The organism is Acidovorax cavernicola (assembly GCF_003581445.1).
Window position 1 is genome coordinate 1 of the sequence record NZ_QXMN01000017.1, and the last position, 115,343, is coordinate 115,343.

Consider the following 115,343-nt stretch of genomic DNA (forward strand, 5'->3'; position numbering starts at 1 on the left):
GCGCAGGGGTGGGGGTCATGGTCTTGCTTCCTTTGGGTGTCGGTCGGTGAAGGGATCGTCGGAAAGACTAAGCAGCAGCAGCAGCAGCAGCAGCAGCAGCAGCAGCGGCACGCTTGCCCTTGGCAGGAGCGGCCGCCTTGCGCGGTGCGCGCGGCTTCCTGCTGGCGGGCGTCGCAGCAGAAGTGGCCGTGGCGGTGCGGGTCTTGGAGGCGGCGGGCGCCTTCGCGCGGCGCGGGGTCGCGGCCGCCTTGGCGGGCGCAGGCCTGGCTTCGACCTCGGCCTCCTTCACGACCACCGGCTTGGCAGCGCCCTCCACGCTCGGCAGCCGCTCAATCTGCCGCAGCGCCGCGCGCAAGTGGCCGATCAGTTCGTACGACTCTTCCTGCGACAGGATGCGGCGGCACGCGGTGAGGCCGAGGTCGAGCGATCCGGCGTAGCTCTGCACGGTGATGTTCAGCGCGTTGCCGTGGTACGGAATGGAGACCGGATAGAAGTGCGCCATGCGCGCGCCCGCCACGTAGAGCGTGGCGCCGGGGCCGGGCACGTTCGAGATCAGCACGTTCGCGGTGGGCGGCAACCGGCGCGCCAGGTTGGAGCGGCCGAACAGCGAGGCCAGGCTGGTCATGAGCCAGGGCGAACCGGTGATCGGCATGTCCACGCCGAGCACCGGCTTGAGCTCGCGCACCACCGCCTTGGCCGCCTCCGACGACGCATGGATCGCCTTGAAGCGTTCCGCCGCGTCGGCGATGTCGGTGGCCAGGTCGACACGCACCATCGACACCTGGTTGTTCATCGAATCGTCGCCCTCCGCGCGCAGGCTCACCGGCACGCCGGCGATCAGCGCTTCCTTCGGCAGCAGGTTGCGTTCCTTCAGGAAGCGGGCCAGTGCCTCGCTGCACATCGCCATCACGATGGTGTTGACGGTGCCGCCCACGCGCTTGCCCAGGGCCTTCAGCTCGTCGAAGGGGAGCGAGAGCGTGCTGTAGGAACGCTGGTTGGTGATGGCGTCGTTGAACATGCTCTTGGGCGCCATGCCCAGGCTCAAGCGGCGCTGGCCCTTGCCGGTCTGCTGGCTCGCGAGCACGCTGCCGGCCGCCGTGAGCGCGCGCGCGGCGGCCGGCAGCAGCTCGGCCAGCTTGCGGTACTGGCGCGCCGAGTTGGACACCGCCGCCTGCAGCAGCTCGGCCACGCCGAGCTGGTAGTGGCTGCCGTTGCCGCGCTTGCGGCGCGCGGGCGGCACCTCGCGCATCTGCGCCGTGGTGTCGTAGAGCACCTTGGCCAGCTCGGTGCCGGCCTTGCCGTCGACGCCGCTGTGGTGGGCCTTCGTGTAGAAGGCCACCTGGCCGTTCTCCAGTCCTTCGATGACGTACATCTCCCACAGCGGACGGCTGCGGTCGAGCAGGCTCGAATGCAGCCGCGCCACGAGGTGGTGCAGCTGTTCCATGGTGCCGGGCCGGCGCAGCGTGAGGCTGCGCACGTGGTAGTCGAGGTCGATGTCGTCGTCGTCGATCCACACCGGCTCGGCCAGCTCGAAGGGCATCTGCGCGAGCTTGCGTGTCAGCACCGACGCCAGGTGCAGTCGCTTGCCGAGCATGCCCTTCACGTCTTCGTAGTAGTCGCCCCGGTAGCCCTCGGGCAGGTCCAGGAGCATGAGGCTGCCGACGTGCATCGGCGTCTCGGGAGTTTCAAGGTGCAGGAACGACGCGTCCATGCTGCTCAGGTGGTCCATGGCGTGGCCTCTTTCGTCGGTGGATCGGTTGGGATTGAAAAGGCGGCTGCGCTCAGGCGGTGGCTGCGGCGACGGCCTGGTTGCGCAGCTCTTCGTCCATGAGGTCTTTCTTGGAGAGCTTGCCCACCGCTGTCTTGGGCAGCGCGGCGCGGATCTCCAGGGCCTGCACCATCTCGTGCTTGCCCACGCGTTCCTTGAGGAAGGCCTGCAGCTGCGCCAGCGTGAAGGGCTCGGCGCCGGCCTTGAGCATCACGAAGGCCTTGGGCGACTGGCCGCGGTATTCGTCGGCCACGCCGATCACCGCCACCTCGTTCACCGACGGGTGCTGGTAGATGGCTTCCTCGAGCACGCGCGGGTAGACGTTGTAGCCGCTGCACAGCAGCATGTCCTTGCAGCGGTCGACGATGAAGACGAAGCCGTCCTCGTCCATGTAGCCCACGTCGCCGGTGCGAAAGAAGCCGTCGAAGGTGGTGCTGTCGGCCGTGGCTTCCGGCTTGTTCCAGTAGCCCTTCATCACGTTGGGGCCCTGGATGCACATCTCGCCTTTCTCGCCCAGCGGCACGTAGCGCGTGGGATCTTCGAGGTCGAGCATCTTGATGACCACGCCCGGATGCGGAATGCCGCACGAGCCCGCCTTGCGCTGCCCGTGCGCGGGCGAGAAGGTGCCGGTCGGCGAGGTCTCGGTCATGCCCCAGCCTTCGGCTAGCCAGGTGCCGGTGATGGCACGGAAGCGTTCGCCGACCTCCATCGGCAGCGGCGCGCCGCCCGAGTTGCACAGCTTCAGCGAGTGCAGGTCGTACTGCGGCGTGTCGGGATCGCCGATGACGGCGGTGAACATGGTGGGCACGCCGCAGAAGGTGGTGAGCTTCTTCTCGGCGATGTCGCGCAGCGCGGCCTTGGGGTCGAAGCGCAGGTGCTGCACGATCTCGGCCGCCAGGCGCACGCCCAGCAGCAGGTTGACCGTGAGCGCGTAGATATGGAACGGCGGCAGCACCGCGAGCAGCCGCTCGGTGCCCATCTGCAGCACCGGCGGCGTGCCCGACTGCGTGATCACCACCTGCTCGCAGGCCGACGAGAGGTTCGCGTGCGTGAGCATCGCGCCCTTGGGCAGGCCGGTGGTTCCGCCCGTGTACTGCAGGATGGCCAGCGCCTCGCGCGGATCGCCGATGGGGTGCGGCGTGTAGCGGCCGTCGTTGTCGAGCAGTTCGGAAAAGCGCAGGTGGTGCTCGTCGCCCGAGATGTCGACGGTTTCGTTCTTCGCCTTCATCTGCGCGGCCACCTGCTGCGGCGCACCCGTCATCTCGGCCAGGTTGCCGACGATGAGCTTCTTCAGCCGCGTCTTGCCGAGCATCGCGGCCATCTGCGGATACAGCGCCGCCAGGTCGAGCGTGATGAGGAAGTCGGTCTGGCTGTCCTCGATCTTGTGCTCGAGCACCTTCGCCGCATCGAGCGGCGAGTAGTTGACCACCGTACCGCCCGCTTGCAGCACGCCGAACAGCGCCACCAGGTAGTGCGGCGTGTTGGGAAGGAACAGGCCCACGTGCACGCCGGGGCGCACGCCCAGGGCCTGCAGCCCCTTGGCGGCACGATCGACCAGCGCGCCCAGCTCGCGGTAGTTCAGGCGCTTGCCCATGAAGTCGATGGCCGGGCGGTCGGGATGGCCGGCCACCGCATCGGTCAGGATCTGCTGGACCGGCTTGGGCGTGATGGTCTCGTCCCACTTCACGCCCTCGGGGTAGGAGGCCAGCCAGGGCTTGTCGTTGCTGCGGTTCATGTGTTGTCTCCGGATGAGGTGATGCGATTGCGATGGATCAGGCCGCCTTGCGCACGTCGCGATGCGGATCGAGGTACAGCAGGCGGCGCAGGCCTTCGCGGCGGAACGGCTTCCATTCCCCCTCGGGCTGAGCCAGCCGGTCGGCAATGGCGTAGAGCACCACGGGGTTGTGGCCGAGCCCGCAGTGGCTGCCCTCGACCTCGATGTTTTCGGAGGTCGCGCTCTCGCGTTCGCGGCAGCCCTGCCAGGCGACGATGCCGTCGGTGCGGCTGTAGATGGCGCTGGCCGGCACGGGCGGCGGTGTGCGCATGCGTTCGCGCTCGGGCCAGTCCTCGACCTTGCGCTCGCTCACCATCTCGTACAGCCGCCACGCGTTGCTCGCGCGCGGCTCGCCCGCGAAGGGACTGCCCAGCGTGATGACGCTGCGCACCTGCGACGGCGCGCGGCGTGCCAGCTCGCGTGCGAACACGCCGCCCAGGCTCCAGCCGACGATGCTCACCTTGCGGCCGTAGCGTTCGTGCAGTTCGGCCAGCCGCTCCTGCATCTGGTCTTCCACGCCGGGACGCGGGCCGAAGTTGGGTCCGAGCTTCCATCCATGCGCGCGATAACCGCGGTCGCGCAGGAAGGCGCGCAGCGGCTGCGTCGACGCATCGCTGGCCGACAGGCCGGGCAGCACGAGCACGGGATGCCCGTCGCCCGACGGTGCCATCCGCAGCATCGGCGCCATGGTGAAGAAGGCGGACAGCTCGGCGACGGCGCGCCATTCGAGCATCAGCAGGCGGCGGGATGGAGGGGCAGCAGCAGAGGTTGCGGTCATGGTTTTTTCTCGGTTGGGGGAAAGGTCGAAGAGGTCCGTGCCGACGGTGCAGGCGCGGCATGCCCGTCGCCGAACGCGAAGACACGCGCGGCGAATTCGCAGGCGATGCGGGAATCAGGAATGGAAGCGCCGCTCCCGCCGCGAGGGCGGTCCGGGGCTGTGGTGGCCACGTGCATGCATGGTGTGAACCCGCCGCGTGCTGCCGATCGGCGCCGGATGTTCCGGCACCCGCGAGGTGCATCCATGTTGTCTCCTGTCGGCCTCGTCCGTGCCATCGAGGGGCTCGGATCGGGCGTTGTCTCTTGTTTGATCTGAGCGCGATCTTTCCGCGAGGCCTGTGACAAGGAAAGGTGCGTTCAGACCAGTTCGCGGTGATTTCGGGACGCGATTCGCGGAGCTACTCGCACGATCCGAACCGCATGCGCGCACGGGCACGCAGCCCTCGCGAAGCGCGAGGGTGCAAGGGCGCACAATGTTCAGCGGCTCAGGATTTCAGGGCCTTGGCGCGCGGTAATCCTGCGGGCTGCGCCCGGTCCAGCGAGAGAAGGCATGGCGGAAGTTCGACGCATCGCTGTAGCCCAGTCGCTCGGCGATTTCCTCGGTGGTCATGCGCGTGGTGCGCAGGTATTCGATGGCCAGCACGCGGCGCACGTCCGCGAGGATGCCGCGGTAGTTGGTGCCTTCGGCCTCCAGCCGACGGCGCAGCGTGCGCGGATGGATCGACAGCTCGGCCGCCATCGGCTCGATGGTGGGAAAGCGCCACGGCATGTGGTCGATGAGCGTGCGGCGTACCACCGATGAAACGCCGCTGGAGCGTGGCAGGTCGGCCAGCACCTGCTGGCACATCTCGCTCACCATCGCGTGCGTGACCGAATCGGGCAGGCGCGAGGGATGGTCGATCCACGGCGCGCCGATGCTCAACTCGTCGCGGTCCTGCGCGAAGATGGCCGGGCAACGGAACAGCGTGCGGTAGGCACTGAGGTCCTCGGGCTCGCGAAAGCGCACCTGCAATGACGCGAAGCCGAACGACGGGCCGTACAGGTCGCGCCCCAGCCGCAGGTGCGCGGCCATGGCGAACTCCAGCGCGAAGCGATACAGCGGATCGTCCGGGTCGGGCGACAGCAGCACCTCGTAGGGCAGGACACCGACCGCGCCTTCGCGCAGGTAGGCCACCGGCCCGGCCACGGGGCCCATGACGCGGTTGTACTTGATGACGAAGTCCATCAGGTCCGCATGCGTCGGACTGCTGAGCAGGCCATAGCCATACATGCCATAGGCCGTGAGGTGCATGCGGATGCCCGCGCGGAACGCGACCGTGGGACCGGGCGCCAGGCGCACGGCGTTGCGGAACACGGCGGCGGCCTGTTCGTAGGAGATCCGCATCGACGGCTGTCGCAGATCGTCCTCGGCAATGCCGCTTCCCGTGAGGGCTTGTCCCGGCGCAATGCCTTCCTCGACCAGGGTGGCGACGATGGCTGCGACACGTTGCGGTCCGTAGACGCGTGACTCGAAGTCGGGTGGCGAACGGTACGGCAAATCAATCCCTTCAGAACACTTCTCTCTTCGATTGCGAAGGCCGCGAAGGCCTCGCGTTTTTGAAGGTGGCCGCGAGGATATCGAAGCGGCAAGGGGCATCAGATGCGGAATTTCCCGATGGCGCGAAATTGTCCCGAAGTCACTCCCGGGTGGTCTGAACGAACCTTTCTCGGTGCCGGACGCCGGAGAAAGATGGTCGTCGAAACACCTGCGCGAACCCAGCGCGCGCCCTGCCCGAATGCACCGCGCCCCCCCCATGGATACCCTGCTTCGCGTACCTCTCGTGTGCAGCACACTGCATCGAAGCGGCATCTCGCGCCGCTGCGAAAGCACGCGCGCCGGGCCCGACGATTCCCTGCACTCCCTTTGCTTCCTTTCCCTTCCTTTGGAACGTTCAACACCATGCACACAGACTCGCCCCCTGCCCTGTTCGCCACTGCCAACGGCCTGCGGCTGGCCTATGACTGCTTCGGCGACACGGCCGCGCAGCCACTGTTGCTCATCATGGGCCTGGGCACCCAGATGATTGCGTGGGACGAAGCCTTCTGCGAAAGCCTTGCCGCGCGCGGCTATCGCGTCATCCGCTTCGACAACCGCGACATCGGGCTGTCCACCCGCCTGGACGCCGCGGGTATTCCCGACGTGGCGAAGCTGCTGGGGCAGGCGCTCGTGGGCCTGCCGGTGGATGCATCGCAGGTGCCGTACACACTCGCGGACATGGCCGACGATGCCATCGGCCTGCTCGATGCGCTGGGCATCGACAGCGCGCACATCGTGGGCGCCTCGATGGGCGGCGCCATCGCCCAGGAGATCGCGCTGCGCCACCCGAAGCGCATCCGCACGCTGGTGTCGATCATGGCGACCAGCGGCGCGCACGGCCTGCCGCCGCCGAAGCCCGAGGCGCTGCAGGTGCTGCTCACGCCCGCGCCGACGGACCGTGCGGGCTACATCGCGCGGCAGCAGCAGGTGATGAAGGTGCTGCGCGCGGGGGCCTATCCCGACGAGGAGGCGCTCGACGCCGCGCGCGCCACGCGCACCTACGAGCGCGGCCTCAACCCGGCCGGCTATGCGCGCCAGCTCGCGGCGATCATCGCCTCCGGCAGCCGCAGGGAGCGGCTGGCCTCGGTGCAGGCGCCCACGCTCGTCATCCACGGCGATGCCGATCCGCTGGTGCCGATCGAATGCGGCCAGGACGTCGCACGCCATGTTCCCGGCGCGCGGATGGTGACCATCAAGGACATGGGGCACGCGCTGCCCCGGGTCACCTGGACGCCGATCATCGACGCGATCGCCCGGCACGCGGCCTGACCACGACGCGTGCGCTGCAGATCCAACACAGCACGCGCCCGGTGACGGGCCAGAGGGTATTCACTGAGCCGATACCCGCGAATCTGTCGGCTGGTTGACGGAATCGATTGCCGCCGTTTCCTAGCATGGGAAGACGGCTCCCCCTCGATGCCAACGAGGACGCGCCGAGAGGCGGGGAGCCCGCTCGATCCATTCCAAGGAGACATTTCCGTGAACAGGACATTGCTGCAATCGGCACGGACGGCACTGCTGGTGCTGCCCCTTCTCGGCCTGGCTGGCGCGGCCACGGCACAGGACGCCGCCAGCTATCCCGGCAAGACAGTGACCATCGTCGTGCCCACGCCGCCGGCCGGCGGCACCGACCTCATCGCGCGGCTGTTCGCCGATGTGCTGGGCAAGGCGTTCAAGCAGAGCGTGATCGTCGACAACCGCGCCGGCGCCAACGGCATCCTGGGCGTCGACTACGTCGCCAAGGGACCGGCCGACGGCTCGCGCGTGCTGTTCACCTACGCCGCGACGATGGTGATCAATCCGTCGCTCTACAAGAAGCTGCCCTACGAACCGCTCAAGGACTTCGCGCCCATCGCCCAGATCGGGCGCGGCGGCAACCTGCTGCTGGTGCGCAAGGACCTGCCGCCGAACACGCTCAAGGACTTCGTCGCCTACGCCAAGGCCCACCCCGACAAGCTGAACTACTGCTCCTGGGGCAACGGCTCGGGCGGGCATCTCACGATGGAAGGCCTGAAGAAGCAGGCCGGCATCTCGCTGCTGCATGTGCCCTACAAGGGCAGCAGCCCCTGCGTGCAGGACCTGATGGGCGGCCAGGTGGACGCCGCTTTCGCCGACATCTCGTCCACCATCGAAGTGGTGAAGGCCGGCCGGGTCAAGGCACTGGCCTACAGCGGCTCCGATCGCCTGCCGATGCTGCCCGACGTGCCCACGATGACGCAGGCCGGGTATCCGTTCAAGAACTACACCTGGTACGGCTTCTTCGTGCCGGCCAGGACGCCGCCCGCCATCGTCCAGCGCCTGAACGACGAGATCTATCGCGCCCTGCAGGACCCGGCCGTGCTCAAGCGCCTGCGCGAACTCAACTTCACGGACCTGCCGCAGCCCACGCCGGCGCAGTTCAAGGAGGTACTGCGCCAGGACCTGCAGGACTGGAGCGTGCTGGTGAAGTCCATCGGCGTCACGCTGGACTGAAGCAAGCCCGGATTTCCCATCCACCACGACGCCGGGGCCTCGCGGACATCGAGGCCTCGTGCGTCCGCAAAAACCACCCGATGACACAAGACAAGACGAACTCCTCCGCCGGCCCCGGCGGCTTCAACACCACGCCCGGCCAGGGCAGCCACCTGCCCTTCGACGCGCCGCCCAGCGCCAGCATCGCGGGGCGCAAGCTGTCGGAGTCCACGCACGTGCGGCGCCAGGCCGCGCCGCCCTTGCGGGCCGATGCGCCGAACGTGCTGATCGTGATGCTCGACGACGCCGGCTTCGCGCACCCCGACACCTTCGGCGGAGAGATCCGCACGCCCACGCTCACGCGGCTCGCCGGAAGCGGCATCACCTACAACGCCTTTCACAACTGCGGCGTGTGCTCGCCCACCCGCGCGTCGCTGCTGACCGGACGCAACGCGCACCGCGTGGGCTACGGCCACATCTCCGAGTACGCCACCGACTGGGACGGCTATGTGGGCGTGATCCCCAAGAGCGCCGGCACGCTGGCCGAGGTGCTGGGCGCCTGGGGCTACAACACGGCGGCCTTCGGCAAGTGGCACAACACGCCGGCCAACCTGACGACGCAGATGGGCCCCTTCGACCGCTGGCCCACCGGCCACGGCTTCCATCATTTCTATGGCTTCCTGGGCGGCGAGAGCTCGCAGTACGAGCCGCGCCTGGTCGAGAACACCACGCTCATCGAGCCGCCGCGCGACGAGGGCTATCACCTGAGCGAAGACATGGCCGACAAGGCCTGCGGCTGGCTGCGCCGCCACCGCGCCATCACGCCCGACAAGCCCTTCCTGATGTACTGGGCGCCCGGCGCGGTGCACGGGCCGCACCACGTCTTCAAGGAGTGGACCGACAAGTACAAGGGCAAGTTCGACGACGGCTGGGACGCCTACCGCGAGCGCGCCTTTGTGCGCCAGAAGGCGATGGGCTGGATTCCCGAGACGGCCGAATTGACGCCGCGACCCGACACGCTCGCCAGCTGGGACAGCATCCCCGAAGCCGAGCGCCCCTTCCAGCGCCGGCTGATGGAGGTGTATGCGGGCTTCCTGGAGCACACCGACGCGCAGATCGGCAAGGTCGTCGACGAGCTGGAGCGTCTCGAGCTGCGCGACAACACACTGGTGTTCTTCGTGTTCAGCGACAACGGCGGCAGCGCCGAAGGACAGAACGGCACCGTGGTGGAGCTGCTGGCGCAGAACCGCATCTCCACCAAAATCTCGCAACACCTGGAACTGCTGGAGAGCCTGGGCGGCCTGGACGCGCTGGGCGGCCACAAGACCGACAACATGTACCACGCCGGCTGGGCCTGGGCGGGCTCGACGCCGTTCCAGAGTACCAAGCTGATCGCCGCGCACTTCGGCGGCACGCGCACGCCGCTGGTCGTGTCGTGGCCGCGCGGCATCCGGCCCGACGCCACGCCGCGTTCGCAGTTCCATCACGTCAACGACATCGCACCGACGCTCTACGAGATCCTGGGCATCACGCCGCCGGTCGAACTCAACGGCGTGAAGCAGGACTCGCTGGACGGCATCTCGATGGCCTACACCTTCGCTCATCCGCAGGCGCAGGGCCGCAAGGGAGTGCAGTACTTCGAGGTGGCGGGCAGCCGCATGGTGCACCACGACGGATGGACCGCGGGCGTGTTCGGCCCACGCATTCCGTGGGTGGCGGGCACAGCCCCCGGGCTGGCCACCTGGGACCCGGACAACGATGTCTGGGAGCTGTACCACGTCGCCAACGACTACGCGCAGGCGCACGACCTGGCGCAGGCGCAACCGGCCAAGCTCGCGCAGATGAAGGAGATCTTCGCCGTGCAGGCGGGCATCAACCAGGTCTATCCGCTGGGCGCCGTCTACCAGCTCACGCTGAAGCCGCAGGACCGGATCACGCCCGCGCAGACCTCCTGGCGTTTCACCGGCGACATCACGCGCATCCCGGAAAACTGCGCGCCCAACATCAAGACGCGCAACCACACGGCCACCGTCGACGCCACGCTGGGCGAGCGCGCCCACGGTGTGCTGTTCGCGCTGGGGGGCTTCAACGGCGGCATCTGCCTGTACATGGACGACGGGTACCTGGCCTACGAATACAACATGCTCGGCATGTACCGCTTCAAGGCGCGCTCCAGCGAACGCATCGCCATCGGCCGCCACGCGCTCGAAGTCCAGCTCACGATGAGCGAAGGCACCGCGCCCCAGCGCCCCGCGCGCGCCGTGCTGCGCGTCGATGGCGTGCAGGTGGCGGCGTGCGACATCGGCGTCACCGTCACGGCGATCTTCTCGGCCTGCGAGACCTTCGACATCGGCTGCGACCTGGGCTCGCCGGTGGCCGCGGAGTACTTCGACCGCGCGCCGTTCCGTTTCGACGGATGCATCCACGAAGTCTGGCTGCGCTACGCGGGAGCGCAGGCATGACGTCGTCCGGCCCCCGGGTATCCGCGCCCGTGACCACGGAAGAGGAAGCCCATGCCATCGGCATCGAGGCCTACACCTACGCCTACCCGATGGTGGTGATGGAGCTGACGCGCCGCGTGGCAACCAACGTCGCGCAGCCCGACGGCGCGCGCGTGCGCGGCCCGATGAACCGCTTCGTGCATGTGCCGGCCTACCCCGACGCGAGCTTCAAGGACGTGGTGCGCCCCAACGCCGACACGCTGTACTCCAACATCTGGTACGACGTCGGCGAATCGCCGCTGATGCTGACGCTGCCGGACACCGGCGACCGCTACCACGTCATCCCGTTCTACGACCTGTGGACCGATGTGTTCGCCACGCTGGGCACGCGCACCAACGGCAACGGCGGTGGCCGCTTCGCGCTCGTCGGCCCGCGCTGGAAAGGCACGCTGCCCGAAGGCGTGCGTGCCATCGTGAGCCCGACGGATGTGGGCTGGATCGTCGGTCGCATCCAGACCAACGGCGCGGCCGACTACGCCCATGTGCACACACTGCAGGCAGGCTTCGAGGCCGCGTCGCTGTCGGATGGGGGCAAGCCCCCTGCGCCCGGCCGCGTCGATCCGGCGATGGACATGCGCCCGCCGGTCGAGCAGGTGGCCGCGCTCGACGCGGGTGCCTTCTTCGCGCTCTTCGCCGAACTGCTCAAGCGCAACCCGCCGCATGCGGCCGACGGTGCGCTGCTGCTGCGCATGGAGCGCATCGGCCTGGTCGCAGGCCGCAGCTTCTCGCTCGCACAGGCTCCCGAGGTGGTGCAACGGGCCCTCGAGCGCGCGGCACCCGACGCCTACCGGCGCATGCTCGATCGCGCGCCGGCGCTGCGCATGGTGCGCAACGGCTGGAGCTTCGGCAGCAACGTGGGGGTCTACGGCAACGACTACCTGGCGCGCGCCTTCGTCGCGCACAGCGGACTCGGGGCCTTGCCGCGCGAGGAGGCGCTGTACCCGCGCTCGGTCTGCGACAGCGACGGCCAACCACTGTCAGGTGCCGCGCGCTATGTGCTGCATTTCGACAAGGAGCAACTGCCGCCGGCCGATGCATTCTGGTCGCTGAGCCTGTACGGGCCCGACCAGTTCTTCGTCGACAACGCGCTCGACCGCTACGCCATCGGCGACCGCGACGCGCTGTCCTTCAACGCCGACGGCTCGCTGGACCTGTACATCCAGCATGCCTCGCCGGGCGAGGACAAGACCTCGAACTGGCTGCCCGCGCCCGCGGGCCCCTTCAGCATGAACCTGCGCCTGTACGTGCCGCAGGCACCGGCGCTCGACGGGCGCTGGGCTCCACCGGTGCTGCAGCGCCTGCCCTGACCACACCGAGCGAACCGATCGCATCGCCTCTCATCCGAAAGACACCTGTCCCATGAACCGTTCCAGCTTCTGTCTCCATGCACTGCGCGCATCCGGCCTGTGCATCGCCTTGCTCCACCTGGCGGCCGGCACCGCCATGGCGCAGGCCGACTACCCGAGCAAGCCGATCCGCATCATCGTGCAGTACCAGGCCGGCGGCTCGGCCGATGCGCTGGCGCGGCTGGTCGGCGACGGGCTCTCCAAGCGCCTGAAACAGCCGGTGGTGGTGGAGAACCGCAGCGGCGCGGGCGGCATCATCGGCACCGACTACGTGGCCAAGAGCGCGCCCGACGGCTACACCGTGCTGCTGTCGGTGCCGGGACCGATCGCCGCCAACCTGGCGCTGTACAAGAAGCTGCCCTACGACCCGCGCACCGACCTGCGCCATGTGTCGGACATCGCGAGCACGCGCACCATCATGGTCGTGCATCCGTCCGTGCCGGCGCAGGACTTCAAGGGCCTCGTCGAGGCGGTGCGCAAGGCGCCCGGCAAGTACGCGATGGGCTCCTGGGGCCCCGGCGTGCAGCCGCACCAGATGCAGGTGTTCATGGACAAGACCTACGGTACGCAGACCCTGCACGCGGCCTACAAGGGCGAGAGCCCGATGGCGGTCGACCTGCTCAGCGGCGTGATCCAGATGACCGTGGGGTCCATCAGCACCTTCCAGCCTTACGTGACCGCCGGCAAGCTGCGCGCGATCGCCGTGCCGGGCGCGCAACGCGCCAAGGCCGCACCGTCGGTGCCGACCTTCGCCGAACAGGGCTACAAGGACGACATCTTCATGCTCATGGCGCCGACCTCGCTGCTGGTGCCGTCCAAGACGCCCGATGCCATCGTCGAGAAACTGAGTCGCGAAGTCGCCGCGGTGGTGAAGCAGCCCGACGTACAAAAGCGCATCGAGGACATGGGCGCCGAGCCCATCGGCAACGCGCCGGCCGAGGCCACGGCGGCCTACAAGGCCTTCCTGCCCGTGTCGCTGAAGCTCACGCGCGCCACGGGTGTGACGCTGGACTGATTGCACGCCCCCCCCGAGGCCCGTGCGCGCGGGCCTCAGTCTTCCGCGGCAATGCGGTGCAGCTTGGGCAGATCGACCACTGTGATGAGGCGATAGCCCTCGTTGCAGCCGAGCACGCCCTCTTCCTTCAGCTGCGCCAGTTCCTTTCCGACGGTCTGCCGCGACACGCCCAGCATGTTCGCCAGGTCGGTCTGCGAGATGCGCAGCTCGGTCTCGCACGCTCCGCCGCGCTCGTCTCCATAGCGATACACCATGTTGATCAGCGTGATCGCGGTACGCCGGCGCACCGAGCCCAGCACCTGGTCCTGCAGGATCTCGGCGCTGATGCGATAACGCCGCAGCATGATCTGCGCGATGCTGCGCCAGAGCACCGGCTCCGCATCGAGGATGCGCCGCAGCGCGACGCCGGAGATGTGAATGATCTGGGAGTCCGCGCGCGCATCGAACGCGAAGATCGGCTGCACATCGTCGATCAGATGCACCAGGCGCGTGATCTGGCCGGCCCCGAGCACCGACAGGATGTACTTGTCACCGGCCGCGTTGGTGGCCGCGACCTCGATCGATCCCGACACGATCACGAACACCTCTCGCGGGTGGCCTCCGCGACTCACGAGCGGTGTGCGGCGCCGGTAGTGCCTGGCGCGCGCGAAGCTCGCCAGCTCGCGCAACCGGTCTTTCGGCCAGTCGAGAAACACCGGGCATGCAGCCAGCCAATGCTCGATCTGTTCCCTTGTGCTCTGCGATGCTTGTTGAGGGTATTCCATGGGATGACTCGGCAAAAACTGTTGCCTGGTTGACGGATTCGAAGAGCAGCGATTCCTATCATAGGACTGGCCATTCAAAGAACAACGAGGAACTCCCTAAGTGAGACACACACGCTCCCTGCCTGCGCGCATGCCGCTGTTTCGCAGCCCCGTGAACCCTTCGTTGACATGGCTCTTCACGTCGCCCACGCGACATCGCACGCGAACCGCGATGCGAGTGCCGTGATGCGAAGGCCGGTGCCACCCGCACCTGCGCGCGCCTAGAAGCGCACCCCTTTTCCCGAAGTCACCGGAGGGCATCCGCCCTTCGGAACACCCGAGCCCTGGAACGCAGCGATGCGCACCAGCGGCTTCGTTCATCCCTGAAGAAGCAAGAGACGCAAGACCTGCCATGAAACATCACTCCCTGGCCGCACTGGCCCTCCTCGCCACCGCCGGCACGGCATCGGCGCAATCGTCCGTGACGGTGTTCGGCATCGTCGACGTGGGCATCAGCCGCTACACGTCGAAGAGCACATACCACAGCCCCAACCCTTTTGCGCTGCCTCCGGCGAACGCGGCGGGCGGCGCGAAGACCAGCCAGACCGCGATGTCCAACTCGGGCTATGCAGGCAGCCGCGTCGGCTTTCGCGGCACGGAAGACCTGGGCGGTGGCCTGGCCGCGAGCTTCTGGCTCGAGTCCGGCATCACGAACGACGACGGTGCCAAGGGCATCACCAACTTCAACCGCCGCTCGACCATGAGCCTGTCGGGCCCGTGGGGTGAGCTGCGGCTGGGCCGCGACTACGCCGCGACCTTCTGGAACGACACCATCTTCGACCCCTTCGGCACCAACGGCGTCGGCACCAACCTCATCGCCAACATCAACAGCCGCATCGCTGCCATTGCCGGCCCCGGCTCCGTGGTGGCCTCGACCGACAACTACATCCGCACCGGCAACTCGATCAGCTACTTCCTGCCGCCGAACCTGGGCGGTGTCTACGGCCAGGTGCAGTACACGCTGCACGAGAACACCAAGCGCAGCGACCAGATCGGCACGCCGTCGGCCAAGGGCCGCTACGTGGGCGGGCGCGTGGGCTACGCCAGCGGTCCGCTCGACATGGCCATCGCCTACGGCCAGAGCACCGCCGCCGACAGCACCACGCTCAACGCGCTGGGCATCGCGACCGCCACGCAGGAGCGCAAGATCAACTCGCTGAACCTGGGCGCGTCGTACAACTTCGGCCCCGCCAAGCTGTTCGCGGAGGTGTCGCGCGTGCAGGACAAGAACGAGACCGGTGCCCTGCAGAGCCTGCCGGGCCTGGCGGTGCCGTTCATGAACAGCACCACGCGCAAGGACAAGTACAACGGCTACCTGCTCGGCGTGACCGTTCCCGTGGGCCCCGGCCTCATCCGCGCGTCGTATGCCTCGGTGAAGTACAGGAACGGCGCGCCGGCCCCGACCGACCTGAACAGCCTGCTGTGGGGCCTGAACGGCAACCGCGACACCACGGCGAACCAGATCTCGCTGGGCTACGTGCACAACCTGTCCAAGCGCACCGCGCTGTATGCCTCGGTGTCCCGCATCCGCATCAAGGACGGCTGGAACAACCCCGGCGTGATGGGCGCCATCACCGGCGGCTCGGCCAGCTACCTCAGCGGCGGCACCGCGCAGGCCGCGGGCTGGGCACCGCGCTCGTCGATGGGCTACGACTTCGGCATCCGCCACGCGTTCTGATCGGACGCATCACGCATCGCACGCCCGGTGCGTCACCGCCCGGGCGTCTTTCTTCTCTTCGAAAGAGGCACCATGAATCTGAAATCCTTCTGGCCGCTGCTCATGGCGGCCCTGCTCGTCGGCGGATGCGCCACGTCGCCCGTGCCCACCACCTCGCCCGCCGACGTCGGCGAGACGCGTCCGGGCTCCGGCTACCTCAAGGGCTACCTGGCGCAGGCCGAACAGCCCGACAGCCTCGCGCTGCTGCCGCCGCCGCCCGAAGCGGGCTCGGCCGCCCTGGCCGCCGATGTCGCCGCGTTCCGCAGCCTCACGGCACTGCAAGGCACGCCGCGCGGCGCGCTCGCGGTGCGCGATGCCAACCTGCGCTTTCCGCAGGCCGCCTCCACGTTCTCGTGCGCCCTGGGCGTGCAGATCTCAGAGCAGCGGACGCCGCACCTGAACATGCTGCTGCGTCGCACGCTCGCCGATGCGGGCGGCGCCACCTACAAGGCCAAGGAGAAGTACCAGCGCACGCGGCCCTTCGTCATGTTGAAGACCGGGAGCTGCACGCCGAAGGAAGAAGCGCACCTCGCCAAGGACGGCTCCTATCCCTCCGGGCACTCGGCGCTGGGCTGGGCCTGGGCGCTGGTGCTGACCGAGATCGCACCGGAGCGCACGGACGCATTGCTGCAGCGGGGCCGCGCCTTCGCGCAGAGCCGCGGCATCTGCGGCGTGCACTGGCGCAGCGACATCGAGGCGGGTCGCCTGATCGGCGCGGCAACCGTGAGCCGCCTGCATGCCAACCCGGTCTTCACCGCGCAGATGGCGGCGGCCCGGCAAGAGGTCGCGCAGGCGCGCAGCCGTGCGGACAGCGCACCGCCCGCGGCCGAATGCACGGCCGAGGCAAGCGTGATCTCGGGTGCCGCCAGCCTGGCGCCCTGACGACATCGCCAAGGAGACAGGCGCGAGGGGCGCCTGAACCGCAAAATACGCGACGGCGCCGCTTCCTGATCTTCGTGGCACCACGACCCAGGAAAGATTGCCCGCATGAGCGCCCCTGCAACACAAGCCTACGGCCCGGAACACATCCAGCGCGTGGAGTTCGGCCCCGTCTCCGTTTTCTTCGGCACGAAGAGCGGCAAGTACCCCGATGGCAACCAGGTGCTCATCCGCGGGACAGACACGCTCGCGGTGCTCGATACACCGATCGTCTCGAACTACATCGGGCCCGCGTTCGACGCGGCCGAACTGGTGGTCATGGGGCATGTGCATGAAGACCACATGGCCGGGCTTCATCGCCTTCCCCACGCACCAGTGCACGTGCACGAGGCCGATGTGGAAGCGGCACGCAGCTGGGACGGCATGCTCGCGGCATTGGGCATGACCGATCCGTCGATCGGCGAGGAGATGCTGGCCAAGCTCCAGCAGGAGTTCTTCTACGCGCCACGGCCCGATGCGCAAGCCTATGCGGATGGCGCGTCCTGGGACCTGGGCCAGGCGCGGATCCGCGCGTTCCACATGCCCGGACACACCGCGGGGCACACCGTGCTGGTGGTCGAGCCCGTGGGCGTTGCGTTCATCGGCGACATCGACCTGACCGGCTTCGGCCCCTACTACGGCGATGCGACCTCGAGCCTGCGGGACTTCCGCCACAGCCTGAAGCAATTGGCGGACGTCCCGGCGAAGGTCTGGGTCACGTCCCATCACCGGGGCGTCTACACGGACCGCGACCGCTTCCTGCACGACCTCGCGGCCTTTGCCGCGAAGATCGACGAGCGCGAACAGCGGCTGCTTGCGTTGCTCAGCGAGTCGCCCCGAACGCTGGCACAGCTCGTCGAACAGCGGCTGCTCTACCCGCCGGGCCATGAAAGCCCGTGGGTGGTGGCCGCCGAGACGCGCACGATCTCGCAGCACCTGGCCGAGTTGCTGGCCGACGGACGCGCGAAGGTCGATGAGCGCGGTGTCTATCGCCGGGCCTGATCGGCTCTCGCACGGCGGTTGCAGCGCGGTTCGTGTCCAGCCGAGAGCTCGCGCCGGGAATCGATCGATCCTGTGGCCGACGACTTGGACGTGGCTCAAGACAGGACAGTCAACAGCGAGGCCCGCAAGAACCGCCGATCTAGGCGGGCAACCGCAGCACCGGCAAGTGCCAGCCGCCGTAGATGCCGCCCAGCCGAAGCGCCACGATCAGCAGCACGCCTGCATGGAATGCCCAACGACGCGGCGTGCCCGCAGCCTGCAGCAGAAGGTATGCGGCGATGCCTGCGATAGCGGCCGAGCCGTAGATGCCGCTGCTCAGCAGCAGCGGGATGCGAGCAGTCAGCACATCGCGCAACAGGCCGCCGGCTGCACCCGTCATGGTGCCGACGAGCATCACGATCACGGCCGGCAGGCGCCGCTCCTCGGCCACCTGGGCGCCGGTGATGGCGAACAAACCGAGCCCCAGCGCATCGGCCAGGGCCAGCGCGTGTTCGGGCAGCGGCATGACGTGCACCCAGGCGATGCCGAGTGCGGTGGCAGCCAGGATCGCGTAGACATAACGCACGTCGCGAATCCAGAACACGGGATGACGATCGAGCAGCAGGTCCCGCAAAGTGCCGCCGCCTACAGCCGTGACCGACGCGACCACGACCACGCCCAGCCAGTCGAGCCCGGCGTGGCCGGCCGCCAGCACGCCGCTGACTGCGAACACGGCAACGCCAGCGAGATCGAGCAGGTACAGCAGCATGGATTCCTCAGCGCGACCGTGGATTGGCGCAGTCAGAAGGACGGGTCGGCACCGTGTGCGGCAGGCTGCCGCCGGCAGCCATCGCGGCGGAAGAACCGCAATAGGCCGCTTCCAAGATGGGCGCGCGCTACCGACCAGAGCAATGGGTTGAAGACGAGCCGCTTGTCACGCCGCCGATGGTGACGGAGGTGCCGGACGAATGGCAGTTCTCGTGAGTCCAGCCTGAGTTCGTAGAGTTGACTTGCTCGGTCTGGTGTGGGTTGAGCCGTGCCCGCTCCATTTGCATTTCCATCCGCATCTGCTGGTCCCGCAACTGCGCGGCCTGCTGGTCTGCACGATGCTGGTCCGCCTGCATCATGCAATTTGCGAATGCATCTGAGCCCTCGGCGAAACCATAGCCAGCGCACGTTCGTTTGTCCGCTGCCTTGATTTCCTCAGGCGAGGCGCACGCGACCATCAGCAAGGGCGCAACGATCGATGCAGCGAGAACGCGGAAATGCCGTCTGTCAAAGGTCATCTCAATTTCTCCTCTCAGAGTTTGCCGTCGGCATTCTGCATGGAAGAGAGAGCTGATGCTGCAGCAGTTCAACAACAAGAAGACGCCTTGGCCACGACTGCGAACCCGGCCATCTCAGGAATGCATCTTTAAGTTCTCAAGGGCAGCGCCCCGATGCCGATCGGTGTCGCTCTTCGAGGTGTCCTGAAGCTTCTCGCCCGCGCCCGGCAGTTCCAGCGCGATCAACCGATCCCTAGCGCCGATGGCTATCACGCGGCTTTCGCCTGCGCCCCCTGACGGTTCTGCGCCGCCCCCTGATGTCGTCCACCAGGTAGTCGACGAACGCGCGCACCGCAGGTGACAGGCGGCGCCCGGCCAGCGACTGCACCTGCATGAGCCGCTGCTGCAGCGGGAGGCTGTCGATCGGGATCAGGACCTGCTGCGACTCGCGCAGGCGGTTGCGCACGGAAAGCGACCCGCACAGGGTCACGGCGTTGCCATGGCGCTGGTAGGCGTTGAGCGCGGCCAGCGAATTGGATGTCATGGCCGCATCGGTGCGCAGTCCCTCCAGGCCGCATGCGATGTCGAAGAGCTGCCGGATCGTGTTCGCACCGGTTGGCAGCACCAGCGGATAGTCCATCAACTCCTTCAGCGCCACGCTCTCGCGCCGAGCCAGCGCGTGCCGCTTCGAAACTAGGGCATACACCGGCGCGTCCTCGGAGTACTCGACGTGGATGCCCTCCTGCGCGGCCATCGCGAAGCTGAGCGCCACGTCCGCACCGCCGGCCCGGACCGCGCGCGTCGCCTCGGCCGGTGAGCACACCTCCAGCGTGAAGCGCACCCCCGGGTGAAGCCCGTGGAAGCCCGCCATCACATAGGGCAGGTAGTCGTGGGCAAAGCCTTCCGAACAACTGACGTGCACCGTGGTGTTGGACAGGCTCTGCAGGCCCTGCAGCTCGGCGCGCAGATCTTCCGCCTCGAGAAAGGCGCGCGTCGCGTACTCGCGCACGAACACGCCGGCCTCGGTCAGCCGCATCCCGCGCGGGTCGCGCTCGAACAGTTGCACGCCCAGGTCCTCCTCCAGCCGGGCCACCTGCCGGCTGACGGAGGAGATCGTGATGTGCAGCGCATCCGCGGCCGCCGTCAGCGAGCCCCGGTCGGCGACCTCGAGGAAATGGGCCAACGGTGCGGCATGGACGCTGGTGAGTTTCATGGCTTTCTCCGGGCGACAGGATGGCATTTGATGTTGCTTCTGCATCGCCTTCGTTCGCATTCTCTTTGCTTATTTTGCAAAGCTGCTTTCACTCGGGTTTGCACCGAGACGCACGCGCCTGCGGCTCCTTGCACCGCGATGCATGCCTCTGACGGTACGTTCCGCAGCGCAACGTCAATGCCCTCGACCGGCCCGGCATGCACCGCCGTGGCGCAGCCAAACGTGCACGCCCCGTCCAGCAACGCCCCCATGCGCGGGCGCCCTGTTCTTTACGCGAAGAGGGGCGACTCCTATCGTCAATGCGAGTCATCTCCTGCGTTGCCCTTTACCCTCACCATGCCCTCTCTCGCAAAGAAGTCCTCCCCTGCTGCTCCCGTCTCCGAGCTGTGCTTCCTCGACGCCGTGGCCCTGGCCACCGCCATCCGCAAGCGCCAGCTGAGCGTGCACGAGGTGATCTCGGCCCACATCGCGCAATGCGAGCGCACCAACCCGCGCGTCAACGCGATCGTCACGCCGACCTATGAAGCCGCCCTGCAGGATGCCGAGGCCTGCGACGTGCTGCTGGCGCATGGCCACGAGCCCGGACCGCTGTTCGGCCTGCCGGTTGCGCACAAGGACTCGTTCCTCACGCAGGGCGTTCGCACCACCTTCGGCTCGGCGGCCTACGCCGACAACGTGCCGGCACGTGACAGCGCCGTGGTGGCACGCCAGAAGCACGCGGGCGCGATCGGGCTGGGCAAGACCAACATGCCGGAGTTCGGTGCCGGCTCGCACACCTTCAACGCCGTCTTCGGCGCGACGCGCAACCCTTACCGCAGCGACGTCACGGCCGGCGGCAGCAGCGGCGGCGCGGCGGCCGCGTTGGCCTGCGGCATGGTGGCGCTGGCCGACGGATCGGACATGGGTGGCTCGTTGCGCAATCCGGCCAGCTTCTGCAACGTCGTCGGCCTGCGCCCGTCCATCGGCCGCGTGCCCATGGCGCCGAGCGCCTACCCGTTCAACACGCTGACGGTCGGCGGGCCGATGGGCCGCAGCGTCGCCGACGTTGCACTGCTGCTGGACGCGATCGCGGGCCACGACCCCGAGGACCCGCTCTCCGTCGCGCGCCCGGACCACGGCTTCGGTCTGCCTGCACTGCAGGAGACACGCGGCCTGCGCATTGCGCTGAGTCCGACCCTCGGCGGCCTGCCCTTCGAGGCGCCGGTGCGCCAGGCGCTGCGCGAAGGCGTGGCGCACCTGGAGGCCATGGGCTGCCATGTCGAGGAAGACGAACCCGACTTCAGCGACGCCGACTTCGCCTTCGAGACCCTGCGCGCGCTCGCCTTCGCGACCAACTACGGCCCGGTGCGCGAACTCAAGGGCGACCTGCTGAAGGCCTCGGTGCGCTGGAACATCGATCTCGGACTGGCGCTCGACGGCAAGGCCATCGCCGAGGCCGAGCGCGCCCGGGCCCGCATGTTCACGCGCATGCAGGCACTGCTGACACGCCACGACTTCCTCGTGGCGCCCGTATCGCAGGTGGTGCCGTTCGATCTGATGCAGGAGTACCCGCAAGCCATCGACGGCGAGCCGATGCCGCACTACATCGGCTGGATGCGCTCGTGCTGTCGCCTCACGGTGACAGGGCATCCGGCCATCTCCCTGCCCTGCAGCTTCACCCCGGACGGCCTGCCGATCGGCATCCAGATCGTCGGCCGGTTCCGCCAGGAGCGTGCGTTGCTGGCCTTCGCGCGCCAGTTCGAAGCGGCCAACCCCGCAGGACGCCGCCGGCCACGCCCCTGAAGCACCACGCGTCGCGGCACACGATTTCCCAACTCACCGACAAGACATGCACATGACCCAGAGAAGAAGACGCCTTTGCACCCTGGTCCTGACGGCGCTGGGCGCATTCGCCCACGGGCCCGCCAGCGCGCAGGACCCGTATCCGAGCCGCCCCATCCGGCTGGTCGTGCCCTTCCCGCCCGGTGGCTCGACCGACGTGATCGGCCGCATCCTGTCGAAGTCTCTGGGCGAGCGGCTCAGGCAACCCATCGTGCTCGACAACAAGCCCGGCGCGGGCACGGTGCTCGGCGCGGACACTGTCGCCAAGTCGCCCGCCGACGGCTACACGCTCCTGCTGAGCGCGGCCACCACGTACACCGTCAATCCGGTCGTGCTCAAGAAGATGCCCTACGACGCAGCCACCGCCTTCGAGCCGCTGGGCATCGTCGGCTCCACCCCGTTGATCCTGCTGGCCAACCCGACCCACATCAAGGCCGGCACGCTCAAGGACCTCGCCGTCGAATCCAGGTCGCTCACCGACCTGGCCTACGGCTCCTTCGGCAACGGCAGCAGCGCCCACTTCGCGGGCGAGATGCTCCTCGCGGCCACGGAGATCAAGGCCCTGCACGTGCCCTACAAGGGCAGCGCGCCGGCCATGACGGACCTGATCGGCGGACAGATCCCGCTGTCGGTGGACACCGTCGTCGCGGCCGCGCCGCAGATCAAGGCCGGCAAGGTCCGCGCCCTGGCGGTCACGAGCGCGCAGCGCTCGCAGCTGCTGCCGCAGGTGCCCACCGCCACGGAAAGCGGCTATCCCGCCGTGGTGTTCAGCACCTGGTTCGCCATCGTCGCGCCCAAGGGCGTGCCCGAGCCCGTGCGCGCGAAGCTCGAGGCGGCCCTCGCCGAAATCATGAAGGAGAAAGCCACGCGCGATCAGCTGGTGGCCAGCGGCTACGAGCCCGAGTACGGCACGCCGGCCAGCTACCGCAACCGTGTGGCGGCGGAGATCGAGCGGCTGCGCATCATCGCCGCGCGCTCGAAGATCTCGGTGGATTGACGTCTGCACGTGAGGCCGGAGCGCGCAGCCGGTTCACCCCACCGATGATCGCCTCGGCAACCACCCGTGGGTTGTGAAGAGTGAACTCGCTCTGCGCCGTGCCCTTCACGATGAGTTCCTCGAGACCGCGCCCACGGGCACGCTGGTACTCGTCAAAGATATCGCGCGCCTGCGGCGAGGCTTCGAGATCGGCCCAGAACCGGATGCTCAGGCGCGATGCCGCTCAAGCGGCCATCCTTGGCAATGCCAGAGCCTTTCGGGATGTGCTGATGCCAGCAAGTACGGGACGCCCCGTCATCGCGCCGCAATGGTCCAGCGCCTGACGCAAGACGGTGTCCACCTTGCGCAGCGACAGGCCGTAGTGGGAGGCAACCTCCTGGCGTGTCTTCTCCTCGATGCGCAATGCCTCCAGGACCGCCCGGTGACGCCGGGGCAGGCCCTGCATCGCGCGGTCGACCGAACCGACTTCGGCGCGCACCAAGGCCATTTCTTCAGGCCCCGGCGCGTCGTCGATTGCCAGTTCGACTGCGGTGTGCGGATCGTCTACATGGCGCCAAGCCCCTTCGCTACGCAAACGATCCATCGCCAGATTGCAGGCCACTCGATAGACGTAGGCATTGGGGTTCTCTACAGGCGCCCCCACCCGCAGGTGACCCAGCCGTAGCCAGGCATCGTGCAGGCATTCGCTGGCCATCTCGACGCACCCGAGATGGCGGGTCAGCTTGCGCCGCAACCCCTCATAGTTGGAGCAGAGAAAGACCTGCAGCGCAAGGCGACGCTGCGCTTCGTCTTGCGATTCGTTGGCCGCTTCGTCGCGAGGCGGTGCTTCCTGTTCGCAAAGGACACTGGGTGCCATGACATGCCGCTCCTGCCCGCCTAGCGGTCCTGCTGCAGGCGACGACGCTCGTCGCTGCTCAGGGCGGCCCAGTGCCTGGGGTCGATCTTGCGGCCCATGCCAACGACCTGGACGGGGTTCATCGGGTCATAGGCCGCCTGCGCCCCGGATGCCGGCCCCGAGCGGGTCTGCGGCGCACCGCCCCCGCCGCCTTGCGCGGGCTCGTTGCCGAAGCCCAGCACGCGCACCGTAAAGACCGAAGGCAACGCTTGCCGTGCAGCCGTGCGTTCGCGCTGCACCACGTCCTGCGCGGCCGCCGTCGCCTGCGCCGCCGCTGCGCTGGCGTTGGTGAGCGCACCGATGTTCACCGACGCGATCACCGGCAGGCCCTTGGTCTCGCCCTTGACCTGGATGTTGTCCGCGTTGAGCACCTGCAGCGCCGCGATGTTCAGGTTCCCGGCCACGCGCAGGCCCGCATCACCGGCGTTCACCGTACCGCCCGGCGCGACCAGGTCGACGTCGCCGTCGCCCACCGTGCCGATGCCGCTGCCGCTCATGTCCGACTTCTCGCGGATCACCGTCACGCCGTCCAGGTCGGTGGACACCTCGGGCGCCGAGGGCACGCGCAAGGTCTTGGAGCCGCGCCCGGCGTCGATGTCGCCGACGGTGGCCCAGATGATCTGGTCGCTGCCCTGCTTGGTCACTTCGGGCACGAAGGACAGGATGCGCGACTGGTTCACCGTGACGTCGTCCCTGGCGGCAATGCCGATATGTCCCGAGGCCAGCGTCACCAGGCCGTAGCCGGCCGGCACGGCGGCGCCCAGCGCCGCCACCTGCAGGCCCCCGCCGGGCGTGAGCACGTCGATGTCGCCGCCGGCCATGGTGCGCAGCATCAGCTTGTTGGCGGCCACGTCGCCCTTCCACGTGTCGCCCGGAAACAGCGTCTCGATGGCCGCGTAGCCGCGGTTGTAGCCGCCGTTGCGCGGCAGGCCGCCGGTGCCCGGTTCGTTCTGGTCACGCCCCGCTTCGCGCAGTTCGAGCAGGTAGACCTGCCGCAGGAACTGCTGCTGCGCGAGCGAAGGCAATTTCTGGAAGCGCGCCCAGGCATCGAGCGGCTCCAGCTTCTCGCCGGTCATGTCCGACATGTACGACACGAGGCCGCGGCGCACGGTCTTTTCCTGTCCGCCCGCGCGCGTTTCGACCTGGTCCACCAGGTAGATGGGCAGCACGCTGCCGTCCGCGCCCCGGGTCTTCAGGTGGTCGGGCATGGACGCGACCTTCGACGGATCGAGGTAGGCGGCCGTGAACGCCTCGTAGCCCACCGCGTGGTTCAACCCGGCCATTGCGGTGATGGTGGCACCGTGCTCCGGCAGGCCCTTGACCTGCGTCTCGGGCAGCGCGCGGTTGTTCCTGTCGTAGCGCTGGTTGCCCAGCGTCTGCACCTGCAGGTTGTCGGCGTACAGGTCGCGACCCGCGGCCAGCACCAGCGTGCCGGGGCCCTGAAGCTCGATGATGCCGGTCAGGCCCGCACTGAACTCGCTGTTCGGGTCCAGGCGCGCCACGCTCTTCATTGCCAGGATGTCGTTGCCCGCCTCCAGCAGCGTGACGTCCGACGCACGCAGGTTGCGGCCCGCCAGGCGAAGGCCGCGGATGTCGGTGCCCGCGCGCACCCAGGTCTGCTCGTTGGCCTTCACGTCGAGTCCGACGATGGAGCCCTGCGATGCATAGATGCGGCTGGGCTCGAGGTCGTTGGCCAGCGGGAGCACGTCGGGGTTGTGCACGCTGCGCAGGTAGGCGTCGTTGACCGGCGAGGCCAGGGCCGGGTTGATCAGGTTGTCGAGCAGGTCCTCCATGTTCATCTGGCTGAACGGCGAGCCCGCGCCGCCCGGCATGAAGCCCGAGGACATCATCGCGGGCGTGGCGTACGCCATGACGAGCGGTGCGTCGAAGCGGATGTCGTTCTTCGCCACCACCTTCACGTCGTTGGTGGTGCCCGGCAGCACGTACAGCGGCCCGTCAATGGCGATGCCGCCGTTCAGGGCGGCCGCCGAGAAGCGCGCCGGATAGCGGTTGCCGCCGAAGCCCACCAGCGTTTCCTGCTCGGCCCAGCGCAGCTGCAGGTCGCGGAAGATGTACTCGGCCCGGTTCACGAAGGTGATGTTGCCGCCGGTGGACACCAGCCGCAGCGCGCTGCGGTCGGTGTAGCCGCTCATGTAGGCGCCGTAGTTCAGTACCTGGCCGTCGTTGCGCAGGCCCTCGCCGTAGGTCACCAGCAGCGGGTCGACCACCGTCTGCAGGCGCAGGTCGCCGGCCGTGCGCAGGCTCAGCGTGGCATCGCCCAGCGCGAGCAGCGGCGCCACGGTGTAGCTCGTCTTCGTGAAGCCGCCGGCAGTGTCCTCGCGGGTCAGCGTCACCGTGTGGCCGACCGCCGTCTCGCCGGCGCGGATGTCGCCCGCGCCGCGCGCCACGTAGTACTGGCCGCCGCGGATCGCGCCGCCGGCCTGCACCGTCATGGCGCCGCCGTTGCGCATCTCCATGGTCATGGCTTCGCTGGCGGAGCGGCCGCCGCGCATGCGCATGTGGGTGGGCAAGGCGACCAGCAGGTTGCGCAGGTCGCCGCCGGCGTCCACGCTGACGTTGCCGCCGCCCAGCGCGCCCACGCCCTGCTGGAAGCGCCCGTAGTCGATCCACCAGCTCGATTGCTCGGGTGCGTGAATGACGGGGCCGTAGACGCCGTCCGGGCTCATGCCGTATTCGCCGTTGGTGTACTCGCCGAAGAAGCGCTCGGCATTGAGGTTGCCTTGCCGGTTGAGCCATTCGGTGAAGCGCTGGCCCGCCGGCGTGGCCTCGATGCTGCCTTGCGCGCCGATGGCGAGATTGCCGCCTTCCACGCCGTAGCTCGCGTGGGGGTTGGCGGTGGAGAAGTCGCTCCACGCCGTCGTGTCCTTGCGCCCGGCGGTGTAGATCACCGACTCCTTGTGCGCCAGGCGAAGGTCGCGGCCCGCGCGCACGTCCAGGTCGCCGGTGCCCGTGCGCACGAGCTTGCCGGCGCCGTTGTCCGGTATCGGGTCGCTGTCGGTGGGAACGGCGGTGTTGGCCGCGCCCACGGTGATCGAGCCCTTGCCCGCGGCCTGCGCCGCGAGCGGCCTGAGCGCCATCGCATCGGCCGAGGCCAGTTCACCGCCGGCCACCAGCCGCAGATTCCACGACGGGCCCGTCTGCAGCCGACCGCTGCGGTCGGCCGCGTCGAAGCCGTCGCTCAGATGGCCGTTGATGGCGAGGTTGCCGCCGGCGCGCAAGGTCAGCGTGCCTTCGCGCGCGCCGGAGAAATCGCGCCAGAGGTTCCAGTCGCCGTTCAGCGCGAGGTCGCCCGCGCTGCGGACCTCGATGCCGGGCATCACGGCCAGCCCGGTGCCCAGCCGTGTCGCCACCGCGGCCGATGCGGCGCGAAAACGCGCGGCATCCGCGATGGCGTCGGCCTTGACCGAATCGACCGTGGCCCCGTCGTAGTCCTTCACGTCGTAGACGCTCACGCCTTCGAGCACCGCCGAGCGCGCACCGGTGACGGCGACGTTCAACGCGGCGACCGCGAGGTCGTCGTGCGCGGCGTTCTGCTGCGCGCGCAGGCGCACCTTGCCGCCTTCGTTGCCTGTCACGTCGATCAGGCCGCCCATCAGGTTGAGCTGGCCGCCCGCCGCTTCCAGCGTGACGCGGCCGGTGCCCAGTTCGCCGGTGGCGCCGGCCATCAGCTGCGCGCCCTGGCGCATCGCCACACCGTTGCCGGCGGTGATGCGGATCGCGCCGCCGTAGCCCGAGCGCGCGTCCACCGTACCCGCGATGTCGATGCTGCCGCGGTCGGCGGTGAGGCCGAAGTCTTCCACCGTCGTGAGGCCGCCCAGCACCACGTCGCCCTGGCGGATGCGGAACTGGCGCGAGCGGTTGAAGCCCGCATCGTTCAGCCGCTGGCTGAAGCCCGCGAAGTCGGGCAGCGCCTCGATGTCGAGTGCGAAGCTGCCGGCCCTGCCGCCATGGCTTCCCGCCTGCGCCGCGATGGTTCCGTCCAGCACCACGGTGCCGCCCTGCGATGCCGCCAGGCTCAGCGTGCCGGCGTCGCCGCCCTTCGGATGCGCCGCGAGGTTGAGCCGGCTGCCGGCGTTGAGCCGCACGTCGCCGCCCACTGCCGACAGGCCGATGCGGCCCGCGTCCGCGTACTCGGCCACGTCGAAGAACTGCCTGGCGGAGCCGCCCACGTCGAGGGTGGCGCCCTCACTCACCACCAGGCTGCCGCCGGTCGCCGTCATGTCGATGCTGCCCCCTCGCGCGACCGCGCGGCCGCCGAAGGCAATGCTGCGGCCCGTGAGGCTCATGCGCAGGCCCAGGCTGTCCTGCGGGTCGAACGACGAGGTCCCGCCTTCTGCCGAAGCCACGACCTGCAGGGCACCGCCCGTGGCCATGGATTGCACCGCGCCGCCGCGGCCGGTGAGCAGCGGCGTGTGCAAGGCGAGCGGCGAGGCGCCCGTGTCGATGCCGCCCGCGCCCTCGCCGACGATCGCGTCGCGGCCCGACAGCGTCACCGCGCCGAAGCCCGAGAAGCGCTTCTGGCCCGCGCCCAGCACCAGCGTGGCCGCGTCCAGCGTGAAGCCGCCCGCGCCGGTGCCGGCCGGCACGCTGGAACCGCCGCCGCTGTTGACGAGCGCGATGCGCTCGCCCTTGATCGTCACGTCGCCCGCGCCGCGGCCGACGAATGCGGCGCCGTCGAAGGTCAGCGACTTCAGGCCGGCCGCGCCCAGGTCGAGCGAGCTGTAGAAATCGAAGTCGGTGTAGCTGCGCAGCGTCAGGCGCGTCGAATGGCCCAGCTGTGCGAGCGCGCCGCTGTCCAGCACCATGCCTTCGGTGCCGCCGCCGAAGCCGATGCGGCCGGCCGCCACCGACAAGTCTGTGCCGGCGATCTGCGCCGAGGCGGCCAGCTCCGTCGTGCGCGTGGCGTCGATCAGCAAGGCGGCGTCGCCGTTGACGACGGCGCCCGCACCGACAGCCACCAGCCCGCCGCGCGAGGTGTCCACGCCCTGGCGGATCACCTTGACGGCGTCGCCGGTGCTCACGCGCATCAGCGCGCCCCAGTCCCTGGCGGCCGAGACGAGCACGTCGTCCACCGCGTCCTTGGCGTCGATCACGCCGTCGTTGTTGTCGTCCAGGTTGCCGTCCGGGTCGGCGTAGACCGCCGCCGCCCGCGGCTTCATGACCAGGCTGCCGGCGCCGCGACTGCTGCGGCCCTTCGCGCTGACGCGGCTGCCGGCCTCGATGGCCACGTGGTCGCTCGCGGCCAGGATGATTTCGGGGCCGAACAATTCCGAACCCTCGTTGTTGCGCACCACGATGTCGGTCGCGGTCACGTCCAGTTCCAGGCCCAGCGCGTTGCCCTTGCGCTTGCCGCCTACGAGCAGGCTGCCCGCGCCGAAGTTCGACAGGCTCGCCGAATCGATGACAAGGTAGCCGTCGGCCTGCAGGCTGGCGCTGTCCTGCCCGCCGCCGACGATGGCGATCTTCTTGCCGGCGATGTCGACCAGCCCGCCGCGCCCGCCCGCATCGGGCGCCGAGCGCAGTGTGCCGTCCAGCACCAGCCGGCGGCCCGCGTCGAACACCACCGCGCCGCCGTCGCGCGGCAGGCGCGGCGTGACGACGTCCTGGCCCGTGAGACGGTACTGCGTGAGCTTGAAGGCCTCGGACGAGAAGAAGTCGTTGGCCGTGGCCTCGTGGTATTCGGAATAGCGCCGCACCGTGGCGCCCGACATCACACGCCACGCCGAAGCCTGCACGTCCTGGTTGCCGCCGTAGGTGTTGCCGGCCTTGCCCTGCATGACCAGGCTGCCGTCCGGCGCGCGGGTGGCGGGCGCAAGCGCGCCGCCCCATGCCTTGCCCGTGGCCTGCACCGCGAAGGCGCCGGGCAGCAGCGCATAGCGCGCGGGCAGCAACGTGTACCAGCCGGCCGCGAGACCGGGACCGCCGGCGAGCCAGACGCGCTGGCCCGCCGCGGCGCCGCCAGCGGGCGCCACGCCGGCCTGCCCAGGCAGGATCGCGTACATGCCCGGCATGTTCAGCACATCGTGCGAGCCGCCCGGGCCCGGCACGAATTCGGAGGCATGCAGGTCGCCGCCACCCGCGATGTCCACCACCGCACCGCGCGCCAGCGCCACGTCGGGCGACTTCATGGTGATGCGCTTTTCGGGCGGCGCGACCAGCGAGCCGCTGGACGGATTGACGGGGTCGACCCCTTTGGACGGGTCGTGCCAGTGCTCGTTGTTGGACAACGTGCCGAAGGGCACGGTCAGTCCGGCACCCGACACCGAGGTGAGGCTGCCCGCGCCCAGCGACAGGCGCTCGCCGGCGTTCAGCTCGATCTGCCCGAAGGGCGCGCGCAGCACGCCGTTCTGCGCTATCACCGGTGCTTCCAGGCGCAGGCTGCCGCCGGCCGACAGGGGTGCGCTGCCGGCATCGCCCAGGCGCTCGACGGTGATCGAATCGCCGGCGCGGATCACGCCGGTCATCGCCGTGGTCGGGTACACCTGACCGGCGTTCAGCACCAGCTGTCCGTCCACGTCCAGGTTGACCTGCAACCGGGTTTCTTCGTTGATCGGCGAAGGCAGCGCGCCGCCCATGCGGATCTCGCCGGCTTCGAGCACCGTGCGCCCAAAGCCGCCGATGCGCACGGCGCCGGCCTGGAACTGGGTCGGATCTTCCGAGGCCGAGATGTCGATCAGCGAGCCGGCCACGGTGAGTTGCCCCGCCCCTGCCGGGGATGCCGACGATGCCAATGGCGCGGGCGATGCGCCAGGCACGGCCGTCAGCACGATGCGCGGCGCGCGCAGCGACGACGACGAGCCCGCATGCCCGACGATCGCCCCCTGCAGCGAGATCGAGCGGCCCAGCGCCAGGTTCGCGTCGTCCAGGCGAATCGCGCCCTGGGTCGCGTTCACCAGTGAGAGGTCGGCAAAGCCGCCGTCCCTGAACGCCTGCGGACGCACCGTCAATGCAGAGGGCTGGCCGGGCTTTTGCAGCACGTCGCGCAGCAGGTCGCCCGAAAGGAGCGCATCGCGGAACATGTCCAGCGCCTGCGGCGTCAGGCCGAACTGCGCCGGATCGAGCGCGCCGGCCGCGCCGGGCAGGCCCAGCCGGTCGGACACCACCAGTTCCTTCACGTCCGCCAGATGCGCGAGCAGGGAAGACGGCAGGATCATCGGCCCGTCGATCTCGTAGCCGTAGCTGCGCAGGCCCGGCGCCCAGTCGAAGTCCAGGCCCTGCTTCCAGTCGCTGCACGCACCGTCCACCATGAAGCCGTAGCAGTCCGGGTCCGGCAGCACGCGCTGGAGCTGCTCCAGCGGCGAGCCGTTCGGGCCCGACGTCGCGGTCATGTTCAGGAGGATGCGCCCGCCGATGCCGTTGGGCCCGCCCGCCTTGCCCAGCATCGTGCTTTCGATCAGGCCCTTGCCCTTGATCTCGATCAGGCCGCCGTTGCTGTCCAGCGTGATCGCCTGCGCGGGCCTGGGCATGCGAGTGCCCGAGGGGCCGGCATCGGCGACGCCGTCGATCGTGCCGGTGGCGCCGGACACATCGATGAGCGCGTCCTTCTCGAGCCGCAGCTCGCCCGCCTGGATCGACACCGTGCCGCCGTCGCGCACCTCGCCCACGCGGCGCCCGCTGCTGTCGACGTGGATCCGCGGCACGCCGCGCGCCAGCAACTCGCCACCGGCTTCGAGCGCGGCTGTGGTGCCGCTCAACGCGATGCGGCCCGCCGGTGCGTCCAGACGCCCGGCGACCGTCAGCGCACCCTGTTCGCCGCCGGCGTTCAGCGACAGGCTGCCACCGGTGTCGGTGCGCACGCTGGCACCCCGCGCGACGCGGATCGGGCCGTTCTCGGTGCCGAGCGACAGCGTTGCGGGGGCTCGCGTCGCGCGCTCGTCGGGCCGCAGCACGCCCAAGGGGGCCGCATCGGCCAGGTTGCGGCCGCTCGGCAGGTCGCGCCAGGCGAAATTGTTCAGCACGAGGCTCGCGGCCTGCGGCGACACCGCCACGCCTTCGGGCACCACGATGCCGTGGCCTTCACCGCGCACCGAGACCGTGACCTTGCCGAAGCCGCGCTCCCCGAAGAGCGTGGCGGGCAGCACGACAGCCGTGGCGGCGGCATCGTCCGCCTGCGGGCTGGCCGCCATGCCGCCGACCTGCACCGTCGAAGCGGCCTGGATCGACAGGCTGCCCGCCGAGCCCGCGGCATGGGCGCGCAGGTTCAGCGCACCCAGATCCAGGTCGGGTGTCACACCGGTCAACGAGATGGCCCCCGCATCGCCCACGCGCAGCGTCGGCAGGCCCTGCTTGCCGGAGTCCACGCGACCGCCGCCCGACACATCGAACACGGCTTCCTTGTGGGCCGAGATCTTTCCGACATTGACGGTGATGGCGCCACCATCGATCGCCCAGGCGCCGCGCAGGGCGCCGTCGCGCCAGGTGTTGATCCACTGGCCGCTGGCGTCCAGTCGCCCATGCTCGCCGACTTCCAGCTTTCCGTTGGCCGACGAAAGCCCGATCTGCCCGCCCGGCGCGCGGATCTGCCCGTGGATGCGGATGTCGTTCGTCGAGCCTTCGGTGCCGGCCACCGAAAGCGACGCGCCCGGCGACAGGTTGAGCACGGCGCCGCTCGCGAGTTCGAAGTCGCCGTTGATGTGGTTCAGCACGATGGTGCCCATGCCCGAATTGCTGAGCATGTCGTCCGACAGGAAGGTGAGCTTGCGCGACTTCAGCTCGCCCGGCTTCAGCTGCAGGTAGAAGTCGTCGCCCAGCTTCGTCTTGGCATCGAAGTCCTGCGCGAGCCGCTTCGGGTCGTGGCTGACGACGATGGTGCCCGGCGACCACGGCCGGCCGTCCGGCGAGTTCTCGCCCAGCTCCAGCCGGCCGCCCTTGTTGCCGCCCGGCTTCTGCGACTGGCGCTCGCCCACCACCACGCCGCCCAGCATGTCGCCCTCGAGCACCATGGCGTCGCCCGCGTGGATCTGCACGCCGCCGGCCTTGCGCCCTTCGGTGTAACCGGCCTCCTTGTAGTCGGCGCCGATGAGCGGCGTGCGCCAGGTGGTCTTCACGCCCCAGCGCGCATGCTGGCGGGTGAACTCGCCCGCGATGCCGGTGTAGTCGGTATCGGACAGGGCCCGGTCCATGGTGTGCACGCGGCCGTCGGCGCCCATGAGCTTGGTCGCGGTGTTCATGCCGTCGGCATAGCGCACCGAGCCGCCGGACACGTCCAGCATCGATCCCGTGCGCGTGATCACCGCGCCGCCCGCGCGCAGCGCGATGCTGCCCGCGTTGGCCGAGAGCTCGCGCAGGTCGGTCTTGCCCACGCCCACCCAGCCGCTCACGTCGCCCAAAGGCGTGCCCACCCAGGCGCCGGGAATGTAGGTGGCGCCGTCGGGGCCGAGCACCCATTGCACGCCCGCCATCGGCCCGTCCTTGAACACGCCGCTCACGCGCCGGTCGACGATCACCTTCTTGCCGCGCACCCACGAGTCGAGCAGCATCGGCGAGTCGCGCAGCTCGTTGATGCGCAGCTCGGCCTCGATGAAGTTGCGCGACATGTCCACCTGCATGCCCTGCAGGCCGGCCACGCTCAGGAAGGCCTCGCTGTCCAGGTAGATGCGGCTCGCGTCCCGCAGGCTGCCGGGCTTGAAGTACGGGAACTGCGTGAACATCGGATTGACCGCCGATTCGACATGGACCGTTCCCGCCGGCACCAGCACGCCGGCCTTCGAGCGGATGTCGATCAGCTGCCCGTAGAGGCTCACGCGGCCCGGCTGGTAGCGCGTGGCGAGCGCGGCGGCCTCGATCTCGCTGGTGTCCGAGGCGTCGGGCAGTACCTGCGAGATGCTGCCTTCGCCCAGCGTGAGCGTGCCAGCCGACCAGTTGATCAGGTCGTTCACGCCGTCCGCGTACATGTGGGAGCCCAGGCCCCAGGCGCGCAGCAGGATCGAGCCGTTGCGGTTGTTCAGCGCGGTGGTTGCGCTCAGCACGCCCGACTGGCGCACGTCCTGCGCCTGCAGGGTGATGTTGCCGCGGTCGGCCTGCACGGTGCCGGTGTTGACCACCTCGTAGCCGATCGCCTTGGCGCGCGCGGCCATCTCGGGCATGACGACATCGCGCAGGCCGTTGACGAAGCTGGCGTCGGCATAGACCGGCGAGAGCTTGAGCGCCCCCCACACCTGCCCGCCGGTGAAGGCCCAGCCGGGCACTGCCGAAGCTGCCACGTCGAGGCCGCGGGGGGCGTTCGGGTCCTGTGCGGACGGCGTCTTCAGGTAGATGTTTTCACCGGCCGCCAGGATCACCTGGCCGTCGGGCGCCGAGATGCGTCCCGCGTTGCGCACCTTGGGCGCGAACAGCATGACCTTGCCGCCGCTGGTCGCCGCCAGCTGCGCCCCCGCGTCGACCCGCACTTCGCCGGGCGCCGCGCCGGGATCGAATCGGTCCACGTTGCCCATGCGGTCGGGCGCACCGCCGACGCCGGGCTTGAAGCCGTTGTCGCCATAGATCTCGGGCCGGGCCGAGGTGAATTCGCCGAACTGCGGAATCGGGAAATCGTTGCCCTGGTTGGCGAGCACCTGCGGGTTGTTGATGCCCAGCTTGAACTGTTTGTCCGACAGCGAAAGACTCGATGCCACCAGCGAGCGCGTGTCCACCTGGCTGGAGCCGGTGAAGACGATGCCGTTGCGGTTGATCAGGTACACCGATCCGTCGGCCTTGATCTGGCCCGCGATCTGGCTGGGCCGGCCGCTCGGGTCGTTGATGCGGTTCAGTGCGATCCATGCGTTGGTGCCGTCGGGCTTGGCCCCGCCCTTCTGGTCGAACTGCACCGTGGTGTGCTTGCCCACGTTGAAGCTCTCCCAGTTCAGGATCGCCTTCTCTGCGGTCTGCTCGATGCCGACGACGGTGCGGCCACCCGCCGCCGTCTGCACCGGCGCCCTGGCGTTGAGCCAGCCTGCGGTGAGGCTGTTCGTATCGACCTTCAGCCCGCCGTCGGCCAGGCCGTCGGGGATGTCCGAGCCACCGTTCGACGCAGCCTCGCGTGCGGCGGCCTGCGCCGCCTGCTGCGCGGCGATGGACCGGGCCGCCGTGTTGAGATTGCTCAAGGAGCGCTGCAGCTGTTCGCCGGCCTTGCGTTGCTCCAGCGGGTTGGTCAGCATCGATGCCGGCATGCCGTTGGGCAGGCGGCCCGTCGCCGCGGCCGTGTTCTGCACGGCGTTCTTGCTGGCGAACCAGGCGCCGCTGAAGGCCTGCTGGGCCTGGGCATCGAGCACCAGTGCGCCGTTGGCAGCCAGCGTCATGGCAATGGCGCGCGCGATCGGCGCCATGCGAAAGCGCCGTGCCTGCCGCCGGTTGCGCGCCTTCGTTGCGTGGATCGGTGTGAGGGGCCCGCGTGTGCTCATGAGTCGTTTCCGCCGGAAAGTTGAGTCGATGCACTACGACGAACGGGCACCCCACGACCCCGCAACTTATTTTTCAGGCCGCGCACCACGGCCGTTCGATTCAGCTGAGAACGGTCAACCCACCTGGCAATGAACGGGCGTCGAGATCGAAGGCATGCTGCAGCTGCACCAGCGCCAGGTCGAGCGATGTGATGTAGAAGCTCCCGGTGACCAGGCGGCTGCGCGCGGCCGTGTTCATCAGCACCACACGACCGCGTCGGTAACGGTTGATCTCCTCGAGCACGTCGGACAACCGGGCCTGCGTGAACACAAGCTCGCCCTTGCGCCAGGCCGACAGGTTGGCGGCGCCGACCAGCGCCACGCTGCTCACCGACGTGCCGTCGTACACCGTCTGCTGGCGCGCGCGCAGCTCACGCGCACCCGTGGGATGCTCCACGCGCACCGCGCCTTCGATGCAGGTCACGCACACCTTGGCGTCCAGGTAGCGGACCTCGAAACGGCCCGACTCGGCCAGGCTGCGGCCGGCCCCGGCCACGACGCCGAATGGCCGTGCGCCGCTGCCGGACGACAGATCGAACGCGGCCTCTCCCTCGAGCAGGTCAACGCCGGTCGTCCGGCCGTCCACCGTGCGGCGCCGGATACGGGTCTGCGTGTTCAGGGTGACCTGCACCCGCTCGGTGAGGCCCACCTCCAGCTGCTCACCGGTGGCAGTGCGGTAGTCGGCACCCCACCCCGCCGGTGTGGGCCACAAGCCCGCAGACGGATGGAACACCGCCACGCCCGCGACACCGGCCATGGCCGCCGCGCCCGCTGCCGCACCGAGGAAGGCGCGGCGCGCGAGCACCGATCGGGGCCGGTGGCGCGCATGAAACGCCGCCGCATCGGCATTGGTGCGAAGCACGCCGGCAGAGGCCTGACCGAGCACGGCCCATTGCGCCCTGGCCTCCTTGAAGACCGCCGCGTGCGCCGGGCCGCGCGCCAGCCAGTGCTTGAAGCGCTGGGCGTCCTGCGGCTTGACGGCACCCGAATGAAACAGCCGCAGCCACTCCCAGGCCTCCTGCCGCGTCGTGTCGGCCGCGAGGGCGGGATCGTCGACCGGCGCCGTCAGGGGGTCGTGCATCACGGCCGCGGCCCTTCTTCTGGGCCTCGGCCCACTGCGAGCGCCAGGGTGATTCGATTCTTCACTCCGTATGACGAACGGGCCGCGCCGATCCCGCAACTATTTTTTGTCATGGGCCATCCGGGCACTCAGGTAGTCGTGCGCATGCTTGAGTTCGTATTCGACGGTGCGCAGGGAAATGTCCAGGCGGCGGGCCACTTCGGGCTGCGTCAGTCCCTCCAGGTGCACGAGCACGACGACCTCGCGCCGCCGCGCCGGCATGCGATCTAGCAACTTGATCACGGCGTCCAGCTGCGAACGCGCCTCGGCGATCCGCGCGGGTCCCGGCGCCGTGTCGGCCAGTTCCATCAGCGCATCGATTTCTTCGAAAGGCAGGTTGCGGCTCTGGCGACGCTGGATGTCCAGCGCAATGTTGAACGCCATCCGCACGAGATAGCCGCCGGGCCGCTGGATCGGCCCTGCTTCGCTTCCGCCCTGCTGGTCGTTCACGCGCAGCCAGGTGTCGTGCAGCGCGTCCTCGGCCAGGTCTGCATTGCGCAATGCGCGACCCAGCTGGCGCTTGAGGGCGTCGTAGTGCCTGGACAGGTAGTCCATGAGCACGGGTCGGACGTCTTCGGCCATGGACAGGTCAGGACGGCGAGCGGCCGGCCGCCTCGCGACAGCGCGTTCCGCCACGCGCATCGGTGGGCAGGATGAGCAGCGTCAAAGGCTGCGGCAGGTCCGGCGGCGGCGCATGCGCGAGCCGCACGCCCCGCAGAACCTCCAGCATCTCGGCGTCGCGGGCCGCGTCGCCGGTCAAGCCGAGCAGGCGCGGCCGGCGAAGCTGGCCCACCTCGTCCACCTCGAAGCGCAGCAAGGACCGGTACGTTCCCGGCCGCGTGCGCACATTGCCGCACAACGCTTCCCAGACCCGCGCCTGCAGCAGGCTGGGGTAGCCCGCCAGGCTTCCAAGGCTGGCCGCGCGCGGGGCCTCCGCCCGGGCCTGCGCCGGCCTCAGCGCAAACGTGACGGCCGAACCCGTGCGGATCTTTTCGGCCACCAGGCCCGTGCCCTCCAGCAAGAGATCAAGCGCAGTGTCGGGGGCGTAAAGCCCGCGCACCGCAGAGGACGTCAGCTCCGCCAGGATTTCGCTGCGAAAGAGTGCAGGCTGCCGCGTGACGGCGGCATAGCGCTTGAGAGCATCGGCCAAGGGAAGCGATGGAATGTCGAAATCCAGTGCTGCATCACCCGTGCGGGGCACAGCACCGGCCGGAGCCTCGCCCTCGCGCGGCGGCGATGCAGGTCCGTCGCTCGCCCAGGCCGTGCCGGCCGCCCAGGACAGCGCGAGCGCGCAAAGTGCGACACTGCGGCCCGTCGAGCCCGCGAACCCAAGGTGCACGTCGCTCACCCCCGAGGCACAACGATGCCGCGCGCGTCGTCACGTCCGCCGTGATGATGCGAAGGCCGTGACAGGAGGAAAATTGGAGTCGGCAAGGAGTGCGCGCCAATCTGGAAACTCGCATGCTGTCACCGGCGTATGACGGTCTCGTTGCAACGTCAGAATTTCGTACGCCTTGGTGCGTCGCCGCCGTCACGCGGCGTGTGGCTCGCGTCCCGTGTGCCACAAATCACCCCATCGACATGATTGGCAGGGCACTCAACGTGACAGCGTTCGTCCTTGAGGTCCGTTCCCCGGTTTTGAGTTGGCTACCGGTGGACTCCGTCGGATATCACTGGACTGTCAGCAGGCGATTTCCCAAAGAAAAAGGGCGTTCACTGGACTTCAGTGAACGCCCTTGGACGTTGTTTGGGCTGGGGTCTACTGAATGATGTCCTGAAACCCTCATGAATATTGGAAGGACTAGCTTCACTTTCTGATTTGTTCCCCGTTTTGTTCCCCGGTCTTCATCTGGCAATAGCCTACTGCCCATGTAGGGGCGCTTGCCCGCCCTTGGCACCCAAGCGCTCCGCGATCGCCTCTGCGAAGGCCTCGGTTAGCGAGCGCCGTCGATATTGTTGCAAAATGTTTGACTCACCTATATTCGACGTTTCGGAGGGAAATCAATGGCGAGACGGCGCAAGTCCAGCATGGCCGAGGACCTCATGGATATGGTGGCCTTGCTGCCCTGGTGGGCGGGCGTGGCATTGGCGCTCACCAGCTACTGGGTACTGCATGCCATTGCCACGCGCCCCCTGCCCGCAGCTCAGTCCGCCCAGCAGATCGGGCAGTTGGCCACGACTGCCATCTGGCAGGGTCTGGCCACTGGAGGTCAGTATCTGCTGCCAGTGATCTGTCTTTTCGGTGCCGCCATGTCGGCGGTGCGGCGGCAACAGCGGCGCGCCTTGTTCGACAGGACATCCGCAAGCAGCAGTGCCGATGCGTTGCAGGGCATGTCCTGGCAACAGTTCGAACTGCTAGTCGGTGAAGGATTTCGACGACGCGGATATGCGGTCAAGGAGGTTGGTGGTGGCGGAGCCGATGGGGGTGTGGACCTTGTGCTCACCAAGGCCGGCGAGAAGTCCTTCGTTCAATGCAAGCAATGGAAGGCCTTCAAGGTCAGCGTCTCGACGGTGCGGGAGCTCTATGGCGTGATGGCCGCGCACGGCGCAGCGGGCGGCTTCGTCGTGACATCCGGGCGCTTCACGCAGGAGGCCACCGCGTTCGCCAACGGCCGCAACATCCGGCTCATCGATGGGCCGGCACTCATGCAGCTCCTGCGCGAAGCGCGCGGCAAGACTGAGGCAAGCTCATCACATTCCGATGCGCCCTTGCCGCATGTGATGGCAGCCACCGCAAGGTCCAACGAATCGGCGGGCATCACTCAAACGACGGCGCCAGCTGTGTCAGCCCATCCCCATTGCCCGAAGTGTGACAAACCGATGGTGCGACGGGTGGCGAAACGCGGCGCCGCGGCCGGCAAGGCCTTCTGGGGATGCTCGGATTTTTCTGCTGGATGCCGAGGCACGCGCGAGATTCAGGGCATCTGATGCCGACGGACTCTTAAGCCGCCGGTCGAGTGCTCCAATCGACGATGACCTCGTGGTCTGCGAGTCATGCCGTTAAAGGCGGGGCGTCCATCCCATTGCATACGATGCAATGGCTCGGGTCACAAGTCTTTCTACGTCTTGCTGCCGTGGGGTACATGTTCGCCAGAAAGCGCCCGCGTCCAGGACAGGGCTTCCTCAAGGTTCAGGTACAGACTCGCATACGCCTTGCGCAGCAGTCCATCGGGCAAAGCCCAGTCCCATTTCTCGCGCTGCAGGTTGCGGACATCGGCCAGAAGCATGTCGAGCGGCGGAGGCTCATCCATTGCCGCATCGATGAGGGCATCGATGATCCCCTCGATACCCGACTCTCCTTTGATCACTTCGATGCCTGGGCCGGCCGCATTGGCCGAATAGCCTCTGCGGCGAAGCATGCAGGCCAGCGCTTCGTTGGCGGCATCCCCGAGCCAGGTCAGCAGCACCACTTCGCGGCCCTGGTCCACCATGAGGTCATTCGCCAGATTTCGTTCAGCGTAGTTCGCCCTACCTTCAGCCAAAAACCGCCTGGCCACTTCATCCAGATACGGCGGTACATCGGACGACTCGAACAATTGGTGCATTCGCTGGTGAACGCGTGTGTGGGTACGTCCTGCCCCACCTGAGAACAACGGCGGCGCTCCGCCACCGGAGCGGACGACGAATATGGTCTTCTGCTCCTCGTCGATGTCTTCTACCAGCCAGGTCTTGCCGGCGAACAGGATGCGCTGGCCTACGCTGAGCATCTGCGATACCGGCAAAGTGCCGAGCGTTTTACCGCCGCAGACAATGCGGAACTCCTCGTCCGCGGCAAACGCGGCATAGAAGGTGTAGTGGTTGACGAACTTCTCGCCGACGCGGCCATGCAGCAGAAGACCGCTGGACTCCTGCATCAGCAGTTCCTTCTGGCCGAGATGACGAACGAGTTCGACAAACTCGCCTTTGCCCAGCCCAATGAAAGGGGCTCCGGAAGCACAGAACATCGCATGGAGTTGTCCAATGGTCGCCCCGCCGTTCTGCGCCACGTAGGACAGCATCTGCTGAACCAGTGTCGACAGGTGAACGCCATGCGCCATGGGCGGCTCAAACCAGCCTTCCAGCAGCAATGAGATCATCGCCGTCACCTTCACCGTCTCCAGCCGGAGTTCATCGGCGAGCGAGGGCTTCCCGCCAAGCGCGTTCTCCACGCTATAGCCTCGCAAGATGGCCGGCTCTCCCTTTCGGCGACCAGACCGCCCCAGGCGCTGTCGCAAGCTGGCCACCGACGGTGGTGGACCGATCTGGGCCACGCTCTTGACGGCGCCAATGTCGATGCCCAACTCCAGCGTGTTGGTACAGATGGCGGTCGCGGGGAATTCCTTCTGTTTCAGGGCCGCCTCGGTCTCCGAGCGGATCTCCTTGGACAGACTGCCGTGGTGTGGCCAGAACTCATTGGGCACCTTCTCTTGCACGCAAAGTCTATTGAGAAGGTGCGTGTAGCGTTCGACCTCCCGGCGCGAGTTTGGGAAGACCAGGTTGTTCGTGCCGCGCAAGCCCTGGAACAGATGCAGGGCGATCTTCGCCGGTGTGACAGGTTCCGGCTCCTCGTCGCCATCCTCATTGCGCACAGCCAGCGGCTCCTCATAGCCTTTGACCAGGATTCTCAGCTCACTGTGGGAGGACTTCGACTCCACCAGGGCAACCGACGCCCCTTGCCCCGGACGCAGAAAATCGGCTGCCAGACGCATGTCGCCCAAGGTCGCGGAAAGGCCGACACGCGGCACTTGGCGGCCGATGACCCGCTCGATGCGATGCATCAGGGATTGAAGCTGTTTGCCGCGTTCTGATCCGATGAAGGCATGAAGCTCGTCGACGACGAAGAACGCCAGCCGATCGAACACCGCACCGATCGACGTACCTCGATGGCACAGCGTTGCCTCTAGAGACTCCGGCGTGATGAGCAAGACCCCTTGCCGCTTCGCCAGGAAGCGTGCCTTGGCCGAGGAAGAGATGTCGCCATGCCAGGGCCACACCGGAATTTCCAGTTGTTCGCACAGCCGGTCCAGGCGACCGAACTGGTCATTGATGAGCGCCTTGAGCGGACTGATGTAGACGATGAGCCCCAATGGCTCCGTCTGAAGCAGGCTCGTCAGCGCCGGCAGAAATGCCGCCTCCGTTTTGCCGGCGGCCGTGGCGGCTGCCACGATGACGTCCCGGTCCGCTTTGACGATCAGCGGAATGGCGGCTTCTTGGGCATCTCTCAGCGACTCCCAGCCTTCGGCCCATAGGAAGCGCTGGATGCGCTCGTCGAGCAGGAAGAAGGAAGCGCTATCGCCGGACATGCGTTCGGGCCAAGACCGTCACATCTTGAATGAGGCGAACTCATCGCCGTCGTCCGCCTCGACCTGCTGATCAGTCACGCCGCCGGTATCTGCAGCGACCTCTATGCCGCCCAGCAAGTCCTGCCATGCCGCACCAGGGTTCTGATCGAGCACAGCGAGCATGTTGATGAAGGCCGTGATGGTCGTGCGCGGCGTTCGGAAATAGGTGTCACCGATACGTTTGGAGCAGTGCTCCATGAAGCTGAAGATGCCTTGGTCGGGAACGAGGAACTTGTCGGCGTCGCCAAGTGCGTAGACAGAACGAATCTTCTGCAGCAGGACGTAGAAGTCCTCAGGCGTGAGGCTCGACAGCCGGACTACCGGTCCGCTGAAGTCGACCAGGCCATCTGAGGCGAAGGTGTTCTGCGCGAGGCGACTCTGTAGGGCGGGATAGCTGTAGAGCCCACGCCGGGTGTCCAGCAGAAACTCCGGCGTCCCCCCGAGAACAAACCCGAGGCCCACGGCTGTGCCCTGCAGTGAGTCGTTGAGGATGCGCAGGATCTGTTCGTAGTTCGCATTGCGGGCTTGCGTGTTGGCCAGCTTGTAGAGATTGACCAGTTCATCCAGACCGACCAGCAGGCCCGAGAAACCGGCAAGGCGCACGAAGCGCGCCATGAGCTTGAGTTGGTCATAGACCTCGGAATCGTCGACGATGCTTCGCACGCCCAGCGCCTGTCTCGCATCGGTCTTGGTTGCGAACTCCCCCCGCAGCCAGCGGATGGCATCGGACTTGAGCTTCTCGTTGCCCTCCTCATAGCCACGACAGTAAGCGGCTATGACGTCCGCAAAGTCGTAGCCGTTCACCAGTTCGGTCAATTGGTCGAGCTTCTGGCGCAAGACCGCCTCAGTCGATTGGCTGGACGCCTTGGCCTCCGTCTTGGCCGTCGCGATGAACTTCTCGACAATGCCCGCAAGCGCGCCCCCATCCGGCTTTGTTCGGGTCGACAGGTTGCGCATGAGTTCAGCGTAGAGCGAGCGGGCCTGACCGCCGCTGGCATGGAGGCGCCGATCCGGGTTCAGATCGGCTGTCGCCACCACGAGCTTCTTCTCCAGGGCCACGGCACGCACCAGGTTCAGGAAGAAGGTCTTGCCAGCGCCGTACTCACCGATGACCACACGGAATGCCGAGCCCCCGTCGGCGATGCGGGCTATGTCAGCCACCAGCGTCTCGATTTCCCGGGCGCGGCCGACCTGGATCAGGTGCTGGCCGCTGCGGGGAACGACACCCGCGCGCAACGATTGGATGACCGCATCGCGGTCTCTGGGGCGGATCGGTGCGTTCATGCTTCCAGCTTCTCCAAGAGTTCAGGGTTCACGGTCACGACATCCTCGCCCTCAGTGAACGGTATGTCGTGCACCTCGAAAGCCGCCTCGTTGAGGGCTTCGATGGCTCCATCGATCATCAGGTCCAGATCGGCCGCAGCATCGCCGAGTTCGTCCTTTGTCCACTCCGGCCGCGACAGCAGCAGGCGCGCGAGCGCGCTGTGCGCCTCGTCCAGGCCGAGCAATCCCGGCGATGTCGTTTCAGCATCGCCTTCAGGCTCTGGTTCGACGAACACCGGTTCGGGCGTACTCTCTTCCTTGAAGATTCCCGAGAGCAGCGCCGATACGGCTTCGGTATCCTTCTGGAGGGCGGCAATGCGCGCGGGATCGAGCTTGAACCCAGTTTCCTCGACCTTCGCGGCAACCGCCGCCGTTGGTCTCGCCCCCGCAGCCACTGCATGCACGTCGGAAAACACCTTCTTGGGCTCGACGCCGAGGGCCTTGTAGACCTTCTCCAACATCTTCATCTCCGTGGGCGAGACATCTCCATCGGACTGCGCGACTGTGGCCATGAAGGCGGCAATGGTCTCCTTGGCGCCAGCATCCAGCGGCTCCAGCTTCTTTCTGAGCGTGGTCAGCGATGCCGGCGTCGCCATAAGCAGACGCAGGTGCGCCAGAAGCCTGCGGACATGGTTCGGCGTGAGATGCGCCCAGGACTGCACCTGCGCTCGGAGATGTCCCATTTCCTGGACACTGAATTCGCCATCGGCTGCCGCAACAGCCGACGCCAGGTCCAGCGTCAGCACGGCGGCTTGGTAAGCCGGCGTGGAGCGGCTGGCGGCCTCTCCAGGTGGCACGGCGAACAGCACGACCTTATCGTCCGGCTTGGGCAGCCTGGCTCCACCCAGGACATCGGGCTCGATGCCGATGTTCAAGGATTCGAGCGCTCGCGCCAACGCCAGCGTGCGGTCCCTCGTCAGGGTCGTCTTCGCATCCAGGCTGCCAAGCAATTCCTGGAACGACATGGCGATCATCCCCTCGCCCATACGCGCCTTCAGGTCATGCAAGGCCTTCTGGGCACCTTCGGGCCACAACGTGGCGGGCAATTGCAGCAGCCCCTCCAACGCATGCCTGCCATCCGGATTCCGCCCCACATAGCGGCTGAACGGCTCCAGTTCCTTCGTGGCCGCCTCGACAACCTGGTGCAACTTCTGGATGGGCGCGGTCAGGACGGTGACGTCGGGCGTATTCCCAAAGGACAGGGTCAGATCCGAGTACCCGCGAAAGCCGGCAGAGGCGGGGCGATGAACCAGCTTGATCTTTGTTTTGTTCCTCGGAAGAGCCAAGCCCTGCCCAAACATCTCGTGGTACTTGGACACGAACAGCTTGTCGAACTCCTCAGGGCAACGCGTTGCCGGCGTTCGCAGATAGCTGGTCGGATCCAGCTTGGCCCAGGCCAGTGCCAGTTGCGTCGGCACCGGCACGCCATCGACCGCCGCCTGGCCGAGGGCGACACGGATGTAGAGCGGTAGTTCGTAGGTCTTGGGAAAACTCGGGATGGGCTTGAGATAGGCCTTCTCGGGGTGCTCTGCCAGAGAGACCCAGTCGAGCAGCGAACCGGCGTAGCTTCGGAATGAACCCGACTTGTCGCCATAGATGTCCAGCAGCCGACGCAATTCCTCCGCAATCACAGGCCAATCGGCCTTGGCGCCATCGTCCTTCGAGGCATCCAGGATGGCGCGGCGCTCCAGCCCGTAGAAGAAGATGAAGACGTATCCAACATCGGCCTCGGGATCCTGTCTGCCGCCGGCCAGCCAATTCAGGTAGGCGCGCCGAGCGGAAGGCGAGACCTCCGAGTAGCTCGGCCAATAGCCCATCTGTCGCTCTGTGTAGTCGCCATTGGATGCGACGGATTTCGATGGGTCGATGAGGCTTGGATCATTGCCACCCGTGGGAGTAGGCAACGACGTGCCGACGTAGACGAGGCCACCGAGAATCGAGACGCCCCCGACTTCCACCGCCTCCCCAGCAGGGATCCAGGCACCGGGACCGAAGCGCTTGGGCGCGGCCGGAATGCGAAACGACGATGTGGCGGGCGCTGGGCTGGCCACAACCGCTACCGGCTGCTCATCGTCATGGCGTCGGCTGGGCGCACGGGAACTGACCGCCGGGCTCGGCGCAACCGGTGCGCGACTCTCGGGACGAGGGACCACGCGAGAAGAACGAGCAGCCTCCTGTGACGTCTCCTGCGCACTGCCCTTGAACTTGAGATAGAGATAGATGCAGACGCCGATTGCGGCGAGCACGCCAACCCCGATCCAGACCTCGCGCGGAATGGCGGCCAGCAGCACCAGCAACCCCACGACGACTGCACCGATGCCCCCACCCGCTCCCGATTTTTTTCGCCTGGCCATACCTTGCTCACTCCCGCCGCAAACAAATGTTACGACATTGTGCATGGCAATCGGAAATGGTTCAGCCTTGAGAGTCCTGACACGCCATGTGTGGCGTCGTCTTCTACGGCCCGTTCCAAGAAGCTGACCTGAGGTCGAGAGTTTCAGCATCTAGTGGTGATGACTGTTCGAGACGCTCCTAAACAGATTTCTTTTCTGCTGGATATGTTGACGAGATGGCTGTTTTGGCCATTCCCAGATCGGATCTCCTTCCTCGTGTCCTACATCGCCGTCACTCTCAATCACTTCCGCGCTCTGCAAGATTGGGCGATCAAGTACCAGGCCGATGTCCGGCTGGACATGACGACTTTTCAGGTGAACGTCCAATGGAGAGACGTGCGTTTCAACCTCCATCCTCAGTTTCTGAACACCACGGATGACGGACTGAACTATTCCTCAGTGCTCAGCCCCGCTGCGACGGGATTCATCGGATGGCTGCCGTATCGGCCGATCCAATGGCCGTATTCGAGCAACAAGCTGGACTTCAAGCGGTTCCTCGGCGAGCAGGGCATGAAGGCCCCAGCCATCTGGCCCGCCGACGCGAGAATTGACCAAGACTATGTTCTGAAATTGCCCGCCGGATCGTTCGGGCAAACGGTGTTTGGCCCCTATCGCCAGGGTTTTGACGCCAGGACACTCCCGGAGCACTTGAATAGAGCAGGAGATGGAATTTTCGCGGAGCAATTTATTGCGGGGCGAAATGTGAAGGTCTGGTATTGGGGGGGAGTACCCTTTCATTTTCATGTGCACCCGTATCCGTCTGTTCAAGGCGACGGCATGAGGAGCATCGAAGAGCTGATCTCCAGGCGGCTTGGCCGACTGGATGGGCTTGTTCCTGAAAATCAGGATAAACCGTGGATCGTGTCTTCACTCGCGTACCAGGGTTTGGGCTTGCCCGACATTCTTCCGGAAGGCCGCGAGGCATGGATTGAATACCGGTACGGACGCAGATATGCGCCCGACCCGATGCAGCCGCAGTCCGACGACATGATGGCAAAGCTCTCCGCATCTGCCCTTGAGCAGGTTGCGGCGGTAGGCGCCCTATTGCACGATGAACTGGTGAAAACTCTGCGTGTCCCCGTGCTCTTCGCCCTGGACGCAGTATTGGACTCCGAGGACCAAATCTGGTGGCTCGAGGCCAATTCGAATCCGATTCTTCCGCCTTCCGGGTATCCCCTGATACTTTCCACGCTGTTCGAGATAGACGAGGCGCAGTCCGATGCCCCGCCTCGACACTTGGCAGCCGGCACCGTATAGCTGCACCATGGAAAACTCTAGGCAGCACGCCCCGCACCGGCCAATGGCCGCGGGCAAATGGAACTACCGGCGCGGCGAGATGCTATGCCAGCTTCCGTTGAAGCGGCTGCGCGTCTCGGCGCCATTGGACTTCCTTCATGCAGTGGAGAGCAGTTGCGACGGCAAGGCCACATGGGATGAGGTGCGAAGCAATCTGATCCTGCGCTGGCCTGCGGATGACGTCGACGCTTGCCTGTCGACACTGCTGGAGCAAGGGGCATTGGTGGACGCAGCCCATTGCTTGGCGTCGCAAGCTCGAGTTGGCTGGACACCGCAACCGCACCCTGCGCCACTGAAGGACGCTAGCTCGCTCTATGCGCTGCGCGAATCTGTGGACCAGCGACTGATCGAGCCCAGCCCCGAAACCCGCAAATTGCGACCGCACGGCTCACCGATGATGGACCTCCTGTTGGCCAGAGGCAGCGCCCGCACGTTCGACGATCGCGCATTGCCGCTGCAAGCCGTCGTGAACATCCTGTGGTCCATGTACGGGGTACTGAGAAAAGGCGAGGAGCGCGTGCATCGCACCGTCCCGTCTGGCGGCGCCCTCTATGGGCTGCGATGGTTCATGGCACTGCTGCGCCCCATGGATGGGTATGCGTGCGGTTGGTATGAGGTGAGGTATCACGCAACTGAAGCCGAAGGTGGCGAGCTGTCCTTGACGCAATATCCCGGCGCTGTGGAACGCGCTTGGAGCACATTGCTCATGCCTTCGGTACTGAGTTTTGCGCATGCGGTGATCTACCCGGTCGCAGACATTCGCTTCATCGGCAAGAAGTACGGCAACCGCTCCCTAACCCTGGCGATGCTGGAAGCAGGTCACGCGTTGCAGAACGCCGCCCTTGCCGCTCAACTCGAAGGCGGCGCAACCATCATGCGCGGTGACACGGTTGAGATGGAAGTGCTCTCTTTGCTGGACCTGGACGAGTCGCTCTTCCCGCTCCCCTCTCTGGTCCTAGGTGCGGCGCCAACCCCCGAGCAGGAAGCATTGGCGCGCGTCGCCAACGAAGCCGCGCCGGTCCGCTCTGTGCCCAATCATTCCCAGAAACTGGCGCTGCCGACACGCATCGCTGTCGCCGGCCCGATCCATGTTGGCGAACCAGCTGAAAGCTGGTCCATTTGGACCGCGGGCCGCTCCGAGAATGCGCGACTCGCCGCAATGAAGGCAGAGGCGGAAGCATGGGAGCGCATCGGCTGGTCATCCCCCCGCGCCGAACTGGAGCATGGGCGCCTGAACGAAATCCCCCTCGCGCTCGATCCTCGTCACCTGGTGATGTACAGCCAGGCGCAATACCGTCACAGCGGTTTTCCCTATTCGCCCTTCTCAGGGCGTCGGCGCTACCCCTGGGTGAAAGCACAGCGCGCCAGCGACGGCAAGGACATCCACGTCATGGCGCAGTGTGTCTACGCGCTAAGTTCCTTGGCGCCTGAAGATGCGGCCCGCCCTTTCACCAACGCCAGCACGTCAGGTGTCGCTGCGTACACGGATCGAGATACCGCTCGCTTCCGTGCGCTTGTCGAGTTGGTCGAGCGGGACGCTTTTGCTCGTGCATGGCTTGGTCGCAAGGCACCTCCAATCATCGAAGAGACGGATCTGTCGCAAGCGGTCCGCCACAGGCTCTCTCGGCTGCGGTCGGCCGGATACACCCTCTCGATCCACATGTTGGCCTCCGACCATCTCCCAGTTGTTGCGGTTTTTGCGCAGAACGCCGCAGCCGCATTCACCTCAGTCACGACCGCCGCAGGATTCGACTGGCTGGACAGCATTGACTCCGCGCTGTCAGAAGCTGAGAGCCGCATACAGGAGCGGCACGGACGAGCACCCCACGCACCGCTGCGCATGGAAGATCTCACTCTGGCACGGCACCATGGTGACTATTTTCAGACGAATATCGGTTTCAAGGCGGCAGATTGGTTTGCCTCACAGCCGCAGTCTGTGTCACTACAGAACATGCACGGCTTTGCGGTCAATGGTCCTCAGTTGCTCGGGAACTTTCTTGCTGCAAACTTCGACGTTGTTTTCTGTGATCTCACGCCGTCCGGCGCAGCAGTCGATCAGGGACGCAGACCGCTGCACGTGGCGCGCGCCTTCGTACCCGGCCTGATCCCCATCTGGTTTGGCTACGGCGTCGAGCCCTTCGGCCTGAAGGAGGCTCACATCGCAAAGCCCGCAACGGCAGAGGACGTCCACCCCTCGTTACCGCCGCACCCGTGCACTTGATCGGAGGGATCGCTATCGGATACCACCACATGTTGCTCTTCATCACCCAACCAACTTACTAAGGAAATCACGTGAAAAACACCCCAGTTACCGCCTCGACCGCACGCCCCACAACCCAAGCTCTGCAATGCAATGTGGTCGTGGAACCGTCCACGATCGACTTCCTCAATGAAGGCTCGGTTTTCGTGGCAGGCTCCAGCAGCGACTGCAGCATGATCTCTCCGCTGCCGGAGCCCAAGAAAAGCAAGCGCCGCAGCCAAGTCAACACCGAACGTTGATCGCACGGCAGACTTTCGCATGTTCATCCTCCATTGCTCGGATGCGGACGGAAAGTCTGTGAGCCTGCGGTATGCACCGCATGCGAGCTCACTGACCAATATGGATGGAACGCCGGTTCTTGCGAGCCGGCGTCTCACCCAAGAGCACCGCTGGGAGGATGCTGTGCGCATCAGTCCGCAGCAACCTGGGCGAAAACTCGCGAATCCGACAGTGCTCAAGATCCAGCTGGGTTTGGGATGCAACTACACCTGCTCGTACTGCAATCAGTCCAGCCAGGTCGACGCGATGGCAATGACCAAAACAGCCGATGCGTATGCCTTCCTTGTCGACCTCGACAAATGGCTCAAGGAGCCTCCCGCCCGCATCGAGTTCTGGGGAGGCGAACCGCTGCTTTATTTCAGGAAGCTCGCCATTCTTGTCCCCGAGTTGGACAAGCGGTTTCCTGACGCCGAATTCTCGATGGTCACCAACGGCAGTTTGTTGACTGAGGAAATCGTCGAGTTCATCGCTCGCTACGATATTTGCATCACCGTTTCCCACGACGGCCCCGGACAGCATCTGAGAGGAGAGGATCCTTTCGAAGACCCCAAGCGCGGGGATTTGCTGAAAGCTCTATGGCAAGAGCGGAAGACGGGAGAACGGATGTGGTTCAGTTCGGTCCTGACCCCTGACAACAGCGACCCGGCGGCATTGCGACGCTGGTTTGTCGAGACGCTTGGCGACGAGTCGGTTGTCACTTCACTGGAGGGCGTAGTTGCAACGCACGACGACCAATCGCTCGCGGGGCCAGGTGTCTGGAACGCCGAGCAATATCGCTCGTTGAAAGACGCCGTGGCCGCATCATTCGAGACAGGAGAGGCGCTCTTGATCCCAGCGCTCAGGGAGAAAGCACGAAGCTTCATGGAATCCTTGTTGAGTGGCACGCCTTCCACCTCAATGGGACAAAAATGCGGGATGGATCGCAGTGATCACGTGGCCGTCGATCTGCACTCGAACGTGCTCACATGTCACAACACCGGAGCCAATGCTCAACATGGGTTGGGCTCCGCTTTGGCAATGGATGAAGTTCGGCTGGACACGTCGACCCACTGGGCGAATCGCGAATGCTGCAGTCATTGCCCGGTTCTTCAACTGTGCGGAGGGTCCTGCATGTATCTTGAGGGCGAGCAATTTGCGCAGTCCTGCGAGAACGAATACCAGTTCGGCCTGGGCGTACTTGACGGGACTTTGCGCCGAGCGCTTGGGTTGAAGCTCGACCGAATCGAGGGCGATGTCCGCCGTCCTGCACGTCGCAAGGTAATTCCAATTGCCATGGAAGACTCGTTCGTCAGAGCATGACGCATGCAGGCCTCGAGCAATTTCACCACCCCATGAAGCAAGAGGCGTCCCTCAACACGAGGAGCCAGATCATGTCCCGAGAGGAACTTCGCCCGATAGCACTGCGTGCTAGCGCCCGGGACGATCACGCTGTTCACTAGTTTCCCTTGGTCGTCGAAAACTTCGGGGCCTGCTGAGGCCACCGCATCAAGGCCAAAGAGAAGCATTACCTCGGGTGCGTTGCGATCTCTGCCGTTCTGCGGCGGCGGTGCGTGTGGGTTGCGACTCACGCACCGCGTGGCCAAGTACATCTCAGCCAGGCCACGGTTGCAGGCCTAGACTGGTCCACCGCTCAAACATTGAGCGACTTCACCCTGGAGCGCTGTGTGGTGCGGGGTCGCCAGGACTCACCACCTCACTACGTGTCCGCCAGACTAGGGCTGTACTCACCGGGAGCTGCAGCGCAAGGGCATGACACCCATGCTGCTTTGGGAAGAGTACGCCACGGCTTACGCCCCGCCAGCTGACCTTACCCAACATCTCCACCTTTCGTTGGATCTGTTTAGCGAAATCCCCTTGAAATCGGGAAGTCTCCTAAACAACCAGACACCCGCGCGGATATGTTGGCAAGAACCGTACGCCAATCCTCGACCTGCAGGTCGATATGGCGGCCACCAGGGATGGCCCTGGGTCTTGTGCCCCATCCCTGAGAAGGAGGTGCAAGGCAGGCTGAACAACCGCGGTTCGCACCCATAGAAAAGACGGGCACAAAATGGTAGCGATCGTCAGCGGCAACAGTCTCGGTCTGAGTTTGACGTCCTTGGCAACCCTCGGGCAGCGCGGCACGCTTGGGGCGGCAGGGCAAGGTCGAAATGGCGAACAGGCGTTCGTCAACATTTCCAACGGCAACCTCGTCCTGCAGGACTTCGACGACAAGCTGGTGGGGCGCGGCCTGGATGTCAACGCCGTCCGCACATACAACAGCCTGGGCCTGCTGAACGACGACAACGGCGACAACTGGATGGTGGGCGCCTACGGCCAAAGCGCGAAGCTGACCGGCACCGTGGCGACCGCCGGTAGCACCGTGGTGCGCACCGACCGGGATGGCGCGGCCAGCACCTATACCTGGGATGCGACGCGCAGTCTCTACGTGAGTTCGGCCGGTGCGGGGGCGTTCGACACGATCGCCTACGACTCCGCCGCGTCGCGCTTCGTCTGGACGGACGGAGACACAGGACTTCAGGAGCGCTACGAATCCACGGCGCTCGGCCGCTTGATGTCGGCCACCGATCCGGCCGGCAACACCCTCACCTATACCTACAACGCCAACGGCACGCTGCAGAAGATCGCCGATGCCAACGGCGAGACAACCTACTTCGACTACACCGGCACGAATCTCACGCAGATCCGTACCGAGGCCACGGGTGGGGTGATTCTCACGCGGGTGCGCTACGCCTACGACACGTCCAACCGGCTGTCGAGCGTGACAGTGGACCTGAGCCCCGAAGACAACGTCGTCGCCGATGCCAAGACCTACGTCACGACCTACACCTACGACGGCACCAGCAAACGCATCGCGTCGGTCACGCAAAGCGACGGCACGAGCCTGGCCTTCACCTACGGCACCGACAACCGCATCGCGACCGTCAAGGATGGCCTGGGCCAGACCACCAGCTACACCTACGACACCGCCAATCGGCGCACCACGGTCACCGATCCGCTGGGCCTGACGACTTTCTACAGCTACGACACCGCCGGACAGCTCACCCAGATTCAGGCGCCTGCCATCGGTGGCGTCTCGCAGATCACCCTGTTCAGCTACGACGTCAACGGCAACGTCACCCAGGTCACCGACCCCCTGCTGTTCACGGTGACGATGCAGTACGACGCCTACGGCAACCAGACCCTGCAGCGCGACGCCGCGGGCAACACGATCACGCGCACCTTCGACGCGCGCAACCAGTTGTTGACCGAGACGGTCTACCTGACACCCGATCCCGATGGTGCTGGCGCAGGACTGGCCAGCCAGCCGCTGACCGCCCGCTACGTCTACGACAGTACCGGCAAGAATCAGCTGCGCTTCGTGCTGAGCGCCGAGGGCCGTGTCACCGAATACCGCTACGACAGCTATGGCCAGCGGATCGCCGCCTTGCAATATGCGAGCGGCAAATACGACGTCTCGACCCTGGCAGCGACCGCTGTGCCGACCGAGGCCCAACTGGTGACCTGGACCGGCACCCAGGACCGGACCCAGGCCAGCCGCACTGACACGGTGTATGACGCACGCGGTCAGGTTCAGAAGGTCACCACTTTCGGCACCGTCGACGCCAGCGGCAATGGCGTGGCCGATAGCACCCAGTCCATCACCCAGTACGTCTACGACCGCGCCGGCCTGCTGCTGAGCACCATCAGCGCCACCACCGGCACCACGACGTTCACCTATGACGGCAAAGGCCGCCAGCTGTCGAGCCTGAACGCGCTCAATCAAAGCACGCTCACGAGCTACGACGACGCGAACAACAAGACGGTCATCACGCTGGCCAACGGCCTGATCACGACGAGCGCCTACGACAAGAACGGGCGGCTCACGAGCGTGACGCAAAGCTCGGCGGCCACACCCAATCTCGGTGCGACAACGAACAGCTACGACAAGGATGGGCGGCTGATCCGCCAGGTCGATCCAACGGGGGTCTCCACGGGGCGCGTCTACGATGAGGCAGGACGCCTGGTCGCCGAGATCGACGGCAACAACACGCTGACCGAATACGTCTACGACAAGAACAACCAGGTCACGCAGAAGATCGTCTACGCCACGCCAGCCTCCACGGCCGCGGTGGCCGCCTACTATGCCGATCCCAACAGCGCACCAATCAACCGCCTGAGCGCACTTCGCCCAGGCCTCACGAGCAACGATCAGAAGTCCTGGCGTCTCTACGATGCTGCGGGTCGCCTGGTGCGCACGGTCAATGCGGCCGGCGCCGTCACGGATTTCCGCTACGACGGCGCGGCACGCCTGATCGGAACAACACAGTACGTGAAGGTGCTGGTGCCCGGCACATTGAACGCGCTGGGCGCGGCACCGACGCTCACGGCGACTGCGCCGGGGCTCGACGGCAACGACCGCGTCACGCGCCGCTTCTATGACAACGACGGCCTCCTTCTCGGGACCTTGGATGCGGAAGGCTACCTGACCGAATCGCGCTACGACGCCAAAGGTCGACTGATCACTCAGATTTCCTACGCCAAACCAACCACCGGCACGCTGCGAGCTGCGGGGACCCTGGCCCAGTTGATCCCAGCAACGGACGCTCAGGATCAGACCTCGCGCTGGATGTACGACGATCAAGGCCGGGTGCTGGCCCAGATCGATGCCGAAGGCTACATGACGGAATACGTCTACGACGGCAACGGGAACGTCACAACTTCCACGCGCTACGCCACGCCGGTGAGCGCAACTTTGCTGTCGCAGATGACGACAGCCACCACCGTGGTCAGCCTGCGTCCGGCGACTGCGGGCGGTTTTCGCACCACGACGAGCGTCTACGACAAGCTCAACCGTCTCACGCAGCGCACCAACTTCGAAGGCACTGTCTTCGCCTACGAGTACGACAATGCCGGCAACCTGGTCAAGACCACCAGCGCCGTCGGTACGACCGAGGTCCGGACGATCAATGCGCGCTATGACATCCAGGGGCGCCTCATCGGTGAACTCACCGCCGTGGGGGCCACCCTCCTCGTGGCAGGCCAGACCCAGGCCCAGATCGACACCATCTGGTCGCAGTACGGCCTGACCCACGCGTACGATGCGGCCGGCCGTCGCCTCAGCACCACGGACGCCTACGGCAACAAGACGCTTTTCTACTACGACGCGGATGGTCGCCTGACGCACACCGTCAATGCGAGCGGCGAGATCACCGAGCAGCATTACAACGCTCTCGGACAGCTGGACTACTCCACCCGCTATGGCACGCGCTTTCCCAGTCTGACGGGGCTCGCTGGCGGGCTGGTCACCGACGCCTTCACGACGAGCGTCGCCGCGCTCAAGAACGTCCTGCTCGATAGCACGCAGAGCTTCACATACAACGCGGCGGGCCAAGTCGCAACGGCGACCGACGAAAAGGGCAACGTCACCCAGTCGATCTACAACGCGTTCGGAGATCTGACAACACGCACGCAAGCGCTTGGCGGCGGCCAACAGTTGGTCCAGACGATGACGGTGGATCGCCGGGGTCTTGTCACCGGGACGGTGTCCGATGCGACAGGCATCAACGCCATCACGAGCGCCGTCTACGACGCCTTTGGCCGACGGACCAGCAGCACGGACGCCAACGGCAACCTCCGTCAACAACGCTACGACCGTCTCGGCCGCGTGGTGGGCACCACGGATGCGCTTTCGGGAGTGCGTTCGTCCACCTACGACGCCTTCGACCGGGTCTTGACGCAGACGGACAGCCTGAACCAGGTCACGACGTTCACCTACGACAAGACGCTGCGCAGCGTCGCCATCAAGACGCCGGAGAACATCACCGTGACCACGGTGTACACCCGGCTCGGGCAAAAGCAAAGCGTGGTGGATGGCAACCTCAACACCACGACGTATGCCTACGACAAGGACGGAAACCTCCTCACAACGACGACCCCGCTCACGTCGACCTCGAACACCTACGACCGTTCCGGTCGCTTGGCCACGACCAAGGACGCCAACGGCACGGTCGTGACGCTGGCGTATGACGCAGCGAATCGGGTGCTCACTCGCACCGTGGACGCCACCGGGCTGAACCTGGTCACGATCTACGCGTACGACGCCAAGGGGCAGCAATACACCGTAACCGATCCGAACGGCGTCGTCACGACCATTGCCTACGACCTCAAGGGCCAAGTGACCAGCCGCACGGTCGACGCCGCGGGACTGAATCTGGTCACACAGTACACCTACGACGGCGTGGGCAATACGCTCACCGTGATCGACCCCAACCTCGTCACCACCCAGTACACCTACGACAAGCTCGGGCGTCGGACCCAGATGCGCGTGGACCCCGCGGGGCTGAACCTCACGACAAGCTACGCCTACGACAAGAACAGCAACCTCACGAGCAAGACGGATCCGAACCTCCAGGTCACGCGCTATGCCTACGACGCCGAAAACCGGCTGATCTTCACGCTCGACCCGGTCGGCAACCTGCAGCGCACCAAGTACGACGCGGAAGGTCGCGTCATCCTGACCATCGACTATGCGGCCCCCATCGATACGACAGGTCTTGGCGCCGCGCCGACGCGTGATCAGATCGAGGCCAAGGTCGGACCGATTGCGAATCCGGCCAAGGACGTCACCGTACACCGTGTACTCGACAAGGATGGGCGTCTCGTCGCCACCGTGAATGGCCTGGGTGAAGTTGTCAAGTTCGTCTACGACGCCAACGGCAACGTGACCGACCGCACGACCTATGCCAACCGGATCACACTCGCAAGCTGGACCGTGGGTAGCATGCCCGCGCCCACCGCAGACGCCACGCGAGACCTGCGCCTTCGCACGGTGTACGACCAGCTCAATCGGGCCACCTACACGATCAATGGTGTCGGTGCGGTCACCCGCACCATCCACGACGCCAACGGCAATGTTGTCGAGCGACTCGCGTATGCGACCACCGTTCCTGTCACGACAGCAGCGACCGCAAGCGCACTTGCTGCCGCAATTCAGTTGGCGACCAATCCTCAGCAAGCAGGCACCAACCTCTTCACGCAGAGCGAGTTCGCCAATGGCGTTACGGATGCACCGGCCAGGGGCGGTGCCGTAACAGCAACGACGATGACCGGGCTTGCAGGAGCGATCAGGCTCGACAAGGATTCGAGCGTCAACACGTACGCCTACAAATCGCTGGCGCCGGCCCCAGTCCCCGGTGTGAGCTACACGCTGTCCGTGATCGTGGAGATGGAAGATGGCCTGCCGCCGTCGTTCGGCAGCGCGAGTGTCGCGACTGCCGCAAATTCGCTCGGATTGGCCTTGTTTTCGGGAGCTACCAACCCCCTCAAGTATGTCGTGCAAGACTTGGGCGGAGGACGCTACCGCGTGTCAGTTACGGGCATCGCACCACCAGCAGCAAGTTCCTACTTTGGCGTGGTCAAGTACACCGGGAATGACGCTCGCGCTTTCCGCATTTCGGGCTTCCAGGTGGAACAAGCCGAAGTCGCCAGCCGCTACACAGCCACAACTACGGCTGCGGTGGCTCAGGTGGCTAGCGGTGTGCGCGAGCGCTTCGTCTATGACCGCGCCAATCGCCTGACGTGGCGCGCTGATGGCGTCGGCGCAGTGACTCAACTGGCCTACGACAAGAACGGCAATGTACTGAAGACCATTCAGTACGCCACGGCAATCTCCGGTTCCGCAGGACTTTCGACGGTTCCTGCGACGGCTGGCGACCGCATCACCGACTTTGTCTATGACAAGGCCAATCGCCAGACCTTCACCATCGACGCGCTCGGCGCGCTCACCGAAACGGTCTACGACAAGAATGGCAACGTCACCACACGCTATGCATATGCCAAGCCGGTTGCCGTTCCTACAACCACCAGCAAACTGACCGAAGCACAGGTCAAGACGGCCCGGGTGTACGACTACGCGGGCGCCGATCGCGTGACGCGCGCGGCATACGACGCTGCGAATCGACTCGTTCTGGCTGTAGACGCCACGGGCGCGATGGTGGAGACCTCCTACGACGCCGCCGGAAATGCGATCAAGACCGTCAGCTATGCCAAGCCCATTGTGCTGACATCGCTGCAGACGAACTTCACGGCCAACGAGGCAACGCTGAGAGCGCTCTTGACGGTCGACTCAACCAACGATCGCACGGTCAAGCGCGCCTATGACGGGGCCAATCGCCTGGTCTATACCGTGGACCCGATGGGCTTCGTGAGCAAGAACTCCTACGATGGTGTCGATCGCATCACGCAGACGGTCAGCTACTGGCTCTCTATCCCGGCGACCACCCTCAACACGGTAGAGAAGATCGGCTTGGCCATCGTGTTGCAGCCAGCCTCGGATCGACCCACGAGCTTCAGCTACGACGCTGCCGGCCGTCTGCTGAGCACAACCGACTCGCTCGGATACACCGAAAGCTACACCTACAACGGCCTTGGCCAGAAGGTCACTTTCACGAACAAGAAGAGCTCGGTCTGGTCCTATCTGTACGACACAGCGGGTCGGGTGATCAAGGAAACATCGCCGGCAGTCGAAGTGACGGCGGTCAAGACGGATGCCAGCGGCAAGCTGATTGTTGACTCGGCCAACTCCAGCACCGTCGGCATCGTGACCCTGATGACGTACGACGCGCTGGGGAACCTGAAATCTCGCACGGAAGCAGCCGGGCGCGTCGAACAGCGCGTGACCAGCTACGAGTACGACGCCGTGGGTCATCAGGTCCGCACGATCTTCCCCACGGTCAACGTCTACAACGCCGCCGGCGACACGCTCACCACGAATGGTGCGGGCGGACTTGCAACACGGACCGAAGTCGCCACGACGCTTGATACGCGCACGACTTACGACGTGTTCGGCAACGCGATCACCAACCGTGATGTCGCCGGCAGCTACAGCTACAAGACCTACGACGTCCTGGGACGCGTCAAGTACGACGTGGATGCATTGGGTTTTGTCACGAGCTACGTATACAACGCTTGGGGGCAAGTCACAGAACTGACCCGTTTCGCCAATGCGACGACCCTGGCCGCCAGTACTCCGGCGAGCCTGAGCACGGCGCAGGTCACCACAGCGGTGAACGCAGCCGGTATCGACCATGGTCCCGACCGCAAGATCACGACCACTTATGACCGCGCCGGGCGCGCGATCAAGGTCGTCGAGCCGCAGACCTACACATACGACTCCTCGGCCCCTGCGGCTTCGCAATATGCCAGTGCCGGTCGCACCACGGTCAACACCTACAACGCGTTCGGTGAGATCACGCGCGTGGGGCTGCTCAAGAACGCAACGCAGAACACCTGGGTCTACACCAACAACTACTACAACCTGGATGGACAGCAGGTCGCCAGTGTCGATGCCCTGGGCTATCTGACAACCCAGTCCTTCGATGCCTTCGGTAGCGTCAGTATCCGCACCGAGTACGCCAAGGCCGTGGCGAGCTGGAATGCCGCCAGCGCTCCGGCAACGCCGCCCACAGCCGTCGCGGACCTCACCAACGACCGCAAGACCAGCTATATCTACGACCGCATGGGCCGAAAGCTCAGCGAGACACGCGCGCGCGTGGAGTACAGCGCAACCACCAATGGCACCAGTACACCTGTCGACCTGGTGACCAGCTACGCCTACGACGCAGTCGGCAACCTGACCCGCACCACGGATGCCGCCGGGGGCATGACCTACAGCTACTACGACGCGCTGGGTCGCGTGCGTGCCACCGCCTCGCCGAGTTCCGCAAACGGCAACCTGACGGCCGTGACCAAGTTCCAGCGCGATGCCTATGGGAACGTGGTCGTCAAGACGGAAACGCACGTCTACAAGTCCACCGCCGCTGCGGATGCACTCGTCGCACCCGGCCCCACGAGCTTGGCACCTGGCCAAACCCTGACCCCGGGCCAGAGCATCTATTCCGGCGACGGTCGCTACATCTTCACGCTGCAGTCCAACGGCAATTTGGTTGTCCTTGACCGCCACGACAACAACCAGGTCCTGTGGAACTCGCAGACCGCCGGTTCCGGTGCAACCAGTTTTGCCTTCCAGGCTGACGGAAACCTGGTGCTTTCGGGGCCCAACGGCACGATCTGGAACGCTGCCACAAATGCCAAGGGCGGGGTCAACCTTGTCATGCAGGGTGACGGCAATCTTGTTCTCTACACCTCTGCAGGCGCTGCGGTGTGGAGCACCGGGGCTGACAACAACGCCGGCATCAACGCCGATCGCCTGACCTACACGCAATACGACAAGCTCGGGCACGCGACCCAAAGCACGGACGCTGCTGGCTTCAATCACTACAGCTCCTACGACGCACGCGGTAACGTCGCCAAGGAATGGCAGCTGGTGACCGATGGCAGCAACTCGAGCACCCTCTTCCGGGCGTACCAGTACGACAAGCTGGGGCAGCAGACGCACGTCATCGACCCGGCCTCGCGCAGCCAGGTCAGCGGCAGCACTGTCACGACCGTCACTCAGGCCCAGGCAGGACTGATCGACACCGCGCTGGAGTACAACGGTTTCGGAGAAGTCACGCGCAAGGGCGTCAACGGCGGGCGGCAGGAGTACTTCAACTACGACAACGCAGGGCGGATCTGGCGCACCAACTCGGGTGATGGCGTGGACAAGGTCGCGCTGTACGATCTGTTGGGCAATCAGACGGCCAACATCACAAGCTACGGCAAGGCGAGCAGCGACGTCAACCTGTTGAGCAGCTTCTCGACACCGGACGCGGTCGCGGCAGCCGATCTGCGCCGGACCGACATGGTCTATGACTTGCTGGGTCGATTGAGCTCGACCATTGCACCGCAGCGAAGCGATGCCACAGGCGGTGCACAGGTCAGCCGCCTCTTCACCCAAGGGACGATCACCGGGTCTAGCGCACCCACCCGCGGCGACGATGGCATGGCGAACGGCAGCGCTGGCACGAACGTCGTGAACCTTTCCTGGTCGGCGCTGCGCAATCTGGGCAGCGGCGACATCAAGGTCGTGATGGACTACATGACCAAGCCGTATCCGGTGACGCCCGTTCTCCTGGATGGCAATGGCAACCCTGTCACGACCGACGAGTCCGGCCAGCCACTGCCGCCGCCGCAGATGGTGGCAGGCCAGCCCCGCAGCCGCACACAGATCGTCACTAACCTGGCGGAGAACACCAACAGCCTCACGATGCGCTGGGATGACCCCGCGAACGATGCGAACGGCGGTGTGGGCCGCATTACAAAGATCACGATCTACAAGAAAGACACCTACGGCAATTGGCAACCCGTGATCACCGAAGGCACGGTGGGTTATAGCGGTCAAGTCATCGACTTCGACGCGCCGACCGATCCCTCCAGCACCATGCGCCTGCAGATCCGTGCTGCCGGAAGCACGGGCGAGAACGGCTGGAGCGACGCGCCACTGGTGAATTTTGGCGACATGCTGCGATACAACGCCAGCAGTCTTCCGCCCGGCAGCTACGAGTACCGGGTCACTCAGACGACGAGCACGGGCGTCGCGACGGTGACGGCGCGCGGCACGGTGGCCCTGACCTCCCCTCCGCTGGCCACGATCAGTGTGCCGCTCGGCTTCTACCAGACGAGCCTGACTACGCTCGGCCTGTTCACCTGGTCTTCACCTGGCGCTTCGGTGGAGCAGACTTTCCGCTTCCGTCCCGCAGGCAGCAACGGGGCATGGACAACCGTGGCAGTCTCGGACCGCGGAAACGGTCGGGACGGTGTCGAACTGTCGCTCATTGCCGCCGGCAACTACGAGTACGAACTGCTTTGGAGCCGCGCAGGCGAAGGCGTGCCTTACGCGCATGCGACAGGCAAGCTGACTTCGACGGGCTGGGTACTCCCGAAATGGGTGCCGCCCGTCAATCTTCCGGTCATCACCGGCGTGTCGATCAAGATGGTCGGTAGCGGCGGCAATGACGAGTCGGGCAATCCGATCGGCACGCCGACACCCACAATCCAGTGGCCGTACTCGACGACGATCAACGCGGGCAACGGCGTGACCTTCCGCTATCGCGCGCAGGGAAGCACCGGCGCCTGGAGCACGCTGACCATCACCAACACCGCGGGCAGCAACGAGTCGAATCTGCCGATCGGCACGCAGAGCGTGAACATCGCGAGCTTGACGCCAGGTCTGTACGACTTCCAGATCCTGGCGACCTACACCTCGCAGGGCACAACCCAATCGGTTGCGCAGGCCACTGGCGTTCTGGACAACCGGAACACGCCGATCATGGAGACGCGTTCGGGTGTCACTGCAGTCCCCTATCAGGTCCAGGTGGGCTCCACTCCGATCTACGCCAGGGACGAGAGCGGCAACATCATCTACGAGACCGTCTACGAGACGCAGTACCAGACGCAACAAGTGCCAGTCTGGGGTTGGGTGCAGGTGCCGCGGGTCGAGGCATATCAGGTGGCTGTCCAAGGCCCCCCCATGATCTCCGGCTACGACGAGTCCAACAATCCCATCTACGTGCGGGACATGTGGGGCAACATCCAGTACGAAACGGTCTATCAGACTCACTATCGCACCGTCTACGACAACGTCTGGACGATCGTCGGCTGGCAGTCGCAAACGGTTCCGGTCCAGGTTCCTGTGCAAAAGCCTGTCATCACCGGCTATCAGCCGGTGTACGAGTTGCGCTACAACTATGTGCCCTACTCGTACCAGGTGCAGGTCGGAACCACACCCACCACGGTCCAGGACAACACACCGCCCTACACGCCGGGATATTGGACGCCGACCGTTCCACCTCTGTTCAGTTCGCAGAACACCACCGCCGCCGGCACAGCCGCAGCCAGCGAAAACAACACCGACGGCGCAGCGGCGGTCCAGACGCCAACAGTTCAAGGGGCAAGTACCACCAACCGTCCGGTGGTCAACCAGAACGTAGACCGCTGGGGCAACGTGATCGCGATCAGCGACCCCCGCTCGGCGGCCTGGGTCACAACGTACCGCTACAACGCTAACAATCAACTCGTCGAACAGAAGCAACCTGACGCGAACGGAGCCCAGAACACGGCTGGCGTGGCGACGACCCAGCTGTTCTACGACAAGCTCGGCCGCCAGATCGCGATCAAGGATGCCAACGGCAATATCCAGGGTCAGGCCTACGATGCGCGCGGCAACCTGATTCAGGAGCTCCACGCCGACGGCGGTGTGATCAACAACAACTACGACGTGTTCGGCCAGAAAGTGGGCACCGTCGACGCCACGGGGCGCTCCACCAGCTTCACGTATGACAACCTGGGCCGGCTGCTGACCACCACGCGCATGGCGGCCGACATCTGGGGCTGGGCAAGCCCGTTCGGCCCGTCGGTGATTTCCACGGCGGTGATCACCGAGTCGAACACATGGGACCAGGCCGGTCGCAAGCTCAGCCAAACCAATGGCGCCGGCGAGATCCTCCGCTACGCCTATGACCTGCGCGGCAACGTCATCAGTACCACCAAGGACATGGGTCAGGTCACGCGGGCTGCCTTCGATTCGATGAACCGCAAGATCGGCGAGTTGGATGCCAACGGCGCGCTCTCCACCTGGAGCTACAACTATTTCGGTCAAGTCACAGCCCATCGCGACATCGGCGGCGCCACCTATAGCTACACCTACGACAACGCGCGCCAGCTCACGCAGCAGACCAATTCGCGTGGCCAGAACCTCAAATACTCGTACGACACGGCTGGCCAGCTCCTGCGGATCGACGATGCAGCCGTCGGCAAGGTCACGACCTATGCCTACGATCTGGCGGGACGCCATGTGCGCGAGACCACGACACAAGGCGGCGTCGCTTACCAGGACAACCGGATGGCCTACGACGCGCTGGGCCGCCTGCGCTGGGTGGCCGACAGCAATGCGTACATCACCATCGACTACGACAAGGTTGGCAATCGCAGCCACGTCCACACCAAGCTGAACTACAGCGGCGTGAGCAGCCTGGTCGGCCAGATCGAGCAAGCCGAAGAGTCCGATCGCTACTTCGCCTACGACCAGATGAACCGCCAGACCTTGGTGGACTCCGCTACGGCTGACGGCAGCGTGCTGGGCACCGAGGGGCACAAGCTGCGCTACGACCAGAACGGAAACCGCACGCGCGATGAGCACACCGGTGTGCGCATCATCCAGCAAAACGGCCAGTGGACGGCCGTGGGTGGCAACATCGTCGAGGAGTACAGCTACGACAACCTCAATCGCCTGACCACCACGGTGCGCGACGGCGCGCTGGTGGAGTCACGCGGCTACGACGGTGCGAACCGGGTCATCTCGAGCACGCCTGGCGGGCTCGGCGTGGACTACGTCAATCTGCACCGGTGGTATCGCGGCACCAATGGCACCGATGCCCTGCAGGGGCGCAGCAGCCAGTACGACCGTAACGGCCGGCTGATCCATCAGGCGACCACCGAGTACATGGTGTCCGCGAGCGCGGTCAACTACACCTATGACAACGAGGGCAATGCCCTGTCGTATCTGGTGGCCGACACGCTCAATCAGACCTTCACCAATACCGCCATCACGGTGGAGCGCGCCGAAGGCTATCGCACGGCGACGAGCCTCAGCGTGACCACCAAGGCAGCCACGGGTGCGCTGCTATCTCAAGGCGTTCTGGGTTACAGCTATGACGCCAACGGACACCTGCGGTCCACGGGCGACATCGGCCAGATCGCACAGCCGGACCTGCGCACGCACAACTTCATCAGCGACGCCAATGGCAATGCCCTGTATGCGTACTACGCCTACGAAGGCACGCCCGACAAGCGCGTGAACGGCCAGCGCCAGATGGTGGTCAACGGCGAAGTGCTTGGGCGCTTCGGGCTGATGACGGACAACCGCTTTGACGGCACTCCTCTGGCGCCCAACGGGCTGATCTTCACGCCGCAAAGTGATTTCAGCTTCGGCTACCAACCGATCAACGGCAACTACCCTGCCGGCACGCCGGGCAGCTACTCGGTGGGCGTGAACGACACGCTGCAGACCATCGCCAAGGGGGCCTATGGCGACTCGAGCCTCTGGTTCCTGATTGCAGACGCCAACGGGCTGAGCAGCAATGCGGATCTCCGTGCGGGCCAGGTGCTGCGGATTCCGGCGGCCACCAGCAGTGCAAACAACGTCAATACGTTCAAGCCTTACGACCCGAGCAAGGTCGCCAATGACTCGCCAACGATGGTGGCGGCGCCGCAGGCCGAAGGTGGTGGGTGCGGGGCGGTCGGCAAGATCATCATGGTGGTGGTGGCTGTGGTCGCGACGATCTTCACTGCGGGCGTCGCGATGGCCGGCATCGGCGCGAGCTTCGGCACGATCATGGGCGCCGGGACCTTCGCCGTGACGGGTGGTCTGGCGGGCGCGGCAGCTACTGGCGGTATTCTGGCGACCTCCAGCCTTGCTGCAGCCATGGTGGGCGGCGCGGTTGGTTCTATCGTCAGTCAAGGCGTGGGCATCGCCATCGGTGCGCAAGACTCTTTCAGCTGGAAAGGAGTTGCACTTAGCGCAATCGGCGCTGGGGTCAGCTCCGGCGTTGGCTCGGCCCTTGGGCCTGTGACCTCGACGGGTTTTGACAAGGTGCTTGCGCTCGCCGGACGCGGAGCCATAGCGAGCGCAGTGACTCAAGGCATATCCGTTGCCACTGGCTTGCAGAACAGTTTTAGCTGGAGAGGTGTTGCGGCTTCCGCGGTTGGCGCTGGCGTCGGGGGTGCAGTGAGCGCTGCCGTAGGACCTGTATTTGGTACTGCCCCCCTCGGCGAGCTTGCGACACGCGCGGTCAGCGGTCTCGCCGCCGGGTTGACCACGGCTGCCATGCGAGGAGGAAGAGTCAGCGTCACACAGGTAGCGGCAGATGCATTTGGCAATGCACTGGGGGGCGCCTTGACCAGTGCCAACTCCAGCGCGGGGAGTATCGACTCGAGTGCTCAAAGACAAGGCGAGGGGCCATGGTCGGCGGCGGACTATCGCAACGGCTCGGACATCCAGAGTGACAACGCGGCATTGCAACGACAGACTCAACCGTACTACGACCAGATCGTGGGTGCGTTTGGGGCAGGTGGATCCACTGCTCTACGCGCTGACGGCGTGTTGCTTGCAGCAGGCCCAAGCTACAGCGGCATAGGCACTGAGGATCGTCTGACGGTCGGCGGCGTGCGTGACGCGGCCACTGATGATCAGCCGCGCGTCAATGGCTTGACCTTCGCGGAAGAAAACGCACTACGTCGAACAGTTGCTGATCGGCTAGGCATTCGGCAGGGGGATGTATTTAATACTGCGCCACGGGCCGCCGCGGTGGCGGCGATACCGGATGTCTACGCGCAAAAGCTCTCGATGTCCATAGGATCTGGGCCTCTAAGTGGTGATGCTGCACGAGAAAGGTTGGCGGCACTAGCGTTCGATGATGGTGATTCTTCAGCCAGCCCGATCACAGGCGATTCGTCACTTAGCAGTAAGTTGCCACATTTCGGGCCGGGCGTATTTCGTCAAAGCTACGACGCTGCGGTCGCCGGTATGATTGGTCCGAATAGTTCTTGGGACGAACGCTTGGTCTACGGCACCTTGGCTACAGGGTTAGGAGGCATGACCCTGCTGGAGGACGGTGGCACTGCGTTGCTCAATGCGCCTCGCTTGCTTGTGTCCGCTGGGGAAAATCTCGCACGCGTCTTTACTGCAAGCTCCACAGAGGACGCAATTGTTGCTGGATTAACAGCGGCGCGCGATGGATCGTTTGGACTACTAGGCCTAGCTCCGCTGGTCCCGGCCAATCGATGGATGGGGCCGATGGTTCGAACTCCAGAGGAGATGGCGTTGGCGCAGTTCCCGGGAACAAAAGCGATGAACGAGCAGATTTGGAGCCAGCGCCAAGTGTTCGTCGGTCATGGCGGAATGGATGCTGGCGATACTTTTATTGTCAACAAGGGTTCGAGTATCACCTTCTATGCAGATCCAGGAGCGGCTATCTCAAATGCTTTGGGCGTTGAGATTGAGCAAGCTACCATCTTGAATGGGGTCTATCGCCGCACTTACGGCCCTGGTGAAGTGGCTCCTAATCCTCGTCTCTCAGCCATTGCAGATGGCTCAGTAAGTCAGCAGCCAATTGGCACAGTTATTCGTGTGGAAAGTCCCACACAGGTTCGACGGCTTAGTGATTTATTTGGAAACAATATGGGTGAATGTCATTGGGCTGCATGTATGAGTGGTCCAAATATGCCTGGCACCGGATATACATATACGACGCTTGGAAAGGTCAAATAGCAATGGATTTGGAGCAATTCATTCTGCAAAACTATCAACAACCTATTTCCCTGAAAGGCCTTGAACCATTTCTGAACGAACGAGTATTCTTCAATCTAGATAATCCACCCTCGCTGCCTGCTGGTGGCAGTCAGCAGGCAAAAGAAGGCGATGCTTTGTCTATCCCGACCGTTCCGACTTCATTGGGGTCTGCGATAGTTTTTTACACGCTTGCTACAGATGTGCGGCTTCAAAAGCCGTTTGCTGGTGTCTTGCTTGATGAGGCCATACAAATTGTTCATGCAATGCAAGCGGCCAAAGGCATCCTCTTGCAAAGTAGTCAAATGCCTGCGCTCTTGATTGAGAAGCCATCGGCTGGTGAAGTGAAGTTAAGGGAGGCGTCGGCCAAGTCCATCCCCCAGTAGAGTCTGGACGATTACTCTGTGCCCTCAGAAGTTCTGCCTCACGAAACTCGCACATCCCTGCCGGGGGGTTTCGATGGATCATTTTTCGGCTGTACGCAGTCGCGTCAGCGTCGCATGAGCCATTTTTGCGTGTCTTGCCTGTTTGTTGGTCGCCTAATTTTTAGGCAATTTTCCCGTACCCTCACAGCTACTCCCGCGCCGTGCTGCGCATGCCTTGCTGATCGGTGGTTCATTCGACGGCGCTCAATCGACATCGCTCGCGTTCGATGAGATAGCTGGGAAGCAGTCCATCTCGTGCATGGGGATGAGGGTGGGCTTGACAGTAGAGGAATCAATGTCCTGCCAAGCTTGGGCCGACGTCCCGCCATGCAGGGTACTGAGTCCATGCTGAACAATTCTCAACCCCTTGCTGTCATTGAGGATTTCGGGGTTTGCCCTGCCCACGATTTGCCGGGCTGTACGTTGTAGAACGTAGTTTTCCAACAAATTACGACGGGGTCCTGCCAATGCGGGTCCCAAGCCATGCGCTCTCGACAACGGAGATCCGCTCATCTCACACCTAGGCGAGCTGCTCCATATGCAGCATCCGCTGGCATGCCTGGCCGGGCTGATCGACTGGGCTGGGATCGAGCGCAGCTTCAGTGTCTCGTTTACCTCGCGAGGTGGCGCCATCCGGCCTTGTCGCCTCGCCAAATTGCAGACTTGCTATATCTGCAGCACACCTTCGATGCCTCGTAAGCGTCTGGCAAAGTCAGGGCGGCAAGTGCGACCTGAGACTATCTATCGTTCTGGGTTGCCCTCGGTGGCGTTGACTCTCGATGAAGCGAGGGCTGTCGTACCTCAGGGGTGCGATGAACTGCTTGGCTTCGAACCAAGTCAGCGTTTGCACTGCTTGACCACCGTTCACGCCTTCAAGTTAAATCATCGGCGGTTGGTGAACGGGTAGTCCATTCCCGGTAAGCTGAACCTGTAGGAAGAATTCGTACCAGCGCCCGTCACCCGCATCGAAGCACAAGCTGTATGAACCGCCGTCCCGCCAGATGGTCGAGGTTGGTGGCCATGTCACTCACGGAAGGTGATGATGACCGGCGGCATGCATAGGACCCACTGGCACCTACTCAGACCCAGGACCACCGCTCCTGCAGCTGTTGCGGGCGTGCATTGCTCACACCAGAGCAGTAGTCCACGAAGTCCAACACATCGGCGTTCTGCTCGAGCGAGAACTCGTGCTAGCGTGCCTGCAACGGTCCGTGGCGGAGGCTCAACACGTCTGCACCGGCACGGTTGGCTCCGTTGGCTGGGTCGCACCAGCAATCAACGCCGCGGGCGCATATCCGAGCGCTCCGGCAAGGAGGGCTGGCCTGCCGCCTGGTTGCTCAAGGCATTGGGACCGCTTGCTCAGACAGACTCACGTCGCGGGCAAACACAAGTATGTGCACGTACTGCCCGCGAACGAAGTCCTCTTCGGCTCAGAGGCCTTTGGCCTATTCCGTCAGCGTGAAGCTCACTCGCGTATTTGCCTGAGGTTTTTCGGGCTTGGCCGGATCAAGAACCGTGATGGCGTTGACGTACATCGTGCCCGTAAGGCCATGGCCAGACATTCCGTATCCAAGAACGGCATGCCAGCTGGTGCTTGTATGGCTTTCGCCAGAAATGGTCACACCACCCGATCCCGTCGACCAGGTCACCGGCATGTCCGATTGAAGATCCACTGTGTCCCCCGCTTTCAGTGCCACGGTTTGTGTACTACTTTTCAGCGGCGTGCCGTTCACCGACGCACTGATCTTGGGCGCAGGGAGCACCGTGATTTCGTAAGGAAGGCTTCTGCCGTTTACACCATACTCCGTCGAACAGTTCTGGTCCGCGCAGACCTGAAGCTGGAGATTGCCTTTGTAGGTGCCTGCAGCAACAGTGCGATTGAAAGCGATCGGAGCCATATTGGTGTATGCGCCACTGCCACCGTCGAATAGCTGTTGGCGAGCCGGAAACAGCACATCCGCGTTGGAGACAAACACATACAGACCAGTACTCTTCGCACCCGTGAGCGTGGCGGTCAGCTTTTGAATGCCAGGGGCAGGCATGGAGCCGTCGCCCGCAGCAAGGACGATCTTGGCGATGGCAGGCGAGAACACGACGTCCACTGAAACGCCCGAATTTGTCCCACCAGTGCTGCCAGTCGAGCCCTCGCCAGCAGCAGAACCCGTACCGCTGCCGCTCCCGTTGTTGCCAGGAGTCGCCGCAGTCGGTAGCGCAAATGGGATGCCGCCTCCTCCTCCGCCGCCGCCCCCTCCTCCACAGCCTGTCAGCATCACGCCAGCCAAGATTCCAACGGCGCAGAATGCATTCGCGCTTTCCCACTTCACCATGTTTGTCTACTTTCTTTGATGTGACCGAGGCACCTGCCGCGACCTGCTGCATTTTTTGAATCGCTCCGAGTGCCTGCCGCGTAACAACGCCTCGACCTCCGAGCGATTGGCAACATATCCATCCGAATACTCAGCTGTTTAGCTCGTGCACGCATTCCCCACGCGCGCACGAGGGCGCTGCCTTTCGCATCGCATCCCACCAAACGACAATGTCGACTCCGCTCAACCTCGCTCGCCAAAGCCACGCTCCGAAGGCTGTCTCATGCAAAACCCCGACCCGAATGCGTTTGATGCGCTCATGGCTTCTGCCATGGCCGCCAGCCAGGCCAATGACGCCACCCGTGCCATCGAGGGCTTCCAGCAAGCCAGCGCAGCACAGCCTGGCGCGGCATTGCCGCAGTTCATGCTCGGTGCGGAGTTCGCGGCGCTGGGCGACATGGTCCAGGCCGAGACGGCCCTGGCGAACGCCACGCGGCTGGCCCCCGACTTCCCGATGGCGCGCTATCAGTTGGGCCTGCTGCAATTCAGCTCCGGCCGCGCTGCCGTCGGCCTCTTGACCTGGCAGCCGCTGCTCGAGCTTCCGCCCACCGACCCGTTGCCCCACTTCGTCAGCGGCTTCGCGGCCCTGGCGCAAGACCGGTTCGACGAGGCACTAGCCCACTATGAAGATGGTTTGGCCCTCAACACGACGAATGCCGCGCTTTCCAGTGACATCCAGAAAGTGATCGGCGGCATCCGTGCACTGACGACCCGACCTGATGCGCCAGAGGCGGCAACGCACGGCGCCTCCGATGCGCCGGATGAATCCGCGGCGCACGTCCTGTTAGCGAATTACCAGCAGCAGGGCCGCGCCCACTGAGGCAGTCTCTCGCGTTCCAGCAAGTCGTCCGCCACCCTCGATGATCGATCCCACCACGCAGCTCGCCACGATGATCCGCGCACAGTTCCGTGCGCAGTTTCAGACCCAGGCCAAGGCACTCGGGACGGTGGAGCGCGAAACGCCGCAGGAATCTCGCAGTGCAAGGCAAGCCCATGGTGAACCAGACACGCAGGGTCCGGACAGCACCGATGCGCAGATCAAGCAGATGGTTGCGTTGCGCGTGCGAGCCCTGTCGCCTGACGATCCGCAGCGCCAGCGCAAGGCGTTTCGCCTGTTCCTGGAATCGATCCTGATGCAGACCTTCGGGCGTGAACGGATCGACGGCCTGGCCTTCGATCAGATGGTCGATGCGGTCATGCAAAAAATGGAGGCCGATGTGGAACTCCATGCAGCCATGCGAGAGGCTGGCGGCCTTCTTTTGGCCGATGCGACGCCGGGCACGCCGACATCGCCGCCCGCTCGGTAGTCGGCGTTCAAGCCTCAGCCGTTCTTTTGTGTCCCAGAAGGGATCAGCTCGCCGAGATCAGCACTGAAAGGTGCCGGCATGCCGGCCAGGATGCGTCGTCCGAAGCGCTGCACGTCGTTGGCATCTTTCACTTCACCCGTGAGCAGCGCCTGGGCATAGCGACCGGAGAGATTGGCGCGATCCAGGCGCAGTGCCAGTTCCACATGCTCCTTGGCCTCGCCCTGGCGCGCCTGCATGGCCAGCACCACCGCCAGTCCGCCATGGCTTTCCGCGAAGTTGCGATCCAGTGCGAGCGCAGTCTCAAAGCTCGCCTGGGCGCCCGCCAAGTCGCCTTGCAGGATTTGCGTCCAGCCCAGCCCGTGCCAGGTGCCGATGTGCTGCCCCATGACGGCGAGCGCCCTGCGAAACGCCTCGTATGCCTGACCCAGCTCACCGCTCAGCAGGAACGCGAATCCCCGTGTTGACCAGGCCCGCCCGTCGGCCGGGTGGCGCTCCAAGGCAGCGTCAGCGAACTGACTGGCCCCAGTTGCGTCACGTTGTGCCAAGGCCAGTGAAGCCCGCGTCACGAAGGTTTCCACCGGTTGCTCGGGCGGTGTTCCATTGTTCAGGCTCGCGTTGCACCAGCGTTGCGCAGCACCGAAATCAGAGGCATCGATTGCAATCAGGCTTGCAATGCCAGCCGCCTGCGCATCGAGCGTGCCGTTCTTCTCCGCGGCCAGTGTCCAATCCATCGCCCTTGCAAGCTGACCATCGTGATGCAACGCGCGCAGCCACAGCTGTTGCAGGGCGCGCGCGGCGACCGGCGGCTGGGTGCCGACCGAAGAAGTCGCGGCCTGCGCCTCGAACATGCTCGCCAAGCGCCCCACGCAATCGGCATGCCGTCCGCGGCGCAGTTCGATGAATGCGAGGTTGTGCATCAGCACGTCGATGAATCCGGGTGGCGGCTGCGGGGTATCCACCAAAGCCTCCAGCACGGCCTGCGCTTCCTCGTAGCGTTGCTGTGCCAGCCAGTAGTCGCCCTCGCGCAGACGCCAGCCGAGCACGTCGGCCTGCAGCGACTGCGCTTGGCGCATGTGGAACTCGGCACGCTCCCACTCGCCGCAGGACAAGGCTGTCTCGAAGGCGGTGATCAGCAGCGCATTGTTCGATGGATCCTCGTGCAAGAATCCTTCCATCCGATCCAGGCGCTGCAGCATCGCAACAACACGAGGGTCGCTCGACTGCGCCTTGTTGGACGAGGATGCGGCGGGGCCGGCGGCGGAGTTCGCAGAGATATCGTTCATGGCAAGAATTCGATGGTGAAGATGTGATTGGAGTGGCACGTGTCACAACGACACGTCGAGTCGGGCGTCCTTGTCGAGCAGCTCGCGCAGGCGCAGCAGGCCTTGTCGATGCAGCTGGGAAATCCGCCCGCGCGTGACGCCCATTCGCGCGGCGATCTCGTCAAACGGAATTTCCTGTAGATAGTGGTGGCTGATCACGAATCTCTGCTGGTCGCTCAACTGAGCCACCAGGCCGCGCAGCACGGTGCCTAGCTGCCGAATCTCTGTTTTGCGAAAGTAGCTCACCTCCGGCGAGGGTACATGCGATGCGCCTTCGACATCGAAGGCCTCCGCGTCCACCATGCCGGTATCCTCCAGCAGCACCCCCAACGCGATGCCGATACCCACCTCGGCAAGGTATTTGAAGAGCTTGTCGGCGGTGCGCGAATCGCTCGCGCCAGTGCGGCGCGTCCCGACGCTGCCCTCGGAGCTGTCCTCCATGTCGGCGTCGGCATCGTCCTGTGCGGCCTCGTGCTTGATGGCCGCCAAGCGCTCCTGCTGCAGCCGGGAACGAACGCTGATCTGCTGGTTCTTCTCGGTCAACCGGGCCAGGCCGTTGAGCATCGATCCCTGCACGCGCTTGGATGCGAAGCTGTTGAACTGGTTGCCCTGCGAGGGATCGAAACGGTCCACGGACTCGATCAGCCCGATGCGGGCAAGTTGGAGGTAGTCTTCGAACTCCACGTCGTTGGTGGTGCGTCGGCCGTACAGCCCGGCGGCCATCATGCGCGCGTAGGGCAGATAGTGCCGGATCAGGGCGTCGCGAGCCGCTTCGTCGCCCTGAGCACGCCAGCGCACCCATAGCGGCGCGGTGATGTCCGGCCCCTTGGGCGGCGCGTCCGCAGCCTCGCGCGTCGACGGAGCATCCATCGCACCTCCGGCGAACGAGGCTGGCGTCAGGGGCAGTGCGGAGCTCAGGCGTGCCATGGGTGATGCAATGCGAAGCGAGGCATCGACATTCAGTGGAAGCTGCCGACCAAGGCCTTGAGCACCAGGCTCCAACCGTCGACGAGGATGAACATCAGGATCTTCAGCGGCAGTGCGATCGTCGTCGGCGGCATCATCATCATGCCCAGAGCCATGAGGATGCTTGAGACCAGTAAGTCGATCAGCAGGAACGGCAGGAAGATCACAAAGCCGATCTGGAACGCCGCGCGCAACTCGGACAGCATGAACGCCGGAATCAGTTGCACGTTGCTGATGTCGTCCATCGATTTCGGCGTCGGCGCTTTGGACAGTTCCACCATCAGCGCGAGGTCGGCCTCGCGTGTCTGCCGCACCATGAACTCGCGCAGCGGGGCCACGCCCTTGCCATAGCCGTCCTCCATCGACAGCTTGCCGGCCATGAACGGTTCGAAAGCATCCTGGCTGACCTTCTGCAGCACGGGCGACATGGTGAACAGCGTCAGAAACAGCGCCAGGCCGATCAACACCGTGTTGGGTGGCGTCTCGTTCATCCCGATCGCGTGCCGCAGCATCGACAAGACCACGATGGTGCGCAGGAAACTGGTCAAGCAGACGAGCAGCGCCGGCAGGACCGCCAGCACCGTCAGGCCGAGCACGACACGCAGGGCCTGGGCCGTCTCGGTCGCGGGCGTCACGGTGCCCGGCGACGTGCCGTTGGAACCGCCGCTGGCGATGCCGCTGCGCACGGCAGGCGCGGCCGCGCCCGGGCGCACGAGGGCCGTGCCCACCGATGGCGTCTTCGCCGTGCCGGCGGAGCGCTCCTCGAGGCCGGTCGCTGGCTTCGTTTGCATCTGCGTCTGCGGCACCGATGGGGACGGCGTGGCTTCAAGCGCGGTCGGCGGTGCACCGCCACCACTCGCAGGCGACACAGGGACTTGCGCAGCCGCACCCGCAGCCGCATCGACAACGGACGGCGCGGCTTTCGTCGCCCCAACGGATTCCTCAACGCCCTCGGCCCCCTGGGCCCGCGCATCGGAGAAGGACCCGGCGATCAGGACAGCGAATGTCAACACAAGCAGAGCGATCCATGACACTCGACCCAATTGGCGCCAGCGCTTCATCACTCGGATTCCCTTGCGGCCGGCGACGGCACTGGCTCGTGGTTCGAGGCTTGCGAAAGTACCTGGATCGATTGGTCCGTGCAGCCCAGCAGCAAGCGCTTGCCATCCCACACCACCACATGAAGACTGTGCCGCGGCGACAGCCGCGTGCTCGCTACGCGCTGGATTTCGGTTGAGGACACTTTGTCGATCCAACCTCCCAAACGCAGCCACGAGGCGGCCGCGTTGCCCGGCACGGGATGGCCTGCGCCTTTGGAAGCCTGCTTGCGCCGCCCCACCATGAGCCCGTAGAGCAGCAATCCACCTACGGGTAGCAGCAGCGCCCACCAACGGCCACCAAATTCCGCGTCCTCGGATGTGGCGCCGTCCCGTCGTACCGGAATGCTCGACGGCAAGGGCGTGCCCACGGCGTGGGGCTGATGGCTGGATGCGGCGGACGCAGACCCGGTCGCCGGCTCGGGTGTTGATCGTTCATCCTGCGCCCGAGCAGGCACAGCGAAGCACACGACCACGGCCGCGCCAACAGCGACCCGTCGCCAAAGAGCCATCCGCACGCGAGCTCGCCCGCCCGTGGCTGACCACGGCGCCACTTCGATCATCGGTCAGTTCCCAGCGGTGAGGCCCAATGCGACGGGCAGCTCAGTGATGCGAACCGCAAAATGGCCGTCCACCGCGACCAACTGGCCACGCGCGACCACCCTGCCTTCGATGGTCAGGTCGACCGCTTGATCAATCTCCCGGTCCAGGCGCAGTACCTGGTGCTCCTTGGCCCCAAGGAGCTCGCCCACGGAGATGCTGGCCTCGCCGACCACAACCTGAAGCCGTGCCTTGATCTGGTGCAGCGGATTCCAGTCCTTGAGCACGGACTCGCCGCTGGCCGGCTGCAAGGCGTCGCCATCGGCGTTCGCGTGCAGGTCCGGCAGCGCGATGATCTGCGCGGTCGTGTGCGCCGTCTGGCCCTGCCCCAGGCGAGCCCTCGAGTCGATGGCGCCCACGCGGTTGTCGGCCGCAATGCCTTCTACGGCTGTTGTCATTTGAAACTTCCCTTCGATGATGGAGTGTTGTGTGCCGCGCCAGCGAACGAAACCGTCGGCGCAGCTTTTCCCGACGATGCCGCCGGATGGGAGGAAGAACCGGATGAGGGCACCGCGGCGAGCTCGATGGCCAGCCGGCCCTGGCTCTGCCCCAGCCACCCGTCGCACACCCGTTGGCTGTCTGCGCCGACCACCTGCGCTGCTGCATCGAGACGATGCGCGAGCGGAATGACATCGCCGACGCGCAAGCCCTGGATCTGTCCGAGATTGAGTTGCGCGCCCTCAAGCATCACGCGCAGCGCCACGCGGCGATCAGCCAGCGCGAGATCGAGTCGCACTTTGGGTTGGCCGCCCGCCTGCGGGGTCGAATTGCGGCTCTGAGATGCCGGTGCTTCCTCGCCCAGCACAGCTGTCACGGCATCCCAGGGCAGCGCGAGCGTCCACTCGCCACCGCACCACGAGGCACGGATGCACAGTGCGCCGGACCAGGCTTGCGCAGCGGACGTCGCGCCCACCCGATCGACGTCGGCGAACGCCTGTAGCGGTAGGTCTCCGAGGAAAACATCGAGCCGTTGGAGCCAGTCGGACCAGGCTGCACGCGCCAATGCCGCGGCCAAGCCAGGACTGTCCATGACGGTCGCGCCACGTGCCCCTTGGCTCGGCGAGATCCCCGATGCAAGCACGGGGTTGGTATCGGCGGCGAACATGCGCTCGGCCAAGGCACGCATCGCAGGCAATGCGGGATCGGTATGGGTGGCCGAGGCTCCTTCGAGCCCCGCAAGCGCTCCGCGGGAGCCACCCGCGCGGCGCGATGGTTCGAACGCCCAGCAGGCACGCTCCACGGCCCCCAGACGCCACACCCCATCGGGCTCCATGACGTCCACACGCGCCGAGGCTGCGAGATCGGATGGAGCGGGGAGCCACTCCCCGCTCCATGCGCCGATCAGCGCCGCGAATCGCGAGGCCAGTTCGGTCCTGCGTTCCTGCGACCAGCTGCGCAGCGCTCGCGCACGCTGCATCGAGGCAGCCGCGTCCAGCAGCACGCCGTGTCCATCGTCGGAAGAAATTGCGGCTTTCATCTGCTCTTCATCGAGAACAGTTCCTGCAGCATGTCGTTGGCGGTCGAGATGACCTGCGAACTGGCCTGGTAACCGCGCTGCATGATGACGAGGTCGCTGAACTCCTGCGACAAGTCGACGTTCGAGATTTCGACGCGACCGGATTGAACCTTGCCGAACGCCCCCTCGCTCGCCGCGCCGTAGTGCCAGGCGTTCTGGTCCAGCGCCTCGAACTGGTTGTCGCCGATCGAGCCGACCGCATCCTGCGAATCGAAACGCGCAAGCGCCAGCTTGGCACCTTTGACGGTCTGCCCATTCGAATAGGTCATCACCAGGGTGCCGGTCGTGTCGAACGCCGCACCGGCGAGCGCGCCGGGACCCACGCCGTCCTGCGAGTCGACCTTGAGGCTGGTCTGGCCTGCGAACAGCACGACGTCCGAGCTGAAATCCAGCGCGAGCGCCATCGGTGGCTGCCCGGTCGGCGTGTAGCTGGCCTGCATGGTGGCGGTCGCAACCGTCGGCTTGCCATTGACGAACACCATCTCGCCGGTGTGGACGACGGCGCTGCCATCCAGCAACTCCACCTTCATCGTGGTGCCGGCCTGATCCGAGCTCTTGACCGTGAACTTGATGGACAACGTGTGGCTGGTGCCGCCACCATCGACGACCGTGATGCCGCCCGTCGTCTGCTCGGTCACCGTGTTCGACAGATTGCCGGAAAACTCCACGCGCGTCGTGGGTTTTCCGAGGTTCATCATCTTGCCGGTCAAGGAGATCGGCGCAAAGTTGCCGTTCCCGTCCATCGACATGACCTTCTCGCCGTTGATACGGCTCACGAGCGTGCCGTCCGTGTCGAACTTGAACTGCCCGGCGCGCGTGTAGGTGATCTTTTCCTGCGCGTCCTTCAGCACGAACAATCCTTGCCCATCAACCGCCATGTCCAGATCGTTGCCCGTCTGACGTAGCTCGCCCTGCTTGAACGACATGGCCGTCCCTGCCGTGTTCAAGCCGAAGCCCATGTGCTCGCTTTGGGTGGTACTACCGTTCGCACCACCGCTGGTGTAGAACATGTCGGCGAACTGCAGGCTCGAACTCTTGAAGCCCGGCGTATTGAGGTTGGCCGTGTTGTTGGCGATGACACGCAGGCCACGCGAATAGCCCAAAAGGCCAGTCATGCCAACGTAGATTGATTCAAGCATGGGATTTCCTTTGAAGCAAAGTCCGTGATCAACGGACCGCAGCAAGTTGACTGAGGGACACATTGTTCAGCGTGGCGCCGGCGGTGGTCTGGACGGTCAGAAGTGGCGCGCTTCCAGACAGTGACAGCGCACTGACCGTACCTGTCACCGTGCCGGTGGGCGTGCTCACGTCGACGGTCTTGCCGATCAAGCCGACGGATTGCAGCGCCGCCTGGTTGGTGATCAGGGTCTCGATCTTGGTGTTGAGCTGCTGTGTCTGCTCCAGGCTCGTGAACTGAGCCATCTGCGCCATGAACTGCTGGTTGTCCATGGGTTTCAGCGGATCCTGGTAGGTCAGCTGCGTCAGAAGAATCTTGAGAAAGTCTTCCATCCCCAGGCTGTTGGCCTGAAGGTTGGTTGCCCCCGAACCGCTCACTGCATCGATAGCCATCACGCCTCCTTGGAATCAATTGAATCGAACATGAATGGACGCGCGACGGCGTCGTTCCCAACCGCAACGCGCAGCGGTGTCGACACACCATCGCGCCAGACGATCCGACCGTTGCACACCACTTGGTGAAGGCGCTCGCCGCGAGTGCGCATGCCGCGCTGCAGATCCGCCACCCACTGCGGCAGCATCGCAGCAAGCGTCGCGTCGTCCGCACGCATTGCGATCCAGACGGCCTGCCCTTTTGACGTGCTTTCCTCGTGCAGACGAACCAGCGCCAAGGTGCGGTTCGTAGACGCCGCACGGACCTCCACGCCGCGGGCTTGCGCCGTCGCTTGCGTCTGTCCGGGGACCGATCGCGCTGGCTCGGAGGCCTGTTTGTGTCCCTCATCTGTTCCCAGCAACGCCATCGCAGTCTCCGGGAGAGCGGATGCGCCCACCGAGAGAGACGTCGGCGCCTGCGCACCTCCAGCATCCACAGCTGCGGATGCATGGATGCCGTCGTCGCCGACGCGCCCGGCCTCTGGCGAGCTGAGCGAGGTTGCGTCTATTGACTTCGCCTCCCCTGCAACCGGATCTGCGTCCGCGAGGCCCTCCGTCGTCGAAGGCGTCCGTGCCGTCGAGGATCCATCGAGCGACGAGAACGTCCGTGCCGCGACCCGAGACCCATGGTCCGTCCCAGGCAGTCGTGCCTGAGGTTCGCGTCGCGCCGATTCCCGCAGTTGATGTTCGCGATCCGCCAGGTCACGGGACGGGAACTCGCGCGACAAGGAACCACGGGACGGAACCATGGATGCGCGAGCACTGCTGGGCTGCGGCGTGCGTGTCGATCGCGCACTTTCGCGCTCGACCGGAGTGTTGCTCGTGGTCAGCATGGGCTTGAACCAGCTGTCCAGCTGCGCGCGTTCCATTTCTCGCGCCCAGGCCAGCCGGTGCTCAGCGCTGTCGCCGTGGCGCGCATCGTCCGGCGAAGCTGGGCGCTTGAGCAGTCCCATCGGACCGGGAGCGGTGGAAGTGGGGTCGGTCGTGCTCATGGATGTTGCTTCGGGACATCGAAGGAGGTTCGCGCACTGGCCGAACGTGCCAGCCAATCGCGATCTTGCTCGTTGAGGTTGCGTTGACGCATCTCGTCGCCGTACTGCGCGAGAGCATCCTCCTTGTGTTGAGTCAATCCCTCGAGACGGACCTGCTCGCGCAGGCACTGCTGCCTGCATTGCTCGCAGTTCGTGCGTTGCTCCTGACGGGTCTGGTCGAGTTCAAGCCATTGCTTGCGCAGGCTCGTCAGGTAGCCCAGATGGCGGCGGTGCGCGGCCGGGTCGAGGCGCTGCATCAGCGCCTGACCGAGTTGGTGCGCCTGCTCGTCGTGCGTGGCGAGCAACTGCGTGAGCCTTGCTTCAGTCTCGGCGAGCTGCTTTTGCGCCTGGGCAAGCACCGTCATCGCCTTGTCCAGGCGCCATTGCTGGCGCTGGTGAACCGGTTCCAGCGCGTACACGAAACCTCGCGCATCGACGTCGCGCGCGACGGTAGCCGTCCCGGATACGGTCGACGCCATCATGCATTGCCTGCCGTATTTCGTCCTGCAGAGGCGGCATCCGATGCCAGTGCCGCGCGCAGCGCCTGGATGGCTTGCGCGCGGTCGACACCGCCCTTACTCTGCCGCAGCCATTCCTGCAGCGCTGGTTCGATCTCTATCGCGCGATCGAGCTCGACGTTCGATCCTCGCTCGTAGGCACCAATGTCGATCATCTGCCGGTTACGTTCCAGCAGCGCCAGCTTCTGCACGGCCAGCACCGCCAGCGCCCGCTGCTCCGCATCGGCCAGTTCCGGCATGAGGCGGCTCACGCTCTTGAGCACGTCGATGGCGGGATAGTGGCCGCGATGGGCGAGCTGACGTGTCAGGACGATGTGGCCGTCCAGGATGGCACGCAGGGCATCGGAGACGGGCTCGTTGAAGTCGTCGCCTTCCACGAGCACCGTAAGCAGGGCCGTGATCGACCCGCCGCCCGGCGCCATGCCGCACCGCTCGCACAACTCGGGCAACTCGGCGAACACCGAAGGGGTGTAGCCGCGTGCGGTCGGCGGTTCGCCCGCAGACAGCCCGACCTCGCGCCGCGCCATCGCGAAGCGCGTGATCGAGTCCATCGTCAGCAACACGTGACGCCCCTCATCGCGGAAGTGCTCGGCGATCGACAGCGCTGCGTAGGCTGCGCGCAGCCGCGCGAGCGCCGGCTGGTCCGAGGTGGCCACGACGACAACCGAGCGGGCCAGCCCTTCCGCGCCGAGCTGTTTCTCAATGAACTCGCGCACTTCGCGCCCCCGCTCGCCGATCAGCGCAATGACATTGATGCCACCTTGCCCGCCGGCATCGCCTTGCGCCTTGACGTGGCGAGCCAGCAATCCGAGCAGCGTGCTCTTTCCGACGCCGCTGCCCGCGAAGATTCCCACGCGTTGGCCCAAGCCCAGCGTGAGCAGGCCGTCGATGCTGCGGATCCCGGTCTCCAGCACGCGATCGATCGGCGGGCGTTGCATCGGGTTGATGGGGGCCGCCTTGAGGGAGCGGCGTGAAGTCACCACCGGCTTGGGACGACCGTCGAGCGGTTCGCCGAAGCCATCGATCACGCGCCCGAGCAATGTCGCGCCAACGCCGATCTGCGAATCCGCTCCCATTGCGTGGACCTCACAACCCGCCGCGATACCTTCCACCGAGCCATAGGGCATCAGCGTCACGCGGCCAGGCTTGAGCCCCACCACTTCGGCCAACACGCTGGGCACCTCGGCGTCCGGCTGCGCGGTCTGGCCCGTCGGGCCCGCTGGTCGCACCATGATCCGGCACAGTTCACCCACGGCAGCGTCGGGGCCGAGCGCGTCAATGGCGAGGCCCTGCATCTCGCGCACCCAGCCGATGCGCCGATGCAGCTCGGCGGTACGCAGTGCCTCGCGACTGGCGGTCAGCGCACTCATGTCAGGTTCCATCCCCCGCGGCGGTGTGTCCAGTCGCAGCGCGCGAACGCAGCAGCAGATGACGCAGCACCTCGAGCTGGGCTTCCAGGCGTGCGTCGAGACCACCCTCGGGGGAGCGCACGATGCATCCACCCAGGACCATCTCCGCATCCGCGATCCACTGGATGTCGTCGTTGGCGAAGACCTCGTCCTGCGCCGGCTCTCGCCGCAGCGTGGCCAGGTCGTCCGGATGAAGGTGCACCGCCACCAGCCGGCGTCCGCGCAGCGCGCGAACCGACTGAAGCAACTGCGAGCGCAGTCCCTCGGCCGTCGCGACGTGTTCGCCAAGCACGCGGCATACCGCTTCGAAGGACAGTGCGAGCATGTCGTCCTCGACGGCGACCAGTCGCTCCTCGATTCGCTGCGGGAGCGCCTCCAAGAGCTGAGCCAGCACCTTGACGCGGGCCTGGTACGCGACCTGGGCTTGCTGCGTCAGTTCGCGGCTCAACTTCTCAGAGTGCTCTGCCAACGCCTGCTCCGCCTTGCGGCTCGCGAGTTCGCTGGCCTGGCGGGCCTCCTCAGCGGCGCGGACGCGCCCCTCCGCCAAGCCCTTGGCGAGCCCCTCCTCATGGCCAGCCCGATAGCCTGCTTCCTCAGTCGCCGTGTCGGCGACGGGCACCGCAGACGCAGAGGTGGGAGCTGGCGAAGTCGCCGCTGCCGGCACAGCCGCGGGAGTGCGCGGAACCGCAAGACGCACCGCAGGCTCGTGCACGGCACGAGACGCATCCGTCGCAACGGGCCGCGGACGGCCAGGCGAAACCTGCCCCTGGACAATGACATCCCGAAGCACCCGCACCGGAGATTCGCTCGACACACTCGATGCATCGGACTTGTCGAGGTTGGCGCCGTGAAGAAACGATGCCGTCATCGCGGCGTGCTCCCGATCGCGACGCGCCGGCCCCAAAGACGACCGATCGAATGACGAATCCTTTTCCACGAACCGTGGCGAGGCGTGGACGCCTCGGGCGCGGCACGAACGCATCGCGCCACGGCGTCGATGAGGGCGGCTCGCATTGCCGGAGGCACCGCCTCCCGCGCAGTGGGCGGCGTGGACAAGAGCTCTTCCAGGCGCCGGCGCTGCACAGGCTCCAGTGCGCGCACCAGGGCGTCGCGCCACGGCCATGGCGCGACACGCAGCCACTGTGCAACCAGCCCCACAGGCTCGACGCGCAGGCAATCGACGGCGCGCTGGATGCCCGAATCGTCCAGCGCCATGAGCATGGCTTCGTCGGACGGAACCACAGGCCCGCCGACATCAGCTCGCGCCGTCGCCTCGGCGACGAGGCTCGCATCGCGGGCGATGCCCAACGCCTCGAGTTCCGCGAGCAGCCGGAGCATCTCTTCGCGCTCGGCGGCAGACAAAGCACGCAGCACCCACGCACGGTCTTCCGGCGTCATGGCGTGCAGCAGCAACGCCGCATGGCGTGCGCCGCCGGACTCCGGTGCGATCTGGCCATAGAGACGATCACGCTCCACGCTGCCATGAGGCTCGGCCCCCCCGACCACAGAGCCTCCCACGAGCGACTTCATCCGCCATTCCGCCGCGACAGGCCAGAGCCACCGGCCGTTGCCGCATCGGACTCGTCGAGCCATGCGCGAACGCGGCGCAAGGCGGCGGCGCGCTCTGCTTCACTCAGCGTCGCGGCAGATGCGTTGCGCGCGGCACCCTTCCGATCGCGCGCAGCCGTACGCAGCACCCAGACGGCCACGCCCACGAGCAGTGCACCGCCCACCAGCCAGCGCAACCAGCCCAGCTCGCCGGCGTCCGTCGCACCCGTGGTCGCGGCGACGTTCTCGTCACCAGCTGCTTCCGTGAAGCCCGCGCCGCCCTTCGAACCGCCTCCCGACACAGCCGGCAACGACGCATCCGAGGATGGGACGGCGGCCTGCGTCGCCAGCGACTGGACCACCACCGTATCCCCTCGCTCAAGCGAGGCGCCCACCGCGGCGGCAATCACCTTGCGAAGCTGTTCCTCCTGGCTGGCATCGAGCGCCTTGCGTACCACGGCGACAACCTGGACGCGACGGATCGAGCCCGGCTGACTCACCACCTGTTCGACCCGACGCCCCACCGCGTACTCCACATCACGCTGCGCGCTACCTGAGCGGGGACCGCCCATGTCGATCGCCCGGACATCGCTTGCGCCCGCGTTGTCGCGCAGCACCTCGCGTTCGCGCACGATCACGCCGGTCGACTGCAGCCCCGAGCGCGAGGCCGCGGGCAAGACGTCTTCGGTCGTGGTACGGATCTGGTCCATGTTCAGTGTGACGTCCACGCTGGCCAGCGCCTGGCCCGCGCCGAAGCTGCGGTCCAGCACAGCGGCTACCTTGCGCGACAAATAGGCTTCCGTGTCGCGCTTGAGATCCAGCCGTGCGCTGTTCAGGTCAGAGTCCCCATTGCCTGCCTCCGCCCGCGTGAGTGCCACGCCGTGGCCATCGACGATCGTGACGTCCTGCGTCGCCATGCCGGGAACTGCCGCGGCTACCAGGCGTTGCACACCTGTGATCTGCTCCGGCCGCAATGCCTGGCCCTGGCGCATCGTGAGCGTGATGGAGGCTTTCGCCTTGGAGGTGGCCTGCTTGAAGAGGCCCTGCTCAGGCAGCGCCAGCAGGACGCGGACCTCGCGCACCTCAGACAGCGACTGGATCGTGCGCGTGAGTTCGCCCTGCAGTGCACGCTGGTAGTTGACCTTCTGCGCGAACTCGGTCATCCCGAAATCGGTGTTGTTGAACAACTCCAGACCGACAGCACCTTGCAGCGGCAGTTCCTTGCCCATCAGCTTGATGCGCGTGGCATGGACCGTCGTCTTGTCGACGAGGATCGCGGTGCCGTTGTCGCCCAGACGGTACGGGATCTTGAGGCGTTCGAGTTCCGTCGTCATCGCCTGTGCATCCTGCGGCTTGAGATCCGAGAACAGGACTTGGTACTCCGTGTGGAACACCCACCAGGCAGCGGCGGCCAGCGCGAGGACGATGACCAAGACACCACCAATCAGGCCCGCGCGGGCGCGCTGTGTCAAACCTTCCCAGAAGTTCATATCGGCATCTTCATGATGTCTTGATACGCCTCAAGCAGCCGGCTCCTGACCTGCATCATCAGCTGGAACGACAGGCGACTTTCCTCGAGGTTGATCATGAGCTGGTGCAGGTTCTGCGCGTCCCCGACCGCCAGCTTCTGCAGCCCGATCTCGCCATCGACCAGCTTGCTGTTGATCTGCGAGATGCCGTCGGACACCATGCGGCCGAAGGACCCCGTGGCGGATGTGCCGGGGATGCCCTGGGCCCCCGATAGATCGGCCGTGCTTCCCGTTTGAACGGCAGACAGTGCCTGGGCGCCGGCCACCATGGACTGCGCCTGCGGCGAAAGCGCCGAGAGGGCTTCGACGGGCAGAAACGCGCTCATGTGTTGCTCCCGATATCCAGCGCGCGCAACGCCAGCGTTCTCGTGGTGTTCATCGCCGACACGTTGGCTTCGTACGCACGCGTGGCGCTCATCATGCTGACCATCTCAGTTGCGGTGTCCACCGCGGCATAGGCCACATACCCGCGCTTGTCAGCCAGCGGGTGGCTGGGCTCGTAGACCAGGCGGGGTGGCGCATTTGTCGGCACGATCTGCATCAGAGGTGCGGCTACCGCGACCGCATCCGCATCCAGGCCCTGGGCGACAAGCGCACCGAAAGCCGCGGCATCGTTCGCGCCAGAAGAGAGTGCGCCGACGCCACGCGCCTCAGCGATGACGCGCAGCGGCTGATAGCTCACGCCGCCGACGCCTTGCACGGTGTTGGCGTTGGCGAGATTCAAGGCCGCGACATCCACGCGCGTGCGCTCGATGTTCATGCCCACGGCGCTGATGGCAAAAGATTGGCTGTAGTCCATGGCTGTACTCACTTCCTGCCGTCACCGGCAGCCATTGAAAGAATCGAGAAATGACGCGAGAGGCCCTTCACGAGCGCCTGGTAGTGAACGGCATTGCGCGCCATTTCGGCCGCCTCCACGTCGAGCTGCACCTGCCCCGCCGCGCCGCCCTCATCCACCGCCGGTTCGATGCGGGGGCGGACCTGGGCGAGCGCTAGCGCATCGATGCGACCGGACTGCTCCATGCCGCGCTGGACGTCGACCATCTGCGCCTCGAAGCTCACGCGCTGCGGCACATAGCCCACCACGTTGGCGTTGGCGATGTTGGTGGCGATCGCTTGCTGGCGCATGCTGGCTGCGTCGAGCGCGAGCGCCAGTGCGGATCGAGTCACGGCTTCGATTCCGTCAGTCATTGATGCCTCCAGATACTTGGGAATTCATGAGATTGTCGATTGAGGGGGACCTAGCGAACGGTGCTACTGCACGACCAGTTCGCCGTGCAGCGCGCCTGCGGCCTTGACCGCGCGCAGGATCGAAATCACGTCGCGGGTACTGGTCTTCAGACGTGCCAGCGACTGGACGAGGTCCGACACGGTGTTGCTTCCCGTCACGAACCCGGTGCCATTGCCCTCCTGCACGTCGACGCGCGTGTTGGTCACGATCGCTGTGCGAATGTCGGAACCGCCCCCGATCACGTTGTAGGGCTGCGAGGCCGTGTTCTGGCTGGAGATCGCAATCTTGATGTCGCCGTGCGAGATCGCCACGCGAGAAATGCGCACGTCCCCTCCAGACACCACGGTCCCGGTCCGCTCGTTGATCACCACCTTTGCGCGCCGGTCCGGCTCCACGGTGACGTTCTCGATACGAGTGAACAGGCTCACCAGCTGGTCGCGCTGGACCGCAGGTACGGCGATCTCGATGCCCGAGGCATCACGTGCCTTTGCAAGGCTGCCGCCGAGCTGCCGGTTGATGGCGTCGGCCACGCGACTGGCCGTCGTGTAGTCCGGCTCCGAGAGCACGAAGGTCACGTTCTGGCGCTCGTCGATCATGTTGGCGTCGACGCCAACCTCGACCGTCGCACCATTGGGAACCGAACCGGCAGTCGGATGGTTCTTCTGAACCACGTTCCCGTTCGCGTCGTAGCGATAGCCACCGACCGATAGAGGCCCCTGCGCGAGTGCGTAGACCCGACCATTCGCCCCCTTGAGCGAGGTGACCAGCAAGGTGCCTCCAACGAGGCTGCGGGCATCGCCCGCCGAGCTCACCGTCACGTCCAGGGTATCGCCTTCACGCGCAAAGGTGGGCAGCGATGCACTCACCATCACCACCGCAACGTTGCGGCTTTGCACGGCCTCGGGAGGGATCGTCAGGTTGAACTGCGACAGCACGTTGGCCAGCGACTGCCGCGTGGTGCGGTTCGAGGGCGAATCGCCCGTGCCGGCCAAACCGGTCACGATGCCGGTGCCGAACAGCGCGTTGTCGCGCCAGCCCTTGAGCTTGCCCAGGTCCTTGACGCGCACGGCGTCCGAGGCCACGGCGGCTTGGGCCGGCCCTGGGGCCGTCAGCCAGAGGCTCGCAAGGACCGCGACGGTCACGACACAGGACAACCATCGACCGAGTGGCGGGCGGCCAGGCAGCAGGCAGGTCCAAGCCCGCGAAGCGAATCGATGCATCACAACCCCAACCAATCAAGAATTTTTCGCCAGGCGCTGCGGCGCGCACGGTCGGAGACATCGCCCTCGCCCACATACGTGATGCGTGCGTCGGCCAGACGAGTCGACAGCACCACGTTGCCGTCCGAGATGTCCTGCGGTCGGACCCGCCCTTCCAGGTTCACCTTCTGCAGTTCGTCGTTGACCGTGAGCAACTGTTCGCCCGCAACACGCAGCTCGCCGTTGGGCAACACGTCCTTCACGGTCACGGTCAAGGTTGCCAGCAGCTTGTTGGTGCGCTGGGTCCGGCCGCCACCATCGAACTCTCCGCTGACGCCGATTCCCAGCGTTCCCACGACACGGTTGCCGGTGTGCGTCACGGACCCGGCGATGTCATTCGCGCGGCGCGTCCCGGTGTTGGCACTGGTTGTGGCGGAGGAGTTCTCGAAAACCTGGATCGTGAGCGAATCGTCTACGCGGAAAGCCTTGTTGTCGGCCGTCAGGGGGCGGAAGCTCCCCTCCTGATAGAGGCTTTCCGAGAGCGCGGGCCAGCTCACACAAGCCGCCGCCACGCAGATCGCCGCCATCGACAGCGTGCGCAACGGCCGAAATTTCACGCGATGTCTCATGGCTGCACCTCCACTCGGCCCGGTCCGGTAACGCGTGCGAGCACCTCGCCGCTCGATCCAGGCACCTTCACACGGATGACCTGGCCTGGGCGACCGTCCTGCAGCACTTCCACCCGACTTTCGACGGACACGTCGCCGCTGCGAGCCAGTAGTTGCGCCCAGTTGCCCCGCGTGACCGAAGGCGTGGCCTGGAGATGGGCATCGGTGAGGATCTCGCCGGGTTTGAGCTGTTTGCGCAGGCGCTGTGCACCCACAGGCGACTCCTCGCCCGCACCGGCAACACCTTCGATGCGCATCGCCCTGCCCCCCTGGACGGTCGTCAGGTCCACTTCCCGCGTTTCGGTCGCGCCCCGCAGGACCACGCCATCGATCTGCGCGCCACCGGCCATCGGTGCCGTGGCGACCGTCGCCTGCGCCCACGCATTGACTTCGAAAGTGACGGCCGTGCTGCGGACGAAGCGATCGTTGACCCACGCCTCGACCCAAACCAGCATGCGGCGGGACGGCTGCGCCTGATCGGCGATGGGTCGCACGCGCAGAACGGGCTGACCGGCCGGCAGCACCAGATCGCGTGCCGTGGAGACAGGCTGCACCTGGGCGCGAACACTGCGCTGTCCAAGCCAGTTCTGCAACGCCGCCTGAGCGGCCGAGATCACGGCCTCCCCGGACAGGTCCTGCGCCGCGCTCTCGATGAGCGTTTCGCTGGCGCCACTCCATTGGACGGCAGGCGATCCCTCAACCTTGACTTGCGCAGCGCCCCGAGCCTCTACCCAGCGCACGATGGTGTCACGATCGATCGCGACGGGCGAGCCCGGCCGCGGTGCGGAACCGATGGGCAGCGCCATGAGCCTGCGCAGCGCCACCAGGTCTCGGCTCGTGAGATAGGCGATGTCGCCGAGCCGGACGCTGGTCTGGTCCACCTGGACCTTCGGGCGCAGTTCGATCGAGACGACGGAATCGACCCAGGGCGCGGCGAGTGCCGGCGCAGCGGCACAGAGGGCGAAGATCGCTCCGAAGGTGACCGCCCACATGGCTGGGTGGCGCTCAGCCGGGCTACTTGCGCAGACCATTGATCATTCCGAGCATCTCATCGGACGCCTGCATCACCTTGACGTTGGCCTCGTACACACGCTGCGCCACCATCAGGTTCACCATCTCCTCATTGAGCTTCACATTCGAGCCTTCAAGAAAGCCCTGCGCGAAGCTGCCCATGCCGTCCTCTGCAGCTTTGCCGGCAATCGCGTCACCCGAGCCTGTGCTTGAGCGATAGAGGTTGTCGCCCTGGGGTGTCAGCGCAGACGGGCTGGTGAAACGCACCAGATCGAGCTGGCCGACTTCGACTGGCGTGCCTTGGCCGGCCACCTCGACCCGAACGCGCCCGTCGTTGTCGATCTGCAGGCTCTGTGCGTTGTCTGGCACCGCCACGTTCGCCTTCAACGGATAGCCTCCAGCCGTAGCGAGCAGCCCATCCTTATTGATCTTGAAGGTTCCGCCGCGCGTGTAGGCGCTCGAGCCATCGGGCATCGTCACCTCGAGAAAGCCCTCTCCCTTGATCGCCAGGTCCCAGGCCGACTCGGTCTTCTTCAGATCACCCATGTCGAACAGCTTGGACACCGATGCAATCCCCACACCCGCGCCGAGCCGGTTCTCCGCGCCGAGGATGCCCGCCTCCTCCAGCGAAGGCTGCAGCCTGCCGGCCTCGCGAACCATCAGGTCCGAGAAACCGACCTTGCCCTTCTTGAAGCCGGTCGTGTTGACGTTGGCGAGGTTGTTGGCAATCGTGTCGACGTTGAGCTGCTGCGCCTGCATGCCGGTCGCGCTGATGTAGAGGGCATCGAACATGGGAGAGGACCTTGAAGTAAGAGGTATGCCGCCAAGGCGGTATCAGGACAGATCGCCGAGCTTGCGCACCGCGGCACCGATCATTTCGTCGTAGCCAAGCGCCACGCGCTGCATCGACTCGAAGTGCCGCATCGACTGGATCAGTTGCGTCATTTCCTGCATCGAGTTGACGTTGGAGTTCTCGACGAAGCCCTGGCGCAGCTGGACGTCGGCGTCGACGACCTGCACCGGCGCCGCGTCCGTGCGCAGCAGGCTGCCGCCCAGATGTTCGAGCTTGGCCGCCTCATCGAAGCGCACGACCTTCAACTGGCCGACCGGCGTCGTCTCCAGACCGCCGCCAGGCTTGTTCTCAAAGACCTGTCCGGTCGCGTCGATCACAGGGTTGGGACGGCTCAGGACGATCTCGCCGCCCACGCCCATCACCGGCTGGCCTTGTGCCGTGACCAGCCTGCCGCGCGCGTCGAGTTGCCAACTACCGAGCCGGGTATAGGTTGGACCCGCATCGGTGGAGATCTCGAAGAAACCCGGCGTCGTGAGCGCCACGTCCAGGCTTTGACCGGTGGTCTTGAGCGTTCCCGCATGCCCGTCGGTCTGGATCATCAAGGAGCCCCCCACCGCCAGGGTGCCCGGGATCGCGCCCATCGTGGCGGCGCTCCCCGTGCGACGGGCCGCGTCTGCGCCGCGCATCGCGTCGGCAAAACCACCGGAGCCCACAGGCAGACTGCTGGCCACTTCCCGCTTGTAGCCGGGCGTCGTGGCATTGGCGATATTCATGCTGATGCGCTCCAGGCGAGCCATGTCCTGCTGCATGCCGTTGAGGGTGATGGCCAAAACGTCGCTCATCGGTTGTCTTTCGTATCGATCAAAGTTGCACGACGCTGAAGGACTTCAGCTCGACGGTGTGGGGAACCTCGGACATCGACAGCACGCGCAGGTGCGGCATCACCCGCTCCGACAGCGCTCGTACGTGACGACGCAGCTCCGGCGCGCACAACAGCACCGGGAGCAAGTTGCTCTTCATCATTCGCTCAGCTTGCTGAACCAGGCGCTTCATCAACTGCTCGGACATGCGAGGGTCAAGCACGAAGGCTTGCGCGCCGGCGGCATCGGCTGCAACCTGAATGCTCTGGAGAAACTGGCTCTCTATGGCTGGGTCAAGCGTCAACACCTGCAACGCGTTGGCTTCGCCAAGCAGTCCTTGGCAGATGGCATGACCGAGCCGCTGCCGAACGACCTCGGTCAGCTGGCCCGATTCGCGCGTGGTCCGGCCAGCATCCGCCAGCGTCTCCAGGATCGCCTCGATGTGCCGGATCGACACCTTCTCGCGCAACAGGTTCTGCAGCACCTTCTGCACGTCGCTGGATGACAGGACGGTCGGAATAAGTTCTTCGACGAGCCCCGGCTGGTTCTGGCGCACGCGCGCGAGCAGCCGATCGACCTCGGCACGCGTGAGCAACGTTGCCGATTCGCGCCGCAGCATCTCCGTGAGGTGCGTCATGAACACCGTGGGCGCATCCACAAGCGTGTAACGCGCCTGCGTCGCGGCCTCACGTTGACCTTCTTCGATCCACAGCGCCGGCAGTCCGTAGGTCGGATCCCGCGTCGGCTCGCCCGGCACGGACTTGGTATCGCCGGAGGGATGGATCGCCAGCAGCCGATCCGCTCGCGCCTCGCCCTTGCCGACCATCACGCCGTCCAGGTGGATCTCGTAGCGATCGGCAGACAGGCGCGCGGAGTCCTTGAAACGCACGCGCGGCAGCACCAAGCCGAATTCCTGCGCATGCTGCTTGCGAAAGGTCGACACGCGCTCCATGAAGACGCTGCCGGGCTGGTTGATCACCGGCACCCAGTTGCTGCCGATGTGCACCTCGATCGGCTCGACATGCAGCTGCGCATAGGGATCGTCGGACTTGGCGTCCTCCGCGCCATCGCCATCGCCAACCGTTCCGTCCACGCCTTCTGTCGCGCCCGAAGTGCCATCTGCGGCCTTGAGACGGGCGCGTCGATAGAGCATCGTCGAGGCAAGAAGGAAACACAGGGCCAGCACCAGCGTAGGCACCGCGGGGATTCCCGGCAGCAGGATCAGCCCGCCCAGCGCCATGGCCACCAACAGCAAGGTCTTCGGGAACGAGCTCACCTGCCGCAACGCCTCGCGGCTCAGGTTCACGTCCGACGAGGAACGGGTGACGATGATGCCGGTGCCCACCGCGATCACCAGCGCCGGCACCTGAGTAACGATGCCGTCGCCGATCGTCAGCAGCGTGTACGTCTGCAGCGCCTGCCCCCAAGGCAGGCCGTGCTGCATCACGCCGATCACCAAGCCGCCGATGATGTTGATCAACAGGATGATGATGCCGGCGATCGCGTCGCCCTTCACGAACTTGCTGGCACCGTCCATGGCACCGTAGAAGCCCGCTTCCTTCTCGATGTTCTTGCGCCGACGCTGGGCCTCGGCCTGATCGATGAACCCCATGTTGAGGTCGGCATCGATGCTCATCTGCTGGCCCGGCATGCTGTCCAGCGTGAAACGCGCCGCGACCTCCGACACCCGCTGGGCACCGCTGGTGACCACCACGTACTGCACCACGATGAGGATCAGGAAGACGATGAGGCCGATGACGTAGTTGCCACCCACCACGAACGCCCCGATGGCACCAATGACCCGTCCCGCATCTCCATCCGAGAGGATCAGCCGGGTCGCCGCCACGTTGAGCGACAGCCGGAACAGGGTCGCGATCAGCAGCAGCGACGGGAAGGTCGAGAACTCCACCGGCCGCGCCATGTAGAAGGTCAGCAGCAGGACCAGGAAGGCGAATCCGAAGTTGCTCAGGATCAGGAAGTCCAGCAGGCCGCTGGGGATCGGCGCGAACAGCACCACCAGCACACCCAGCACCAGGAGGACAAGTGCAATGTCGCCGTGCTTGCCGAGGACGCGGCCCAGAGCGTTCACGCGTGCGCTCCCGTAGCAGCGGCACGGCCGTGGCGCTGTTCACGCATGGCGAAGACCCACACGATGATTCGGGCGACTTGAGCGTAGAGCTCCGGCGGAACCATGTGGTCTACCGCGAGCTCCTTGTAGAGCCTGCGCGCTAGCGGCGGATTTTGGACCACAGGGATCTGGTGGCGCGCCGCGATCTCCCGCATGGCTGCGGCCATGTTGCCCGCCCCCTTGGCGAGCATCTGTGGCGACACCATGCGGCCATGCTCGTATTTCAACGCGACGGCGATGTGGGTCGGGTTAGTGATCAGAACATCGGCGTTGCGGGTCTGGCGCAAGGCGACGCTTCGCTTGAAGGTCTCGCGGCGAAGTTCGCGCAGGCGGGCACGAATGCGTGGGTCGCCTTCGCGCTGCTTGACTTCGTCTTTCATCTCGCGCTGGCTCATCCGCATCTTCTTGGCGAACTCGTGCCGTGTGTACATGAGATCGACCAGCGCGATCAACGCCAGTACCAGCGCCATCTTGAGCCCGACGCTCGACAGGTCGTCGACGAGCATGCGCAAGTAGCCGATGGGCGACAACGACGCCAGTGCGTAAAACTGTCCGGTCAACGCCTTCAGCGCGAGGTATGCAACAAGAGTGAGTAACACCAGCTTGACCACCGCGCGCGCCGTGTCGAAGAGCACGCGCATGGAAAAGATGCGCTTCAAACCCTGCACCGGGTTGATCCGATTGAAGTCGATCTTGACGGGCTCGACGGAAAGGATCGGCCCGGTCTGCATCATGTTCGCGACGATGGCGGCGAGCATGATGGCTGCGAAGAACGGCGCCGCCAGCGACAACGCGGCACGCAGCGAATGCTCGATGAGGAACCACAATCCGGCGCCCGACGGATCCATACGAGCAGCCTGGATCAGAAGCGCCATGTCGAAGCGGAACTGGCTCTCGAGCGACCCGAATCCGCGCCAGGTGAGATAGACCATGGCCACGCAGAAGACGAGCGCGGACACCACGTCCGCGCTCTTGGCCACCTGCCCGCGCTCCTTGGCGCGCTCGAGTTTGAAGGGCGTCGCCGCCTGGTTGCGATCCAGATCCTGCTCAGCCATCAGCGCGCTCCCTGCGCAGGTGCGGGCACCGACTGAAAGATCCCGTCCCAGGTGACGGCGATGCCCGAATACACGCGCGCCATGACAGCCCCGACGCCGGCGAACCAGAACGACAGCGCCACCAGACCGACGACGATCTTGATCGGGATGCCCATGGCGAACATGTTCATCTGTGGCAAGTTTCGGCCAATCACGCCAAGCGCAAACTCGACCAGCAGGATGCAGAACACCACTGGCGCCACCAACGCGAAGCCGAGGCTGAACAGGCCTGCGGCCTGTTTGATCACTGGCGCGACGGCATAGCCCATGGGCCATGACGCGCCCAGCGGGAACTTCTCCAAGCTGTAGGCGATGCCGCGCAGCAGCGCGTGGTGCCCATTGAGGATGAAGAACAGCAGCACGGCCAGGTAGTTGAAAGCGGAGGTCAGCACGGGAATGGGTCTGTGCGTGACCGGATCGACGATCTGCGCCATCCCGAATCCCAGTTGAACGTCGAGCAACTGGCCGGCCACCGAGAAAGCGCCGAAGGCCAGCAAAATGCCCAGGCCGAGCGTCGCGCCCAGCGCCAGTTCACGCATCGCGGCGAGCAGCAGTGCACTCCAATCCGTCCACTCGACAGAAGGTGCGCCGAGACCGCTAGCGATGGCAAGAGCCAGCCCCAGTGTTAGCAGCGAACGGACCACTGGCGGAAGCGGCAGCGCATAGAGCACCGGCGTCATCGCGAACGTCGCGGCGATGCGCAGCGCCAGCAGCCCGATACCGGTCAGCCAAGCGGCGCCCACGCCAGGGGCCAACACCGCAGCGGCGGATTGCATTTGCGAGGGGTTCACGAGAAGGGTCCGAAGACGTCAGAACATCGCGGGGATCGCGCTCCAGAGCTGAACCGTGAACTGAGTCAGCTTCCGAAGCATCCAGGGTCCCGCCACGATCAACACCGCACCCGCCGTGAAGAGCTTGGGCACGAAGGTCAGAGACATTTCCTGGACTTGGGTGACCACTTGAACAACGCTGATCGCGATGCCAACCAGCATGGTCAATCCCAGCAGGGGCAAGCAAAGCAGTAAGCCTGTCCAGAACAAGTCGGACATCATTTTTAAAGCCAAATCTGCGTGCACCCGATCACTCCCGCCCTAGTACTGCGCTATCGCTGTCTGTCAGACAACGCCGCATTTACGAAACTGTTTGCAACGATCCTAACGCCACCTCAGCCCTAGTCTTAAAGAAAATTAACCCTTAAAACTTAACAACTACAAAGGTGCATACATTCCACTAATTTCCGTGGTCGGAGGGCGTCATTCGACCGTTGAGAGATGATTCCCCAATGAAAAAGGGCGTTCACTGGACTTCAGTGAACGCCCTTGGACGTTGTGTTGGTGGAGCTGGGGGGATTTGAACCCAAGTCCGCCCCACGCCCAGCGCGGGCTCCGCCGGTCACGTGCGAAACGCGTGCGAATCGTCTCCGCCTTTTACCACCCCGCCCAAACACCCCGCTGGGTGCACCACCCCGGTGCGAGCTACCATGCCGCCGGAGGAGTCCAACCATGCGCCTTTTGTTTGTCGCCGCCCTTTTCGCCGTCGCCCAGCCGTCGTGGGCTCTATATAAGTGCGTCGGCGCCGGCGGTGCCACCAGCTTCCAGGAAACGCCCTGTGAGCGCGCGCAAGCGCAGACAGCCATCAAACCCCTGGTCGAGGCACCAAAACCCGCCGTCGCCCCATCTGGACCGAGCGGCGAACCCTCCAGCGCGGTCACGGCCGGGCGCCCCACGCTCGACCAGCAGGTCAAGGACGCGGAGGCCGACCGGCTGCGGAGGGAGGCCGGCTACACCCTTCGCGACAAAACGGCCCAGCTCGAACGGCACCGCCAAGCCTGTGATAGCCAGCAACGGGAGATCCTGGCGAACACTGCCCGAGCCCGGAACAACCTCGCAGGCGCAACCTACGCCCAGTCGATCGCAACGGAAGCCAACGCTGCCGCCCTGCGCTGCGAAACCAGGGGGCGCGAGATTCAATCCGAGGTCGAGGAAGCCCGCCGGCAGTGCACCGCACGCGGTTGTTCCTGACACCGCAGCTACTTCGACGGCGCCAGCAGCGCGCGATCGTTTTCGACCAGGCCGAGCAGCAGCGCTACTTCGGCGTCTCGCCCTTCGAGAGCGCGTCGAGCCTCGATAAGTAGTTGTCCACCTTCCGCAGCAGCGCCTGCGAGGACTTCGGATCGATCCGCGACACGCTCGCAGGCAACGGGGTCGCTTCGGGCTGCTTGGCGATCACGGGCGGCGCTGGCGGCAAACTGGCGGGACAGCCGGTCAGCACGAGCGGCATCATCAGCACGGCCAGCCTCCAGCGTTTGAACGATCCGGGTGTAGACATCGACGATCTCCTGTTGTTGCGCTGCGTGTGTGAGCTGTAGCCCTGCGACACGCTCAGCCTCGCGCAGGGCAGCGCGGTTGCGGTCGCTGGTTTCGGTGGCGCGGGCCTGGTGCTCTTCGGCCAGCGCCGTCTTGCCCTCGGCGACGCGGATGGTTTGCAGCCCGAGCAGGGCGAGCAGCGCCGCAATGACGGCCAGCTGCCAATTGGCAAGCACGAGCCGAAGCGCGGTCATCATGCGAGCGCCTTTCGAGCCTTGACGCTCATGGCTTCCACTTCGTGGAGGCCAAAGGATCCGCCATTCACGACCCGCCGCACCTTCGTCGTATCCCCAAGGAAGGCGTCGGGCACCTTGCCCTCCCACCAGTCGATGGCGAACTCGAGCGCGTAGTGGGGCTGCTCGGCCAGCTCGGGCAGCGTTAGCAAGTCCTGCCCGCTGCGCGATGCCTGCCAGGCGTACCCGTCGCGGAACGTCAGCATGATCAGCCCACGGCCCGGATAGCGTGCCCCGTCACCACCGCCTTCCGGTCGATTGCCGCCGCGCCCGCCATAGCAAGCCTCGAAGAATGCCGGCTCGTTGAAGGCGAGCGCGTCAGCGCGCGGGACCAGCGACCTCCACCGCGAGCCAGGCGGCGACGCATTGCCCATGTCGCGGATGCGCTGGGCGCTGTATTTCCCGTTCTCCTTCAGACGCGTGAGCATCTGACTTTCAACCAGCACGGTTGGCAGGAAGTCCCACAAGTCGACGTCGCCTTTACTGAAGCTGTCGGGCTTGATCGTCGCCGCGAAGACGGTCGACCACTTGATGCTGTTGGTCGGGTCTACGCCGCATGCACGCAGAATGCGGGCCCAGTCATTGGCATTGCGTTCCATGGTCGCTCCTATTTGTCGCCGAGTGGCATCACGTCCGAGGCTGGCGGAATCACCTTCGCACCGGCTCGCAGGTTCTCGTTGGTCTTGTCGAGCTTGCTCGTGACCAGCTGGTTGAGGCGGTTAAAGAACGCCACGCGGGTCCACCCCGCCGCGACGATCACCACCATGCGGATGTCGCGCGTGATGAGGTCGGGCCACTTTGACGTGATCGCGAGCATCAACAGGTACGCGGCGCCGCCGGCGAGGAACGAAACCACCAGGTCTTTCCGTGCCTCTTTCAGCACGCTGTAGACCACGACGTTCTCGGTCGCGAGCGTGAAGATGGTGCGCAGCGCGCCGCCGAGCAGCCCGGCGACCGCGCCCCACATCAGCGATTCATAGTCGAAGCCGCGCACTTCGACCGCGAACGTAGCCGCGTAGACCACGCGCATGAAGCACAGGCCCCAGACAGCCAGCAGAAATTGGACGATGAGTCGATTTTTCATCTTGCGAAGAACCAGTCATGCAGCTTCCGCAGTTGCTGCGCGTTGAGGGATACCGCGAAAAGCAGCGAGAGAAAAAGCGACTCCATCGCCTGCCGGCCATAGAGGAAAGACAGCGGCCCCGAATCGAGCGGAACGGCGAGCACGGCTAGGTAGAACCACGTCAGCGAGGTGATCGCCGCAGCGAGGCAGGCGGCCTTGCGCGGCCAGCGGCACGCCAGCGAACGCGGGAAGAAGACCAGCGCGATGGCATGGGGCAGCATCAGCAGAAGCGCGACGACGAACAGACTGCCGACGAAGCCGGTGGCACGTGCGAGCGACGCCACCTTGAAAAGCATCGAGGGCGCGATCTGGTAGATGTAGGTGATCGGCCCGATGAGGTCGTTGGCGAATGACAGCGTCACGTAGATCGTGAGAAGTCGCACCTCGAGCCGGTCTTGCTCCGAGGGCGTCGGAATCCTGACGGCCGCGACGTGGCGCCGCACGTCGGCCTCGGTGGTGGTGGTCTTGATGGTCACGTTCGCGCTCCTCTGCGGTGGTGGTGGTTCATTGCCGGTCCTCAGATTTCGATGATGTCGATAGGTAGATCGCCGGCGGCTTCGCCTTCGATCACGCCGCCGCGCACGAACACGGTCAGCCCAGCCTCGGCCACGCCGACCGCCTGGATACGGCCGCCGCCAGGCAGCTCGATGGTGGAGATGCCCTCCACTATCGACAGCACGACGCCAGCCTGGCGCGGCGGGCCGCTCACGAGGTTTTCAAGTTGCTTCCAGGGGTTAAACATGGGTTTCGACTCCAATGGTTTGCCAAATCGTGAGCTTCTTATCCGCGCGCTCGACCTCGGCCGCGACGCTTCGCACCAAGCCGATGCGCGTAGTGGCGCCATCGACGTAGCGCACGAACTTTCCGGGCGGGATGATTCCGGTCTCGGCCAGCACTGGAAGGCGCAGCGACACCGCGGCCTGGCGTCCGGTGTCCGCCAGCACCGCCAGGCCGCGCTGGCGGGTGCCGATCGCGTTGGTGCCGAGCTGCGCCGTAACCATCGGCGCCTCAATGTCGCCGGCCGTGCCCTGGCGCGTGATCTGGCCGAGCCGGCCCGACTTCATGCCGCGCACGAAAACCCGGTTGTAGTTGGGCTTCTCGGTCCACACGACGGCCTCTTTCTGCACCACGTCGGACGGCAGCTCATAGTCGGGCACCACGTCGCCCCACTCCCATGGCTTGGCCGGGTAGCGCTTGAGAACGCTTAGCGCCTTATCGCTGCGGTGCGCCTGCACATAGGCGCCCGCGTCAGCAGCGATCGCGTTGATGGCACTCATGTAGCTGCCTTGGTGCGAGAACACGCCCGCGGGAACCAGCCAGTCCTCGGGCTTCCATCCCGCGTCAATGTCCCACCCCAGCGAGACGCCGTTAAAGGTGAGCACATCGGCGGCCAGCTGCTGCACAGTGCGATCGGCGATGTTCCCGAAGGTCATCACCGGCGAGTAGGGCGCGTCGAGCACGGCCGCGCGACCGCGGCCCGTGATCGTGAGGTCGGAGCGGCCGAAGGTGCGGTCGCGGCTGATGCCTTCGACGATCGCGCGGTAGGCGACGCCGTTGATCGTGGCCTCCAACTCGACGGGCACGCCTCCGACGGGCTCCAGGTCGGAAAGCGCTTCACCAGGTACCCGCGCGGTAAATCCCCAGGTCCAAGAGTCCGCGTCGATCGTGAGCGACATGGCGGTGTTGGGTATGAGCACATTGCCGACGACGCGACGAAGGCTTGCGGTGTTGATCACTGTGTAGATCCTCCGAACCGGAACGACGACCGTTCCACCAGGCTCAGGCGGTAGGTGGCGCTCGCAGATGAAAACGAGGTTGGTGTCCGCGCTCCACAGCGCCGAGAACACGAGGTTGCCGGTGGGCACGTAGCACGGCTCCGGTCGGGGTGGGATGGGCGTGTCACCGAGGCCAGGGACTGGCCTGATCGCGTCTTGGTAGCGGGTGCGGGAACCCACCTCGATCGGCCGGCCATAGCCGTCGTGCTCTGCGAAGGCCGCGTGCAGCGCGATCGCGTCTTGGTAGCGGGTGCGCGCTTGATTGCGGATCTTCTGCCCGTCCTGAAAGCGCACGACGGCCGACGTGCCGAGCGGCGCTCCGTTTTGAAACCGAACGGCGCGTGCGAGCGGTAGCCGCTGTGAATCTTGAAACCGCGCGACGGCCGACGTTCCCAGCGGCATGCCTTCCTGGAACCGATCACGCGAGGCGCGCCGCATGCGCTGCGTGTCGGCCCATCGCGCCCGCACGCCAACGCGCAGCGGGACTGCAGACTGAAACCGGGCCTCTGTTGCGACAGGCAGGCGCGCCGCACGCTGGGCTCGGTCCTGCGTGCCCACAGCCATCGGCAACGCATCTTGGAAGCGAGCGCGCGTGCGACCGACAAGGGGCCGCTGCGTGTCCGAGCGATAGACGACCTCGCCGGACAAGGTGGGCTTGGTGAGCACAACCGCGCCCGACACACCGATACCGAGCGCAACACGGCCCGACAAGGTCGGCTTCGCAAGCGTGATCGCGCCACTGATGACCGCATCGGTGATCGGATTGCTGCCGTCGTCACCGAAGACGAGGTGCGCAGGCTGCGCAAGGGGCGCGGCGCGGAAGACGAGGTCAACAGATGCCACGTCACGCCATCTTCAGCTCGGCCAGGATCGCACGGGCGCCGGCATAGAGCAGCGTCCCCGTGGTGCCGCTGACCTTGAGCGCGCCGGAGCCCAACGTGTCGGTCACGTCCCCTGTGCCGAGCAACGCGCCGGCACCGTTGTAGAGCTCGAAGCCATCGGCCTCGCCTTGCTCATGAATGAAGTCGCCCGTGGCGTCCCCCTGCGCGAAGACCAACTCGTGGGCGACCAGTGAGGCGGCCGGCTTCGCGAAGATCATCGTCACGAGAGCCGTCGCGCCCTCGTACAAGATGGCGTAGGCAGGCTCTGCATCCGCATCGAGCAGAGCCGCCACGCCGAGCAGCATGGCGTCGTTTGTGGCACCGGTGTGCGTGAAGGCCATAGGTTCAGGGGTCCGTGAAGATGAGGACGCTGGAGGTCATGGCGTTGCCTGGAGTAACGGCGTCCGTCGTTGCGAACCCGGTCGTCACCTCCGACACGCTGAGAAGGCGCCATGCGACCGCCAGGCGGTTGTCATTGCTCGCCGACACAGGACGCGCAATCTCGTTCCACCCCAGCGAGTAAATCTTTCCCTGTCCGATGTAGCCCGCGAAGGTCGCAGCCGCGATAGCAATTTGGTTCTTGCTGATGGCCGACGACACGGCCGGCACCGCAACGAAGGCGTCGCTCGTGCTGTTCTTGACGAGGTGCCCTTCGGTTGCAAATGCTGGCGTGCCGGTCGGGCTTGAGAGCGCCAGCATCTGCCCCTGCAGCCGCAGATTGCTCGTCTGCCCGAAGGTGTAGCTCGTGGTCGTGCTGCCATCCCCTGCGACGGCGGTCTTTGTGTAGACGTGAACCTCGGTTGTCGCACCCGAGCCCGTGGCCCCGCCCGATGACGAACGCAATGTCCAGCCCGCGGGCGTTGCTGCGGCCGACGAGCGAACCGAAACGATGGCGACGAGAAGGTCGCCCACCTGCGTCGTGTTCGGCACCGTCAGCGCGATCGTCGTGGCCGTGCTGATTTCCTGAAGCGGCGATGCACCTCTCAGTGCCAATTCGGGCACCGGGATGACGGGCGTCTCGATGAGATCGGGCGCGAGGTTGTCGCCAACTACCGCCCGGTGGTCATGCTCGTAGTCGTAGCTGATGACGGTGTACCGCTTGCGCTCGTCGACGTAGTCAAACTGATAGGCGCCCGTGACACGGTCACTCCACTGCTCCCGAATTACCGTACCGTCCTGCTCGCGGATGAGCCGAACCAATCGGCGCACGGGCACGTCGGGCGAGCCATCCTCTTTGACCGTCCCATTGATCCGACCAACGCCAAGCGCCCACGAGTCGGTGTAGTTGTACTCTCGCCGACTCTTTCCCAAGTGGTCGAGTACCATCGCCGAGAGAGGTTTCGCAATGCTTGCGAGCGTGTTGATACTCACGATGTCGCCGGCCAGCGCAGCGCGCCCCCTCATGATGTTGTGGCGTCGAATCAGAGGTGCTTCTGACCAGTCGGACGCCCCCGCCACCGGGTAGGTGAAGCCCGAGCCTTTCAACGTCGCAGTCGACATCACCTGTACGCCACTGGTCGTCCCCACGTAGGGCACCAAGGTCAAGCCCAGCAGCCCCGTGGCGCTCGCCACGCCCTGAGACACACCATTCCGATAGAACGTCAAGGACCCCACGGCGAAGTCGATCACGACTCCGATCACGTCCCCCGCAACGAATCCAGTGCCGTAGGGCGTAGCCGCCCCCGCGAGGTATTTGTTGCCGTTGCGGTTGTATCCGTAGCTCCCGGCGCCGCTGCCCACGTAGGTGCTCGGGTTGGCTGCTGCGGTGCCCACTCCTACGGCAAAGTCTGCGGACGGCGCAATCGAAGTGACCGTCACCTCAAATTGAAGCTTCCCCGTGGACTTGTAGACCAGGCCTTTGCCCGAGGTTGCGTTGGCCGTTCCGAGCACCAACTGGTCCGCGCTCAACGTCGACCATGTCCGCGCGCGATCCACAAAGGACCATACGTTTGTGGCGTCGACACTGTCCGTTTTTGCACGGGGCCCGGGCCAGGTGAAGCCTGCCAGCAGGAGGAGGTCGGTCCAGGTCGAAGCGTCGTCCGAGAATTGAAGTCGCGCCGCCAACGGGAACTTCACAGCATCGTTGCCCGAACCGAACCGGATGTCCGACACGTCCATCGAACCACCGACCCCAGCGTCCCACGTCATCACGAGTGCCGAAACGGCGCTCGCCGACCACAGGGCCCCTGTTGATAGGTCGTCATCCTGCAGATTCACAAGCGCACCCGACGTTGGCGCGATGTTGCTCGTCAACGTCGCCGATGCGTCGACGCGTGTAGTTCCTGAGAGCAGATGGAACTCGCTGAACTCCAAGCCGACGAGGCCATAGGCCTCGAAGCCGAGCGCGCGCCAATAACGATGTGCGGCCATCCTTCGTTACCGCCAAGGGCCGGTCACGTCGACGAAAGACGCCCCCGTGTTTCCAGTGGTCGGCGTGCCGGACATCGAAGCCTGCGTCGGGTTCAGCGCCACCAGGGTGCGTCCCGCAAACGCGCCGGCCCCTGGAATGCGGTCGTTCATGCGAAAGCTATCGAAGAGCAAAGTCTGCGGGGAACTCACTAGACCGGGGCAGTCCGCCCGCGGCGGCGCCGTGGTGACGGTTGTTGCGAAGTAGCGTCGACTAAGCTTGAGCGAGCCATCTACCAGGCTCGGAAACGAACCAAACGTGGAGTCCGCACCCGAGAGAATGTTCTGGCCGGTGTACGGCAAGCAAAAATGCTGTGCAGCGGACCCCACGCCAGCGAAAGAGCGAGGAAAGACCGCGTAGCCCGACGCTTGAGTGCCATCGAGCGCAGAGTCGTACATCGAAGCAGAGCCGGGCTGAACCGAGTGGCTAAGAAAACATGCGAATGCATCGCCTCCCGGCTTGAGAGCGATGGCATCGCCAAACCCTCTCGTGCAGCCTTGCATAAAGGAGGGGCTTTGCGGCAGACCCGGGGCGATGTGGATCAAGAAAGTGCGGCCATCGGCGACCAACACCCACGCGACAGGGGCTGATGTAGCAACGGTGCTTTTGGGCCAGTACCCACCGCCTGAAATCTGCGCCGTAGTCGGGAAAGGACCTGCACCCGTGTTGACATCCGACATGGCCTCGTAGCCGATCACTCGACACTGCGTTGTGGCCGTGTCGTCCACACGCAGGAGCATCCCGGTCGATGCAACATCGGCCGACTTGTACGCCGCGAGGTTCGTGCCGCTGAAAGGCTTGAGCCAGCCGGCGGGCGCCACCTTCATAGTGATTGTGCCGGTGTAGGTGCCGTCAGGCAGCGCGGTCGCGAAAGTGCGCGTCGTTGCACCGGGCATGCCGGTAATCTTCTGCTCGCCGTTCAGGCCCGCGAAGCCCGCCGGCCCGCCGGTAACGCCTGCGATCTGCACAACCCCATCGACAAGCGAGGCATGCGTGCCGGTGTAGGTCGCCGTCGCAACACCACCGACGACGACGAGCGAGGTGAGAGTCTTCGTGTCGAAACCGTCTTTGAGGCACGCGTCGAGCAGCGCGATCATCGAGCCGACCGTGCCGCTCAGCACGGGCGCGTTCGCCATTGCGCTCGTGAAATATTTGACAGAGGTGTCCACTGGAGAGGTCATTGCCGGGCCTTAGATGATTGGGTTGTCCACGTCGCCGCGCACGAGCACTTCGAACGAGTAGTCTTCGCCGGCTTCTGCGCCGGGGGTGATGGTCTGAGCGAGCCAGAAAGTGGGCAGCGCGCCAACGGTGTTGACGCGCAGCAGGTTGCCGACCGCCCAGCCAGAACCCCATCCGCCGACTGGGATACGCAAGTACGGTGCGCCGGCGTTGTTGTTCATGGGCGCCGTCTCGGTGTTGATGCTGCCCTCGCCGATCACACCGAGGTGTTCGCCGATGATGTCGAACGTCATCGTCGACTTGAACCGGAAGGCCCACCGCTCTGTGACCGCTCCGGCATTCGTGACCTCGATCGGAAAATCGATGTCGTTGTAGGTCGCGGTCGCCGAGTCCCCTACCAGCGAGTCGGTGAAGGTCTGCGGACTCCAGGTGGCTTGATCGAAAAGCAGCGACACGCGAGCGGCCAGGTCGCCCGTGATGAGCGCGCTGGAGATGTAGGAGCCGGCCGGATAGTTGTGCGTCAAGGGGCGCATGCCCGTCAGCTGCCCGTTGATCTGGGCGTCGCGGGTCTGCGTCATGTCTTCGATGCGGTGTTCCACGCGCATCGGCTGCACGAAGCCCGTCACATCGGTCCAGGTGACGATACCTGCCTCAAGATCGACCGTGTAGCCCGTGTGCTGCGTGGCGCCGTCGCTGCCGATCACGCGCACGCGGGACAAGCGCGTGCGGCCGCAATTCACGGTGCCGCCAACGATCGCGGTTGCGGGCGCGGTGGTGTCCTTGTGGCCGATGACATGCGCGCCGCCAGGCCGGAAGATCGGCACGCGGCCGTCGGTCGGCAGGCGTACAGGATCGATGCCCAGCAGGGCCGCGTCCAGCGGCAGGTACGTGAAGGCCACGGCGTTGAGGCGAACCGTCTCCTGGCGGATCAGATCGACGTAGGCATTGGTGACACCCGGCACCCCGAGGAACGTCAAGTCAGCCTGCGTCTGCCCGCCGGCGCCCGTAGGCGTGACGCCGACGATGATCACGACGCCCGTGGTGTAGTTGACCTTGCCCTTGACGCGCGCCGCGTTGATGTAGCCGTCGCTGTCGGCCGTGACGTTGAAGGTCGTGCCGTCCTGCATGGTCCCGAGGATCGAGACGCTGCCGGTGCGCAGCGGCGCGGTTGGCACCCGGAACGTGATGGCGTAGGTGCTGAAGGGCGTGTCGGGGCCGTTGACGGGCGCGCCCGCCACCCCGCGCCAATTGCTGACAGCAGGCGATCCGCCGGCCGTCCACGCGTCGAGCAGCACCTCGCCCTGCGCGGGCGTCATGGTGCCCACCGTGGTGCCGTTCCCGGTCACGGGCGAAGGGTTGACCTGCACCGCGCCGCTGGCCTTGACCACGTAGTCCTGCCCTGCGCGGCTGAACCGCACGCCCGACAGGGAGAACGCGTTGGCGACGTTGGTCTTCAGATGCAACCGGTCCATGTCGCCGGACAGCACTTCGGCGCCCGCAGCGCCCGACGAGAAGGTCGCAGCCGCGCTGGTCACGCCCGAAAGGTTCATCGACAGGATCGTGCCGAGCGCGACGGAAGCGAAGGGGACGCGCTTGAGTGCCGCGCCGGCATCGAGGGGGTTGAGAGTGACGTCGGTCATGTTGTGCCTCAGGCAACCACGATGTCGCCGGCGAAGTCGCCGGGTTGTCGCAGGAAGACGTTGTCCCAAGCGGTCGCGAGCAAAGCGACCGGCGTGGGGATGACGGTGTTAGCGGTCAGCGAGAACGTGCCGGCGGCGTAGTTGATGCTGCCGACCACCAGGCGCGCATCGCCGAGCAGCAGCACGAGCGCGCCCGCGGCGTCATCGACGATGCGGTACGTGGTCGCAGCGCCCCAGTTCACGACCGGGTTGTCCTCGTAGATGGCCTTGATCTGCCCCGTCACGTCCAGAGAGACGGAGCCCGGGGTAACGCCGGTCACGCCGAGGTCGCCCGATCCGCCAACGATGGAAACCGTGGCTGCGGTCTTCGCGCCGGTGTCCACGTTCACGGTGATGGGCGTGCCCGGTGCGGGGAGCAAATTCGGGCTCAGCCGGAAAGTGCCGCGCGCATAGTTCACCGTGCCCGTGGCATCGCCGGTGATGTTGCCGGCGCCGTCGTCGTGCGCCGACCGGGGGGCACCATCGTTCCAGGCGATCGTGAGCGCACCGGGCTTGATCGCCTTCGCGCCGGCCTCAAGGCTCGAAACGCCCGAGGTGTTGAAGGGCCAGTAGAAGCGCCCGTTGTTGTCGAGGGTCAACACCTCGCTCGACCGCGCTGCGTCAGGCTCCACCCACTGGTAGATGACGAAGCTGCCCACGTCTGGCAGCGCGCCCAACGTCACGAGAACGGTGCCGGTGTCGAAGTTCAGGTTGCCGGCGCCGAAGCTGCTGTCGGGGCCACGGATCGCGCCGTCGCCCTGCTCGCGCAGCACATACCAGCGCCCCTGGCTCATGTAGCTGATCGACAGCGTGCCGCGCGCGGGGGCCGGCTCGATGGTTCGCACGTAGCTCAGGGACCGCGTCTCGGTCTTGACCTCGAAGCCCTGCGACTGGCTGACCGCCTGAGGGGCCGCGCCGGGCGCGTAGGTGACGGTGAAGGTGCGCCCGCCGGTGCCGAACACGTCGGTCGTGAGCACGGCAATGCCGTTCTCGTAGTCGATGGTTCCGACTTCTGCGCCGCCGGACAGGAGGCGCCCGCCGCTGTCCGTGACGGAGATTGCATCCGCCAGGATCGACAACGTGCTCGGGGCGATGGAGCCGCCCAAGGACAGGCTCTGCGTCGTCGAGAAGATTGCGTTCAGGCTCTGCACCACGGCGGCGCCCGAAGACACCACGGCGGCGGACAGCTGGTTCATGCGCGCGTCGGCGATCGGCGTCTCGATCTGGGCCGAGGGCACGAGCTGGGTGAACATGGATTCACCCTTGATCGTGAAGGCGCCGATGCTCGCAGGCTCTTCGAGGCGCGTCACACCGTAGTAGCGCGCGGCGTTTGCGACGACCGTGTCGCTCAGCTTGGTGAGCTGGGCAATCTGCGCCTTCGTGTAGTCGAACCGCGACATATCGAAGCCGGGGAAGTCCTGCGCCAGCGTGTTGCCCAGCCGCAGCGTGAGCACCCAGCGCTTGAACAGCCCGCGGTCGTCTTCGAACTCCCGCTCTTCGGCGGCGGCCTCGATGACCCGCACGTACTGGCGGAACTCGTCGGGGAAGCCCTCGCGCTTCGTGAGCACCATCGTGGCGCCGATCGGCGGGGTGTTGCTGGTCTTCTGGAAGATGAGCAGCGTGTCCTGATGCTGGATGTGATTGCCGTAGAGGTAGGCCGGATACTGCGGGCCGATCGACAGGTAGGCCTCGATCCGCGAGACGGCTTCGACACGGCGGTCGAACGTCTCGCCCGTGCTGAAGGCGGTCATCGAGATATTCGGATCGTCGGGCGGCTCCGAAATGATGACGTTCGACCCTTGGTACACATCGACGTTGTTGGTATCGACATGCACCGCCAGCTTGCGCAGCTTCACGCGGCCGAGCGCGCGGTCCAGTTCGGACACGTCGGGGAAGATGGCGTTGCTGGTGCCGTCAGGCACGACGACGCCGGTGGGTGCGCCGCCGCCTTCGGGCACGTCGGCCATCACCTGGGTTTTGACGAGCTTCAGGTCGCCCGCGAAGATGGTCACTTGTTAGATCTCCATGAATTTGAGGGTGGTCAGGTAGTAGTCCGAAGGCAGCGGATCACTGAAAGGGACGACGGGCTTCGCGTCGACTGCGGGTTTGTCGAAGTGACGAAACTTGACCTGCCGCGCAACGCCGCGCATGGTCAGCGTGAACTCGGCGCCGGGGATCGCGCCCCACAACTGGAGCCGGTCAATGTCCTCGCGGATCATCCAAGCGCTGCTGTCGTCGGGTGGCTGCAACGTGATCGGCCGACCTGGCCGCGTCGCGTCGCCGTCGACCTGCTCGATAAGCGCGCCCGTGAGGCCCACGTCGACCGTTTGCTCGACCGGGCTGTACTGGTATTCGTCGACCCACAGCAGGTCATCGTCGAGCGGCAGCACTTCCGTGCCGTATTGGAGGGTGTTGCTCATGACGACCGGCCCTTCGCGCGGCCCAGCAGGCCGATCAATTTCTTCGCGTCCTCTTCGGACCCCATGTTGAAAGAGTCCGAGGCCCCGCTCGGCACCTTGAGCTCGACTTCGTGCTTCGTGCTCTTCTCGCCGCCCTCGAGGCGCTTCACGGCGTCCTCGAATTGCCGACGCGTCGCCTGCCAGGCCGCGTCGTCTCGCCGCCCCTCAAGCGAGATGAACGACCCCTTCTTGTCGATGTCGTTGTTGATCTGCGCGTTCTGCCGGAGCGCTCCGATCACCGTCTTGAGGCTTTGCACGTCGCCGGCGTCGAGCTGGCCGGCCTTGAGCTTGTCGCGCAGGGTGAACATGAGCGAGTTGTCGACGGCGTTCTGGCCGGCGAGTCGCTCTTCGCGAGTACTCCCCGTGGTGGACTTGATTTCCTGGCCGCCCGAAGGAATCACGCCTGGCGCTTGCCCGCGCTTGTCCTGACGCGGATCGAGCCCGATGGTGGCGGCGTCCTGCCGGAATTGCCGCGCCGCGCGCGACGCCCTTCCGTAACCGTCGACGGCCGCTTGGCCGAAGCCTTCGACGGCCTCTTTGTTGCGCAGGATCGCGTCCTCGGTCTCGAGCCAACTGGGCGCCATGCCCTTGTTCGCGGCGATCGCATCCTCCGCCATCTTTGTGAACGCGGTGCGCAGCTGGGTCGCCGTGGCCTGGCCGCTGTTGCGCAAAACGTCGTAGGCCTCGCGCGAGCTGGCGGCCGTCGTGCGCAGCGCCTCCGCGCTCTTTAGACCGAAGAGGCTCATGGCTTCGGCCACGCTCTGAATACCCGGCTTCAGTTGCTCCAGCTTCACGCGCACGGCATCGGCCTGGACGTTGAGCTGGGCCAGCAGGCCGTCAGCGATCTTGTCGCCGAGCTGCTTGCGCACCGCTTCGATCTGCCCGCGCAGCGCGTCGATCGACTTTTGGCTGTCAGCCGTTTCGATGCCGCGGCCGATGCTCGCGACCAAGGCGGTGCTGGTGTCGACGCCAGCTGCCTTCAATCGGTCGAGCGACGTGATGATGGCCTCGGTGTCGTTGATCGCGCTGCGCGAGGCCTTGCCCGAGCCGCCGGCGAGCACGTCCCACTCCAAGCCCGTGCGACGGATGGCTTCACGCGCCGAGCCGTCGAGCACTTGCGCCATGCGTTCGACCTCGCGCGTAGTGCCGGCGAACGCGGCGCGGGCCTTCGTTTCAAACACTGCCAAGTCTTCGCCCTTGAGCGCTTGTGCCCAGGCGTCTTGGAACTGCTGCGCCGTCAGCTTTCCGTCGGCGGCCAGCTTGTCGAGCACGGCGCTCGCGTCAGCGATGCCCTTCACGCTTGCGAGATCGAAGTCCTTGCCGATCTTCGCAATGGCGTCGGCCGCGCTGTCACCCTTCGTGCGCATTTCGTCGAATCGACCGATCAGGCCGGTCGCTTCTTTCGACAGCTCGAATTGCTTGTCGCGAGCCTCCTGCAACGCGATGGCCATCTGGCGCTGCTGGGCTGCGTTGGACTTCGCATACTCTTCCTGGAGCTGCAGCGCTTCGTTGGCCCTCTCGATTTCCTTGCCATAGCCAGCCCACTTCGCCGCGCTTTCGCCGAGCCAGGTGCCCAACTCCTTTGCGTTCGCCAGGACCGCGAGGTAGATGTTGACGCGGGCCAGTCCGCTGATGAGCCCGCCAACGGCGCCTGAGGCCTTCGAGGCGCCTGCAGCCACTACCCCACCAGCTGCGCCGGCGGCGTTGCCTGCGGCGGCGCTGGCACGCTGCGCGGCGGCATTTGTGACGTGGGCGGCGGTGTTGATACCGACCGCGGCCGTATTCGCCTGCACGGCGGCCGTCGCGGCGGCGCTGGCTGTGGCCCAACGGTACACGTCTGCGGCCAGGCCGGCGATCTTGATGGCGGCCCAGGCCTTGCCCGCGGCGAACAGGACCGACACCAGCGTGTCGAGGTTGTGCGCCAAGCCGTCGATCACCTTGGCAACGTTGGCGCTCGAGGCCATGCCGTTGTCGCTGGCACCGACGTACAGGGTCCACTGGGTGGAAAGATTCTGCAGCGATCGGCCGACAGTGGCCGGCAGCTTGTCGAATTCGGCCTTGACCGTGTCGGCTTGCTTGGTGAGCGCAGTGATGACCGTGGCGCTGGTCAACGCGCCCTCGTTCGCCATCTTTCGCAGCTCGCCCGTCGTAACGTTCAAGCCTTGCGCCAAGGCCTGCGCAAGCCGCGGCGCTTGCTCCATGACGCTGTTGAACTCTTCGCCGCGCAGGACGCCCGACTGCAAGCCCTGGATCAACTGCGTGACGGCCGCAGCCGAAGCGTCGGCGCTGCTGCCCGACAGCTGCACGGCCTGGTTGATGGTTTCCGTCAGGCCCAGTGCCTGCGCGCTCGCCGCTTGTGTCGACAGGCCGGCGTCGGTGCCCGTCTTCGCCAAACGCGCGAACAGCGTGCCGGTGCCCTCGAGCGCGCTGTTGGTGGCGAGCGCGACCTGCGTGACGCCGCGGAAGGCTTGCTCGAAGTTGCCGCCCTCACCCGTCGCCAGCTTGATGCGGGCCTGGAGATTCTTGAATTCGTCGGCGGTCGCGGCGACGTCCTTGACCATGCCGCCGATGAAGCCGCCGCCCACTGCCACGGTTGCAATGGTCTGGATCCGGCGCAGTTCATCGCCAATCCCGCGCACGCCGTCGCGCACGGTGCGCGCGTCGGCGACCTGCCGAGCGGCAGCAGTGCTCGACGCCTGTGCGGCCTGCGCGAACGCCGGCGCCAGGCCGGCAACACGCTCGCGCACTTGAGCGATCGCCACGCCCAAGTCGCGCTCCACGGAGGCCAGCTTGTCGGCCGCGATGCCATGGGACTCCAGCGCAGCGCGCGAGGCCTCCAGGGCGCGCGACTTGTTCCCCAGCTCACCGCTCAGCTTCCGGGAGCTGGCGACGGTCTTTTCGTATTCCGTCGACAACGCGCGCTCTGCCGTCTCGGCGGTGCGCGTGGCGGCACTGGCCGCGGCCAACTCGGCGCGTTTCTGCGTGAGGTTGGTGCGCAGGTCCTTGACCGACACCAGGAGTTGGGCGTTCGCTTCGCGGTAGGCGTCGGAGCTGCGCGCGCTGCCCGTGTATTCGGTCCGCAGCGCGGCCATGGCCGTCTGCTGCTCTTTCAGGTCGGCTGTGGCGCCGTCGAGCGCAGCGCGGGCACGTGCCTCGGCCTCGGCAAAGCGCGCGGTTGCCGCGGCGGCCTGCGGCAGCTCGGTGCCCAGCCGGTCGACGCTGGCCGTGGCCTGATCTAGCTCGGTCGTGAGCTGCGCGGTGGTGCGTCGCAGCTCGGCAAAGTTTTGGACGGCGTCTTTTCTGGCGCCCAGCAGATCGAGCGCGTTGGCGGCTTCGATCGCCTGTTGCTTGAGCCCTCCCTCCAGGGATTCGCCCAGCGATCGCACCGTGGCCGCGAGCTGGCCGACGTCGGGTTCGCCCTTGATGCCGGCTTCGATGTCGTACCTGATTTTTGGATCGGTCACGCGCGTTTTCTTCTGTCAGGGTTGAAGGGCAAGAAAAGGCCCCAGCGCGACGCCGCGCCAGGGCCGGGAGGCAGCTGCTGCCGCTTAGGCGGGCGCGTCGTCGAAGTCGACGATGTAGGGCTCGGCTTTGCCCGCCGGAATCACGCAGGTGCCTTCCAGCTGGATGCCGTTGAAGTCATCGGCCAGGAAGTCGAAGCCCTGCGTCGAGCGGAGCGAGGCCTCCCACACTTCGGCACGCATCGGGCGGGAGTCCACCAGATTGACGCCGACGAAACGCGCCTGGGCGCGCACCTGCACCTGCGTACCGCCGCGGATCCGCGTGCCCGACACCGCGTTCGCCGTGCCCGCCACCGTGATCACTTCGTTCGCCGCTGCCTCGCCCGTGGAGAGGAACTTCACCTCGCCGGTCGCGTAGTTCACGACGTAGTCGGTGTCCTTGGTCAGCAGGCCCGCGGTCGCGCCGGTGAACGTGAGGCCGGCTTCGACGACGTTGCGCTTCAGCAGCGCGACCCACTTGTCCAGCTTCGCGTTGACGGTGCCCGCGATGCTGCCCGCGGCTTGCGAGTAGGACGCGAGCACGCCCTGGAACTGCATCGCCATCGCCGTCTTATCGGCCGCGGAAATGGTGATCGCGATCTTGGTGGGCTTCGCGAGCGGGACCGACGCGATGGCCTGCCCGTAGTTCAGGTGCTTCTTCGACGTCTTTTCCTTGACTTCGGAATCGGGGGTGAGCTCGAACTTGTCGGCGCCCAGCTCATCGCCCCATCCGAGGTAGGCCTGCGTCGCCGGGTCGTACACGTTGAGCTGCACGGCGCCGGCGCCGAGGATTGCTTGTGCTTCTGCTTCTGCCATTTTGAATACTCCAGAGAAAAAGGGAACGGGTCGACCTAGCCGCCAAGAAGGCCGAGCTGGTCGCGGTATGCGAGCGTGAAGGTGCCCAGCACAAGGCCGCCCCCCACGTCGATGTTTTCGAGCCGGAACGTGATCTCGCCTTCGCGGTGGTTGCCCACCTGGCAGATCGCCTTGAGCCGTGGCAGGGCCGCCTTGAGCGCCAGCTTCGCCACGCGGTAGTCGCCATGCGAACCGCGGCGGGGTTGCTCCGTGCGGTTGACGACGCCCACGTTGTAGCGATACACGCGCTCGGATGGCTTGTCGGAAGGGCCGTCGGACACGTCCTCGAAAAAGACGATCCGCTCGCCTTCGGCCAGGTCGGTCACGCGCACCGGGTTGTTGATGAGCTTGGCGCCCACCAAGCCCGGCGCAGCGACCAACGCCGAATAGAGCGCATCGCCGATCGCGTAGGCAGCGCCGAAGGGCCAAGCGTCGACGGCGCTCATGCGGTCGCGCTGCTCAGCAGCGCCTCCACCTCGAGCCCATCGTTCACTCGCTGCGGCGCCTCCAGCAGCCGGAAGACCGTGCCGATCGGCACGCCTGGCCCGCCATCCTCCACAGCGACCAACTTGTCATCGGCGCGCACGTCCTGGCCGGCCACGAAGCGCGCGGTGCGAGTGGCCGCGATGGACCGCCCCTCCAGCACTTCGCCGTCGACGGTCCCGAGAATCAGCCGCACGTCGAGATCGTCGGCGGCAGGCCGCACACGCCTGAACAGCGGCGCAAAGTCGGGGCCGTAGAACACGGCGGCCAGGTCGTGCGCGTGATCGATCACGAGTTGGCCTGCTGCGAAGAAGCGGCGACGTCGGCCAGGGCCTTGGCGTCGGCGTCAGCCTTTTCCTTGGCCTCGGCATCGGCGAGGGCCTTGGCGTCGGCATCGACCTTTTCCCTGGCTTCGGCATCCGCCTTGGCCTTAGCATCGGCGTCAGCCTTTTCCTTGGCTTCCTGATCGGCCTTGGCCTTCGCGTCAGCCTTGGCCTTCGCGTCAGCCTTGGCATCGACTTCGGCCACCATGCCCAGGTCGATCAGGCGCCGCGCATCCTTGTCGGCCATCGTGAGGATGGCGTCGACCTCGGCGCGCTTGCGGTCGTGCTTGACCGGCGACAGGACGACGACTCGCATTTAAGCCGCCCCGGTGAACAGGAAGCCAGCCGACGCGCCCACCAGCACGGGCTGGTAGGCGTCCGACACCGGGTAGTACCAGGTGTTGGTGTTTTCGTCGAAGTAGGCCTCTTCGGCATTCGGGCCGTCCTGGAGTTGGTAGGTGTAGCCGTAGTTCGGCGAGCCCATTTCCTGCGCGCTGGCCGGCGTGGTGAAAGCCAGCACGGCGTTGGTGCCCCACACGTCGACGAAGCTGGCGCCGTCGTGGTACACGGCCTCTCCTTCGATGATCGTCTCGATTTCCAGGATGGCCTGGAGTTGGGCGATCGACGCCGGCGGGCGATCGGCGGCCGTGCTCATGCGGTCCAGGATCTTCGGGTGGCGACGCAGTGCGCGCAGCGGCTTCGGGCCGAGCGTGAGCACGTTGGGCTTCTCGCCGGTTTGCGAGCGGATGGCTTCGCGGGCGTCGTCGATGTCAGTGGCCGGGTCGCTGGTCGGGTCGGTCCACTTGGAAGTGCCAGAGAGCGCTTCCTTGTTCGACGCGGCGTAGTTGGCCGGATCGGTTGCCAGCTTCGACGCTGCAACTTCGCGCTCCAGGGCCATGACGTTGAGCACGCGGCGCAGGGCCATCGCGCCCAGGTCGATGCCAGGCATTTCGCCGCCGGCTTCGCGCTGGTTCTCGACGGGCACCGCGCCTTCGAGGCGGTGGTCGACCAGCGCGAAGTTGCCCGATGCGTAGCCGTACTGCACGCGCTTGGTGTTGGCACCAGGTGCGCGCACGGTCGACACCAGGCGGAAGTCTTCGGTGCCGAACACCAGGATCTTGCCAGCGCTCTTGCCGACCGACACGATCGGAAAAAGCACGTTGGCGACCTTGGCCTTCGGGCTGCGATAGCCGCGGGCAACGGCGGTAAGCACCGGATCTTGGACACGGGCTTGGGCGAGATTGGGTTGGGGCATGAAATGCGCTCCTGAGAAAGTTGAATGTGGGGAACTGTTGAGGCCGACGCTTGCCGCGCTTAGACCGTCGGGATGCCGGTGCTCGGCGTGAGCAGCACTTCGATGACGGCACCCGCGGCAGCACCAGCGGCCAGCGCACGACCGCAGGGGTGCTTCGCCGAACCAGCCAGTGGGACGACACGGCCGGTGGCGTCGACCATCAGGAAGTCGTCCTTCACGACAGCGGCGCCGCACTCGACCATCGCGGTACCGATCACGTCGACGGCGACCGGGTCGCCGATCGCGGCGTCGAAGCGCGCGACGCCGAGCGCCTTGCCGCCAGCAGCGGGATAGACGCCTCCGGTGGTCACGAAGCGGGCGGTGGCGGTGGCCGCGGCTGCGATGACCGTCAGCGTGAGAATTGCGTTGTTCATGTTGGTTGGTCCTGGTTGCTTGCGTTGATGGTGGAAGGCCCGCGCGTCTTAGGACGCGAAGCCCATCTCCTTCATGGCCGTGATGAAGTCGATGCCCTTTTCCTTGGCATAGGCCTGCGCGGCGGCGGTCTGTTCGGCCTTGGTCTTGGGCTTTTCGTCGGCCGGCGCGAGCGAGCCGGTTGCGGCGTTCGGCGCGTCCGCCGCGTGCGCGTTGGCGGCGGCCTGGTGCGCGGCCTTGATGGCGGCGTTGACCTGCAGCGCGGCTTCGCCGGCAGTGGTCTTGCCGTCGAAGGCCAGTGTTTCCACCAGGGCTTCGTGGCCGGGCACGGCCGTGGCACGCACCGCTTTGATGCGCGCCAATTCTTGGGCGGCGCCTTGCGCGGTGAATTCAGCCTGCAGGGCTGCAAAGAGCACGGTGTGGCTCGCTTGGAGCTGCTCGCGCGTGAGAGTGTTTTCGGGCATTGCCGGTCCTTGGTCGATAGTTGCGGAGGGAGGGTTGTCTTCATGCGCAGCACCGGCGCCTTCCGACTGCTTGCGAGCCGGCTTACCCGCGACGACGCGAGCCTTACGGCGCGTCGCGAACTGGCCGGGATCGGTAGCCATCTGTTCCACCAACGCGTCGAGGGTGGAAACACCGTCCACCAACCCCGCATCGATGGCCTGCTGGCCGCGGAACACACGGCCGTCGGCCATGTGCTCAAGAACTTGTTCCGCGCTCACACCGCGGTGCCGCGCCACGTCGTCGACCATGAGCGAATAGACGTAGTCGACGTCGGCCTGCACGATTGCGCGGCTGTCTTCGCTCAGCGGCTCGTTGGCGCGCGCGATGCGCTTGTAGCGGCCCGCCGTGATGTGCTCTTCCTGCACGGTCGCGCTCGGGTTGTAGTTGCGCGAGACAACCACGCCGATGCTCCCGACCTGCACCACCGGCCCGCTGATGTAGATCGCGTTAGCGGCCGAGCCCGACCAGTAGCCCGCGCTCGCGAGCTGGTCATCGGTATGCACCACCAAGGGCTTCGCCTGCGCAGCCTCATAGATTGCCTGGCTGAATTCCGGGATGCCCATGACGTTGCCGCCCGGCGTGCTGATGGCGAGCACCGTGCCCTTCACGCGCGGATCCGCCGTGATGCTCTCGAGCTGCTTGGTCGCCATTTGCGTCGAGATGCCGCCGCTGACCTGCATGAACAGATTCGCCTTCGGGGACATAACGCCCGACATGCGGAGCACGGCGACACCACCAGGCTCGACGGTGTAGGCCTGCTGCTCGGCGGCCAAGGGCCGGCCGAGGCGCGCCTCGATCGCAGCGATATCGAGCTTTTCGCCACGCATGTGCGTGGCGTAGATCGCCTGCAGCTCGCGCAACTTGTCAGCGTCGAGCGCCCAGCACCCGCAGAGAAGATCAAGCAGCGTCATCGTTTTCTTTCGTGTCGTCGGCCGGCTTCTTGCCGGCGATCGGCGCCGCGGCGCCGGCCTTTGGTGTTGGCAGCAGGTCGGCGGCCTTGAGGCGGTCGTGCTCGCTCTTCTTCGTGTCGAAGGTGGCGTTCCAGTCGGAGCCGAACAGCTCCCACTCGGCGCGCTCGCGCGTCATGAGGCGCGCGTCAACTGCGGCCGAATAGGCGGCGACTTCGTCCTTCGGGTTGATCGATCCCATGCTGTCGCCCGGCCAGCTCGCGCGGGTGTAAGCCCAGCGCAGCAGCGGGTCGGCGAAGAAGCCAGGCGCAGGAATGCGCCC

At 65.7% G+C, this 115,343-nt stretch carries 84 protein-coding genes (1 of these 84 running past the window's edge); 20 read left to right on the plus strand and 64 right to left on the minus strand.

The window, feature by feature from the left end; genetic code table 11:
• Window positions 1-67 precede the first annotated feature (67 nt).
• The 4 genes from D3H34_RS15025 to D3H34_RS15040 form a co-directional block, all read right to left on the minus strand.
• Window positions 68-1,729: a wax ester/triacylglycerol synthase family O-acyltransferase gene (locus D3H34_RS15025; protein WP_119554311.1), complete on the minus strand. Its 1,662-nt coding sequence runs from the start codon at window positions 1,727-1,729 to the stop codon at window positions 68-70.
• Window positions 1,730-1,781: 52 nt separating this feature from the next.
• Window positions 1,782-3,503 carry a long-chain-fatty-acid--CoA ligase gene (locus D3H34_RS15030; RefSeq protein ID WP_119554312.1) on the minus strand — a complete coding sequence of 574 codons (1,722 nt, stop codon included), beginning with the start codon at window positions 3,501-3,503 and terminating at the stop codon, window positions 1,782-1,784.
• Between the two features lie 37 nt (window positions 3,504-3,540).
• Window positions 3,541-4,320, minus strand: coding sequence for an esterase/lipase family protein (locus tag D3H34_RS15035; protein ID WP_119554313.1), 780 nt, complete (start codon window positions 4,318-4,320; stop codon window positions 3,541-3,543).
• A gap of 492 nt (window positions 4,321-4,812) precedes the next feature.
• A complete protein-coding gene (locus D3H34_RS15040; protein WP_205736729.1) occupies window positions 4,813-5,856 on the minus strand; it encodes an AraC family transcriptional regulator in 1,044 nt (347 codons plus the stop codon).
• A 402-nt stretch (window positions 5,857-6,258) separates the two neighbouring features.
• On the opposite strand from D3H34_RS15040, the gene D3H34_RS15045 reads away from it, so the two are divergent.
• The 5 genes from D3H34_RS15045 (at window position 6,259) to D3H34_RS15065 (ending at window position 13,208) form a co-directional block, all read left to right on the plus strand.
• Complete coding sequence (locus D3H34_RS15045; protein WP_119554314.1) at window positions 6,259-7,164, plus strand: alpha/beta fold hydrolase; 906 nt, start codon at window positions 6,259-6,261, stop codon at window positions 7,162-7,164.
• 210 nt (window positions 7,165-7,374) lie between these two features.
• Window positions 7,375-8,367 carry a Bug family tripartite tricarboxylate transporter substrate binding protein gene (locus tag D3H34_RS15050; protein WP_286185761.1) on the plus strand — a complete coding sequence of 331 codons (993 nt, stop codon included), beginning with the start codon at window positions 7,375-7,377 and terminating at the stop codon, window positions 8,365-8,367.
• 80 nt (window positions 8,368-8,447) lie between these two features.
• Window positions 8,448-10,808 carry an arylsulfatase gene (locus tag D3H34_RS15055; protein WP_119554316.1) on the plus strand — a complete coding sequence of 787 codons (2,361 nt, stop codon included), beginning with the start codon at window positions 8,448-8,450 and terminating at the stop codon, window positions 10,806-10,808.
• A complete protein-coding gene (locus tag D3H34_RS15060; RefSeq protein WP_119554317.1) occupies window positions 10,805-12,154 on the plus strand; it encodes a DUF1254 domain-containing protein in 1,350 nt (449 codons plus the stop codon). The genes D3H34_RS15055 and D3H34_RS15060 overlap by 4 nt, the downstream gene beginning before the upstream one ends.
• 52 nt (window positions 12,155-12,206) lie before the next feature.
• The gene (locus D3H34_RS15065) at window positions 12,207-13,208 is read left to right on the plus strand and encodes a Bug family tripartite tricarboxylate transporter substrate binding protein (RefSeq protein WP_119554318.1); all 1,002 of its coding nucleotides are present in this window, start codon (window positions 12,207-12,209) and stop codon (window positions 13,206-13,208) included.
• A gap of 35 nt (window positions 13,209-13,243) precedes the next feature.
• On the opposite strand, the gene D3H34_RS15070 is transcribed toward D3H34_RS15065, so the two are convergent.
• Window positions 13,244-13,972: a Crp/Fnr family transcriptional regulator gene (locus tag D3H34_RS15070; protein ID WP_119554319.1), complete on the minus strand. Its 729-nt coding sequence runs from the start codon at window positions 13,970-13,972 to the stop codon at window positions 13,244-13,246.
• A gap of 391 nt (window positions 13,973-14,363) precedes the next feature.
• Here D3H34_RS15070 and D3H34_RS15075 point away from each other — a divergent pair, with 391 nt between their 5' ends.
• The 3 genes from D3H34_RS15075 to D3H34_RS15085 all read left to right on the plus strand — a co-directional run bounded on the left by D3H34_RS15075 (window position 14,364) and on the right by D3H34_RS15085 (window position 17,648).
• A complete protein-coding gene (locus D3H34_RS15075) occupies window positions 14,364-15,689 on the plus strand; it encodes a porin (RefSeq protein ID WP_119554320.1) in 1,326 nt (441 codons plus the stop codon).
• 72 nt (window positions 15,690-15,761) lie between these two features.
• A complete protein-coding gene (locus tag D3H34_RS15080) occupies window positions 15,762-16,610 on the plus strand; it encodes an acid phosphatase (protein WP_119554321.1) in 849 nt (282 codons plus the stop codon).
• Between the two features lie 105 nt (window positions 16,611-16,715).
• Window positions 16,716-17,648 carry an MBL fold metallo-hydrolase gene (locus D3H34_RS15085; protein ID WP_119554322.1) on the plus strand — a complete coding sequence of 311 codons (933 nt, stop codon included), beginning with the start codon at window positions 16,716-16,718 and terminating at the stop codon, window positions 17,646-17,648.
• A 139-nt stretch (window positions 17,649-17,787) separates the two neighbouring features.
• Here the strand turns inward: D3H34_RS15085 and D3H34_RS15090 are convergent, their stop codons facing one another.
• From D3H34_RS15090 to D3H34_RS15100, 3 genes are all read right to left on the minus strand, one after another.
• Complete coding sequence (locus D3H34_RS15090) at window positions 17,788-18,396, minus strand: trimeric intracellular cation channel family protein (protein WP_119554323.1); 609 nt, start codon at window positions 18,394-18,396, stop codon at window positions 17,788-17,790.
• Between the two features lie 127 nt (window positions 18,397-18,523).
• Window positions 18,524-18,913: a hypothetical protein gene (locus D3H34_RS15095; RefSeq protein WP_119554324.1), complete on the minus strand. Its 390-nt coding sequence runs from the start codon at window positions 18,911-18,913 to the stop codon at window positions 18,524-18,526.
• A 232-nt stretch (window positions 18,914-19,145) separates the two neighbouring features.
• On the minus strand, window positions 19,146-20,105 hold the full coding sequence (locus D3H34_RS15100; RefSeq protein WP_119554325.1) for a LysR family transcriptional regulator: 960 nt from the start codon (window positions 20,103-20,105) through the stop codon (window positions 19,146-19,148).
• A 336-nt stretch (window positions 20,106-20,441) separates the two neighbouring features.
• On the opposite strand from D3H34_RS15100, the gene D3H34_RS15105 reads away from it, so the two are divergent.
• Together D3H34_RS15105 and D3H34_RS15110 are read left to right on the plus strand one after the other, a co-directional pair.
• Window positions 20,442-21,887 (plus strand): amidase, encoded by a 1,446-nt coding sequence (locus D3H34_RS15105; protein WP_119554326.1) that lies wholly within the window; start codon window positions 20,442-20,444, stop codon window positions 21,885-21,887.
• Window positions 21,888-21,939: 52 nt separating this feature from the next.
• Window positions 21,940-22,923 (plus strand): Bug family tripartite tricarboxylate transporter substrate binding protein, encoded by a 984-nt coding sequence (locus D3H34_RS15110; RefSeq protein WP_119554327.1) that lies wholly within the window; start codon window positions 21,940-21,942, stop codon window positions 22,921-22,923.
• A gap of 223 nt (window positions 22,924-23,146) precedes the next feature.
• Here the strand turns inward: D3H34_RS15110 and D3H34_RS15115 are convergent, their stop codons facing one another.
• The 5 genes from D3H34_RS15115 to D3H34_RS15135 all read right to left on the minus strand — a co-directional run bounded on the left by D3H34_RS15115 (window position 23,147) and on the right by D3H34_RS15135 (window position 37,724).
• The gene (locus tag D3H34_RS15115) at window positions 23,147-23,779 is read right to left on the minus strand and encodes an RNA polymerase sigma factor (RefSeq protein WP_119554328.1); all 633 of its coding nucleotides are present in this window, start codon (window positions 23,777-23,779) and stop codon (window positions 23,147-23,149) included.
• 20 nt (window positions 23,780-23,799) lie between these two features.
• Window positions 23,800-35,217, minus strand: coding sequence for a filamentous hemagglutinin family protein (locus D3H34_RS15120; RefSeq protein WP_119554329.1), 11,418 nt, complete (start codon window positions 35,215-35,217; stop codon window positions 23,800-23,802).
• A gap of 100 nt (window positions 35,218-35,317) precedes the next feature.
• The gene (locus tag D3H34_RS15125) at window positions 35,318-36,337 is read right to left on the minus strand and encodes a FecR family protein (protein WP_119554330.1); all 1,020 of its coding nucleotides are present in this window, start codon (window positions 36,335-36,337) and stop codon (window positions 35,318-35,320) included.
• Between the two features lie 99 nt (window positions 36,338-36,436).
• Window positions 36,437-36,958 carry an RNA polymerase sigma factor gene (locus D3H34_RS15130; RefSeq protein ID WP_119554331.1) on the minus strand — a complete coding sequence of 174 codons (522 nt, stop codon included), beginning with the start codon at window positions 36,956-36,958 and terminating at the stop codon, window positions 36,437-36,439.
• Window positions 36,959-36,965: 7 nt separating this feature from the next.
• Window positions 36,966-37,724 (minus strand): STN domain-containing protein, encoded by a 759-nt coding sequence (locus D3H34_RS15135; protein ID WP_119554332.1) that lies wholly within the window; start codon window positions 37,722-37,724, stop codon window positions 36,966-36,968.
• A 656-nt stretch (window positions 37,725-38,380) separates the two neighbouring features.
• On the opposite strand from D3H34_RS15135, the gene D3H34_RS15140 reads away from it, so the two are divergent.
• Complete coding sequence (locus D3H34_RS15140; protein WP_119554333.1) at window positions 38,381-39,304, plus strand: restriction endonuclease; 924 nt, start codon at window positions 38,381-38,383, stop codon at window positions 39,302-39,304.
• A 131-nt stretch (window positions 39,305-39,435) separates the two neighbouring features.
• Here the strand turns inward: D3H34_RS15140 and D3H34_RS15145 are convergent, their stop codons facing one another.
• Genes D3H34_RS15145 through D3H34_RS15155 form a run of 3 tightly spaced genes read right to left on the minus strand, consistent with a single transcriptional unit; the run spans window position 39,436 to window position 45,419 of the window.
• Window positions 39,436-41,658, minus strand: a complete 2,223-nt coding sequence (locus tag D3H34_RS15145) for a DEAD/DEAH box helicase (RefSeq protein ID WP_119554334.1) — start codon at window positions 41,656-41,658, stop codon at window positions 39,436-39,438.
• An 18-nt stretch (window positions 41,659-41,676) separates the two neighbouring features.
• Complete coding sequence (locus D3H34_RS15150; RefSeq protein WP_119554335.1) at window positions 41,677-42,981, minus strand: ATP-binding protein; 1,305 nt, start codon at window positions 42,979-42,981, stop codon at window positions 41,677-41,679.
• Window positions 42,978-45,419, minus strand: a complete 2,442-nt coding sequence (locus D3H34_RS15155; protein WP_286185763.1) for a tellurite resistance TerB family protein — start codon at window positions 45,417-45,419, stop codon at window positions 42,978-42,980. The genes D3H34_RS15150 and D3H34_RS15155 overlap by 4 nt, the downstream gene beginning before the upstream one ends.
• Window positions 45,420-45,629: 210 nt before the next feature.
• Between D3H34_RS15155 and D3H34_RS15160 the strand changes: the two genes are divergently transcribed.
• The 6 genes from D3H34_RS15160 to D3H34_RS33965 all read left to right on the plus strand — a co-directional run bounded on the left by D3H34_RS15160 (window position 45,630) and on the right by D3H34_RS33965 (window position 66,840).
• On the plus strand, window positions 45,630-46,670 hold the full coding sequence (locus D3H34_RS15160) for a hypothetical protein (protein WP_147400436.1): 1,041 nt from the start codon (window positions 45,630-45,632) through the stop codon (window positions 46,668-46,670).
• Between the two features lie 43 nt (window positions 46,671-46,713).
• Entirely contained in the window at window positions 46,714-48,930 is a 2,217-nt protein-coding gene (locus D3H34_RS15165; RefSeq protein ID WP_167481210.1) for a YcaO-like family protein, read from the plus strand.
• A gap of 71 nt (window positions 48,931-49,001) precedes the next feature.
• Complete coding sequence (locus D3H34_RS33960; protein WP_147400437.1) at window positions 49,002-49,208, plus strand: hypothetical protein; 207 nt, start codon at window positions 49,002-49,004, stop codon at window positions 49,206-49,208.
• A 19-nt stretch (window positions 49,209-49,227) separates the two neighbouring features.
• Window positions 49,228-50,547: a radical SAM protein gene (locus tag D3H34_RS15170; RefSeq protein WP_119554339.1), complete on the plus strand. Its 1,320-nt coding sequence runs from the start codon at window positions 49,228-49,230 to the stop codon at window positions 50,545-50,547.
• Window positions 50,548-51,298: 751 nt separating this feature from the next.
• A complete protein-coding gene (locus tag D3H34_RS15175; RefSeq protein ID WP_119554340.1) occupies window positions 51,299-66,436 on the plus strand; it encodes a putative adhesin in 15,138 nt (5,045 codons plus the stop codon).
• A 2-nt stretch (window positions 66,437-66,438) separates the two neighbouring features.
• Entirely contained in the window at window positions 66,439-66,840 is a 402-nt protein-coding gene (locus D3H34_RS33965) for a hypothetical protein (protein WP_147400438.1), read from the plus strand.
• A 1,484-nt stretch (window positions 66,841-68,324) separates the two neighbouring features.
• Here the strand turns inward: D3H34_RS33965 and D3H34_RS33970 are convergent.
• A complete protein-coding gene (locus D3H34_RS33970; RefSeq protein ID WP_147400439.1) occupies window positions 68,325-69,206 on the minus strand; it encodes a hypothetical protein in 882 nt (293 codons plus the stop codon).
• A 262-nt stretch (window positions 69,207-69,468) separates the two neighbouring features.
• On the opposite strand from D3H34_RS33970, the gene D3H34_RS15180 reads away from it, so the two are divergent.
• Window positions 69,469-70,065 (plus strand): hypothetical protein, encoded by a 597-nt coding sequence (locus D3H34_RS15180; protein ID WP_119554341.1) that lies wholly within the window; start codon window positions 69,469-69,471, stop codon window positions 70,063-70,065.
• Window positions 70,066-70,105: 40 nt separating this feature from the next.
• Complete coding sequence (locus tag D3H34_RS15185) at window positions 70,106-70,552, plus strand: hypothetical protein (protein ID WP_119554342.1); 447 nt, start codon at window positions 70,106-70,108, stop codon at window positions 70,550-70,552.
• A gap of 14 nt (window positions 70,553-70,566) precedes the next feature.
• On the opposite strand, the gene D3H34_RS15190 is transcribed toward D3H34_RS15185, so the two are convergent.
• The 26 genes from D3H34_RS15190 to D3H34_RS15310 all read right to left on the minus strand — a co-directional run bounded on the left by D3H34_RS15190 (window position 70,567) and on the right by D3H34_RS15310 (window position 93,732).
• Window positions 70,567-71,835, minus strand: coding sequence for a tetratricopeptide repeat protein (locus D3H34_RS15190; RefSeq protein WP_119554343.1), 1,269 nt, complete (start codon window positions 71,833-71,835; stop codon window positions 70,567-70,569).
• Between the two features lie 42 nt (window positions 71,836-71,877).
• Window positions 71,878-72,801, minus strand: coding sequence for a sigma-70 family RNA polymerase sigma factor (locus D3H34_RS15195; protein WP_119554344.1), 924 nt, complete (start codon window positions 72,799-72,801; stop codon window positions 71,878-71,880).
• 32 nt (window positions 72,802-72,833) lie between these two features.
• Window positions 72,834-73,901: a flagellar type III secretion system pore protein FliP gene (gene fliP / locus D3H34_RS34685; protein WP_286185764.1), complete on the minus strand. Its 1,068-nt coding sequence runs from the start codon at window positions 73,899-73,901 to the stop codon at window positions 72,834-72,836.
• Window positions 73,901-74,308 (minus strand): flagellar biosynthetic protein FliO, encoded by a 408-nt coding sequence (locus D3H34_RS15205; protein WP_167481211.1) that lies wholly within the window; start codon window positions 74,306-74,308, stop codon window positions 73,901-73,903. The genes fliP and D3H34_RS15205 overlap by 1 nt, the downstream gene beginning before the upstream one ends.
• A 195-nt stretch (window positions 74,309-74,503) precedes the next feature.
• Entirely contained in the window at window positions 74,504-74,935 is a 432-nt protein-coding gene (locus D3H34_RS15210) for a FliM/FliN family flagellar motor switch protein (protein WP_119554346.1), read from the minus strand.
• On the minus strand, window positions 74,932-76,014 hold the full coding sequence (locus tag D3H34_RS15215) for a FliM/FliN family flagellar motor C-terminal domain-containing protein (protein ID WP_119554347.1): 1,083 nt from the start codon (window positions 76,012-76,014) through the stop codon (window positions 74,932-74,934). The genes D3H34_RS15210 and D3H34_RS15215 overlap by 4 nt, the downstream gene beginning before the upstream one ends.
• Window positions 76,011-77,192: a flagellar basal-body rod protein FlgF gene (gene flgF, locus D3H34_RS15220; RefSeq protein WP_119554348.1), complete on the minus strand. Its 1,182-nt coding sequence runs from the start codon at window positions 77,190-77,192 to the stop codon at window positions 76,011-76,013. The genes D3H34_RS15215 and flgF overlap by 4 nt, the downstream gene beginning before the upstream one ends.
• Before the next feature lie 28 nt (window positions 77,193-77,220).
• The gene (locus D3H34_RS15225) at window positions 77,221-77,622 is read right to left on the minus strand and encodes a flagellar hook capping FlgD N-terminal domain-containing protein (RefSeq protein ID WP_119554349.1); all 402 of its coding nucleotides are present in this window, start codon (window positions 77,620-77,622) and stop codon (window positions 77,221-77,223) included.
• On the minus strand, window positions 77,622-78,653 hold the full coding sequence (locus D3H34_RS33975; protein ID WP_147400441.1) for a hypothetical protein: 1,032 nt from the start codon (window positions 78,651-78,653) through the stop codon (window positions 77,622-77,624). The genes D3H34_RS15225 and D3H34_RS33975 overlap by 1 nt, the downstream gene beginning before the upstream one ends.
• Window positions 78,650-79,174, minus strand: a complete 525-nt coding sequence (locus D3H34_RS15235) for a flagellar export protein FliJ (RefSeq protein ID WP_147400442.1) — start codon at window positions 79,172-79,174, stop codon at window positions 78,650-78,652. Before D3H34_RS15235 ends, D3H34_RS33975 begins: the two co-directional genes overlap by 4 nt.
• Window positions 79,171-80,580 (minus strand): FliI/YscN family ATPase, encoded by a 1,410-nt coding sequence (locus D3H34_RS15240; RefSeq protein ID WP_119554352.1) that lies wholly within the window; start codon window positions 80,578-80,580, stop codon window positions 79,171-79,173. Before D3H34_RS15240 ends, D3H34_RS15235 begins: the two co-directional genes overlap by 4 nt.
• A gap of 1 nt (window position 80,581) precedes the next feature.
• A complete protein-coding gene (locus D3H34_RS15245; RefSeq protein ID WP_167481212.1) occupies window positions 80,582-81,487 on the minus strand; it encodes a FliH/SctL family protein in 906 nt (301 codons plus the stop codon).
• Window positions 81,484-82,149, minus strand: coding sequence for a hypothetical protein (locus tag D3H34_RS34280; RefSeq protein WP_167481213.1), 666 nt, complete (start codon window positions 82,147-82,149; stop codon window positions 81,484-81,486). Before D3H34_RS34280 ends, D3H34_RS15245 begins: the two co-directional genes overlap by 4 nt.
• A complete protein-coding gene (fliF, locus tag D3H34_RS15250; RefSeq protein WP_119554354.1) occupies window positions 82,146-83,657 on the minus strand; it encodes a flagellar basal-body MS-ring/collar protein FliF in 1,512 nt (503 codons plus the stop codon). The genes D3H34_RS34280 and fliF overlap by 4 nt, the downstream gene beginning before the upstream one ends.
• Complete coding sequence (gene fliE / locus D3H34_RS15255; RefSeq protein ID WP_119554355.1) at window positions 83,654-84,022, minus strand: flagellar hook-basal body complex protein FliE; 369 nt, start codon at window positions 84,020-84,022, stop codon at window positions 83,654-83,656. Before fliE ends, fliF begins: the two co-directional genes overlap by 4 nt.
• Complete coding sequence (gene flgC / locus D3H34_RS15260; RefSeq protein WP_119554356.1) at window positions 84,019-84,495, minus strand: flagellar basal body rod protein FlgC; 477 nt, start codon at window positions 84,493-84,495, stop codon at window positions 84,019-84,021. Before flgC ends, fliE begins: the two co-directional genes overlap by 4 nt.
• Before the next feature lie 8 nt (window positions 84,496-84,503).
• Entirely contained in the window at window positions 84,504-84,887 is a 384-nt protein-coding gene (locus D3H34_RS15265) for a flagellar basal body rod protein FlgB (RefSeq protein WP_119554357.1), read from the minus strand.
• Between the two features lie 63 nt (window positions 84,888-84,950).
• Window positions 84,951-86,009, minus strand: a complete 1,059-nt coding sequence (locus D3H34_RS15270) for a flagellar basal body P-ring protein FlgI (protein WP_286185766.1) — start codon at window positions 86,007-86,009, stop codon at window positions 84,951-84,953.
• A gap of 137 nt (window positions 86,010-86,146) precedes the next feature.
• The gene (locus D3H34_RS15275) at window positions 86,147-86,755 is read right to left on the minus strand and encodes a flagellar basal body L-ring protein FlgH (protein ID WP_286185768.1); all 609 of its coding nucleotides are present in this window, start codon (window positions 86,753-86,755) and stop codon (window positions 86,147-86,149) included.
• Window positions 86,752-87,786: a flagellar basal body P-ring formation chaperone FlgA gene (gene flgA / locus D3H34_RS15280; RefSeq protein ID WP_119554360.1), complete on the minus strand. Its 1,035-nt coding sequence runs from the start codon at window positions 87,784-87,786 to the stop codon at window positions 86,752-86,754. The genes D3H34_RS15275 and flgA overlap by 4 nt, the downstream gene beginning before the upstream one ends.
• Before the next feature lie 22 nt (window positions 87,787-87,808).
• On the minus strand, window positions 87,809-88,597 hold the full coding sequence (flgG, locus tag D3H34_RS15285) for a flagellar basal-body rod protein FlgG (protein ID WP_119554362.1): 789 nt from the start codon (window positions 88,595-88,597) through the stop codon (window positions 87,809-87,811).
• Window positions 88,598-88,639: 42 nt separating this feature from the next.
• A complete protein-coding gene (locus D3H34_RS15290) occupies window positions 88,640-89,440 on the minus strand; it encodes a flagellar hook-basal body protein (RefSeq protein WP_119554364.1) in 801 nt (266 codons plus the stop codon).
• Between the two features lie 19 nt (window positions 89,441-89,459).
• Window positions 89,460-91,547 (minus strand): flagellar biosynthesis protein FlhA, encoded by a 2,088-nt coding sequence (flhA, locus tag D3H34_RS15295; RefSeq protein ID WP_119554366.1) that lies wholly within the window; start codon window positions 91,545-91,547, stop codon window positions 89,460-89,462.
• A complete protein-coding gene (locus tag D3H34_RS15300; RefSeq protein ID WP_119554368.1) occupies window positions 91,544-92,641 on the minus strand; it encodes an EscU/YscU/HrcU family type III secretion system export apparatus switch protein in 1,098 nt (365 codons plus the stop codon). Before D3H34_RS15300 ends, flhA begins: the two co-directional genes overlap by 4 nt.
• Entirely contained in the window at window positions 92,641-93,471 is an 831-nt protein-coding gene (locus D3H34_RS15305) for a flagellar biosynthetic protein FliR (RefSeq protein WP_286185770.1), read from the minus strand. The genes D3H34_RS15300 and D3H34_RS15305 overlap by 1 nt, the downstream gene beginning before the upstream one ends.
• Before the next feature lie 18 nt (window positions 93,472-93,489).
• Window positions 93,490-93,732, minus strand: coding sequence for a flagellar biosynthetic protein FliQ (locus D3H34_RS15310; protein WP_167481217.1), 243 nt, complete (start codon window positions 93,730-93,732; stop codon window positions 93,490-93,492).
• Between the two features lie 450 nt (window positions 93,733-94,182).
• Here D3H34_RS15310 and D3H34_RS15315 point away from each other — a divergent pair, with 450 nt between their 5' ends.
• Complete coding sequence (locus D3H34_RS15315) at window positions 94,183-94,701, plus strand: DUF4124 domain-containing protein (RefSeq protein WP_119554374.1); 519 nt, start codon at window positions 94,183-94,185, stop codon at window positions 94,699-94,701.
• Between the two features lie 8 nt (window positions 94,702-94,709).
• Here D3H34_RS15315 and D3H34_RS15320 read toward each other — a convergent pair whose 3' ends face one another.
• The 21 genes from D3H34_RS15320 to D3H34_RS15420 all read right to left on the minus strand — a co-directional run.
• Window positions 94,710-95,243 carry a hypothetical protein gene (locus D3H34_RS15320; protein WP_119554376.1) on the minus strand — a complete coding sequence of 178 codons (534 nt, stop codon included), beginning with the start codon at window positions 95,241-95,243 and terminating at the stop codon, window positions 94,710-94,712.
• Complete coding sequence (locus D3H34_RS15325) at window positions 95,240-95,878, minus strand: glycoside hydrolase family 19 protein (protein WP_119554378.1); 639 nt, start codon at window positions 95,876-95,878, stop codon at window positions 95,240-95,242. The genes D3H34_RS15320 and D3H34_RS15325 overlap by 4 nt, the downstream gene beginning before the upstream one ends.
• An 8-nt stretch (window positions 95,879-95,886) precedes the next feature.
• Entirely contained in the window at window positions 95,887-96,363 is a 477-nt protein-coding gene (locus tag D3H34_RS15330; protein WP_119554380.1) for a hypothetical protein, read from the minus strand.
• Window positions 96,360-96,878, minus strand: a complete 519-nt coding sequence (locus D3H34_RS15335) for a hypothetical protein (RefSeq protein WP_119554382.1) — start codon at window positions 96,876-96,878, stop codon at window positions 96,360-96,362. The genes D3H34_RS15330 and D3H34_RS15335 overlap by 4 nt, the downstream gene beginning before the upstream one ends.
• Before the next feature lie 41 nt (window positions 96,879-96,919).
• Window positions 96,920-97,144, minus strand: a complete 225-nt coding sequence (locus tag D3H34_RS15340; protein WP_119554384.1) for a hypothetical protein — start codon at window positions 97,142-97,144, stop codon at window positions 96,920-96,922.
• Window positions 97,137-99,020 carry a hypothetical protein gene (locus tag D3H34_RS15345; protein WP_119554386.1) on the minus strand — a complete coding sequence of 628 codons (1,884 nt, stop codon included), beginning with the start codon at window positions 99,018-99,020 and terminating at the stop codon, window positions 97,137-97,139. Before D3H34_RS15345 ends, D3H34_RS15340 begins: the two co-directional genes overlap by 8 nt.
• A gap of 1 nt (window position 99,021) precedes the next feature.
• Window positions 99,022-99,399 carry a hypothetical protein gene (locus D3H34_RS15350; RefSeq protein WP_119554388.1) on the minus strand — a complete coding sequence of 126 codons (378 nt, stop codon included), beginning with the start codon at window positions 99,397-99,399 and terminating at the stop codon, window positions 99,022-99,024.
• 4 nt (window positions 99,400-99,403) lie between these two features.
• The gene (locus D3H34_RS15355) at window positions 99,404-101,428 is read right to left on the minus strand and encodes an SPRY domain-containing protein (RefSeq protein WP_119554390.1); all 2,025 of its coding nucleotides are present in this window, start codon (window positions 101,426-101,428) and stop codon (window positions 99,404-99,406) included.
• Between the two features lie 6 nt (window positions 101,429-101,434).
• Entirely contained in the window at window positions 101,435-102,646 is a 1,212-nt protein-coding gene (locus D3H34_RS15360) for a hypothetical protein (protein ID WP_147400444.1), read from the minus strand.
• 9 nt (window positions 102,647-102,655) lie between these two features.
• Window positions 102,656-104,284, minus strand: a complete 1,629-nt coding sequence (locus tag D3H34_RS15365; protein WP_119554394.1) for a hypothetical protein — start codon at window positions 104,282-104,284, stop codon at window positions 102,656-102,658.
• 8 nt (window positions 104,285-104,292) lie between these two features.
• Window positions 104,293-106,335 (minus strand): hypothetical protein, encoded by a 2,043-nt coding sequence (locus D3H34_RS15370; RefSeq protein WP_119554396.1) that lies wholly within the window; start codon window positions 106,333-106,335, stop codon window positions 104,293-104,295.
• A gap of 3 nt (window positions 106,336-106,338) precedes the next feature.
• Entirely contained in the window at window positions 106,339-106,743 is a 405-nt protein-coding gene (locus D3H34_RS15375; protein WP_119554398.1) for a hypothetical protein, read from the minus strand.
• Window positions 106,740-110,246: a tape measure protein gene (locus D3H34_RS15380; protein ID WP_119554400.1), complete on the minus strand. Its 3,507-nt coding sequence runs from the start codon at window positions 110,244-110,246 to the stop codon at window positions 106,740-106,742. Before D3H34_RS15380 ends, D3H34_RS15375 begins: the two co-directional genes overlap by 4 nt.
• Before the next feature lie 84 nt (window positions 110,247-110,330).
• Complete coding sequence (locus D3H34_RS15385) at window positions 110,331-111,098, minus strand: phage tail tube protein (RefSeq protein ID WP_119554402.1); 768 nt, start codon at window positions 111,096-111,098, stop codon at window positions 110,331-110,333.
• A 35-nt stretch (window positions 111,099-111,133) separates the two neighbouring features.
• Complete coding sequence (locus D3H34_RS15390) at window positions 111,134-111,583, minus strand: hypothetical protein (protein ID WP_119554404.1); 450 nt, start codon at window positions 111,581-111,583, stop codon at window positions 111,134-111,136.
• Window positions 111,580-111,912 (minus strand): hypothetical protein, encoded by a 333-nt coding sequence (locus D3H34_RS15395; RefSeq protein ID WP_119554406.1) that lies wholly within the window; start codon window positions 111,910-111,912, stop codon window positions 111,580-111,582. Before D3H34_RS15395 ends, D3H34_RS15390 begins: the two co-directional genes overlap by 4 nt.
• Window positions 111,909-112,259, minus strand: coding sequence for a hypothetical protein (locus D3H34_RS15400; protein WP_119554408.1), 351 nt, complete (start codon window positions 112,257-112,259; stop codon window positions 111,909-111,911). The genes D3H34_RS15395 and D3H34_RS15400 overlap by 4 nt, the downstream gene beginning before the upstream one ends.
• Window positions 112,260-113,198: a major capsid protein gene (locus tag D3H34_RS15405; protein ID WP_119554410.1), complete on the minus strand. Its 939-nt coding sequence runs from the start codon at window positions 113,196-113,198 to the stop codon at window positions 112,260-112,262. It abuts the gene before it with no gap.
• A 59-nt stretch (window positions 113,199-113,257) separates the two neighbouring features.
• Window positions 113,258-113,611 carry a capsid cement protein gene (locus tag D3H34_RS15410; RefSeq protein ID WP_119554412.1) on the minus strand — a complete coding sequence of 118 codons (354 nt, stop codon included), beginning with the start codon at window positions 113,609-113,611 and terminating at the stop codon, window positions 113,258-113,260.
• Between the two features lie 48 nt (window positions 113,612-113,659).
• Window positions 113,660-115,024: a S49 family peptidase gene (locus tag D3H34_RS15415; protein WP_119554414.1), complete on the minus strand. Its 1,365-nt coding sequence runs from the start codon at window positions 115,022-115,024 to the stop codon at window positions 113,660-113,662.
• On the minus strand, window positions 115,011-115,343 hold the end of the coding sequence (locus tag D3H34_RS15420; RefSeq protein WP_119554416.1) for a phage portal protein. The gene runs 1,320 nt beyond the window's last position; only the last 333 of its 1,653 coding nucleotides appear in the window; the start codon falls outside the window, past its right edge — the gene reads right to left on this strand; its stop codon occupies window positions 115,011-115,013. The genes D3H34_RS15415 and D3H34_RS15420 overlap by 14 nt, the downstream gene beginning before the upstream one ends.

Coding starts and splice junctions, on each gene's coding strand:
- D3H34_RS15025 (WP_119554311.1), bottom strand. CDS start 1,729: ATGGACCACCTGAGCAGCATGGACGCGTCGTTCCTGCACCTTGAAACT.
- D3H34_RS15030 (WP_119554312.1), bottom strand. CDS start 3,503: ATGAACCGCAGCAACGACAAGCCCTGGCTGGCCTCCTACCCCGAGGGC.
- D3H34_RS15035 (WP_119554313.1), bottom strand. CDS start 4,320: ATGACCGCAACCTCTGCTGCTGCCCCTCCATCCCGCCGCCTGCTGATG.
- D3H34_RS15045 (WP_119554314.1), top strand. CDS start 6,259: ATGCACACAGACTCGCCCCCTGCCCTGTTCGCCACTGCCAACGGCCTG.
- D3H34_RS15055 (WP_119554316.1), top strand. CDS start 8,448: ATGACACAAGACAAGACGAACTCCTCCGCCGGCCCCGGCGGCTTCAAC.
- D3H34_RS15060 (WP_119554317.1), top strand. CDS start 10,805: ATGACGTCGTCCGGCCCCCGGGTATCCGCGCCCGTGACCACGGAAGAG.
- D3H34_RS15065 (WP_119554318.1), top strand. CDS start 12,207: ATGAACCGTTCCAGCTTCTGTCTCCATGCACTGCGCGCATCCGGCCTG.
- D3H34_RS15070 (WP_119554319.1), bottom strand. CDS start 13,972: ATGGAATACCCTCAACAAGCATCGCAGAGCACAAGGGAACAGATCGAG.
- D3H34_RS15075 (WP_119554320.1), top strand. CDS start 14,364: ATGAAACATCACTCCCTGGCCGCACTGGCCCTCCTCGCCACCGCCGGC.
- D3H34_RS15080 (WP_119554321.1), top strand. CDS start 15,762: ATGAATCTGAAATCCTTCTGGCCGCTGCTCATGGCGGCCCTGCTCGTC.
- D3H34_RS15085 (WP_119554322.1), top strand. CDS start 16,716: ATGAGCGCCCCTGCAACACAAGCCTACGGCCCGGAACACATCCAGCGC.
- D3H34_RS15090 (WP_119554323.1), bottom strand. CDS start 18,396: ATGCTGCTGTACCTGCTCGATCTCGCTGGCGTTGCCGTGTTCGCAGTC.
- D3H34_RS15095 (WP_119554324.1), bottom strand. CDS start 18,913: ATGACCTTTGACAGACGGCATTTCCGCGTTCTCGCTGCATCGATCGTT.
- D3H34_RS15100 (WP_119554325.1), bottom strand. CDS start 20,105: ATGAAACTCACCAGCGTCCATGCCGCACCGTTGGCCCATTTCCTCGAG.
- D3H34_RS15105 (WP_119554326.1), top strand. CDS start 20,442: ATGCCCTCTCTCGCAAAGAAGTCCTCCCCTGCTGCTCCCGTCTCCGAG.
- D3H34_RS15110 (WP_119554327.1), top strand. CDS start 21,940: ATGACCCAGAGAAGAAGACGCCTTTGCACCCTGGTCCTGACGGCGCTG.
- D3H34_RS15115 (WP_119554328.1), bottom strand. CDS start 23,779: ATGGCACCCAGTGTCCTTTGCGAACAGGAAGCACCGCCTCGCGACGAA.
- D3H34_RS15120 (WP_119554329.1), bottom strand. CDS start 35,217: ATGAGCACACGCGGGCCCCTCACACCGATCCACGCAACGAAGGCGCGC.
- D3H34_RS15125 (WP_119554330.1), bottom strand. CDS start 36,337: ATGCACGACCCCCTGACGGCGCCGGTCGACGATCCCGCCCTCGCGGCC.
- D3H34_RS15130 (WP_119554331.1), bottom strand. CDS start 36,958: ATGGCCGAAGACGTCCGACCCGTGCTCATGGACTACCTGTCCAGGCAC.
- D3H34_RS15140 (WP_119554333.1), top strand. CDS start 38,381: ATGGCGAGACGGCGCAAGTCCAGCATGGCCGAGGACCTCATGGATATG.
- D3H34_RS15145 (WP_119554334.1), bottom strand. CDS start 41,658: ATGTCCGGCGATAGCGCTTCCTTCTTCCTGCTCGACGAGCGCATCCAG.
- D3H34_RS15150 (WP_119554335.1), bottom strand. CDS start 42,981: ATGAACGCACCGATCCGCCCCAGAGACCGCGATGCGGTCATCCAATCG.
- D3H34_RS15155 (WP_286185763.1), bottom strand. CDS start 45,419: ATGCACAATGTCGTAACATTTGTTTGCGGCGGGAGTGAGCAAGGTATG.
- D3H34_RS15165 (WP_167481210.1), top strand. CDS start 46,714: ATGGCCGCGGGCAAATGGAACTACCGGCGCGGCGAGATGCTATGCCAG.
- D3H34_RS15170 (WP_119554339.1), top strand. CDS start 49,228: ATGTTCATCCTCCATTGCTCGGATGCGGACGGAAAGTCTGTGAGCCTG.
- D3H34_RS15175 (WP_119554340.1), top strand. CDS start 51,299: ATGGTAGCGATCGTCAGCGGCAACAGTCTCGGTCTGAGTTTGACGTCC.
- D3H34_RS33965 (WP_147400438.1), top strand. CDS start 66,439: ATGGATTTGGAGCAATTCATTCTGCAAAACTATCAACAACCTATTTCC.
- D3H34_RS33970 (WP_147400439.1), bottom strand. CDS start 69,206: ATGGTGAAGTGGGAAAGCGCGAATGCATTCTGCGCCGTTGGAATCTTG.
- D3H34_RS15180 (WP_119554341.1), top strand. CDS start 69,469: ATGCAAAACCCCGACCCGAATGCGTTTGATGCGCTCATGGCTTCTGCC.
- D3H34_RS15185 (WP_119554342.1), top strand. CDS start 70,106: ATGATCGATCCCACCACGCAGCTCGCCACGATGATCCGCGCACAGTTC.
- D3H34_RS15190 (WP_119554343.1), bottom strand. CDS start 71,835: ATGAACGATATCTCTGCGAACTCCGCCGCCGGCCCCGCCGCATCCTCG.
- D3H34_RS15195 (WP_119554344.1), bottom strand. CDS start 72,801: ATGGCACGCCTGAGCTCCGCACTGCCCCTGACGCCAGCCTCGTTCGCC.
- fliP (WP_286185764.1), bottom strand. CDS start 73,901: ATGAAGCGCTGGCGCCAATTGGGTCGAGTGTCATGGATCGCTCTGCTT.
- D3H34_RS15210 (WP_119554346.1), bottom strand. CDS start 74,935: ATGACAACAGCCGTAGAAGGCATTGCGGCCGACAACCGCGTGGGCGCC.
- D3H34_RS15215 (WP_119554347.1), bottom strand. CDS start 76,014: ATGAAAGCCGCAATTTCTTCCGACGATGGACACGGCGTGCTGCTGGAC.
- flgF (WP_119554348.1), bottom strand. CDS start 77,192: ATGCTTGAATCAATCTACGTTGGCATGACTGGCCTTTTGGGCTATTCG.
- D3H34_RS15225 (WP_119554349.1), bottom strand. CDS start 77,622: ATGGCTATCGATGCAGTGAGCGGTTCGGGGGCAACCAACCTTCAGGCC.
- D3H34_RS33975 (WP_147400441.1), bottom strand. CDS start 78,653: ATGAGCACGACCGACCCCACTTCCACCGCTCCCGGTCCGATGGGACTG.
- D3H34_RS15235 (WP_147400442.1), bottom strand. CDS start 79,174: ATGATGGCGTCGACCGTATCCGGGACGGCTACCGTCGCGCGCGACGTC.
- D3H34_RS15240 (WP_119554352.1), bottom strand. CDS start 80,580: ATGAGTGCGCTGACCGCCAGTCGCGAGGCACTGCGTACCGCCGAGCTG.
- D3H34_RS15245 (WP_167481212.1), bottom strand. CDS start 81,487: ATGACGGCATCGTTTCTTCACGGCGCCAACCTCGACAAGTCCGATGCA.
- D3H34_RS34280 (WP_167481213.1), bottom strand. CDS start 82,149: ATGAAGTCGCTCGTGGGAGGCTCTGTGGTCGGGGGGGCCGAGCCTCAT.
- fliF (WP_119554354.1), bottom strand. CDS start 83,657: ATGAACTTCTGGGAAGGTTTGACACAGCGCGCCCGCGCGGGCCTGATT.
- fliE (WP_119554355.1), bottom strand. CDS start 84,022: ATGAGCGCGTTTCTGCCCGTCGAAGCCCTCTCGGCGCTTTCGCCGCAG.
- flgC (WP_119554356.1), bottom strand. CDS start 84,495: ATGGACTACAGCCAATCTTTTGCCATCAGCGCCGTGGGCATGAACATC.
- D3H34_RS15265 (WP_119554357.1), bottom strand. CDS start 84,887: ATGACTGACGGAATCGAAGCCGTGACTCGATCCGCACTGGCGCTCGCG.
- D3H34_RS15275 (WP_286185768.1), bottom strand. CDS start 86,755: ATGAGACATCGCGTGAAATTTCGGCCGTTGCGCACGCTGTCGATGGCG.
- flgA (WP_119554360.1), bottom strand. CDS start 87,786: ATGTGGGCGGTCACCTTCGGAGCGATCTTCGCCCTCTGTGCCGCTGCG.
- flgG (WP_119554362.1), bottom strand. CDS start 88,597: ATGTTCGATGCCCTCTACATCAGCGCGACCGGCATGCAGGCGCAGCAG.
- D3H34_RS15290 (WP_119554364.1), bottom strand. CDS start 89,440: ATGAGCGACGTTTTGGCCATCACCCTCAACGGCATGCAGCAGGACATG.
- D3H34_RS15300 (WP_119554368.1), bottom strand. CDS start 92,641: ATGGCTGAGCAGGATCTGGATCGCAACCAGGCGGCGACGCCCTTCAAA.
- D3H34_RS15310 (WP_167481217.1), bottom strand. CDS start 93,732: ATGATGTCCGACTTGTTCTGGACAGGCTTACTGCTTTGCTTGCCCCTG.
- D3H34_RS15315 (WP_119554374.1), top strand. CDS start 94,183: ATGCGCCTTTTGTTTGTCGCCGCCCTTTTCGCCGTCGCCCAGCCGTCG.
- D3H34_RS15320 (WP_119554376.1), bottom strand. CDS start 95,243: ATGATGACCGCGCTTCGGCTCGTGCTTGCCAATTGGCAGCTGGCCGTC.
- D3H34_RS15325 (WP_119554378.1), bottom strand. CDS start 95,878: ATGGAACGCAATGCCAATGACTGGGCCCGCATTCTGCGTGCATGCGGC.
- D3H34_RS15330 (WP_119554380.1), bottom strand. CDS start 96,363: ATGAAAAATCGACTCATCGTCCAATTTCTGCTGGCTGTCTGGGGCCTG.
- D3H34_RS15340 (WP_119554384.1), bottom strand. CDS start 97,144: ATGTTTAACCCCTGGAAGCAACTTGAAAACCTCGTGAGCGGCCCGCCG.
- D3H34_RS15350 (WP_119554388.1), bottom strand. CDS start 99,399: ATGGCCTTCACGCACACCGGTGCCACAAACGACGCCATGCTGCTCGGC.
- D3H34_RS15355 (WP_119554390.1), bottom strand. CDS start 101,428: ATGGCCGCACATCGTTATTGGCGCGCGCTCGGCTTCGAGGCCTATGGC.
- D3H34_RS15360 (WP_147400444.1), bottom strand. CDS start 102,646: ATGACCTCTCCAGTGGACACCTCTGTCAAATATTTCACGAGCGCAATG.
- D3H34_RS15365 (WP_119554394.1), bottom strand. CDS start 104,284: ATGACCGACGTCACTCTCAACCCCCTCGATGCCGGCGCGGCACTCAAG.
- D3H34_RS15375 (WP_119554398.1), bottom strand. CDS start 106,743: ATGAGCAACACCCTCCAATACGGCACGGAAGTGCTGCCGCTCGACGAT.
- D3H34_RS15385 (WP_119554402.1), bottom strand. CDS start 111,098: ATGGCAGAAGCAGAAGCACAAGCAATCCTCGGCGCCGGCGCCGTGCAG.
- D3H34_RS15390 (WP_119554404.1), bottom strand. CDS start 111,583: ATGAGCGCCGTCGACGCTTGGCCCTTCGGCGCTGCCTACGCGATCGGC.
- D3H34_RS15400 (WP_119554408.1), bottom strand. CDS start 112,259: ATGCGAGTCGTCGTCCTGTCGCCGGTCAAGCACGACCGCAAGCGCGCC.
- D3H34_RS15405 (WP_119554410.1), bottom strand. CDS start 113,198: ATGCCCCAACCCAATCTCGCCCAAGCCCGTGTCCAAGATCCGGTGCTT.
- D3H34_RS15410 (WP_119554412.1), bottom strand. CDS start 113,611: ATGAACAACGCAATTCTCACGCTGACGGTCATCGCAGCCGCGGCCACC.
- D3H34_RS15415 (WP_119554414.1), bottom strand. CDS start 115,024: ATGACGCTGCTTGATCTTCTCTGCGGGTGCTGGGCGCTCGACGCTGAC.